A 114434-nucleotide genomic window follows, 5' to 3' on the forward strand; every position below is an offset into this window, starting at 1 on the left:
CGTGCCGGACCTCCACCGGGAAGCCGATCCGCCAGCCGCGCTGCTCGACCAGCGCACGGGCCTCGGTCAGCGCCGCCATGCCGGCCTCCCGGGGCACGGCGTACTCCATCTCCCGGAAGCGCACCCGCCGCGACGAGGTCAGCACCCGGTGCGAGACGTCGCTGTAGGTGCGCGCCGTCAGGGCCCGCGACGACGCCCGGTTCAGCGCCGGGATCGTGCGGGGCGCCAGGTCGCCGAGCCGGTTCACCGCCCCGAACAGGGAGTTGGCCAGCAGCTCGTCCTCGACGTAGGCCCGGGTCCGTGACAGCGGCCGCGCGCGGGCCGTCGTGCGGTTGTTGCGCTTGGTCAGCATCCGGTCGCTGTGCGGGAACCAGTACGCCTCGGCGTGCTCGTTGGCCGCGACCAGGTCGTCGAACCCGTCGACGAAGCGGGCCCAGGGCATCGGCTCCTCGACGGCCTCCAGCGTGAAGGCCGGCTCGACCCGGAACGTCACGGCGGTGAGGATCCCGAGGGCGCCGAGCCCCACCCGGCCGGCCTCGAGGAGCTCGACCTCCTCGGCGGTGCCGCCCGGCCGCGCGTGCAGGACGCGGGCGTCGGCGGTCACCACCTCGAACCCGGTCACCTGGGCCGAGAGCGACGCCCACCGGCCGCCGGTGCCGTGGGTGCCGGTGGAGATCGCGCCGGCGACCGTCTGCCGGTCGATGTCGCCGAGGTTGTGCAGGGCCAGGCCGAGGCCCAGCAGCCGGTCGTCGAGGACGTGCAGGGGCGTGCCCGCCAGCACGGTGACGGTCATCGCGTCCCGGTCCACCGTGCGCACCCCGACGAGCCGGTCCGGGCGCAGCAGCAGGCCGTCGGCACGGGCGATGTCGGTGAAGGAGTGGCCCGACCCGACCATCTTCACGGTGAGCCCGTGGGCACGGCCGGCGACGACCGCGTCGACCACCTCGGCGGTGCTCCCGGGGGACAGCACCTGGGCCGGGCGGGCGGTCGTCAGGCCTGACCAGCTCTCCCAGCGCAGCATGCGGTGAACACTACGTGGGCATACTCGGGACGTGCCCACGAATCCCGTCACGACCGCGCTCGGAGACCTCCGCACCAGCCTCGGCGAGAAGCTCTTCGCCCGGGTCGCCGGCCCCGAGGGACCCCGCCGCCGGGACCGCATCCACGGGGCCGTGGGCCCCCGCTGGTTCGAGGAGGACGCCCGGATCCGCCAGGTGCACGGCGACGCGTCGATGTTCGTCGGCGGCATCCGCGCGCTGCTGCTGCAGTCGCTGCACCCGCTGGCGATGGCCGGCGTGATGGACCACTCCGGCTTCGAGGGCGACCCGTGGGGACGGCTCCAGCGGACGTCGTACTTCCTGGCCGTGACGACGTTCGGCACCGCGGCGGACGCCGAGAAGATGGTGGCCGCGGTCCGGTCGGTGCACGAGCGGGTCGTCGGCACCGCGCCGGACGGCCGGGCCTACGCCGCGTCCGACCCGCACCTGCTGCGCTGGGTGCACGTCGCGGAGATCGACAGCTTCCTGGCCGCGCACCAGCGCTACGGCAAGGACCCGCTCGACGCCGAGGGCCGCGACGCCTACGTGGCGGACGCGGCCCGGGTCGCCGAGGCGATCGGCGTGACCGACCCGCCCCGGTGCGAGGCCGAGCTCCGCCAGCAGCTGCGGGACTTCCGGCCCGAGCTGACCGGCACGCCCGCGGCCCGGCAGACCGCCCGGTTCCTGCTGCTGAACCCGCCGCTGCCGCTCCCCGCGCGCGTCCCGTACGGCGGCCTGGCGGCCGCCGCGGTCGGCCTGATGCCGGTCTGGGCGCGGCGCGAGCTGCTTCTGCCCTACCTGCCGGTCACCGAGCGGCTGCTGGTCCGCACCACCGGCTCGGCGCTCACGAAGACGATCCGGTGGGCGATGGTCGCACCGCGGCCGTCCGTGTGAGCACGGCCAGCCCCGCCCCGAGCAGACCGGCAGCGGCCGTCACCCAGTAGCTCGCGGACGCGCCGGACGCGTCCACGACCAGGCCGACGAGCGCCGCACCGGGGGCGAGCCCGGCGGCCAGCCCGGTCGTGAACAGCGCGATGCCCTCGGTGAGCCGGCCGGACGGAACGGACTCCTCGATCCAGGCGAAGCCGGCGATCAGGGTGGGCGAGATCGCGAAGCCGGACAGGAACAGGAAGAGCGCGAGCGGCACGAAGGCGTCCACGAACGGCAGCGGCAGCATCACCAGGCCGAGCGCGACCATCCCCCAGCGGAACCGGGACGCGTTCGACGCGGTCAGGTGCAGCGCACCGGTGACCAGGCCGGACAGCAGGCTGCCGAGCGCCCAGACCGCCAGCATCAGGCCGGACAGCGGCTTGGAGCCGAGCTCGTCGGAGAGCGCCACGGTCGCGACCTCGGCGCCGCCGAGCAGGGCGCCCATCGCGAACGCGCAGGCGATCAGGGGGGCCAGCACCGGCCACGGCATCGGTCCGGCCGCGTGCCGGTGCACGCCTCCGGACGCCGGTGGCTCGGTGCGCCGCTGGCTGACCAGCACGGCGGTGCCGAGCACCGTCGCGACGATCGCGCTGGTCAGTCCGGCGAGCGGGTGCACGGTGGTCGCCAGCACGGTGACCAGCGCCGGCCCGAGGATGAACACCGTCTCGTCCACGACCGCCTCGAAGGCGAACGCGGTGTGCAGGCCGGCCTTGTCCGGCACCAGGTGCGACCAGCGGGCCCGGATGCAGGACCCGATCTGCGGCATCGCGGCCCCGGACAGCGCGGCGCACAGGTGCGGCCACGGGGCCCGGACGTCGAGCTCGACGGTGGTCATCAGCCCGGTCATGCCCACCGCGAACGCCACGACGGCCGGCGGCAGCACCCGGCGCTGCCCGAACCGGTCGATCAGCCGGGCCTGCAGCACCGCGAACAGGGCGTTCGCGATGAGGTACGCCGCCGAGACGGTGCCGGCCAGCGAGTAGGAGCCGGTCCGGGTGGACACGAGCAGGACGATCCCGAGGCTGACCATCGAGATCGGCAGCCGGGCGACGAGTCCGCTCATCGAGAAGACGAGGGCTCCCGGCAGTGCCAGCACCCGGCGGTAGGTCGTGAACATCAGGGGGCTGATCCTAGGGTGCCTACGATTGGCCCATGCCCCTCGACACCGCTCCGTACGACGCGCTGCTGCTGGTCTCCTTCGGTGGGCCGGAGAAGCCCGACGACGTGCTGCCCTTCCTGGAGAACGTGACACGGGGTCGTGGCATCCCGCGCGAGCGGCTCGTCGAGGTCGGCGAGCACTACTACGGGTTCGGCGGCCGCAGCCCGATCAACGACCAGAACCGGGCGTTCATCTCCGCGGTGGAGGAGGACTTCCGGTCCACCGGGGTCGACCTGCCCGTCTACTGGGGCAACCGCAACTGGGACCCCTACCTCGCCGACACGCTGCAGCGCATGAAGGACGACGGCATCAAGCGGGCCGCCTGCCTGGTGACGAGCGCCTACTCGTCGTACTCCGGGTGCCGGCAGTACCGCGAGAACCTCGCCGAGGCGGTCGCGACCGTGGGCGAGGGCGCTCCCGAGCTCGACCGGCTCCGGCACTACTTCAACCACCCGGGCTTCGTGGAGCCGATGGTCGACGCGACGCTCTCCGCGCTGGCCGGGCTCGGCGACGCCGCCCGTCGCGACGCGCACGTCCTGTTCGTCACGCACTCGATCCCCGAGTCGATGAACGACACCGCCGGGCCCGAGGGTGGCGCGTACGTCGCCCAGCACCGCGCCGTGGTGGACGAGGTGGGGGAGCGGGTCCGCCAGGAGACCGGGCACCGCTACGCCACCGAGCTGGTGTTCTGCTCGCGCTCCGGGCCGCCGCACGTCCCGTGGCTCGAGCCGGACATCAACGACCGGATCGAGGAGCTCGCCCGGCAGGGCGTCGGCGGGGTGGTGGTCGTCCCGATCGGCTTCGTCTCGGACCACATGGAGGTCATCTACGACCTCGACACCGAGGCGCAGGCGACCGCCGAGAAGGCCGGCGTCGAGTTCGCCCGGGCGGCCACGGCGGGCGTCGACCCGCGCTTCGTGGCGATGGTCCGGGACCTGCTGCTCGAGCGCGCGGCCGTCGAGCGCGGCGAGGAGGTGCGTCGCGAGAGCGTCGGCGCGCTCGCCCCGTCGTGGGACCGGTGCCCCGTGGGCTGCTGCCCGAACCAGCGCGGCGACAAGCCTGCCCTGTGCGGGCAGGCCTGACATGCCGGACACGGACTACGACGACCTGCTCGAGCTCGCGGTCGCGGTCGCCGTCGAGACCGCCGAGATGGTCCGCGCCCGACGCCGCGAGGGCGTCGAGGTGGCGGCCACCAAGTCCAGCCCCGTCGACATCGTCACCGAGATGGACCGGGCGGCCGAGGAGCTGATCTTCGCCCGGCTGATGGGCGCCCGCCCCGCGGACGGGTTCCTCGGCGAGGAGGGCGCCAGCGCCGAGTCGACCAGCGGCGTCACCTGGATCGTCGACCCGATCGACGGCACGGTGAACTTCCTCTACGGCATCCCGCACTACTCGGTCTCCATCGCCGCGGCGCTCGACGGGGTCCCGGTGGTCGGGGTGGTGGTCAACGTCGAGAGCGGCGAGCGGTTCACCGCGACCAGGGGCGGCGGCTCCTACCAGGACGGCGTCCGCCTCGACGTCGGACGGGGGCCGTCCCCCGAGCTCGCGCAGCGGCTGGTCGGCACCGGCTTCAACTACGTCGCCGACGTCAAGATCAAGCAGACGGTGGCGGTCTCGGCGCTGCTCCACGAGGTCCGCGACGTACGACGGATGGGCTCGGCCGCCCTGGACCTGTGCTCGGTGGCCTGCGGACGGGTCGACGCCTACGTCGAGGAGGGTCTCAACGTGTGGGACATGGCGGCGGGTGGACTGGTCGCCACCGAGGCCGGCGCCCGGCTCGAGGAGCACCCCGGCGTGGGCGGCAACCCGTGCTTCGTGAGCGCCCCGGCGCACGGCTTCGAAGAGTTCCTCGACCTCGTGAAACGCGCCGGTTTCCTCGCTCCCGGCGACCGGGGCTGAGCCGGGAATAGCGGGGGCACCCGGCCCGTTGACCACCCTGCGCGGCGCATGGGTGCCGCGTCCGGGAGGGCCGCCGGCTGTGACTCCGGCGACATCATCCGGAACGGCCGTGCACAGCGGGCTTCCGATGGTGCACAATCCGCCTCGCGCACACATGACACGACCACCGGCCCACGAGCACACACTCGGGCGACACAGGGGGGGCAGGAGAACGCACCATGGCAACTGACTACGACGCTCCTCGCAAGAACGAGGAAGACCAGAACGAAGAGAGCCTCGAAGAGCTCAAGGCCCGACGGCACGACAAGAACTCCGGCAAGGTCGACGAGGACGAGGCCGAGGCGGCCGAGTCGTTCGAGCTCCCGGGAGCCGACCTCTCGCACGAGGAGCTCGCGGTCGAGGTCCGGCCGCGGCAGGACGACGAGTTCACCTGCATGAGCTGCTTCCTCGTGCACCACCGCAGCCAGCTCGCAGACCCCAAGAAGCTGATCTGCCGGGACTGCGCCTGAGCGCACCCCAGACGACGAAAGGCCGGGACCCCTCGCGGGATCCCGGCCTCGGTCGTTCCTGCCCCGGCCCGTGTCAGACCGAGACGTCCTCCAGGTTCGCGGGGAGGTGCCCGGTGGAGCGCCGGTAGTAGGAGGCCGCCTTGCGGGTGGCCAGCATCCGGGCGAGCCCCACCGCGACGCCGCTGGCCACGGCCCAGGTGGCCGCCTCGGCCATCGACACGTCGGGGTGCTCGGGGTTGCTCGGCGGCTCCTTGCCCGTCGAGAGCTTCCACGTCGCGGTCATCGCCTTCCGGGCGACCATGGTGGCCCCCACGGTCGCGGCGAGGCCGAACAGCGTCCAGACCTTCGAGCCCGAAGCCATCTGTGTCTCCTTCATAGGTTCCGACCAGTCTGCCGGTCGTCGTCGTGGCACCCGTACCCACCGAGCGCGTGGTCTACCCCGCTGCGCGCGTCGCGTCCGTGAGCGCGGCCGCGAGCCGGGTGGGGCGCCGGGTGCTCACCAGCCAGTACGGCGTGGGGTCGGCCGGGTCCACGATCGCGATCCGGACCGCGCGGCGCAGGTAGGGCCGCAGCAGCAGGTAGGCCCGGGCGTCCGCGTCCCGCCCGGCGAGCCGGTGGGTCGCGTCGGCGTCCAGCGCCTCGACCGCCCCGACGTGCTCGACGGAGATCCGGGCCCGCCCCGCGGTCAGCATCCCGTCGCGCACGGTGACCCGGGCCTTGCCGTAGCTCCAGAAGCCGCCCAGCAGGGCCGCCGACAGGACCGCCGTACCGGACAGCGCGACCCAGGCGGGGGTGGCGACCAGGAACGCCAGCAGCATCGAGGCCAGGAACATCGTGGCGAGCGCCCACCACCGCAACGGGACGCCGAGCCGCTCGTCATACACGCGCACATCCTGGCACCAGGGGCACCAGCGGCGGTCGATAGGGTCGACGCATGCCCGCACGGAGCACGGACGCACGCGTCGAGGTCCTGATCACCCGCACCGACCCGGACGTCCCGGTCCCGGCCTACGCGCACCCCGGTGACGCCGGCGCCGACCTGGTGACCACCGTCGACGTGCACCTCGAGCCGGGGGAGCGGGCGCTCGTGCCGACCGGCGTCGCGATCGCGCTCCCGGACGGGTACGTCGCCCTGGTGCACCCACGCTCCGGGCTGGCGGCCCGGTTCGGGATCTCGATCGTGAACGCCCCGGGCACCGTCGACGCCGGCTACCGCGGCGAGATCAAGGTGCTGCTGGTCAACCTGGACCCGCGGGAGGCCGTCGACCTGGCCCGGGGCGACCGGGTGGCCCAGCTGGTGGTGCAGCAGGTGGAGAAGGCGCGCTTCGTCGAGGTGGAGCGCCTCCCCGGCTCCGCACGCGGCGCGGGCGGGTACGGTTCGACCGGCGGTTTCTCGGAGACTCCGGCCGCCGCCACCGAGGAGCTGCACTGATGTTCAAGCGCAAGAAGTCCGGCGAGACCCCGGCCGACGCGGCCGAGACGCCGGAGGAGACCCGCACCGGGCCCCGCGCGAACGGCCCCTGGGACGTCTCCGAGGTGACCGTCCCCGAGGACGACCCCGACCGGATCGACCTCGGCAGCCTGCTGCTCACCCCGCACCCCGGTCTCGACCTCCAGCTGCAGGTCGACGAGGCCTCGGGCCAGGTGGTCGCGGTGATCCTGGCCGGCGAGACCGGCGCCGCCGAGCTGCGCGCCTTCGCCGCCCCCCGCAACGGGGACATCTGGGACGACGTACGCCGCCAGGTGGCCGGCGAGGTCGCCCGGATGGGCGGCACGGCGAGCGAGACCGAGGGCGCCTGGGGCACCGAGGTGGTGGTGAACCTCACCGTCGCCCGCGACGACGGCCAGCCCGTGCAGCAGACCTCCAAGGTCATCGGCATCCCCGGCCCGCGCTGGCTGCTCCGCGCCACCCTGTTCGGCCGTCCCGCGGTCGAGCACCAGGAGGACGGCGACGTCGAGGCCGCGCTCCGTGCCGTGGTCGTCGTGCGCGGCAGCACCCCGGTCCCGCCGGGTGACCCGCTGCCCCTGACGATGCCCCCGAACGCCCAGCGGATGGAACCTGGGGCGTGACCGTCCGGGTTCTACCGGACGCGGTTACATTGGAGACATGGGAGAAGTGACGGGTCGCCTGCGCAAGAGCCTGAGCAAGTGGGCCAGCAGTGCCGACATGGAGGCGCGTGAGCTCAAGGAGGGCGCGGTCAAGGCGGGCTGCTGCCCGATCGCGGACGCGAGCGACCGCCAGCGCGTGGAGCTGCAGGGCAGCCTCCGCACGGTGACCCTCCGCCCGCGCGGCGGGGTCCCGGCGCTGGAGGCCGAGCTGTACGACGGGTCCGCGCTGATCACGCTGGTCTGGCTGGGCCGTCGACGGATCGCCGGCATCGAGCCCGGACGGCAGATCAAGGTGATCGGCCGGATCGGCGTGCAGGACAAGCTGCGGGTGATGTTCAACCCCCGCTACGAGCTGCGGTGACCGAGACCCGGACCCCGGTCGGGGCCGCGACCGTCGAGCAGGTCGTCCGCGCCCAGCTGTCCAAGGCGCTCGGGGGACGGCGCGGCATGCTCGAAGCCGCCGTACCCACGCTGGCGTTCACCGTCCTGTTCGTCTCCACCAAGGACCTCCGGCTCGCCGTCGCCGTCAGCGTCGCGGTCGCGGTCGCCCTGCTGGTCGTGCGGCTGCTGCACCGCTCGACCGTCCAGTTCGTGCTGAACAGCCTGGTCGGGATCGGCATCGGCGCGCTGTTCGCCTGGCGGGCCGCGAAGGGCGGCGGCGACGCCAACGACCAGGCGCTCGCCTACTTCCTGCCCGGGATGATCTACAACGCCGGCTACGCGGTGCTGATGGTGACCAGCACGCTCGTGCGCTGGCCGCTGGTCGGCTTCATGGTCGGCAGCGTCGCCGGCGACCCCACCGAGTGGCACCGCGACTCCCAGGTGGTCCGGCTGTGCCGGAACCTCACCCTGATGCTGGCGCTGCCGTGCGTGGTGCGGGTGCTCGTCCAGCTGCCGCTCTACCTCGCCGGCAAGGCCGCCGAGGACGCCGGACCGATGGTGGCGGCGCTCGGGGTCAGCAAGATCGCGATGGGCTGGCCGCTGCAGATCGCCGCGCTGGCCGGGATGGCCTGGCTGCTGGCCCGCAACGCCACGCCCGTCGAGCCGGAGCCCGAGACCGCCTGACTACTCGCCCGTGCTGGGGGAGAGCAGGTCCTGCAGCTCGGACTCGCCCTCCGGCGAGCTCACGAACAGCAGCTCGTCGCCGGACTCGATGGGCTGCTCGCCCGCCGGGGTGTAGACCTGTCCGTCGCGCAGGATCGTGACCAGCGAGGTGTTCTCCGGCCACGGGATCAGCCCGACCGGCTTGCCGACGTACGGGGAGTCCTCCGGCAGCGTCATCTCGACGAGGTTGGCGTTGCCCTGGCGGAACGTGAAGAGCCGGACGATGTCACCGATGGTGACCGCCTCCTCCACCAGCGCGGACATGATCCGCGGGGTCGAGACGTTCACGTCGACACCCCAGGCCTCGCTGAACAGCCACTCGTTGTTGGGGTGGTTCACCCGGGCGACGGTGCGCGGCACCGCGAACTCGGTCTTCGCGAGCAGCGAGGTGACCAGGTTGACCTTGTCGTCCCCGGTCGCCGCGATCACCACGTCGCACGCCTCGAGCCGGGCCTCCTCCAGGGAGGACAGCTCGCAGGAGTCGGCCAGCAGCCACTCGGCGTCCGGGACGCGCTCGGGCTTGAGGGCGGCCGGGTCCTTGTCGATGAGCAGCACCCGGTGGCCGTTGCCGATCAGCTCCCGGGCCACCGAGCGGCCGACGGCACCCGCTCCTGCGATGGCGACGCGCATCAATCGTCCTCCGGACCGTTGGTGAAGACCTCGTAGACGTGCTCGGCGTTCTCCTCGCGCATCACCAGGTGGAGCAGGTCGCCCTCCTGGATCACCGTCTCGCGGGTCGGGATCATGCCCTCGCCGAGCCGGTCGATCCAGGCGATCCGGCTGCCCGACTCGAACTGGAACTTCACGGTGCGCTGACCGATCCAGGTCTCGGTGACCGGGACGTGGTCCACCCGGATGGTGCCGGACGGGTCGCGGAAGTCGGGCTCGGCCCCCGCGGGCAGCAGCCGCCGGAGCACCTGGTCGGCGGTCCACTTCACGGTCGCGACGGTGGTGATGCCGAGCCGCTGGTAGACCTCGGCACGGCCCGGGTCGTAGATCCGGGCGACGACCTGCTGGATCCCGAACGTCTCGCGGGCGACCCGCGCCGCGATGATGTTGGAGTTGTCACCGCTGGACACCGCGGCGAACGCGTCGGCCTTCTCGACCCCGGCGCGCTCGAGCACACCCTGGTCGAAGCCGATCCCGGTCACCTTGGTCCCGCTGAAGGACGGCCCCAGCCGACGGAACGCGTCGGGGTTGCTGTCGATCACGGACACGGTGTGGTTGCGGTCCTCGAGGGAGCGGGCCAGCGCCGAGCCGACCCGGCCACATCCCATGATCACGACATGCACGGGGGAGACGCTACACGTGCCGCGCGGCCGCCGTGCGTGCATCGCCCCGGGCATGGCCTAGCCTTTCCCCTCGTGGGAGTTGGCGACGTCTCGAAACGCATCTTGCTGGGCCGCAAGCTGCGCAGCACGCAGCTCGGCGAGACCTTGCTGTCCAAGCGCATCGCGCTGCCGGTGTTCGCCAGCGACGCCCTCTCGTCGGTCGCCTACGCGCCGGACGAGGTCTTCATCATGCTGTCGGTCGCCGGCGTCACGGCCTACGCCTGGTCGTGGAAGATCGCGATCCTGGTGGCCATCGTGATGCTGACCGTGGTCACGTCCTACCGGCAGAACGTGCACGCCTACCCCAGCGGCGGCGGTGACTACGAGGTCGCCACGGTGAACCTCGGCCCGACCGCGGGTGTCACGGTCGCCAGCGCGCTGCTCGTCGACTACGTGCTGACCGTCGCGGTGTCGATCTCCTCGGGCATCCAGAACGCCGCCTCGGCGATCGGCTTCGTCTCCGGGCACGAGGCGTTCTGGGCCAGCATCCTGGTGCTGGTCCTGGCCGCCCTGAACCTGCGCGGCGTCCGGGAGTCCGGCACGTTCTTCGCCATCCCGACCTACGGCTTCCATGGTCGGCATCATGGGGATGTCCCTCTGGGGGCTCTACCGCGCCGTGACCGGCACGCTGCCCGACGTCGAGAGCGCCAGCTTCACGCTGATCAAGGCGCCCGGCTACGAGGGCCAGATCACCACCGTCGCGCTGATCTTCCTGCTGGCCCGCGCGTTCTCCTCGGGCTGTGCCGCGCTGACCGGCGTCGAGGCGATCTCCAACGGCGTCCCGGCGTTCCGCAAGCCGAAGAGCAAGAACGCCGCCACCACGCTGCTGCTGCTCGGCACGATCGCGGTCACCATGCTGATCAGCATCATCCTGCTGGCCCGCAAGATGGGTCTGAAGTACGTCGACCCCAACGACCTGGACCGGCTGCGCACCGCGTCGGGCGACCCGCTGCCGGCCGGCTACGACCAGCACACCGTGATCGCCCAGATCGCCCGCTCGGTGTTCGACAACTTCACGCCCGGCTTCTACTTCGTGATCGCGATGACCGGCATCATCCTGGTGCTGGCCGCGAACACCGCCTTCAACGGCTTCCCGGTCCTCGCCTCGATCCTGGCCAAGGACGGCTACCTGCCCCGGCAGCTCGGCTCCCGCGGCGACCGGCTCGCCTACAGCAACGGCATCCTGATCCTGGCCTTCATGGCGATCGCGCTGATCGTCGCCTTCGACGCCGAGGTCACCCGGCTGATCCAGCTCTACATCGTCGGCGTGTTCGTGTCGTTCAACCTCAGCCAGCTCGGGATGATCCGGCACTGGACCCGGCACCTGAAGGCCGAGACGGACCCGGCGGTCCGCCGGCGGATGCAGCGCTCGCGGCTGATCAACAGCTTCGGCCTCGCGATGACCGCGGTCGTGTTCGTGATCGTGCTGGTCACCAAGTTCCTCGCCGGCGCCTGGATCGCGATCCTGGCGATGGGCACCTTCTTCATGCTGATGCAGAGCATCCGCCGGCACTACGACAACGTCGGCCGCGAGCTCACCGTGGAGGCCGACGACCAGGTGCTGCCCACGCGGGTGCACGCCATTGTGCTGGTCTCCAAGGTGCACAAGCCGACGATGCGGGCGCTGGCCTACGCCAAGGCGAGCCGGCCCAACGTCCTCGAGGCGGTGCTCGTCGACGCCGACGCGGCCTCCACGGCCCGGATGCTCGAGGAGTGGGACGAGCGGGGGGATCGACGTACCGCTGAAGGTGCTGTACTCGCCGTACCGCGAGATCATCCGCCCGGTCGTGGAGTACGTCCGCAGCATCCGCGACGCCAACCCCCGCGGCGTGGTCGCGGTCTACATCCCGGAGTACGTCGTCGGCCGCTGGTGGGAGCAGGTGCTGCACAACCAGACCGCGCTCCGCCTGAAGGGCCGGCTGCTGTTCATGCCCGGCGTGATGGTGACGTCGGTGCCCTACCAGCTGCACTCCTCGGTGCTCGCCAAGCAGCGCGCCGAGCGGGCGCTCAACCAGGTCCGCGCCGGCGACGTGCGCCGGGGCGAGACGCTGCGCAAGCCACCCACACCCCCCACGGACCACCGCGAGGACATGAGTTGAGCACCGGCAACCGGCACCGCCCGCGTCCGAAGAAGGTCCGTGGCCGGTCCCTGGTCGGGGAGCGGTACGACGTCCGCCCCGAGCGGATCGCGCACGGCGGGTTCGTCGTCGCCCGGCACGAGGGCGTCGTCGTCTTCGTCCGGCACGCGCTGCCCGGCGAGCGGGTCGTCGTCGAGGTCACCGAGGGGCAGGAGGGCGACCGCTTCCTGCGCGCCGACGCCGTGCAGGTGCTCGAGGCCTCCCCGGACCGGGTCACCCCGCCCTGCCCGTTCTCCGGTCCGGACGCCTGCGGCGGCTGCGACTTCCAGCACGTCGCGGTCCCGGCCCAGCGTGCCCTGAAGGCCGCCGTGGTCGCCGAGCAGCTGCAGCGGCTCGCCGGCCTCGACGTCGAGGTGACGGTGGAGGCTCTCGACACGCGCGACCACCCGGAGGACGGGCTGGACTGGCGGACCCGGGTGCAGTGGGCGGTCACCCGCGACGGCGACCCCGGGCTGCGCAAGCACCGCTCCCACGAGGTGGTCGAGGTCGACGACTGCCGCATCGCGCACCCTGGGCTGCCCGAGGTGACGGGCACCGAGTGGACCGACGCGGCGGCCGTGGAGTCGATCGTCTCCTCGACCGGCCAGCAGCTCCGGCTGGTCACGGCGCGGGACGGGGCGACGTACGCCGACGGGCCGCTGGTGCTCACCGAGGAGGCCGCCGGCCGCACCTGGCAGGTCACCGGATCGGGCTTCTGGCAGGTGCACCCCGGTGCCGCCGACGCGCTCGTGGCCGCCGTCCTGGACGGGCTCGACCCGCAGCCGGGGGAGCGCGCGGTCGACCTCTACTCCGGGGTGGGGCTGTTCACGGCGGCGCTCGCGGAGCGGGTCGGGCTGACCGGCCACGTGGTGGCGGTGGAGTCCGACGAGGTCGCGGTGGCGGACGCGCAGGAGAACCTCCGCGACCTCCACCAGGTCTCGCTGGTCCGGGACCGGGTGGACCGGGCGCTGGCCGAGGACGTCACCGGGCTGCGCGACCTGGTCGTGCTCGACCCGCCGCGCACCGGCGCGAAGCGGGAGGTGGTGGCGGCGATCGCCGCGCTCGCTCCCCGCGCCGTGGCGTACGTCGCCTGCGACCCGGCCGCGCTGGCCCGCGACGTGGCGTTCTTCGCCGAGCAGGGCTACACGCTGCGGTCGCTGCGGGCGTTCGACCTGTTCCCGATGACGCACCACGTCGAGTGCGTCGCGGTGCTGGTCCGCGCGCATCGTGTATCTTGACGTCAAGAGACATTGATGGTCCTGCTGTTCCGTGGGTACGACCCCGGCGGCAAGATGGGACCGCACGAGCAACCCAGACCTCACGAGGAGATGGCCGATGTCGAAGGCCGGCAGCAGTCAGGACAGCTTTGGTGCCAAGGGCACGCTGGACGTGGACGGGAAGTCCTACGAGATCTACCGGCTGGACGCGGTCGCGGGGGAGGGACTCCCCGAGGGTGCCGTCGACTCGCTGCCGTACAGCCTGAAGGTGCTGCTGGAGAACCTGCTCCGCACCGAGGACGGCGCGAACATCACCGCCGACGACATCCTGGCGCTGGCCGGCTGGGACGCCGACGCCGAGCCCAGCAAGGAGATCCAGTTCACCCCGGCCCGGGTGATCATGCAGGACTTCACCGGTGTCCCGTGCGTCGTCGACCTCGCCACCATGCGCGAGGCGATGTCCGAGCTCGGTGGTGACGCGACCCGGATCAACCCGTTGGCACCCGCCGAGATGGTCATCGACCACTCCGTGATCGCCGACGTCTTCGGCACGCCTGCGGCCTTCGAGCGCAACGTCGAGATCGAGTACGAGCGCAACAAGGAGCGCTACCAGTTCCTGCGCTGGGGCCAGGGCGCGTTCGACGACTTTAAGGTCGTCCCGCCCGGCACCGGCATCGTCCACCAGGTCAACATCGAGCACCTCGCGCGCACGGTGTTCACCCGCGACAGCGGTGACGGAACCACGGTCGCCTACCCGGACACCTGCGTCGGCACCGACTCGCACACCACCATGGTCAACGGCATCGGCGTCGTCGGCTGGGGCGTCGGCGGCATCGAGGCCGAGGCCGCCATGCTCGGCCAGCCCGTGTCGATGCTGATCCCGCGCGTGGTCGGCTTCAAGCTGAACGGCGACCTGCCCGAGGGCGCGACGGCCACCGACCTGGTGCTGACGATCACCGAGATGCTGCGCAAGCACGGCGTCGTCGGCAAGTTCGTCGAGTTCTACGGCCCCGGCGTCTCCGCGCTGCCGCTGGCCAACCGCGCCACGATCGGCAACATGTCCCCGGAGTTCGGCTCGACCATCGCGGTCTTCCCGATCGACGAGGAGACCACCAAGTACCTCGAGCTCACCGGCCGCTCCGAGGAGCAGCTCAAGCTCGTCGAGGCCTACGCCAAGGAGCAGGGCCTCTGGCACGACCCGACCGCCGAGCCGCGGTTCTCCGAGAAGCTCGAGCTGGACCTCGCGACCGTGGTGCCGTCGCTGGCCGGCCCGAAGCGCCCGCAGGACCGGGTCTCGCTCTCGGAGGCCAAGACGTCCTTCCGTGGCGCGCTGGCGGACTACGTCGACACCTCCGGCGACCAGGACGGGTACGACGAGACGGTGGCCGAGAGCTTCCCGGCCTCCGACGCCCCGTCGCACGAGGGCAACGGCTCCGAGGCGCCGCACGACTACGTCTCCGCCGCCCCGAGCGACGGCGGCCGGCCGAGCAACCCGGCGCTGGTGACCCTCGCGGACGGCAGGAAGTTCGAGCTCGACCACGGCGCCGTCGCGATCGCCGCGATCACCTCGTGCACGAACACCTCGAACCCGTCGGTGATGATCGGTGCCGCCCTGGTCGCCAAGAAGGCCGTCGAGAAGGGCCTGACCACCAAGCCCTGGGTGAAGACCACGCTGGCCCCCGGGTCCAAGGTGGTCTCCGACTACTACGAGCGCGCCGGCCTCACGCCGTACCTCGACAAGCTCGGCTTCAACCTGGTCGGCTACGGCTGCACCACCTGCATCGGCAACTCCGGTCCGCTCATCCCCGAGGTCAGCCAGGCGGTCAACGACAACGACCTCTCGGTCGTCTCGGTGCTGTCCGGCAACCGGAACTTCGAGGGCCGGATCAACCCGGACGTGAAGATGAACTACCTCGCGTCGCCGCCGCTCGTCGTCGCCTACGCGCTCGCCGGGTCGATGGACCTCGACCTGTACGCCGACCCGCTCGGCCAGGACACCGACGGCAACGACGTGTTCATGAAGGACATCTGGCCGACGGCCGCCGAGGTCGAGGAGGTCATCGCGCACGCGATCACCTCGGACATGTTCACCGACGACTACGCCGACGTGTTCGCCGGTGACGAGCGGTGGCAGAACCTCGAGACGCCCTCGGGCGACACCTTCGCCTGGGACAGCGAGTCGACGTACGTCCGCAAGCCGCCGTACTTCGACGGGATGCCGGAGGAGCCCGGCCCGGTCGTCGACATCGAGGGCGCCCGGGTGCTCGCCAAGCTCGGCGACTCGGTCACCACCGACCACATCTCGCCCGCGGGCGCGATCAAGAAGGACTCGCCGGCCGGCAAGTACCTCGCGGAGCACGGCGTCTCCAACCGGGACTTCAACTCCTACGGGTCACGTCGCGGCAACCACGAGGTGATGATCCGCGGCACCTTCGCGAACATCCGGCTGCGCAACCAGCTCGCCCCCGGCACCGAGGGCGGCTTCACCGTCGACCTGACCGCCGAGGACAAGCCGGTCACGACGATCTTCGAGGCCTCGGAGAAGTACCTCGCCGCGGGCACCCCGCTGGTCATCCTGGCTGGCAAGGAGTACGGCTCCGGCTCGTCGCGCGACTGGGCGGCCAAGGGCACGGCGCTGCTCGGGGTCAAGGCGGTCATCGCCGAGTCCTACGAGCGGATCCACCGCTCCAACCTGATCGGCATGGGCGTGCTGCCGCTGCAGTACCCCGCCGGCCAGAGCGCGGAGTCCCTGGGGCTCACCGGCGAGGAGACGTTCTCCTTCACCGGCGTCACCGCGCTCAACGACGGCACCATCCCGAAGACGGTGCACGTGAGCGCCGACGGCGTCGAGTTCGACGCCGTGGTGCGGATCGACACCCCCGGTGAGGCGGACTACTACCGCCACGGCGGGATCATGCAGTACGTGCTGCGCAACCTGCTCAAGGCCTGACGCCGACCCGTCACTCCTGCAGCAGGACACGGCGTGTCTACCTGCAGGAGTGACGGGTCGCCGGACCCCCTCGTGCCTGTCGGCGCGAGGGGGTCTTCGGCGTCAGGCGGCTGGACCGGTCAGCGCAGGCCGATCTGGCGGGAGCAGGACGGCCAGGCGCCCCAGCCCTGCGCCCCGAGCACCCGCTCGGCGACCTGGATCTGCTCGGTGCGGCTGGCGCGGTGGGCCATGGAGGCGTACCGCTGGCCGCCGAAGGCGCGCCAGGTGCCGGCGCTGAACTGGAGACCGCCGTAGTAGCCGTTGCCGGTGGCGACGTGCCAGCGGCCGCCGGACTCGCACTGGGCGAGCCGGTCCCAGGGGCGTCCGGCCGCGTCCGCGGGAGCGGAGGCCAGCACCGGCTGGAGCAGCGCGGTGGCGGTGAGGGCGAGGGCGGGCAGGGCGAAGCGAGACGTGCGTGAGCGCATGAAGGACCTCTCCACGCCTGCGGAATTAGCTGTCGGGTTAGGGCGAAGGTCGTGCCCTGCCGGTCGTGACCGGCTTCACCCCGAGGCACCCGGGTGGGTGCCGTCGAGCGTGGGTCTCCCGCTCCTGCCCACATGGTTCGAGTGGGGGACGACCGGCCGCGGGCAGGACTCGGCGAAGGCGGCGGCGTCCGGCCCCGGAGTGGTCGGGGCTGCACCTAGTGTTGGCAGGTCCGCCTTTCCCAAACCAGGCGGCCTAGGCCACCGGGCCCGTGCAAGGGTGGAGGCATGATCGTTGCCATCAGCATCAGCCCGTCCGGAGCCGACGACACCGGGGGGCGTCAGCGGGGCCGTCGCCGAGGCGGTGCGGGTGATCCGCGCCTCCGGCCTCCCGTGTGAGACGAACGCCATGTTCACCAACATCGAGGGGGAGTGGGACGAGGTGATGGCGGTGGTCAAGCAGGCCGTCGACGTCGTCGCGGCGTCGTCCCCGCGGATCGGCCTGGTGCTCAAGGCCGACATCCGCCCGGGGTACGACGGCCAGCTGGCCGCCAAGGTCGAGCGGATCGAGCAGCACCTTGCGTAGCGAGACGCTCGAGGTCCGCACCGGCTCCCGCGACGTCGTGCACGACCTGACCGGGGACTGCGCGGCGTTCGTCTCCGGCGAGCGGGACGGGCTGCTGCACGTGTTCGTGCCGCACGCCACCGCCGGGATCGCGATCCTGGAGACCGGCGCCGGCAGCGACGACGACCTGCTCGCGGCCCTCGACGACCTGCTGCCCGCCGACGACCGCTGGCGGCACCGGCACGGCTCGCCGGGGCACGGCCGCTCCCACGTGATGCCGGCCCTCGTGCCGCCGTACGCCTCGGTCCCGGTGCTGGCCGGCCGGCTCGCGCTCGGGACCTGGCAGAGCATCTGCCTGGTCGACCTCAACGTCGACAACCCCGAGCGGTCGGTGCGGCTGTCGTTCCTCCCCGGCTGACCCGACAGTCGAACAGGTGTTCGATCCTCGGGTATGCTCGGGACCATGGACCAGCTCGTCGCCCCACCCGGATGGCCCCGCGCCGTACGCCCGCCCGGAGCCCCCGGCTGGGAGCAGTCCGCGGTCTCGTGGCTGCTCGACATCTGCCCGCCCGAGTTCCGCGGGTACCCCGTGCTGCGCCGCCACGACGTGGTGCTGGCCCGGTTCGCGGTGCTGCACGTCGAGGCCTGCCAGGCGGCCGCGCGGCGCGGGCTCAGCGAGGCCCGGGGGGTGCTGCGGGACGTGACCGACCAGGACACCATCGAGGCCGCGATCGAGACCTGGCACGCCGAGTCGGCCCGGCTGCTCGGCGAGCGGCGGGCCGTCGGCCTGGTCGAGGAGGCGCTGGCCGGGAAGCGGTTCGTGGCCCGGCTCTGAGGGCCCGATCTCGCTATTGCCCGGACGGGACGCCGGAGGAAGCGTGGCAGGGGACGGTGGCACCGTCCGGGTGCTGCCCCGGACGGAGGGGCTCCTCGTGCCCACAGAGACGATCGCCCGCTCAGGCCCCACCAGGAGGCGTCCAGGTCCGGCCCGCGGTGCACTGGCCGCCGGGTGCGCCGTGCTCCTCGCCGCCACCGGTGTCACCTCCGCCGCGACCGGGGCCGGCGCCGGGGCACCGGCGCGCCAGGCAGCCCCGCCGGCCCGGCACATCTCCTGGCGACCCTGCCCGGGCAACCACCAGGTGCAGTGCGGCCGGCTCCGGGTCCCGCTGGACTGGGCGGCGCCCCGGGGCGACACGATCGGCCTCGCCGTGGCCCGGCGGCCGGCCGACCGGCCGCGGCTCCGGGTGGGGACGTTGTTCTTCAACCCGGGCGGTCCCGGCGACGGCGGCGTCCAGTACGTCGTCCGGGCCGCACAGGTCTTCTCGCCCGCGCTGCTCGCCCGGTTCGACCTGGTCGCCATGGACCCTCGCGGGGTCGGCGCCAGCACCCCGATCCGGTGCGGCCTGCCGGTGTTTCCCGCCCGCGTCACGCTCTTCCCCCGCACCGCGCAGGAGTTCAGGAGGCTGCACGACTACGGGGCGCGGCTGGGCCGGAGCTGCCTGCGGCGGTCCGGCCCGCTGCTCGGGCACGTGGACACGATCAGCGTCGCCCGCGACCACGAGGCGCTGCGACGGGCGCTCGGCGCGCGGCGGGTGAGCTGGCTGGGGATCTCCTACGGCACGCAGGTCGCGGCCAACTACGCCGCGCTGTTCCCGCACCGCACCCGGGCGATGGTGCTCGACGGCGCGCTCGAGCACAGCGGGTCAGAGGTGGGCATGCTCTCCACGGAGGTCCTGACCGCCGAGGACTCCTTCGACCGCTTCGCCGCCTGGTGCGCCACGGCGGACACCTGTGCGCTGAAGGGCCAGGACGTGGGAGCGGTGTACGACGCGCTGGTGGCCGGCGCGGACCGGCACCCCCTCCCGGTGCGCGGAGCGCTGCGCCCCGTCACGGGCGAGGACATCCGGATGCAGACGCCGGGCGGCCTGCTGTTCAAGGAGCCGACCCTGTTCGGCCCGGACCGGTCGTGGGCGGGACTGTCGCGGGGGATCGCCGCCGCCGTCACGGGTGATGCGTCGATGTTCGCGCTGCCGCCACCCCGGGCCGCCGCGGCCCTGGCCGAGCGCCTGGCGGTCGGCTGCATGGACTACGTCTCGGAGGTCCACACGTGGGCGCAGATGCAGCAACGGCTGCGGCTGGGCCGCGGGCTCGCGCCGCACCTGCAGGGCGCCTCCGAGCAGTGGGACGTGCTGCGGTGCATCGGATGGCCGGTCCGGGCGGCCAACCCGCTGCGCCGGCTCGACGTCCGCGGTGTCCCCGCGCTGGTCGTCAACGCCACGCACGACCCGTCGACGGCCTACAGCTGGGCGCTCGGGCTCGCGGGCCAGATCCGGGGGAGCGACCTGCTCACCCGTGACGGCGACGGGCACACGTCGTACTTCACGTCCGCCTGCGCGCGTTCCGCCATGGAGGCCTACCTGGTCCGCCCGCAGGCTGCTGCCGACCGGGTCTGCACCTGACCTGCGGGCGGCCGGGCCGAAGGGCCCGAGGAACGCAAGAACCGAAGGAACCGAAGGAACTGAAGGAGGTTGTGCGATGTACGGCTACACCATGCACGTCCCGGCCCCGGCCGAGACCTACCTGGCGCTGCACCAGGCGGTCGCCGACGTGATCGGCGAGAAGGGCGGCGGCGAGGGCCTGATCCTGCACCTGGCGCTCAGGACCGACCAGGGGTTCGACCTGACCGAGGTGTGGGAGTCCAAGGAGCAGCTGGACGCGTTCAACCAGGACGTGTTCCCCCCTGGCGATGGCCCGGGCCGGGATCCCCATGGACGGGCCGCCGCCGGCGACCGTGGAGCTCGACCCCCTCGCGGTGGTGACGCCACGGGCGTTCAGCTCCGACGCGATGGTCTGAGCGTCCCGAGGCACCAGCCGCACCGGGGACGGGAGCCCCTCGGGTGAGAGGGTGGGTGCCGTGATCAGACTCGCCGTGGTGGTCCTCGTCGACCCGCAGGGCCGCCTGCTGCTCCAGGAGCGCGACGAGCACGCGCCCATCGCGCCCGACCAGTGGGGCATGGTCGGCGGGCACGTCGAGGAGGGCGAGGACTTCGAGCCCGCCGCCTACCGCGAGCTGGAGGAGGAGACCGGCGTCCGGCTCGCGCCTGGGACGCTGACCCTGTGGCGCGACGAGGTGCACCGGTTCGAGGGCGGCCAGGCGCCGCGGCGCTACACGGTCTGGGTCGCGCCCACCCGGCTCACCGACGCCGACATCGTGGTCGGCGAGGGGCGGCAGATCGTGTTCGTCGCCCCGGCCGACGTGCCCACGCTCGACCTCGCGTGGTCCAGCCGGCACTTCCTGCCGCGGCTCCTGGCCTCCGACTCGTACGCCGCCCTGCTCGCGTCGCACGCCGGTTAGCCTCGCCGTCATGACCTGCTCCCTCACCGTGATCCCGGTCCCCGGCCCCGGCGCCGAGGACGTCGTCGTGGACGCCGACGGCTGGGTCCTCACCGGCACCGCCGACGGCGCCGTCTTCCGGGTGCGCCCCGACGGGCGGCGCATCGACCGGGTCGGCGACACCGGTGGCCGCCCGCTGGGCCTGGAGCTGCTGCCGGACGGCCGCCTGCTGGTGTGCGACGCCCGGCGCGGGCTGCTCGCGCTCGACCCGCGCGACGGCGCCGTGGAGGAGCTGACCACGCTCGTCGGCGGGCTGCCGATGGAGTTCTGCAACAACGCGGCGGTGCACTCGGGCGGGGACATCTGGTTCTCCGACTCCTCGCGGCACTACGGCATCGACCGGTGGAAGGCCGACCTCGTGGAGAACACCGCGTCCGGCCGGCTGCTGCGCCGGTCGCCGGACGGTGCGGTCGAGGTGGTGCTCGACGGCCTGCGGTTCGCCAACGGGGTCGCGCTCGCGGCGGACGAGTCCTACGTCGCCGTCGCCGAGACCGCCGGCCGGACCGTCGTACGCCACTGGCTCACCGGCGCCCGGCAGGGGCAGACCGACCACCTCGCCACCGACCTGCCCGGCTACCCCGACAACATCAGCCGCGGCAGCGACGGACTGGTCTGGGTGAGCGTCGCCTCGCCCACCGACCCGGTCGTCGAGCGGCTGATGACCGCGCCGCTGCCGGTGCGCCGGCTCGCGTGGAAGGTGCCCGCGCGGCTCCAGCCCCGGCCGAAGCGGACCGTGCGCGTGCTGGCCCTCGACGACACCGGGGCGGTCGTGCACGACCTGTCCGCGGACGCGTCGGGCTTCCACCTGGCCACCGGGGTGCGCGAGCACGACGGCCGGGTCTGGCTCGGCAGCCTGGAGGAGCCCGCGGTCGCCGTGCTCGACGTGCCGCGGTGAGCACGACGCGCCGGACGCGGACGCGGTGGCCCGGTGCGTCCGGCTGGTGACCGGGGCGTGCGCGGACGCATGGTCCGAACGGACTACGGGAACCAACCGTTAGGACGACTATCCCGAGACGTGGTTGTCCGTTGACTGGGGGTGGGCGAAGGAGGGGCATGGACGAGGCACTGGACGTGCAGCTGAACGACCAGGTGCTGGTCGACGAGATCCACCTGGTGACCGAGCTGATCGTCGTGGCGAAGCTGGCCCCCGGCGACCTGGAGCAGGGCGTGATCGACGAGGTGCTCGGCGTCCGCCCGGTCCGCACCTTCTTCCCGCGGCAGCGCCTCGGCTAGCCGGCCCGGCCCGTCGCGGACGGCGGCCCCCGGCCACCTAGACTGGCCGGTGACCCGTACCGCGGACCGAGGAGGACCACCCATGGGAGTGCTGGACCGGATCACCGGCCCGCGTGACCTGCGCGACCTCACCGACGCCGAGCTCGACGAGCTGGCCGCCGAGATCCGTGACTTCCTGGTCCGCAAGGTCTCCCGCACCGGGGGCCACCTCGGCCCCAACCTCGGCGTGGTGGAGCTGACGCTGGCGCTGCACCGGGTCTTCGACTCCCCGCGGGACCGGATCGTCTTCGACACCGGTCACCAGTCCTACGTGCACAAGATCGTCACCGGCCGCGCCGCGGGCTTCGACCAGCTGCGGCAGGAGGGTGGCCTGTCCGGCTACCCCAGCCAGGCCGAGTCGGACCACGACATCGTCGAGAACTCCCACGCCTCCACCTCGCTGTCCTACGCCGACGGCCTGGCCAAGGCGTACACCGTGCGCGGCGAGGACCGGCACGTCGCCGCGGTGATCGGGGACGGCGCGCTGACCGGCGGGATGGCCTGGGAGGCGCTGAACAACATCGCCGCCGACGGGGCGACCAGCGACCGCAGGCTGGTGATCGTGGTCAACGACAACGGCCGGTCCTACACCCCGACCGTCGGCGGGCTCGCGAACCACCTCACCACCCTGCGCACCAGCCCGCGCTACGAGCAGGTCCTCGACCTGGTCAAGAAGCGCCTCAACGGCGTCCGCGGCGTCGGCCCGGCGGTCTACGACGCGCTGCACGCGATGAAGAAGGGCATGAAGGACGCCCTCGCCCCGCAGGGCCTCTTCGAGGACCTCGGCCTGAAGTACGTCGGCCCCATCGACGGCCACGACCGTACGGCGGTCGAGCAGGCACTCACCCAGGCGAAGAAGTTCAACGGCCCGGTGATCGTGCACGTGATGACCCGCAAGGGCTTCGGCTACGACCCCGCCGAGCAGCACGAGGCCGACCAGTTCCACGGACCCGGCCCGTTCAACATCGAGACCGGCGAGGAGAACCCCAAGGGCCAGATCTGGACCGACGTGTTCGCCGACGAGATCGTCCAGATCGGCGCCGAGCGCCAGGACCTCGTCGCCATCACCGCCGCGATGATGCACCCGGTGGGGCTGCACAAGTTCGCCGCCCGGTTCCCCGCCCGCACCTTCGACGTCGGCATCGCCGAGCAGCACGCGACGACGTCGGCCGCCGGCCTGGCGATGGGCGGCCTGCACCCGGTCGTCGCGGTCTACGCCACGTTCCTGAACCGGGCCTTCGACCAGGTCCTGTTGGACGTCGCGCTGCACCGGTGCGGCGTGACGTTCGTGCTGGACCGGTCCGGCGTCACCGGCGACGACGGCGCCTCGCACAACGGCATGTGGGACATGTCCATCCTGCAGGTCGTGCCGGGCCTGCGGCTCGCCGCGCCGCGCGACGCCGCCCGGCTGCGTGAGCTGCTCCGCGAGGCCGTGCAGGTCGACGACGCCCCGACCGTCGTACGGTTCCCGAAGGGTCCGCCGAGCGCGGACGTCGAGGCCGTCGGCCGGGCCGGTGGCTGCGACGTACTGGTCCGCAAGGGCGCCAGGGACGTGCTGATCGTGGGGATCGGCTCGATGGCCGTGACCGCCGTCGAGGTCGCCGAGCGGCTGGTCGCCCAGGGCATCGGCGTCACCGTCGTCGACCCGCGGTGGGTCAAGCCCGTCGACCCCGCCCTGCTCGACCTGGCCCGCGAGCACCGGCTGGTCGTCAGCGTCGAGGACAACGGCATCGTCGGCGGCTGCGGTTCGGTGCTCCTGCAGACCCTCAACGCCGCCCGGATCGAGACCCCGGTGCGGCTGCACGGCATCCCGCAGGAGTTCCTCGACCACGCCAAGCGCGGCGTGATCCTGGAGCGCATCGGGCTGACCGCGCAGACCCTCGCGCGCAGCATCGTGGAGGACGTCACCGCTCTCGACGCCGGGGAGTCGCTGCTCCACGTGGAGTGACCCCCTGTTGAATGGGCGGCATGGACTACGACGTCGAGCGCGTGCGCGCCAGCTTCCCGGCCCTCACCGACGGGACCGCCTACTTCGACGGCCCCGGCGGGTCGCAGGTGCCCCGGCAGGTCGCCGAGGCGATCGCCTCCACGATGACCGCGGGTCTGTCGAACCGCGGCGCGGTGACCGCCTCCGAGCGCCGGGCCGAGGACGTCGTGGTCGGCGCCCGGGCCGCGGTGGCCGACCTGCTCGGCTGCGACGCCGGCGGGGTGGTGTTCGGCCGGTCGATGACCCAGCTGACCTTCGACCTGGCCCGGGCGCTGGCCAAGACCTGGGAGCCCGGCGACGAGATCGTGGTGACCCGGCTCGACCACGACGCGAACGTCCGGCCGTGGCTGCGGGCCACCGCCCCGCTCGGCGTGAACGTCCGCTGGGTCGACTTCGACACCGAGACCGGCGAGCTGCAGTTCGACGCGAGCGTGCTCTCGGAGCGGACCCGGCTGGTCGCGGTCACCGGAGCCTCGAACCTGCTCGGCACCCGTCCCGACATCGCCGGGATCGCCGCCGCGGTGCACGCCGCCGGCGCGCTGCTGTTCGTCGACGGCGTGCACCTCACCCCGCACGCCCCGGTCGGGGTCCGGGACCTCGGCGCCGACTTCTACGCCTGCTCGCCCTACAAGTTCTTCGGCCCGCACCTCGGCGCGCTGGTCGCGGACCCGACCCTGCTCGAGCTCGTCTCGCCGGACAAGCTGCTGCCCTCCACCGACGCGGTGCCCGAGCGGTTCGAGCTCGGCACGCTGCCCTACGAGCTCCTCGCCGGCGTGAGCGCCGCCGTCGACTTCATCGCCGACCTGGCCCCCGGTGACGCCGACAGCCGCCGTGGCCGGGTGCTGGAGTCGATGCAGCGCGTGGAGACCCACGAGGAGGTGCTCTTCGAGCGGCTGCTCTCCGGCCTCGACGCCCTCGACGGGGTCCGTCGCTACGGCCGCCCGGCCCGTCGTACGCCGACGGTGCTGTTCGACGTCGAGGGCCGCACCGGCCGGGAGGTGCACGAGGGCCTCGCGGCGCGCGGCGTCAACGCGCCGGCGAGCAGCTTCTACGCCATCGAGGCCTCTCGCTGGATGGGCCTCGGCGACACCGGTGCCGTGCGGGCCGGCCTCGCGCCGTACACCTCCGAGGAGGACGTCGACCGGCTGCTGGCCGGGGTGGCGGAGCTCGCCCGATGAGCCGGGGGGTGCTGGTCACCGGCGCGTCCCGCGGCATCGGGGCGGCGGTCGCCCGGGCGTTCGCGGAGCAGGGCGACCGGGTGGCCGTGCACTACGGGCAGTCCCGCGGGGCCGCCGAGAAGGTGCTCGCCGACCTGCCGGGGGACGGTCACCTGCTGGTGCAGGCCGACCTGGCCGACGCGGACGCCGTACGCCGGGCGGTGGACGAGGCCGCCGAGGGGCTCGGCGGGCTCGACGTGCTGGTCAACAACGCCGGGGTGTTCCTGGCCCACCCGCCGCTGACCACCTCCTACGACGACTGGCAGCGGCTCTGGTCGCAGACGATCGCCACCAACCTGACCGGGGCCGCGAACGCGACGTTCTGCGCGCTGCCGCACCTGGTCTCCCGCGGCGGCGGGGCGGTCGTCAACGTGTCCAGCCGGGGCGCGTTCCGCGGGGAGCCGGAGTGCCCGGCCTACGGCGCGTCGAAGGCCGGGCTGAACGCGTTCGGCCAGTCGATGGCGCAGGCCCTCGCCCCGCACGGCATCGCAGTCGGCACCGTCGCACCGGGCTTCGTGGAGACCGACATGGCCGCGGAGGTGCTCGACGGGCCGCGCGGCGACGAGGTCCGTGGCCAGTCGCCGACCGGCCGCGTCGCGCGTCCCGAGGAGGTCGCGGCCGCGGTGCTGTGGCTCGCCTCGCCCGAGGCGCGGTTCTCCACCGGCACGATCATCGACGTGAACGGCGCGTCCTACCTGCGATGAGGGGGGCACGGGAGGCGCGCGGGGACGGCCGTGGGGGTGCTGGTCGCGCTGGCGCTGGCGGCGGGCTGCACCACCGGCCCGCAGACCCGCGCCCGGCCGTCGGCGGCCCCCACCGCGTCCGTCACGCACGTCAACAGCCAGCTGGCCGAGGTCGAGCTGCAGGCGATGGCCCAGCGCATCGTGCACCGCCGCGAGCGGGCCGTCCGGCACCGCGACCTGCGGGCCTGGATCGCCGACCTCGACCCCGCGAACCACGCGCTGCGGGCCCGGGAGCGGCGCCGGTTCGCCAACCTCGTGCAGCTCCCGCTGGCGACCTACCAGCTCGACGCGGTCCCGACCACCTGGCCGGGCGGCTTCGCGGCGAGGCGGTTCCGGGGGACCGCCTACATCCCGTACGTCGAGGAGGCGCTGCAGCTGCGCGGCTTCGACACCGCGCCGGTCGTCACCACCACGGGAGTCACCTTCGCCCGGGTGGACGGCCGCTGGCGCATCGTGTCCGACGACGACGTCGCCGACCGGGAGCCGGACGGCTCGCGGAACAAGCCGTGGGACCTGACCCGGATCGTGGTGCGCCGCACCCCGCACGCGCTCGGCATCTTCGACGCCGCCTCGGCCCCCTCCGCGGACCGGCTGATGGCCTGGACCGAGCAGAGCGTCGGCACCGTACGACGGGCGGTGCCCCTGCGGTGGCCGGGCCGGGTGGTGTTCTACGCGCTGTCCAGCCCGCGGCTGCTGCGGGGGATGGGCACCCGGTTCCTGGACCGCGCCGCGATCGCGTTCCCGGTCTACGACGACCTCGGCCGGCCCACCCGGCGGGTGGCGACCCGGGTGGTGATCAACCCGCGCTACCTGCCGCGCACCGAGCGCCAGGGCAGCTACCTGCTCACCCACGAGCTGACCCACGTGGCGCTGGCCCGCACCAACGGCGGCACGCCGTCGTGGGTGCAGGAGGGGCTCGCCGACTTCGTCGCGACCCGCGGGGCCTCGCCGGACTGGTGGCTGCCCTCGGCGGCCTCGGTGGCCCGGGCCCGCAGGGGCGCGGACGCGATGCCCGGCAGCACGTTCTTCGGCGACGCCGACCCGGCCTTCGAGTACGACCTGTCGCTGGCCGCCTGCGCGGTGCTCGCCGGCCGGTCCGGCACCGGCCGGCTCTGGAGCTTCCTGCGGCGGCTGTCCGCGGCGGGTTTCGCCGACGGGGACGCCGAGGCGCACACCGACGCGGTGCTCGGCGCGATGTTCGGCCTGGACACCCGCCGGCTGGCCCGTGCCGCGGCCCGGCTGGTCGTCGCCCGGGGGTCGTGACGGCCACCCGGCGTACACGAATCGTTACCTGGGGGGTCGTGCACTTCTCACCGTTATGGGTTTCAATGACCAGGTTTTCGTGCGCCGAGCGACTCTCGGTGACTCATCGCTCACGAGGAGATCCATGCCCCAGATCCCACCCCGCCGCCGGCTGATCGCCACCCTCGGCGTGGCCGCCGCCACCACCCTCGCGCTGGTCGCCTCGACCGGTGCCGCTCCCGCCCTGGCCCAGGGTCACGCCGCGGTCGCGAAGCCGCACAAGAAGAAGCCGGTCAAGCCGAACGTCAAGCTCCAGATCCTCGCGATCAACGACTTCCACGGCCAGCTCGAGCCCAGCACCTCCTCCTCGTCGGGCACCATCAACGGCACCCCCCGCGGGCGGTGCGGAGTACCTCGCCACCCACCTCGCCAAGGTCCGCGCGCTGGCGAAGTCCAACGGCCGGCACAGCGTGACCGTCGCCGCGGGTGACCTGATCGGCGCGACGCCGCTGCTCTCGGCGGCCTTCCACGACGAGCCCACGATCACCGCGATGAACAAGATGGGCCTGCAGATCGCGAGCGTCGGCAACCACGAGTTCGACGAGGGCTGGCGCGAGCTGCGCCGGATGCAGACCGGCGGCTGCCTGCCGGACGGCAACGGCAAGGACAACCAGAACTCCTGCCCGACCGGCAGCTTCCGCGGCGCGGACTTCCAGTACCTCGCGGCCAACGTCACCCGTACCGACACCGGGCGCACGGTGTTCCCCGCGGTCAAGGTCGAGAAGTACGACGGCGTGAAGGTCGGCTTCATCGGCATGACGCTGGAGAACACCCCGAACATCGTCACCAAGTCCGGCGTCGAGGGCCTGAAGTTCTCCGACGAGGTGGAGACCGCCAACCGGCTCGCCAAGCGGATGGACGCCAACGGCGTGAAGTCGATCGTCGTGCTGGTGCACGAGGGCGGCTTCCCGAGCGACCCGACGGCGTACAACTCCTGCCCGGGGATCTCCGGCCCGATCGTCGACATCAACAAGGGCCTCAGCCCGCGCATCGACGCGGTGATCACCGGCCACACGCACCAGGCCTACAACTGCAAGCTGCTCGACCCGAACGACGACCCGCGGCTGGTCACCAGCGGCTCGAGCCTGGGCCGCCTGGTCACCAACATCAAGATGACGATCAGCAAGAAGACCGGTGACGTGGTCCGCACCTCGGAGACCGCCGACAACCGGGTGATCACCCGCGACGTCCCCAAGTCCGCCTCCCTCACCACGCTGATCAACCGCTTCAAGGCGCTGGTCGCCCCGATCGAGAACAAGGTCATCGGCCACCTCGCCGGGGGCACCACCTCGGTGAGCCGGACCAACGACGACAGCGGCGAGTCCCCGCTTGGCAACCTGATCGCGGACGCGCAGAAGAACGACACGTCGGCCGTGACCGCCGGGAAGACGCCGGAGATCGCGTTCATGAACCCGGGCGGCATCCGCGCGGACCTGCAGTCGAGCGGCGGGTCGGTCACCTACGGCCAGGCGTTCTCGGTGCAGCCGTTCAACAACTACGACGTGTCGATGGACCTGACCGGGTCGCAGATCCTGTCGCTGCTCGACCAGCAGTGGTCCGGCACCAACGCCGCGAGCCCCAAGATCCTGCAGGTCTCCGGGATCACGTACTCCTACACCAAGTCCGGCACGACCTACACGCTCAAGCCGGAGACGGTCCAGGTCAACGGTGCGGCCCTGGACAAGGCCCGCACCTACCGCGTGGTCGCCAACTCGTTCCTGTCCGACGGTGGTGACGGCTTCGCGGCCTTCACCGGCGGCGTGAACAAGTACTTCGGCGGCCTGGACATCGACGCGTTCTCGCGGTACCTCGCCGCGCACGACCCGTACACCCCGGTCGCCACCGACCGGATCACCGTCGCCCCCTGACCCCAGGGAGCACACAGGAGGGGCACCCTGCCGCGAGGCGGGGTGCCCCTCCTGCGTCGTACGGATAGTCCGTGACGTACTTGTCGTGGGAAGGCGGTCCGGACGACAAGTTCGTCACGGACTATCGCGGGGTCAGGCGTCGATGGTGGACATGTCGCCGTAGCGGTCGCCGGCCACCGAGCCGCGCGGGACGGCCCGCTCGAGCGCGGCCAGGTCCTCGGGGGTGAGCGTGAGGGCCGCGGCCCCGACGTTCTCCTCGAGGTACTTCACCCGCTTGGTGCCCGGGATCGGCACCACGTCGTCGCCCTGGGCGAGCACCCAGGCGAGCGCCAGCTGGCCGGGCGTGGCGCCCTTGCCAGCTGCGATCTCGCGGACCTGGGCGACCAGCGCCAGGTTGGCGTCCAGGGCCTCGCCGGAGAAGCGCGGGAAGTACGGCGACCGGCGCGAGTCGTTCTCGGCGAGGTCGTCGGTCCGGGTGATGGCGCCGGTCAGGATGCCCCGGCCGAGGGGGGAGTAGGGCACCAGGCCGATGCCGAGCTCCCGCAGGACCGGCAGGATGTCGTCCTCGAGGTCGCGGGTGAACAGCGAGTACTCCGTCTGCAGCGCGGTGATCGGGTGCACGGCGTGCGCGCGGCGGATGGTCTCGGCGGACGCCTCGGACAGGCCCAGGTGCCGCACCTTGCCGGCCTCGACGAGCTCCTTCATCGCACCGACGGTCTCCTCGATCGGGACCGTCTTGTCGACGCGGTGCTGGTAGTACAGGTCGATGTGGTCGACGCCCAACCGCTGCAGCGAGGCGTCGCAGGCGGAGCGGACGTACTCCGGGCTGCCGTTGATGCCGACCCGGGTGCCGTCCTCCTTGCGCTCGTTGCCGAACTTCGTCGCCAGCTGCACGGCGTCCCGGCGACCGGCGACCGCCTTGCCGACGAGCCGCTCGTTGGTGAACGGGCCGTACATGTCGGCGGTGTCCAGGAAGCTGACGCCGAGGTCGAGGGCACGGTGGATCGTGTCGATGCCCTGCTGCTCGTCGCCGGTCCCGTAGAACTCCGACATCCCCATGCAGCCCAGGCCCATCGTGCTCACGGTCAGGGCGGAAGTGGTGCCCAGGGTGCGGGTCCCCAGGACGTGGTTCGTCTCGTTGGTCATGCCAGCCAGTCTTGCGCCGTGCTCCAAGCCCGGACGCACGTCGGCCCCTCCCGGGCTCGGGAGGGGCCGACGTGGACGGTCAGGGACGGTCAGTGGAAGCGCTTCCCGGTGACCTTCTCCGAGACGCCCTCCCGGTCGAGCAGCTGGGTCAGGCCGCCGTTCCAGAACGAGAAGCCGGCCCCGGTGATCATCGCCAGGTCCAGGTCCTCCGGCGCCGCGACGACGCCCTCGTCGAGCATCCGGCGGGCCTCGTCGGCCAGCGCCTCGAGGGTCCGGGCGCGTACGGCGGCCGGGGCCAGCTCGGTCCCGTCGGCGGGCACCGCGAAGATCTCCGCGACCTCCGGGTCCACCGAGAAGTCCGGCGCGTACACGCTCGTCCTCCCCGAGGCGACGAGCTTCTCGAGGCTGGGGGAGACGTAGAACCGGTCCGGGAAGGCGCGCTGCAGCGTCTGGCTGTTGTGCAGCGCGATGGCCGGCCCGACCAGGGACAGCAGGAAGAACGGCGGCATCGGGGCGACCCCGGCGAACGCGCCGTCGGCGACGGCGAGCGGGGTGCCCTCGTCGACGATCCTGCCGACCTCGCCCATGGAAGCGGCCGAGCAGCCGGTTCACGATGAACGAGGGGCTGTCCTGGACCAGGATGCTGGTCTTCCTCAGCGCCTTGCCGGTCGCGAACGCGGTGGCCAGGGTGGCGTCGTCGGTGGTCGCGCCGCGGACGATCTCGAGCAGCGGCATCACCGCGACCGGGTTGAAGAAGTGGAAGCCCACCACCCGCTCCGGGTGCTCGAGGTCGGCGGCCATCTCGCCGATCGACAGCGACGAGGTGTTGGTGGCCAGCACGCAGGTCGGCGACACCACCGCCTCGACGTCGGCGAAGACGCGCTTCTTGACCTGCATCTCCTCGAAGACCGCCTCGATCACGAAGTCGGCGTCCGCGAAGGACGTGGTCTTGTCGACCGTCCCGGAGACCAGGGCCTTGAGCCGGTTGGCCTTGTCGGCCGACACCCGACCCTTGGCGAGCAGCTTGTCGACCTCGGCGTGCACGTAGCCCACGCCCTTGTCGACGCGCGCCTGGTCGAGGTCGGTCAGCACCACCGGCACCCCCAGCCGGCGCACGAAGAGCAGGGCGAGCTGGCTGGCCATGAGGCCGGCACCCACGATCCCGACCTTGGTGACCGGTCGGGCCAGCGCCTTGTCGGGCGCACCCGCGGGACGCTTGGCGCGCTTCTGCACCAGGTCGAAGGAGTACAGGCTGGCCGCCAGCTCCGGGGTCATCATCAGGTCGGCGAGCGCCTCGTCCTCGGCGGCGAAGCCCTCGTCGCGGGACGCGGTCCTCGCGCCCGCGATCAGGTCCAGCGCGCGGTAGGCCGCGGGGGAGGCGCCGCCGGTCTTGGAGTCCGCGACGCCGCGGCCCTTCGCGACCGCTGCGTCCCAGGCCTCGCCCCGGTCGACCTCGGGGCGCGCGACCACGACGTCGCCGGTGAGCACCCGGGCCGCCCAGAGCAGGGACTGCTCCAGGAAGTCGGCGCCCTGGAACTCCGCGTCGGCCAGCCCCGCCTCGAAGGCGGCGTGCCCGGTCAGCGTGCGGCCCTGGTTGAGCGGGTTCTCCAGGATCAGCTTCACGGCGGTCGCGGCGCCGACGAGGTTCGGCACCAGGTAGGCGCCGCCCCAGCCGGGCACCAGGCCGAGCATCACCTCGGGCAGGCCGAGAGCCGGCGCGGAGTCCTGCACGGTCCGGTAGGTGCAGTGCAGCGCGACCTCCAGGCCACCACCGAGCGCGAGCCCGTTGACGAACCCGAACGTCGGCGTGCCGCCCTCACCGAGCTTGCGGAACACGCCGTGCCCGGCGCGCGCGATCAGCAGCGCGTCGTCGCGGCCGCCCAGGCCGGTCAGGCCGGTCAGGTCGGCCCCGGCCGCGAGGATGAACGGCTTGCCGGTCACCCCGATCGCGGCGACGTCCGCGCGGGCCAGTGCCGCGTCGATCGCGGTGTTCAAGGACGCCAGCGACCGCGGCCCGAACGTGTTGGGCCGGGTGTGGTCCAGCCCGTTGTCGAGGGTGATCAGCGCCATCGTGCCGGCGCCGTACGGCAGGGCCACGTCGCGCGACTTGGCCTCGGTGACCACCTCGTCGGGGGACAGCGCGGCGGCCCGGTCGAGCAGGTCCTGGAGCTCAGCGGTGGTCGTCATCAGGCGGCCTCTCCGGTGTAGTGCGGGTTCTCCCAGATCACGGTGCCGCCCATGCCGATGCCGATGCACATGGTGGTGATGCCGTAGCGGACGTGCGGCTGCTCCTCGAAGGAGCGGGCGAGCTGGTTCATCAGCCGGACGCCGGAGGAGGCCAGCGGGTGGCCCATCGCGATCGCCCCGCCGTAGGGGTTCACGCGCTCGTCGTCGTCGGCGATGCCGAAGTGCTCGAGGAAGGCCAGCACCTGCACGGCGAACGCCTCGTTGACCTCGAACGCGCCGATGTCCTCGATCGTCAGGCCGGCCTGCCGCAGCGCCTTCTCGGTCGCCGGGATCGGGCCGGCGCCCATCACCTCGGGCTCGACGCCCATGAACGAGTAGGCGACCAGCCGCATCTTGACCGGCAGGCCGAGCTCGCGCGCGGTCTCCTCGTCGGCGAGCAGCGCCGCGGTGGCGCCGTCGTTGATGCCGGCGGCGTTGCCGGCGGTGACCCGGCCGTGCGGGCGGAACGGCGTCTTCAGCCCGGCGAGGTCGGCCAGCGTGGTCTGCGGGCGCGGCGGCTCGTCGACCGTGGCCAGGCCCCAGCCGGCCTCGGCGGTGCGGATCGCGACCGGGACGAGGTCGGGCTGGATCTTGCCGTCGGCGTAGGCCCTGGCGGTCTTCTCCTGCGAGCGCAGCGCGTAGGCGTCGGCGCGGTCCTTGGTGATCGAGGGGTACCGGTCGTGCAGGTTCTCGGCGGTGTTGCCCATCGAGAGCGCCTCGGGGTCGACGACCTTCTCCGACATGATCCGCGGGTTGGGGTCGACGCCCTCGCCCATCGGGTGCCGGCCCATGTGCTCGACACCCCCGGCGATGACGACGTCGTAGGAGCCGAACGCGATGCCCCCGGCGGTGGTCGTGACCGCGGTCATCGCCCCGGCGCACATCCGGTCGATGGCGTAGCCGGGCACGCTCTGCGGCAGCCCGGCGAGCAGGGCCGCCGTACGACCGATGGTCAGGCCCTGGTCGCCGATCTGCGTGGTGGCCGCGATCGCCACCTCGTCGACCCGCTCGGGCGGCAGGCTCGGGTTGCGGCGCAGGAGCTCGCGGATGCACTTGATGACCAGGTCGTCGGCACGCGTCTCGGCGTACTGGCCCTTGGCCTTGCCGAACGGCGTTCGCACGCCGTCGACGAAGACGACCTCTCGCAGCTGTCGGGGCACGCAGTTGCTCCTCGGGGTGAGTCGGTGGGACCCCCTACGCTACTGGCTGGTAACAACGCCCGGAAGCACCTGCGGTGTGGGGGTGGTCACGCTTGCTAGGTTCTTCGACGTGGGGGACACGCGAGCAGACGCAGCCGGGGAGGCCCCGGCCGCCACGACGCCACCCCGCCGGCGGCGTCGCCTCCGGCTCGTCCTGGTGGTGCTCGTGACCGTGCTCGCGCTGCTGGCCGCCGCCGCCGCGGTCGGCTACGTCACCCTGGACCGCAGCATCAAGACGTTCGACGGCCGCGGGATCAGCAGGCACCGGCCCCCGCCGACCGTGCACGGCCAGAACCTGCTGCTGATCGGCTCGGACTCCCGGGCGGTCGGGGACCGGGCCCTCGGCGGCCGCGGCAAGGTCGTGGGCCGCTCGGACACCACGCTGCTCGTGCACATCTACGAGGGCGGCCGCCGCGCGGTCGCGGTGTCGATCCCGCGGGACGCGCTGGTCACCGTCCCCGCCTGCCGGCTTCCCGACGGCACCTGGTCGAAGCCGCAGCACCAGGTGATGTTCAACGAGGCCTTCGCCGTCGGGGACACGAGGGCCGGCAACCCCGCGTGCACCCTCAACACGGTCGAGAGGCTCACCGGGCTGCGCGTCGACCACACGGTGGTCGCCGACTTCGTCGGGTTCGCGGCGATGACCAGGATCGTCGGCGGGGTGCCGGTCTGCGTGCCGCAGGACGTCTACCAGGGCGACCTGGACCCGAACCGGCCCACCCAGGGCAGGCTGGTCTTCCACCGCGGGGTCCAGAAGGTCTCCGGGGCCCGGGCACTGGACTACGTGCGGCTGCGGCACGGGGTGGGCGACGGGTCCGACATCGGCCGGATGCGCCGCCAGCAGGCGTTCATCGGCGCCGTGATCACCAAGGTCCGCAGGGAGGGCCTCACCCCGACCAAGCTGCTCCCGCTCGCCCGCGCGGCCACCGAGAACCTCACCGTCGACGCGAGCCTCGGCAGCGCCGAGAAGCTGCTGTCGTTCGTGCTGGGCCTGCGGCACATGGCCCCCGAGGACCTGGTCTTCGTCACCACGCCCTGGCGGTACGACGGGGCGCGGGTCGCGCTGGTGCACCCGGACGTCGACCAGCTCTGGACGGCGCTGGCGAACGACCAGCCGCTCAGCGCCGACGGCGGCCGCCCGGCCCGGGTGCGCCGGGCCGTGTCCGGCTGGCTGTCCACCGTGACGGCCCCGGTCACCGTGCAGGCGTCGGCGGCGCGGCCCGCGCTCGCGCAGCGCACCGCCCGCGCGCTGGACGCCCTCGGCCTCCACGCGTCGGCGGGACCGGCCACCGGCGCCGGCCTGCGCAGCCGGGTGGACTACGGGCCGGGGCAGCGCGACCAGGCCCTCGCGCTGGCCACCGCCGTGGTCGGCACGCGGGTCCGTCAGGTGCCCGCGCCGGGCCTGCGGCTCGTGCTGGGCCGCCAGCACCGGGTGCGCGACGCCGGCGCCGTGGTCACCGACGCGCCCGGACGGCTGCCGAGCAGCCTCACCGACGGGGCGCGGTCGGCGGCCACCGCCCCGTGCACGAACGTGTCGTACGGCGGCTAGCTAGCCGCCGACCGCGGCACTCATCGCGGCGACGTGCTCGGGCGTGGAGCCGCAGCAGCCGCCGATCAGGTCGATGCCCAGCCCGTGCAGGGCCCGCGCGTGCTCGGCCATGTCGGCCGGCGAGGCGTCGTACTCGAAGTGGTCGCCGACCACCTGCGGCAGTCCGGCGTTGGACTGGGCGACCAGCAGCAGCCCCTCGGGACGGGCGTCGGCCAGCTGCGCCGCGATCGTCGCCATCTCCGCGGGGCCGCGCCCGCAGTTCGCGCCGACGGCGTCCACGCCGGCCCCGGCCAGCGTGGCGACGGCCTCGCCCGGGCGGACGCCCATCATCGTGCGGAGGTTCGTGTCGAACGACAGGGTCGCGACCACCGGCAGGTCGGGTACGACGGACCGGGCGGCCGCCACCGCGGCGAGGGCCTCGCCGAGGTCGCTCATCGTCTCGATCAGCACGACGTCGATGCCGCCGGCCGCCAGCCCGCGCAGCTGCTCCTCGAAGAGCTCCTGGGCCTCGTCGGCGGTCATCGTGCCGAGCGGGACGAGCAGCTCACCGGTCGGGCCGAGGTCACCGGCGACGAGCACGCCGTGCGCGTCGGCCACCTCGCGGGCGATCGACGCGGCCGCGGCGTTGAGCTCGTGGACCCGGTCCTCGAGCCCGTGCATCTGCAACCGGGGACGCGTGCCGCCGAAGGTGTTCGTGGTCAGCAGCCGGGCACCCGCGGACGCGTAGGCCTCGTGGCAGGCCCGGATCACCTCGGGCCGGTCGACGTTCCAGAGCTCGCCGGCTCCGCCGCCGTCGAGCCCGTTGTCCTGGAGCAGCGTGCCCATCCCGCCGTCGAGGACGACGGGGGTGCTGCCGCCGAGCAGGGTCGCCAGCCGGTTCACGAGCCGGCCTGGGCGGCGCCGAGGGAGTCGAGGTACTCCTGGACCCGCGCGGGCGGCCAGGCCTCCTCGAGCTCGGCGACCACCCGGTCGGCGACCTCGGTGGGGCTGCCCTCCGACGGGGTCCACGCGCCCCGGGTCCAGCCGGCGAGGTAGTCGTCGCTGCCGGTGTCCCCGAGCCGCATCGCGGCCTCGTCGATCGCCTCCTGGAAGCGCGGCGGCAACGGCGACTTGGTCACCTGGTCGCCGTCGCGGGCCACGACGAGCGACGGCAGGTCGCGCCACGAGGTCAGCTGGTAGTCCGTCACCCGGCGAGCCTACCGGCGTCGCGCACGCACAGCACCGCCCACGGGAGCGCCTCGAGACGGCCCTCGCCGATCGGCTCGCCGCACGCGTCGCAGGTCCCGTAGCTGCCCTCCGCGAGCTTGGCCATCGCCCGCTCGACGTCGGCGCGGGTGACCTGCAGCTTGTCGTGCACCGCGACCTGGGAGAGCCGGTCGACCGCCATCGACGTGCCCTCGCCGACCCGCTTGCCGAACGAGATCGAGCCCTGGTCGTCGGGTCGCTCCTCGAGCTGTCCCATCTGGTCGTCGATCTCGGCGAGCTTCTCGCGCAGCACTTCGGCGGTGTCCATCACCCCACTGTGCCCCAGGTGGCTCCCGGGTGGTGGAGCGCCTCCCGCCGGACCGGGCGCACGAGGTCGCCGACCGGATCGGGCATAGTGAGGCCCGGAGCGGGGTTGTGGTCTCGACAGGCTCGACCACCCGGGCGACGCAGCTCGACCACGCGAGGAGAGGGAACCGATGACAGAGCCGGCGAGGTACGTGCACATCGTCGACGACGTGCCCGAGCTCGACGACCTCGAGCAGGGCCCGGTGCTGATCCACTCGCTCGACGGGTTCCTGGACGCGGGGAACGCCGCCGCGATCGCCACCAAGGCGCTGCTGGCGCAGTCGTCGGGCCGGGTGGTCGCCAGCTTCGAGATCGACGCGTTCTACGACTACCGCGCCCGGCGTCCTCCGATGACGTTCTCGGAGAGTCGCTACGAGGACTATGACCCGCCCCGGCTGGTCGTGCGGCTCAACCACGACAGCCTCGGGACGCCGTACCTGCTGCTGCACGGTCCGGAGCCCGATACCCACTGGGAGGCCTTCGCGCTCGCGGTCCGTGCGGTCGTGGAGAAGCTCCGGGTGCGGCTGACCGTCTCGATGGGGGCGGTGCCGATGGCGGTCCCGCACACCCGGCCGGTGATGCTCACCAACCACGCGACCCAGGCCGACCTGCTGCTGACCGAGAACATCTGGAAGGGCCAGATCCGGGTGCCGGCCAGCGCGCAGGCGCTGCTCGAGATGCGGCTCGGCGGCTGGGGCCACCCCGCGATGGGCTTCGTCGCGCACATCCCGCACTACGTCGCGCAGTTCGACTACCCGTCCGCCGCGGCGACGATGCTGGAGTCGGTCGAGGTGGTGACCGGGCTGGAGTGGGACCTCACCGAGGTCGAGGCCGCGGGTGCCGCCAAGATGGTGGAGATCGCCGCCCAGATCGAGGACTCCGCGGAGGTGCGGGACGTGGTCTCGGGCCTCGAGCAGCAGTACGACGCGTTCCACCGGTCCGAGGAGGACGGCGACGCGCTGCCCCTCGCCGAGGAGAAGAACCTGCCGACGGGGGAGGAGCTCGGCGCCGAGTTCGAGCGCTTCCTGGCCGGGCTCGACCGGCCCAACGACGGACAAGAGTAGGAACCCGCCCGTGCCCCGTTCCGCCGACGAGCTCGTGGAGCTCCTCGACCTGGAGACCATCGACGTCAACCTCTTCCGCGGCATCCAGCCGGACACCATGCTGCAGCGGGTGTTCGGCGGCCAGGTCGCGGCGCAGTCGCTGGTGGCCGGCGCCCGCACCGTGGACCCGCCGCTGAGCGTGCACTCGCTGCACTCCTACTTCCTGCGCCCGGGCGACCCCGCCGTCCCGATCGTGTACGACGTCGAGCGGATGCGCGACGGACGCTCGTTCTCCACGCGCCGGATCGTGGCCCGCCAGCACGGGCGACCGATCTACTTCATGACCGCGAGCTTCCAGGTGCCCGAGGAGGGCTTCGAGCACCAGGACGTGATGCCCGTGGTGCCCTCGCCGGAGGACTCCACGGACGTCGCGGAGCTGTTCCGCCGGGAGTCGCCCGAGCGGGCCGAGGAGTGGCTCACCGAGTGGGCGGTCCTGGAGATGCGCGCGGTGGGTGACTCCCGCCAGGGCGGCCAGCTGCCCAACGACGAGCACCCGGCGCACTCGCGGCTGTGGATGCGGATCAGCGGGAAGCTCGACGACGATGAGCTGACCCACCGGGCGGCGTTCACCTACGCCAGCGACATGACGCTGCTGGGCTCCGCGCTGGTGCCGCACGGCGTCGCGATCTCCAGCCCCCGGGTGCAGTCCGCGTCGCTGGACCACACGGTGTGGTTCCACCGGCCGTTCCGGGCCGACGAGTGGTGGCTCTACGACCAGGTCTCGCCGTCGGCGTCCGGCGCTCGCGGGCTGGGCATCGGCCGGGTGTTCGCGCAGGACGGCCGGCTGGTCGCCACGGTCGCCCAGGAGGGCCTGATCCGCCCCCGCGGCTGACCCCGAATTACACGCGTGGCATTAGCACATCCTTGCCGCTTTCCGTGACAGACACGCCGACTACTGGTTAAGGTTGGGTGTTTCTGGGGTTCGCGGGGTTGTTGTGGCCTGTGTGGTCTGAGCCGGTTCCCCCCATCGCAACGCCTGTGGGAGGGGACCGGATGCGCCTGCGACGACTGCTCGCGGCTGCCGTGGTGACCGGAGGCCTCGTGCTGGCCGGGATGCCCGGGACGGCCTACGCGAAGAGCACCGACGGACCCGACTTCGAGATGCCGTTCGTCTGCGGGGACACCTGGACCGGCTCGAGCCGCTCCAGCCACAGCCCGAGCCACTACTCGATCGACTGGAACCGCCCCGACGACCTCGGCGCGCTGATGACCGCCGCGGCGCCGGGCGTGGTGACCAGCGTCGTGGACCTCGGCAGCCGCAGCTACGGCCGCTACGTGATCGTCGACCACGGCAGCGGCTGGAGCACGCTCTACGCCCACCTGCTCTCGCAGTGGGTGACCGTCGGGCAGAGCGTCGACCAGGGCCAGATCATCGGCCAGGTCGGCAGCACCGGCGGCAGCACCGGCCCGCACCTGCACTTCGAGGAGCGGATGAACCGCCGCGACCTCCCGTCGTACTTCCACCGCGTCACCTTCAAGATGGGCAGCACCCAGGCCTCCACGAACTGCGGCGACACGGTCGTCCCCGGCGGCGACTGGAACCGCGACGGCAGCGAGGAGCCGGCGCTGTTCCGGCGCGGCAAGGCGGCCACCTTCATCCTGCGCCGCACCGGCACCACCCCGCTGCGCGTGCGCTACGGGGTGAGCACGGACCAGCCGGTCAGCGGCGACTGGAACGGCGACGGCCTCGGCGACGTCGGCGTGCGGCGTCCCGGCTGGAAGGCGTTCCTGCTCCGCAACGCGGACGGTACGACGACCCAGGTCACGTTCGGCAAGGTCAGCGACGTCGGCGTGACCGGCGACTGGGACGGCAACGGCACCACGGAGGTCGGCGTCTGGAGTCCCGCCACCCGGGTCTTCACGCTCCGCAACGCGGACGGGTCCGCGCGGACCGTCGCGCTCGGCGCGCTCGGCGACCGGCCGGTGACCGGCGACTGGAACGGCGACCGGATCACCGACCTGGGGGTCTGGACCCCGTCGACCGGCACGTTCACGATGCGCACCCAGACCCGCGACGGTGCGGTCACCACCGCGACCGCCCAGCTCGGCACCTCCGCGGACCAGCCGGTCTCCGGCGACTGGGACGGCAACGGCACCAACGACCTCGGGGTCTGGTCGCCGTCGACCGCGACCTACCAGCTGCGGGCGACCACCGGGGTCACCTCGACGCGGATGGGCCTGCGCCGCAACTGACCCGCACCGGGTCAGAGGACGTCGGGGTCCAGGTCGAGCGTCGTGGTGTCCAGCGACTCCAGCAGGGCGAGCTGGGGCCCGGTCCGGGGCAGCTCGAACGCGTAGAAGTACCGGACCGCCGCCCGCTTGCCGTCGTAGAACCCGCCGCTCCTCCCACCCACCGCGAGCAGCTGCTCGAGCCACAGCCAGGCCACCACGACGTGCCCCAGCGCCTCGAGGTAGAGGCTGGCGTTGGCCAGCGCCAGGGCCGGGTCGCCCTTGGCCCACAGCACTCCGGTCACCCGCAGCACGTCGTCCCAGGTGCGGTCGAGCTGGGCGGCGTACGACGCGGCGTCACCGCCGGCCCCGGTCGCGGCCCGGGTCGTCGCGCGGAGCCGGTCGCCCAGCAGCCGCAGCGCGGCGCCGTCGCCCTCGACGACCTTGCGGCCGAGCAGGTCCAGCGCCTGGATGCCGTGCGTGCCCTCGTGGATCGGGTTGAGCCGGTTGTCCCGGTAGAACTGCTCGACGGGGTAGTCGCGGGTGTAGCCGTAGCCGCCGTGCACCTGGATCGCGAGGTCGTTGGCGGCCAGGCACCACTGGGAGGGCCAGGACTTCGCGATCGGCGTGAGCAGGCCCAGCAGCCGCTCGGCCCGCCGCGCGTCGTCGGGGTCCGGTGCGGTCCGGGACTCGTCGACGAGGTGCGCGCAGAACAGGATCAGCGCCAGGCCGCCCTCCACGTAGGACTTCTGGGCGAGCAGCATGCGTCGTACGTCGGGGTGCGCGGTGAGCACGACCGGAGGGGCGGCGGGATCCTTGTCCTGCAGGGCCCGGCCCTGGGTGCGGACCCGCGCGTAGTCCAGGGCGTGCAGGTAGCCGGTGTAGCCCAGGGCCACGGCGCCGGCCCCGACGCTGACCCGCGCCTCGTTCATCATGTGGAACATGTACGTCAGGCCGCGGCCCTCCTCGCCGACCAGGTGCCCGACGGCGCCCGGGGTGCCGCCCGGGGTGGTCAGGCCCTCGCCGAGGTTCAGCAGGGTGTTCGTGGTGGCGCGGTAGCCCATCTTGTGGTTCAGCCCGACCAGCGCCACGTCGTTGCGCTCGCCGACCGACCCGTCGTCGTGGACCAGGTGCTTGGGCACGATGAACAGCGAGATGCCCTTCACGCCCGGCGCCGCCCCCGGGGTCCGGGCCAGCACGAGGTGCACGATGTTCTCGCCCAGCTCGTGGTCGCCCCCCGAGATCCACATCTTGGTGCCGGTCAGCCGGTAGCTGCCGTCGTCCTGGCGGACCGCCCGGGTGGTGATGTCGCCGAGGGACGAGCCGGCCTGCGGCTCGGAGAGCGCCATCGTGCCGTACCACCGGCCCTCGACCACCGGTGCGGCGTACCGCCGGACCTGGTCCGGGGTGCCGTGCGCGACCAGCAGGTTGGCGTTGCCCTCCGCGAGGAACGGGTAGGCGAACACGCCGATCGCGGCCGCCTGGAAGAACGCCGAGCCGGCCTGGTGCACCACGAACGGGAGCTGGAGACCGCCCAGCTCGTGGTCGAAGACGCTGGCCGGCAGGCCGGAGCCGGTGTACGCCGCGAGGGCCCGAGCCACCTCGGGCGGCAGCACCACGCGGCCGTCGTCGCCGACGTACGGCTCGGCGGCATCGGTGCTCTGGTTGAGCGGCGCGAAGAAGTCGGTGGCCAGCTGCTCGCTGAGGTCGAGGACCGCGTCGAACGTGCCACGGTCGTGCTCGGCGTAGCGAGGACGCCGGGTCAGCGCCTCGGCGTCCAGCCACTCGTAGAGCAGGAAGTCCAGGTCCCGCCGGGACATGATGCGCGAGGTCGCCATGCTCAGATCGTCGCAGGGCCGAACCGGCCGAGCAGGTGGGGCTTGCCGTCCTGCGGGCGGGACAGCGCGAACACGTAGCCGTCGCCGCGGCGCGCGGACGCGAACAGCACCCGGCCGGGCAGCAGCACCGGCTTCTTGAACGCGACGTCCACGGTGACCGCCTCGGGCAGCCGGCCGTCCAGCGCGGCCAGGCAGCGGCCCTCGCTCCACATGCCGTGCGCGATCTGCCGCGGGAAGCCGAAGGCCTTGGCGGTCAGGCCGTAGAGGTGGATCGGGTTGTGGTCGCCCGAGACCGCGGCGTACCGGCGGCCGAGGTCGGCCCCGAGCTGCCAGGAGGTCCCCGTCGGCTCCGGCTGCTCGAACGCCTCCGGCTGGTCGGGCTCCCCGAGACCACTCGTCCCGACCCTCAGGAACGTGCTGGTCTCCTGCCACACCAGCTCGCCGGCGGAGTGCACGTGGGTGACCAGGTCGAAGACCCGGCCCTTGGCGTGCGGGCGCAGGCTCGCCGGGCGGGCGGTGACCTGGAGCCTCTCGGTCGCCGCGATCGGGCGCAGCTGGGTCAGCGAGTTCTCGAGGTGCACGGTGCCGACGGCCGGGAACGGGAACGAGCGGTCGGTCATGATCCGCAGGTGCAGCCCGAACGCGAGCAGGTGCGGGTAGGTGACCGGCAGGGTCTCCTTGAGCGGGAACCCGCAGACCTCGGCGTACGACGCGAGGTGCGCCCGGTCCACGGGGACGTCGTGCCGGGTCAGGGTGAGGTCCGGGAGCGTGTCGCCGGTCTTGCGGACCCCGGGCACGAGCTTGGCGCCCGGCAGCACCGGCAGCGCGGCCCGCAGCATCATCGGCAGCGTCGAGGGGGGAGCCCTGGACCACCTGCGGCTCGCCGGTCATCAGGCGCCCAGCATCATCTGGCCGCAGACCCGGACCACGTTGCCGTTCACCGCCGTCGAGCCGGGCCCGGCGAGCCACGCGATCGTCTCGGCGACGTCGACCGGCAGCCCGGCCTGGGAGAGCGCGTTGAGCCGGCGGCCCACCTCGCGGGTGGCGAACGGGACGGCCGCGGTCATCTTCGTCTCGATGAACCCGGGCGCGACCGCGTTGATCGTGATGCCGTCCTCGAGCTCGTCGGCGAGGCTGTCGACCAGGCCGATCACGCCGGCCTTGGACGCGGCGTAGTTGGTCTGCCCGAGGTTGCCGGCGATCCCGGCGATCGAGGCGACGCCGATGATCCGGCCGTTCGCGTTGACGAGCCCCTGCTGCAGCAGCTCGGCGGTGATCCGCTCCGGCGCGGTCAGGTTGACAGCGATCGCGGAGGCGAAGGTGTCCTTCTTCATGTTCATCAGCCGCTTGTCCCGGGTGATCCCCGCGTTGTGCACCACGACGTCCACCCCGCCGAACTTCTCCTTCACGTGCCGGGCGATCCGCTGCGGCGCGTCCTTGCTGGTGATGTCCAGGGTCAGGTGGTCCCCCTCGATCCCGGCGGTCACCGCCATCAGCTCGCTCGCGGCCTGGGGTACGTCGATCCCGAGGACCGTCGCGCCGTCGCGGTGCAGCACCCGGGCGATCTGCTCGCCGATGCCGCGACTGGCGCCGGTGACGATCGCGACCTTGCCGGCGAGCGGGACGGTCCAGTCCTGGACCTGCTCGGCGACGGCGGCCGCGCCGTGCGACCCGACCCGGACCACCTGGCCCGAGACGTAGGCGGACTTGGCCGACAGCAGGAACGCCAGCGTGGACGCGAGCGCCTCGTCGGCAGCCGGGACGACGTACACGAGCTGCACGGTGCCGCCGCGGCCGATCTCCTTGCCGAGCGAGCGGGTGAAGCCCTCGAGCGCGCGCTGGGCGACCCGCTCGGCGCCGGAGCCCGTGGACTCCGGCGGCGTGCCGAGCACCACCACGCGGGGGCAGGTGCCGAGGCGGCGCATCAGCGGGGTGAAGAACTCCTGGAGGTCGGCGAGCCGGTCCGAGGAGGTGAGGCCGGTGGCGTCGAACACCAGGGCCTTGTAGGTCTGCTCGCCCGGGTCGCCGACGCCGGCGTCGAGCACGGCGGCGATGCCCAGCTCGTCGAGCGTGGCGACGACCGTCTTGGCGAGCCGACCGGTGCCGCCGACGGCGACCGTGCCGTCCACGAGCGGGTCGCCCGGCTGGTAGCGCTCGAGGCGGACCGGGTTGGGCAGGCCCAGGTTCTTGGCCAGCACACGGCCGACGGGGGTGTGGACCAGGGACTGGTAGCGGTCGCTCATCGGGGTGGCTCCTCGGGGTCGGCTGCGTCGCTGCGCACGGGGCACGGGCGCCGGTGGGTGTGCTTCCGGGGCCCGGCCGGGCCAGTATGTACCCAGCAGTAACCTGGTGTAACCAGGCACCGACCCGAGGAGCTCCTCCATGCAGGCCCAGACCCGCCGCGTCGCCGTCATCGGTGGCAACCGCATCCCGTTCGCCCGCTCGAACACGGTCTACGCCACCGCGTCCAACCAGGACATGCTGACCGCCGCGGTCGACGGCCTGGTCGCCCGCTACGGCCTGCAGGGCGAGCGGCTCGGCGAGGTGGTGGCCGGTGCGGTGCTCAAGCACTCCCGGGACTTCAACCTCACCCGCGAGGCGGTGCTCGGCTCCCGGCTGGCGCCCGAGACCCCCGCCTACGACCTCCAGCAGGCCTGCGACACCGGGATCCAGGCGACCATCGCGGTGGCCAACAAGATCGCGCTCGGCCAGATCGAGGTCGGCATCGCCGGCGGCACGGACACCACCTCCGACGCCCCGATCGCGGTCAACGAGAAGCTGCGCAGGATCCTGCTGGAGGCGAACCGCGCGAAGACCCTGCAGGGCCGGCTGGCGGCGCTGGCCAAGGTCCGCCCGCAGCACCTCGCCCCGTCGATCCCGCAGAACAGCGAGCCCCGCACCCGGCTGTCGATGGGGGAGTCCGCGGCGCTGACCGCGGTCGAGTGGCAGGTCGGCCGCGAGGAGCAGGACGAGCTCGCCGTCGCCTCGCACCACCACCTCGCCGCGGCGTACGACCGGGGCTTCCTCGACGACCTCGTGACGCCGTTCCAGGGCCTCGAGCGCGACCAGAACCTCCGCGCCGACACCACGGTGGAGAAGCTCGCCGCGCTCAAGCCGGTCTTCGGCCGGGGTGCGGCCGCGACGATGACCGCCGCCAACTCCACGCCGCTGACCGACGGCGCCTCGGCGGTGCTGCTCTGCTCCGAGGAGTACGCCGCCGAGCGCGGCTGGGACGTGCTCGCCTTCTTCACGGCCTACGAGACCGCCGCGGTGGACTACGTGCACGGCGGCGAGGGCCTGCTGATGGCCCCGGCGTACGCCATGCCGCGGATGCTCGCGCGGGAGGGGCGCACCCTGCAGGACTTCGACTTCTACGAGATCCACGAGGCGTTCGCCTCGCAGGTCCTCGCGACGCTCAAGGCGTGGGAGGACCCGATCTTCTGCAAGGAGCGGCTCGGGCTCGACGCCCCGCTCGGGTCCGTCGACCGGGCGAGGCTCAACGTCGCCGGCTCGTCCCTGGCCGCGGGCCACCCGTTCGCCGCGACCGGCGGCCGGATCGTCGCGACGCTGGCGAAGCTGCTCGCCGAGAAGGGCTCCGGCTCCGGCGTCATCTCGATCTGCGCGGCCGGCGGCCAGGGCGTGACCGCGATCCTCGAGCGCTGAGCGTGCTCGTGGGGGATCAGCGGGCCCCGATGGCCATCGCCACGCTGGACGCGATGAGGTGCTCCTTGACCTGCTGCGCGGACAGCGCGGCGACCGTCGGGACGCCCGGGGCCGCCTCCTTCACGACCATCCCCACCCGGGCGAGCTGCAGGCCGCCGAGCCCGCTGGCGTAGAGCGTGTTGGCGAGCAGGTGCACGTCGTCGGTGTGGAACACCCCCGTCCCGACGCCCGCCTGGATCGCCGCGGCGACCGGGGCCAGGCAGGTGGAGATGCCCCGGCCGAGGCGGTAGACCGCGCCCTCGCTGATCTCGTCGAGCAGCTCCGGGCCCGGCCGGCGCATCAGCGTCAGCGCGCAGTCGACGAAGGCGGGGTAGGCCAGTCCGTAGTCGACGAAGGCCGCCGTGATCGCGCGCAGCCGGTCCTCGGCGGGGAGCTCCTCGCGGTCGGCCTCGTGCAGGAGCGCGGCGAGCTGCTCGAGGTAGCCGACGAGCGTCAGCGCGAACAGCTCCTCCTTGCCGGTGAAGTGCCGGTAGATGATCGCCCGGTTGATGCCCACCGCGTTGGCGATGTCCTCGATCTGCGCGTCGCGCACGCCGCGGGCGTCGAACAGGGCGCGCGTCGCGTCCAGGATCTCCTTCTCGCGGCGGCGTCGCCGGGCGGCGGCCGCGGTGCGACGGCCGTCCGGCTTCGGCTCGAGGCCGGACGGCGAGGTCATGGCCTCATGCTACGTCCGGGCTTCTCGTGTCCCCGCGGACGTCCTGCGTCAGGGCCGGTCGGCCCGACGACGGCCGGCGGCCTGCGCGTCGGCCTCGCGCGAGTAGTTCGGGTCGGTCACGAGACGGCTGTGCCGTGCGCCGTAGGCGAAGTACACGACGAACCCGACCAGCATCCACACCAGGAACCGGACCCAGGTGGCGCCCGGCAGGTTCAGCATCAGGTAGACCGCGGCCAGGATCGCCAGCACCGGGACGAAGGGGACCCCGGGGCAGCGGAACGCCCGCTCGAGGTCCGGACGGGTGCGGCGCAGCACGAGGACCCCGACGGCGACCAGGACGAAGGCGAACAGCGTGCCGATGTTGACCAGCTCCGCCAGCTCGGTCAGCGGCACCAGGGTCGAGAGCAGCGCGACCACGACGCCGGTGAGGACGGTGGTGCGGACCGGGGTGCCGAAGCGAGGGCTCACCTTGGCGAAGACCGGCGGCAGCAGCCGGTCCCGGCTCATCGCGAAGAAGACCCGGCTCTGCCCCATCATCAGGATCATCATCACCGTCGTCAGCCCGACCAGCGCCCCGATCGAGATCACGGTCGCGAAGCCGGGATGGCCCACCGACCGGAACGCCTCGGCCAACGGCGCCTCGACCTTGATGTCGGTGTACTTCACCATCCCGGTCACGACGAGGGAGACCGCGACGTACAGCACCGTGCAGATGGCGAGGGAGGACAGGATGCCGATCGGCATGTCCCGCTGCGGGTTCTTGGTCTCCTCGGCCGCGGTCGCGACGATGTCGAAGCCGATGTAGGCGAAGAAGACCAGCGCGGCGCCGGTGAAGATGCCGCTGATCCCGAAGGCCCCTGGGGCCAGGCCCAGGTCCTGGAGCAGCGACGGCGTGGGGACCGCACCGGCCGCCGCCTCCGACCCGGCCGGCGGGATGAACGGCGTGTAGTTGGCGACGTCGATGAAGAAGGCCCCGGCCACGATCACGAGCAGCACGATGCTGACCTTGATGACCACCATCACGAAGTTGACGTGCGCGGAGATCTTGATGCCGGTGCAGATCACGGCGGTGAGGACGAGCACGACGACGGCCGCGACCAGGTTGTGCCCGTCGCCGTACGCCCAGCCCGGGATGATGATGCCCGCCTGCTTCATGACGTCCGCGAAGTACGTCGACCAGCCGACCGCCACGGTGCTCGCACCCAGCGCCAGCTCGAGGATCAGGTCCCAGCCGATGACCCAGGCGACGAGCTCACCGAGGCTCGCGTAGGAGAAGGTGTAGGCCGACCCGGCCACCGGGACGGTGCTCGCGAACTCGGCGTAGCAGAGCGCGGCCAGCGCGCAGGCGATGCCCGCGAACACGAAGGAGAGCGCCACGGCCGGCCCGGCCTTGACGCCCGCGGCCTCGCCGGTCAGCACGAAGATGCCCGTGCCGATCACGACCCCGACGCCGAAGACCGTGAGCTGCAGGGCGCCGAGCTGCTTGCGCAGCTGGTGCTCGCCCTCCTCGGTGTCGGCGATGGACTGCTCGATGGTCTTGGTCCGGAACAGGTTCATGGCTCTCCCCGTGCGTGCGACGTCCCTACGTCGCAGCATGCCCTTCGTCGCCGGTTTGGTGAAGCCCCCGCACGATCTCGACGCTGTCGGCCTCGTCGGCGGTCTTGTCGTCGCGGTAGCGCAGCACCCGGGCGAAGCGCAGCGCCATCCCGGCGGGGTAGCGGGTGGAGGTCTGGATGCCGTCGAACGCGATCTCCACGACCTGCTCGGGCCGCACCGTCACGACGTGCGCCGAGCGGGACTCCTCCAGCGCCAGGAACCGATCGGTCTGCCAGGTGAGCATCTCGTCGGTCATGCCCTTGAACGTCTTGCCGAGCATCACGAAGCCGCCGGACTCCGGGTCGCGCGCGCCGAGGTGGATGTTCGACAGCCAGCCCTGCCGGCGGCCGCTGCCCCACTCGACGGCCAGCACCACGAGGTCCAGGGTGTGCCGGGGCTTGACCTTGACCCACCCGGCGCCCCGCCGGCCCGCGTCGTACGGCGCGTCGAGGGACTTGACCACGACGCCCTCGTGGCCGGCGGCGACGACCTCGGCGAACAGCCGCCGCGCCTCGGCCGGGTCGGCGGTCACGGTGCGCGGCACGACCAGCGCCGGGGGCAGCACGGTCGCGAGCCGGTCGAAGCGCTCGCGCCCGGGGGCGTCGACGAGGTCCTCGCCGTCGACGTGCAGCAGGTCGAAGAAGTACGACGTGAGCGGGACCTGCGCCCGCAGGGTCTCGACGTCGACCCGCGAGGCGGTGCGGGCGCCGGTCTCCTGGAACGGCCGGGCCCGGCCCTCGGCGGTCAGCGCGATCGCCTCGCCGTCCAGCACCAGGGTGTGGGCCGGCAGGGCGGCGACCGCCTCGACGACCTCCGGCACCCGGTCGGTGATCTCCTCCAGGCTGCGGGTGAACACCCGGACCCGGCCGGCGTGCTTGTGCACCTGGACGCGGATCCCGTCGAGCTTCGCGTCGACCGCGACAGGTCCGTCGCCGATCCGGGCCAGCGCCTCGTCGACGTCCGCGGCGCTGGAGGCGAGCATCGGCCGGATCGGGCGGCCGGGCTCCAGCCCGAACTCCGCGAGCGCCTCGACGCCCCCCGGTGAGCGCGGCGGCCGCGACCGGCAGCGTGGAGCCCGCGAACATCGAGGCCCGGCGTACGGCGGCCGCGGGCACGTCCGCGGCCACGGCGACCGCCTCGAGCATCAGCCCGTCGAGGGCGCCCTGCCGCAGCTCACCGGTGACCAGCCCGCGCAGGTAGGCCTGCTCGTCGGCGGTGGCCCGCGCGAACAGCGACTCGACCAGGGCGGTGCGCCGGGCCTGCGACCCGGGGCCGGAGACGCCGGCGATCTCCTCGAAGGCGTCGTGCACCTCGGCCACCGTCAGGCTGCCGGTGTCCGCAGGGGCGGGCAGCGAGGTCAGGCCGCGCCAGCCGAGCCCGGTGCGGCGCTGGCGCAGCACGCCGGACAGGTAGGACGTGGCGGTCGGCACCTCCGCCGGACCGGCCTGGCGCAGCGCGGCGGCGAGGGCGGCGACCTTGGCGGTGCGGGAGCGGGTCGCCCCGACCGCGGAGGACGCGGCGACGAGGTCAGAGAGGAGCACGCCGCCATTGTGTCCGAGGCCTCCGACATAGTCTGTCGCCGTGACGGAGTCGGAGCGCGTGTGGCGGCCCTCCTGGCCGTGCGACGTCCGGATGACCCTCTCGATCCTGCGCAAGGGCAGCGCGGACCCGACGTTCAAGGTCGACGACGACGGCACCGTGTGGCGCGGCATCCGCACCCCGCAGGGCACCGCGACCGTCCGGCTCCGCTCCCGCCCGACCGACGGGGAGGTGCACGCGCACGCCTGGGGCGACGGCGCCGCCTGGGCGCTGGACAGCGTGCCGTCCATGCTCGGTGCCGACGACGACGTCACCGGGTTCGCGCCGACCCACCCGGTGCTCGCGGACGCTCACCGGCGCAAGCCGCACTGGCGGGTCTGCCGCACCGGGCTGGTGATGGAGGCCCTGGTGCCGGCGATCATCGAGCAGAAGGTGACCGGCCAGGAGGCACTCGGCGGGTTCCGGAAGCTCGTGCACCGCTACGGCGAGCGCGCGCCCGGCGCCGGCACGGACCGGGGGGCTGTGGGTGCAGCCGTCGGCCGAGAGCGTCCGGATGGTGCCGTCCTGGGAGTGGCTGCGGATGCACATCGACCCGGCCCGCTCCCGCGCCGTGGTCCGGGCCGCGCAGGTCGCGCCCGCGATCGAGCGCACCGCCTCGGTGCCCGCCGACGAGGCCGACCGGCGGCTCCGGTCGCTCCCCGGGATCGGGGTGTGGACCAGCGCCGAGGTGCGCTTCCGGGCGCACGGCGACGCCGACGCGGTGAGCTTCGGCGACTACCACATCGCCAAGAACGTGGGCTGGGCGCTGACCGGGCAGGAGGTCGACGACGACGGCCTGGCCGAGCTCCTGGAGCCCTACCGGCCGCACCGCTACCGCGTCCAGCGCCTCGTCGAGCTCGCGGGCCTCGGCCGGCCGCGGCACGGACCTCGGATGGCACCGCGCCGGCACCTGCCGGCCACCCGCGGCTGACCGGCTCAGGCCGGGCGGATCCGCACCAGCACGCGGTCCCGGTTGCCCTTCGAGACGAGCCGCTCGACCAGCATGAACAGGCGGTACTCCAGGCCGTACTTCGCGCGGAACACCGCCGGCCGGTCGGGCTCGCCGAGGGAGGCGACCGCCTCCACCGGGGTGGCGCCGGGCGCGACCTTGCCGCTGCGGCTGCACGGCACCAGCTCGACGCGGCTGGTGTGCCGCAGCCGCTTGACCTTGCCGCTGCCCGCGGGCGTGGTCACCAGGAGGTCGGCGCCGTCGCGGGCGACCCACACCGGCGTCGAGACCGGCACGCCGGTCCTGCGGTAGGTCGTCAGCGAGACGAAGCGCTCGTCGCCGAGGTCGTCGAAGTCGCTCATGCGGGCCCTGCGGTGCGCGTCATGGGTCCGTCCTACCAGTGCGCACCCAACGGGCCCACGGGCAGCCCGCGCTCGGCCCAGTCCGCGAGCAGCAGCGCGGAGGCGGTGAGCGTGGCCCGCCAGGACCCGGGAGCCGAGGTCCGGTCGCTGTCGTGGAGCAGCACCGTGCCCCCCGGGACGCAGCCCGGCACCGACCCGGTGGGCGACCGACTCGGCCGTCGCGCCCCGCGTCCAGTCCCGGCCCCAGGTGGTCCACAGCACGGTGCGCAGGCCGGCCGAGCGGGCCGCGGCCAGGCCCTCGGTCGTCAGCACCCCGTACGGCGGTCGGTACCACTCCGCACGCCGACCGGTGGTCCCCGCCAGCAGGTCGGTGCTGCGCCGCAGCTCGTCGCGCAGGACGCCGGGCCGCTTCGCGGCGAGGCAACGGTGGTCCCAGCCGTGCACGGCGATCTCGTGCCCCCGGTCGGACATCTCGCGGACCAGGCCCCGGTGCGCCCCGACGTGCGCGCCCAGCACGAAGAACGTCGCCGTGACGCCGTACCGCTCCAGGAGCGCGAGGAACGCCGGGGTCGAGGCGGCGTCCGGGCCGTCGTCGTAGGTGAGGGCGACGTGGTGGCGCCCGCTGCGTCCGGCGAGCGCGGGCAGGCAGCGGTTCCGGACCGGGGCGAGCGAGGTCAGCGCCGGGGCGAGCTGGGCAGCGGCGGCGAGCCCGGCCAGCCGGGCGACCCGGCTCACGCCGGCACCCGGGCCCTGTCCGGCAGCAGCAGGTCCACCAGGTCGAGCGCGGGAGCGGCGCTCCGGCCGGCGGTCCGGGGCGCCGTGAGCGCCCGGGCCAGCGCCGGCCGCAGGTCCTCCGGGCGCCGGACCCAACGTGCCATCCCGGCCTGCTCCAGGGCGGCCGCGTTCGTCTCGCCGTGGCCGGGCAGGCAGCGGTAGCTCAGCAGCGGCGCACCCGCCGCGATCGCCTGCTGGGAGGTGAACCCGCCCGCGTTCTGGACGACCACGTCCACCGCGCGCAGCACCGCCGGCAGGTCGTCGCGCCAGCCCAGCGCGGTCACCCCGGCCACCCCGTCGAGGCGGTGCCGGAGGGCTTCGTTGTGGCCGCAGAGCACGACCGGGCGGGCCAGGCCGGTGGCCGCGACGTCGTACGCCGCCCACTCCAGCTGGCCGATGCCGAGGGCGCCGCCGGCCACCAGCGCGAGCGCGGCTCCGGAGGGCAGGCCGAGGTCGCGGCGGCTGCGGGGCCACGCCTCGCCCCCGGCGCACGCCAGCGGCGCGACCACCGCGGTGCGGCCGCCCAGGGCCCGCGCCTGGCCGGCCGGCACCGGGTGCCAGGCCAGGTGCACGTCGACGGCGGGGTGCACCCAGAGCCGGTGCACCGACATGTCGGTGAGGAACGTCGCCACGGGTACGTCGATCCGGCCGGCCGCCCGGAGCGCCCCGAGGGCCTGGCTCGCGAAGGGGTGCGTCGAGACGATGACCTCAGGGCGGTCCGCGGCGAGGCGCAGCAGGCCGCTGGCGGTGGTGCCCAGGGCCCGGGAGGTCAGGCCGCTGAGCCCTCCGGGGCGCTCGAGGCCGCGCAGCACCGTCCCCCAGGTCCCCGGGGCCCGGCGGAGCTGCTGCACGTAGCTCGCCCGGAGCAGCCGCCCGAGCCCGAGCGGGAAGAGGTCGACGACGTCCGAGGTGCGGACCGTGTGACCGCGGGCCTCGAACCGGTCGGCGATCTCCCGCGCGGCGGCGTCGTGGCCGGCACCGAAGCTCCCGGAGACGACGTCTACGAGCGCGCCGGCCCCGTGGCCCGTGCCCTGCATGCATGCCTTCCTGGCCCACGGCACGGTGCCGGGCGCTGCTGCCAGTGAAGTCCTCGTGGATGACGGCAACCTGAACGCCGCCGGGAGCCGGCCGGGACGGTCAGGGGCGCACCGAGCGGGGGAGCGTGCCGGCCTCGGTGATCCGCTCGCGCAGCGGCGTGACCAGCTCGTGCAGCCGGGCGGTCCGCTCTGAGCCGACGTGCGCCCAGCCCTCGAGCGCGAGCCGGTCGGTCTGGTCCTCGATCCGCCGCCGCTCGTCGCGGCCGAGGTCGGTGAACGCTCCGTCCGCGTCGAGCCAGCCACGCTGCACCAGGCGTCCGGTGGCCGCGTCGTACTCCTCGTCGGTCCAGCCGCGGGTCTTGCGCAGGAACGAGGTGGTGCCGGAGAACAGCCCGCCCAGGACGGTCGCCTCCACCGGGTCGACCCCGGACGTCTGGAGCACCGCGACGTGCCCGTCCCCGCGGTGCTCGCGGACCAGCGTCGCGGCGTGCCACAGCGCCAGTAGGTCGTCCTCGGGCCAGTCCAGGCCGGCGTGCGCGGCGTACAGCGGGCGGCCCTGCGGGGTGAGGCCCTCGCAGACCTCGCGGGCGATCTCCAGCGCCTCGGCGACGTCGGGCTCGCCGAGCAGGCCGCGCAGCGCGGTCGCCATGCCCCGGCGCCGGGCCTCGACCAGCGCGGTGGGCGTCGTGGTCCGCCACGCGGCCGGCAGCGCGGCGTCGACCAGCCAGGGGGCGAACACGTAGAACGTCGCCACGGTCAGCCCCGGTCCGGCCTCGCCGAACGCGGCCGCGCGGGCCGGGAAGTAGGACAGGCTCCTGTGCAGCCCGAGGTCGACGTACTCCTGGGACACCTCGGGGGCGAAGTAGCCGACGACGTGCAGCACCTCCAGGTCCCCCCCAGGCCTTGCGGGACAGGGGCAGCAGCGCGTCATCCATGGCCCGACCCTAGGCGAGTCCTGGACGGTTCTTGGACGGGGACGGCAGGATGCGGGCAAGTGGTCCACGACACACGGCCAGGAAGGCTCGCCCCATGCGCAGCACCATGCAGGAGTTCCCGCTGACGATCGGTGCGATCCTGCGCCACGGCACCGACGTGCACGGGGACGGCCAGGTGATCACCGCGACCGCCGACTCGCTCCGCTCGCAGACGTACGCCGACCTCGGCCGGCGCGCGGCCCGGCTCGCCAACGCCCTGCGCGGGCTGGGCGTCTCCGGCGACCAGCGGGTCGGCACCTTCCAGTGGAACAACGCCGAGCACCTCGAGGCCTACCTCGCCGTGCCCTCCATGGGTGCGGTGCTGCACACCCTCAACATCCGGCTGTTCCCCGAGCAGCTCACCTACATCGCGAACCACGCCGAGGACCGGGTGGTGATCGTCGACGACTCCCTGGTCGACCTGCTCGCCAAGCAGCTGCCCACCTTCGAGACCGTCGAGCACGTGCTGGTCGCCGGCCCGCACGCCGCGAGCGCCGACCTCGACGCGCTGCGCGCCTCCGGCCAGCAGGTGCACCTGTACGACGAGCTGCTCGACGCCGCGGACGACACCTTCGCGTGGCCCGATCTCGACGAGCGGGACGCCGCCGCGATGTGCTACACCTCCGGCACGACGGGCAACCCGAAGGGCGTGGTCTACAGCCACCGCTCGTCGTACCTGCACTCGATGGCCGTCGGCCTGGGCATCGTCGGCGGGCTGACCTGGGCCGACCGGGTGCTGCCGATCGTGCCGATGTTCCACGCGAACTCCTGGGGGCTGGCCTACGCCGCGGTGATGACCGGCGCGTCGCTGGTGATGCCGGACCGCTGGCTGCAGGCCGAGCCGCTGTGCCGGTTCATGCGCGAGGCCCGGCCGACCGTGTCGGGGGCGGTGCCGACGGTCTGGAACGACGTGCTGTCCTACCTCGACCAGCACGAGGACGTCGACCTGTCCGAGCACCTGCGGCTCGTGCTGTGCGGCGGTTCGGCGGTGCCGGTGTCCCTGCAGAAGGCGCTGGCGGAGCGGCACGGCATCACCATGGTCCAGGCGTGGGGGATGACCGAGACCTCCCCGGTGGCCTCCGTCGCCCGGCCCCCGGTCGGCGTCGAGGGCGAGGCCGAGTGGCGCTACCGCGGCGGCCAGGGCCGGCTGCTCCCGGGGATCGAGGGCCGCATCGTCGGGGACGGCGGGGACGTGCTGGCCCGCGACGGCGCGGCCGTCGGCGAGCTCGAGGTGCGCGGCGCGTGGGTGACCGGCGCCTACTACAAGGACGACGACCCGGAGAAGTTCCGCGACGGCTGGCTGCGCACCGGTGACGTCGGCAACCTGGACGAGCTCGGCTACATCCGGCTCACGGACCGGTCCAAGGACGTGATCAAGTCCGGCGGCGAGTGGATCTCCTCGGTCGACCTGGAGAACGCGCTGATGGCGCACCCCGACGTGGTCGAGGCGGCCGTGGTCGGGATCCCCGACGAGAAGTGGCAGGAGCGGCCGCTCGCGTCGGTGGTGCTCCGCGAGGGCGCCACCGTGCAGCCGGCCGAGCTGCGCGAGTTCCTGGCGCAGTCGGTGGCGAGGTGGCAGCTGCCCGACGCGTGGACCTTCATCGAGGCGGTGCCGCGCACCTCGGTGGGCAAGTTCGACAAGAAGGTCATCCGCCGGTGGTACGCCGACGGCGAGCTGGACGTGTCGAGCGCCCGCGGCTAGGTGGCCAGCCGTCTAGGCGGAGTCCGAGGGGCCCGGCGCCGCCGCGGGGTCCTCGAGGTCGTCGAGGTCGACGTCGAGCCGGTGCAGGAGACCTGCGTCGCGCCGGGTGTCGACCTGCCGGGGCAGCGCGCACTCGGCCTGCTGCGCCCGGTCGTGGTCCCCCTGTCTGCGGAGCGCCGCCGCTACGGCGCCCTTGTCGAGCATCACGAGATGTCCTCCCAGGTGGCTGATGTCGGTCGGGTGGATCGTCACCTAGGGCGTACCCCGCTCGGTGTGACGTATGCCACGCGCACGGCGGGCGGTCTCGTCCCGGCGTCAGAGCAGCGGTCGCAGCGGCGCGAGGACCAGCTCGGTGAACTTCTTGTGGATCCCGCGGGCCGCCCAGGTCTCGGCGGTGAGCTCGACGCAGTTCGACAGGTCGGTCTCGTAGATCCGCTCCATCTGGGTGGCCATCGAGGCGTCCACGAACTCCACGTTCACCTCGTAGTTGCCGGTCATCGACAGGCGGTCGATGTTGGCGGTGCCGACCGTCGACCAGCGCCCGTCGATGGTCGAGGTCTTCGCGTGCACCATCGCGCCCTGGAACCGGAAGATCCGGACCCCGGCGGCGAGCATCTCGCCGTAGTAGCCGCGGGACAGCCAGTCCGCGACGACGTGGTTGGAGACCGCCGGCAGCAGCAGCCGGACGTCCACCCCCCGGTGCGCCGCGGCCTTGATCGCCTCCACGAAGTCCGAGTCGGGGATGAAGTAGGCGTGCGTCATCCAGACGTGGTGCGAGGCCCGGTTGATCGCCTCGAGGTACATCGACCGGATCGGGAACATCCAGAGCCGGGGGACGTTGCGGTGCACCCGGATCCGCGGCTCCCAGTCGGACGCGGTCTCCAGCAGCAGCGGCGCCACCCCGTGCCGGTTGCGCCGGTTGAGGTTGTAGAAGTCCGCGAAGGTGCGGGCCAGGTCCCAGACCCCGGGGCCGGTGATCCGGACGTGCGTGTCGCGCCACTCGGTGGCGTAGGCCGACCCGATGTTGTAGCCGCCGACGAACCCGAGCCGGTCGTCGACCACCAGGATCTTGCGGTGGTCGCGGCCGTAGCGGCGCAGGTCGAAGAACCGCCAGCCGGCGTTGTAGACGGGGTACTCCAGCACCTTCAGGCGCGGGCCGAAGCGCTTGAACAGCGGCGAGACCACGAGGTTCGCGAACCCGTCGTACACCGCGTAGACCTCGACGCCGCGGCCGGCCGCCCGGCTCAGCGCCTTCTTGAACAGCTCGCCGGTGGCGTCGCCCTTCCAGATGTAGGACTCGAACAGGACGCGGTGCCGGGCGCCGTCGATGGCGGCCAGCATGTCGTCGTACAGGTCCTGCCCGAAGGTGTACGTCGTGACGGTGCCGTCCCCGATCGTCACCTCGGCGGGCGGCGTCGTGGGGAACGGCTTCGGCTTGCGTCCGCGACGGCGCCGGGAGTCGACCAGCGTGAGGACGAGCGCCAGCACGACCTGGAGGCCGAGGAGCCCCAGCAGCGTGCGCTTGGCCATCGCGGCCAGGGGGGCACGTGCGTCACCCGACCAGGGCGTTCTGCGTCGGGTGCTCACGCCACGAATCTATCCTGTCGGTGCCGGGTCGTAGGCTGCTGGTCATGAGGCCAGTGACCGACCTGCAGCGCCGGGTCGCCCCGTTCGAGGTGGTGTCCGACTACGTCCCGTCCGGCGACCAGCCGACCGCGATCGCGGACATCGAGCGACGCATCCGTGGTGGCGAGAAGGACGTCGTGCTGCTCGGCGCCACCGGCACCGGCAAGACCGCCAGCATCGCGTGGGCCGTCGAGAAGCTGCAGCGGCCGACGCTGGTGATGCAGCCCAACAAGACCCTGGCCGCCCAGTTCGCCAACGAGCTGCGCCAGCTGCTGCCGAACAACGCGGTCGAGTACTTCGTCTCCTACTACGACTACTACCAGCCCGAGGCCTACGTCCCCCAGACGGACACCTACATCGAGAAGGACTCCTCGATCAACGAGGAGGTGGAGCGGCTGCGGCACTCGGCGACCAACTCGCTGCTGACCCGCCGCGACGTCATCGTGGTGTCCACGGTGTCCTGCATCTACGGTCTGGGCACCCCGCAGGAGTACGTCGACCGGATGCTCCGCCTCAAGGTGGGCGAGGAGCACGACCGCGACTCGATGCTGCGCCGGCTCGTCGAGATCCAGTACACCCGCAACGACATGGCGTTCACCCGCGGCACCTTCCGGGTCCGCGGGGACACCCTCGAGATCTTCCCGGTCTACGAGGAGCTCGCGATCCGCATCGAGTTCTTCGGCGACGAGATCGAGCGCCTGATGACCCTGCACCCGCTCACCGGCGAGGTGGTCACCGAGGACACCGAGCTGCACGTCTTCCCGGCCACCCACTACGTCGCCGGCCCGGAGCGGATGGAGCGCGCGATCACCGGGATCGAGCTCGAGCTCGAGGACCAGCTCGCGACGTTCGAGAAGCAGGGCAAGCTGCTCGAGGCGCAGCGGCTGCGGATGCGGACCACCTACGACGTGGAGATGATGCGCCAGGTCGGCTCCTGCGCCGGCATCGAGAACTACTCGATGCACATCGACGGCCGGCAGCGCGGCTCGGCCCCGAACTGCCTGATCGACTACTTCCCCGAGGACTTCCTGCTGGTCGTGGACGAGTCGCACGTCGCGATCCCGCAGATCGGCGGGATGTACGAGGGCGACATGTCCCGCAAGCGCAACCTCGTCGACCACGGCTTCCGGCTGCCGTCCGCGATGGACAACCGGCCGCTGCGCTGGGAGGAGTTCCTGGAGCGGATCGGGCAGACCATCTACCTCTCGGCGACCCCGGGCGACTACGAGCTCTCCAAGGTCGGGGGGGACGTGGTCGAGCAGATCATCCGGCCGACCGGCCTGATCGACCCCGAGGTCATCGTCAAGCCGACCAAGGGCCAGATCGACGACCTGATCCACGAGATCCGCGAGCGCACCGAGAAGAACGAGCGCGTGCTGGTCACCACGCTGACCAAGAAGATGTCGGAGGACCTCACCGACTACCTCCTCGAGGCCGGCATCCGCACCCGCTACCTGCACAGCGAGGTGGACACGCTGCGGCGCATCGAGCTGCTCCGCGAGCTGCGCCTGGGCCAGTACGACGTCCTGGTCGGCATCAACCTGCTGCGCGAGGGGCTCGACCTCCCGGAGGTCTCGCTGGTCGCGATCCTCGACGCCGACAAGGAGGGCTTCCTCCGCTCGGACAAGTCGCTGATCCAGACGATCGGCCGTGCGGCCCGCAACGTGTCCGGCCAGGTCGTGATGTACGCCGACAAGGTCACCCCCTCGATGGAGCGGGCGATCGACGAGACCAACCGGCGCCGCGAGAAGCAGGTCGCCTACAACACCTTCCACGGGGTGGACCCGCAGCCGCTGCGCAAGAAGATCGCGGACATCACCGAGATGCTGCAGCGCGAGGACGAGGACACCGCCGAGCTGCTCGGGGGCGGTGGCCGCCAGCAGTCCCGCGGCAAGGCGCCGGTCCCGGGCCTGTCCTCCAAGGACGTCGGCCGGCACGCCGCCGAGCTGGCGGGGATGCCGTCCTCCGACCTGGCGGCGCTGGTGCAGGGCCTCACCGACCAGATGCACACCGCGGCCGCGGAGCTGCAGTTCGAGCTGGCCGCCCGGCTGCGCGACGAGATCCAGGAGCTGAAGAAGGAGCTCCGTCAGATGGTCGAGGCCGGAGCCCGCTGAGATGGGGCTGGGATGACGCCGGGGGGAGCTGCAGCGGCACTGCCTGGCGAAGCCCGGTGCGTGGCCGGACAACCCGTGGGACCACGAGTTCCCGGTGATCAAGGTCGGGAAGGCGCCGGCCGCCGGCAAGATCTTCGCGTTCCTGGGCGACGGCTCGGTCGGGGTGAAGGCCGGCACGGACCGCGAGCAGGCCGACGAGTGGCTGGCCCGCTACCCCGACGACGCGGCGGTGATGGCCTACATCGGCCGCTCCGGGTGGAACACCCTGACCGTGGGCGGCGCGATCCCGGACGACGAGATCCTCGCCGCGGTCGACGACTCCTACGCCCTGGTGGTCTCCCGGCTGGCCCGCAAGCACCGTCCGCCGGGGTGGGAGGAGGCGTGAGTCAGCCGCCCAGCGCCTTGCGCCGGCGCCTCTCCAGCCGCCGGCGCTCCGCGAGCACGATCTCCTGCTTGTTCGTCAGCACCCGGACCAGCCGCAGCCCGGTCCACAGCGTGAGGAACGCCGGCCAGGCGAAGCCCGGGTCGAAGCCCGCGCCCCGGCTCCAGCCGTTGGCCAGCCAGATCGTCCAGGAGACCAGCGACGGCACGAGCAGCCAGGTCAGCGCGTGCTGCCGGGCTGCCTGCCACCGCTGCACGGCGAGTGCCTGCAGGTCCTCCTCGGGCGCTCGCACCGTCAGCGGCACGAGGTCGAGGATCAGCCCCGGCAGCTGGCCGAGGGTCTTCGCCGCCGCGGCAGCACCGGCCCGCTCGTCGTACTCCTGCTTGGTGATCCGGCCCTCGGCGTACCCCTCGGTCAGCACCCCGAGCACCACGTCGCGGTCCCGGTCCGACGCGCGCAGCCGCGCGGTGTCCGGGCGGCGCGGGTCCTCGGTGAAGTCCCCCCACGGGTTCGCAGCAGTCACGTCGACGAGTCTAGGAGCGAGGACACATGGCACGTGAGGTGCAGGTCACCTTCGACGGCGCCGACCCGGCGGGTCTGGCGACGTTCTGGGCGGAAGTGCTCGGTTACGTCCCGGACGAGCCGCCGGCCGGCTTCGCGACCTGGGACAAGGCCCTCGACGCCTGGGGCGTCCCGCCGGAGCGCCGCAACAGCGCCAGCGCGGTGCACGACCCCGACGGCGCGGGCCCGCGGCTGTTCTTCCAGCAGGTCCCCGAGGGCAAGACGGCCAAGAACCGCGTGCACCTCGACGTGCGGGCCGCGCCGGGGCTCGAGAGCGACGCCCGGATGGCGGCTCTCGAGGCCGAGGCGGCGCGGCTGGTCAGGCTGGGCGCGGTGCGCGTCGAGCGGTTCGAGCCCGGCGGGATCAGCGCCGGCCACCTCGTGATGCAGGACCCCGAGGGGAACGAGTTCTGCCTGGACTGAACCACCGGGCCAGCAGCGGCGCCACCAGCAGCATCGCGAACACCCGGATCACCTGGACCGCGAGCACGTAGGTCACGTCCGACCCGCTGTCGGCCGCGGTGGCCAGCACCGCGAACAGGCCGCCGGGGGTGGTGGCGAGGTACGCCGTGAGCCGGTCCACCCCGGTGACGTCGGACAGCAGCAGGCCGAGCAGGGCGCAGGCGACGATCACCAGCACGATCAGCGCGGTCGCGAGCGGCAGCAGCCGGGCGATGCTGCGCAGGCTGGCCCGGGTGAACCGCAGCCCGACCCGCACGCCGATCAGCGCGTAGCCGAGCTGCGCCAGCGCGGTGGGCACCGAGACGCTGCCCAGCACCCCGCTCGCGGAGACGGCCACCGCGACCAGCATCGGCCCCAGCAGGGCCGTCGCCGGGGCGCGCACGAACCGCTGCAGACCGAGACCGGCGGCCACCGCCACGGTGACGAACACCAGGTCCGGCCCCCAGCGCGTGGGCCCGGCGCTCAGCGAACCGACCCCTCCCGGCGCGTGGAAGAACACCGTGGTGACCAGCGGCATCGCCATCAGCACCAGCAGCACCCGGAGGTACTGCACGATCGTCACCACCCGGTCGTCGGCGCCCAGCTCCCGGGCCAGCGCCACGATCCCCGAGGCGCCGCCGGCGATCAGGGCGAAGGACCCGGTGGCCGGCGAGACGTCCCGGCGCAGCGCCAGCAGCCGCCCCGCGACCAGGCTGATCGCCAGGGTGCCGACCGTCACCAGCACCACCGACGGCCAGTCGTCCACCAGCCGGGACAGGGTCGCGAGCCTCACCAGCCCACCGATCACGGCGCCCACCAGCGCCTGGCCCACCCGGAGCGCGAGCGGCGGCATCTCCAGCTCGGTGCGCGACCCGAGGGCGTGCACCATCCCGCCGACCAGCGAGCCGAACAGCACCGGGGACGGCAGCCGCAGCAGGCCGAACAGCGCGCTCGCGGCCACGGTCACGACGACCACCACCAGCCACGCGCGGACGGGGCGGGGGACCGGGCGCACCGACGCCACTCTAGGTGTGTCCAGGAACGGGCGCCGATTCGTGTCAGCGGCCGGATTCTGGGAGCATGGGTCCCGTTGGAGGGGAGTATTCCTTCGCAACGGTGTCGTCATCACGGTGCCCGGCCTCGGCCGGCCCCGGTGCCGTTGGTCCGCGCGAGCGGGCGGGAGAGACCTCCGGACTTGCTCAGGCGGTGCGCGTCCGCGCGCCGTTCAGCTCTCCGGAAAGGTCAGTCTGTGGACGTTCCCACCTGGGTCTGGTGGACCACCATCATCGTCACGGTGTCGGTCCTGCTCTTCGACGTCATCATCATCGGACGCCGCCCCCACGAGCCCTCCACCAAGGAGGTCTCGATCTCGCTGGGCGTGTACGTCGGCCTGGCCGTGGTCTTCGGCATCGGCGTGTGGATCTTCTCCGGCCACCAGTACGGCACCGAGTTCTTCGCCGGCTGGCTGACGGAGTACTCCCTGTCCGTCGACAACCTGTTCATCTTCATCATCATCATGGCCAAGTTCGGCGTCCCGCGGCAGTACCAGCAGGAAGCCCTGATGGTCGGCATCGTGCTCGCCCTGGTGATGCGCGCGATCTTCATCGCCGTCGGCGCCGCCGCGATCAACGAGTTCAGCTGGATCTTCTACATCTTCGGCGCCTTCCTGCTCTACACGGCGTTCAAGCTCGCCTCCGAGGGGTCGAACGACGACGACGAGTACGAGGAGAACCGGCTGATCAAGTGGGTCGAGACGCACCTCCCGGCCACCGACAAGTGGCACGGCGTGAAGGTGCTCGCCAAGGAGCACGGCAAGCGGGTGATCACCCCGATGTTCATCGTGGTGCTGGCGCTGGGCACCACGGACCTGCTGTTCGCCCTGGACTCCATCCCGGCGATCTACGGCCTCACCAAGGAGCCCTACCTCGTCCTGACCGCGAACATCTTCGCGCTGATGGGCCTGCGCCAGCTCTACTTCCTGATCGGCGGCCTGCTCCAGCGACTGGTCTACCTGTCCTACGGCCTCGCGGTGCTGCTCGGCTTCATCGGCCTCAAGCTGATCCTGCACGCCATGCACGAGAACGAGCTGCCGTTCGTGAACGGCGGCCAGCACATCGCGTGGGCGCCGGACATCCCGATCCTGGTCTCGCTGGGCACCATCATCGGCATCCTCGCGATCACCACGGTCGCCAGCCTGATCGCCTCGAAGAACGGCGTGCAGAACAAGAGCCAGCTCGCCGAGGCGCTCAACGACGACGCCGGCAGCAACGCCGAGGACGTCGAGCCGGCCGGGGACGCGAAGAAGTGACCGCGGCGTCCGTGCCGGCCCGTCCCGCCGGCCCCCAGGACTGACTCAGACGCGCACCCGGCCGGCCGAGACCAGGGTCTCGAGCCGGTGCGGGGCCAGCGGCACGTCCTCGATCAGCTCGCCGCCCTCCGGGGCGTGCAGCATCCAACGGGTGCCGTCGGCCGCGACCGGGGCGGTCACGAACCCGACGTGGTAGATCCGCTCACCGGGGCGGGCGAAGAAGTACAGGTCGCCCGGCTGCACGGCGTCCAGCGGCACCGGGTCGACCCGTGGCGAGGCCGCCTGGTCGTGGGCGTCGCGGGGGAGCAGCACGCCCTGGCTGCGCCAGCACAGGTGCACCAGCCCGGAGCAGTCCACGCCCCAGGCGCTGGTGCCGCCCCACAGGTAGCGCACGCCGAGGAAGCCGCGGGCCGCCTCGAGGACCGGGCCGGGGTCGTCGGAGGGCAGCTCGCCCTTGTCGGACAGCCGGACCGCGGACGGGTCCAGGGTGCCCGTCCGCCCCCCGGGCAGGTCCACCGACACGGAGCCCGAGGTGAGCTCGCGCAGCCACAGCACCGTGCCGAACGACAGCACCACCGGCTCGCCGTCCACCAGGCAGGTCGCGGTGCGTGCGGCGACGTACGCGGTCGGCCCGTCGACCCGGTCGACCGGAGTGTCCAGGTGGGCCGAGCGCACCCAGCCGGGGTAGCCGCGCTCGTCGCGCGAGGAGCGCTGCCAGGGCGCCACGACCCGGGACCAGGCGCCGGCCGTCTCGAGCACCTCGACCGGGTCGCCCGCCAGCAGCTGGGTCTCGGTGCGCCCGTGCAGGCCCAGCCGGACCTCCTTGCCCATCGAGTCCGCCCAGCCCCCGGCGTCGGGGCGGTCGCGTACGGCGGCCTCGTCGAGGTCCCGTGGCGCGTCCGGGGACGTCCACACGGTGGTGACCGGCACGGCCACCTCGAGCATCTCGGTCATGCCAGGTCCTCGATCCCGAGTCCGGGGGCGTCCGGCAGCACGACCGTCGCCCCGTCGTAGGTCATCCCGCCGACGACGGGTGACGCGGTCGCCCACCAGGCGGCGTCCAGGTCGCAGACGGCCGACGTGCCGTGCGCGGCGACCAGGCTGGCTGCGGCGGCCACCCCGATGTGCGTCTCCATCATGGAGCCGACGATGCTGCCCATGCCCTGGGCCCGGGCGAGCTCCAGCAGGGTGCCCGCGACGCGCAGCCCGCCGCACTTCGCGAGCTTCCACGTTCACCAGGTCGGCCGAGCGCCGGCGGATCACCTCGACGAGGTCCCGGACGCCGTACACCGACTCGTCGGCCATCACCGGGGTCCCCACCCGGTCGGTGACCCAGGCCATCCCGTCCAGGTCGGCGGCCGGGACGGGCTGCTCGACGAGCTCGACGTCGAGGCCGGCGTCCTCGAGCGCGCCGATCACCCGGACCGCGTCGCGTGGCGTCCAGCCCTGGTTGGCGTCCAGCCGGATCCGGGTGTCCGGACCGACGGCCGCCCGCACCGCGCGCACCCGTCCGACGTCGGTGGCGGCGTCCGTGCCGACCTTCATCTTGAGCACCGGGAAGCCGTCGGCGACCCGCGCCCGGGCGGTCCCGGCGAGGGCCTCGGCGTCACCGGCGGCGAGGGTGACGTCGGTGGGCACCCGCAGCGCGGTGCCGCCCAGCAGCACCGGCAGGCTGACCCCGCGGCGCCGGGCGACCAGGTCGTGCAGGGCCACGTCGACGGCCGCCTTGGCGCCGTGGTTGCCGGCCACCGCACCGGCGACCTCGCGGCACAGCCCGGCCAGGTCGTCGGGGTGACGGCCCACGACGACCGCCGCCAGCGGCCCGTCGACGCAGGCCTGGGCGCCGGCGAGCGACTCGCCGGTCACCTGCCACACCTGGGGCGCCTCGCCCCAGCCGGTGACCCCGTCGCTGTCGACGACCCGGACCACGACGGTGTCCGTGGTGGTGGTCCGGCGCAGCGCGGTCACGAACGGGGTGTGCAGCGGCGTGGTCAGCCGCGTCGTGGTGACGGTCTCGATCCGGCTCATGCGGTCCACCTCTCCCAGACGGCGGCGCTGACGGCGGCGTTGCGCGCGTAGAGCGTCTCCTCGGGAGCCTCGTCGGTGCTGCACACGACCAGGACGTACGGCGCCAGGCCGTCGGGACGGACCAGCGCCACGTCGTGGGCGACGCCGGGGACCCACCCGGTCTTGTGCGCCACGTAGGTGCCCTCGGGCAGCCCGGCCGGCACCTGGTTGCGGTGCTCCTGCCCGGACAGCACGATCTCGACGTCCGCGCAGGTGCCCGGCTCGGCCAGCGTCCCGGTCGCCACCCCGGCGAGCACCCGGGCCAGGTCGGCGGCGGTCACCAGGTTGTCCATCCCGGCGCCGCGGGCCGCGGCGTCCTCGATGCCACGCGGCAGCACGGTCGCGGGGGAGCAGCCGGCGTCCCGCAGCACCGCCGCCACCTCGCCGGTGCCGACGTGCTCGAGCAGCAGGTCGGTCGCCAGGTTGCCGGACTTCACGGTGGCGTGCCGGGCCAGGGTGCGCAGGCTGACCGTCGTACCGATCGCGTCCCAGGTCTCGTCGTCCTGGTCGTCGGCCCGGTCCAGGGAGAACACCGAGCCGTCGTACGCCGAGCGCAGCTCGTTGTGCACCGGCACCAGGGTGTCCAGGTCGAGCTCGCCGCGCTCGTGGCGGCGGTAGGCCGCGACCAGCAGCGGCAGCTTCATGGTGCTGGCGGCGTAGTGCACCCGGTCCGCCGCGTGCTCGTACGACGCCGGGCGGCCCGGCTCCCCGAGCCACACCGAGACCGACTCGGGAACGGGCAGGTCGGCGAACGCACGGGGGTCGGCTGGCACGCGGCCAGGCTAGTGGGCCCGCTCAGCGCAGCAGCAGCCGGACGGCCACGTCGAGCGAGGTGGCCACGTCGGCCGCCGACGCGCGCCCGGTCACCCACTGGACCAGGCTGGCGAACCACACGTCCCCGATCACCTTGGTGATCGCGCGCTGCTCCTCGGTCGGCTCCCCGGCGGGCGACGTGTCGGCCGGGTCGCGCATCGCGGCGAGCAGCATCCGGCTCACGTGCAGGCCGACGACGTGGATCTCGTGGGCAGCCGACGCGTCGGCGAACACGAACGCGCGGGTCAGCGCCTCGGTGAGGTTCGGCTCACGCTGCAGCATCCGGGTGGTCCGCCCCAGCACGAGCATCACCCGGTCGGCCGCGGTGTTCCCGGGGACCGGCCTGCGGGCGACGGACTCGGCCGCCTGCTCGAACTGCTGGCCGAGCACCGAGACGAGCAGGTGGATCTTGGAGGGGAAGTAGCGGTAGAGCGTGCCCAGCGCGACGTCCGCGCGCACCGCCACCGCGCGCATCTGCACCTGGTCGAAACCGCCCTTGGCGGCCAGGGCGGTCGCCGCGTCCAGGATCCGGCGGCGCCGCTCGCGCTGCGCGGCGGAGCCCAGGTCCTCGAAGGCGAGCGAGTCGGTCCGCGTCACGATGGGCCTCCCGTGGACGACGACCTCACCCCGTAGGCTAACACCGCGTTCGCGCATAATGAGAACACGTTCTAGTCATTCCGGAGGCCCGGTTGCGCATCGCCCTGCTGTCCTACCGCAGCAAGCCGCACTGCGGCGGTCAGGGCGTCTACGTGCGCCACCTGAGCCGTGAGCTGGTCGCCCTGGGCCACGAGGTCGAGGTGCTGTCCGGCCAGCCCTACCCGGTGCTCGACCCCGGCGTGCGGCTGACCGAGGTGCCCAGCCTGGACCTCTACCGCGAGCCGGACCCGTTCCGCACCCCGCGGCCCGGCGAGATCCGCGACCTCACCGACGTGCTGGAGGTGGCGACGATGTGGACCGCGGGCTTCCCCGAGCCGCGCACGTTCGGCCGCCGCGTGGCCCGGCTGCTCCGGTCCCGCGTCGACGACTTCGACGTGGTGCACGACAACCAGACGCTGGCCGACGGGATGCTCGAGGTGCAGCGCGCCGGCCTCCCGCTGGTGGCCACCATCCACCACCCGATCACCTTCGACCGCCGCACCGACCTGGCCGCCGCGACCTCCTGGCGGCAGCAGCTGACCCTGCGCCGCTGGTACGGGTTCCTGCGCATGCAGGGCCGCGTCGCCCGACGGATCCAGACCGTGCTGGTGCCCTCGGAGAGCTCCGCGCGCGACGTGGTCGCCGACTTCGGCGTCGACCGGTCCCGGATCACGGTGATCCCGCTCGGCGTCGACGACGTGTTCCGGCCCCCGAGCGAGCCCCGGGTGCCCGGCCGGATCGTGGCGATGGCCAGCGCGGACACCCCGATGAAGGGGATCGCGACCCTCCTGGAGGCGTTCGCCAAGCTGCGCACCGAGCGTGACCTGGAGCTGCTGCTGGTCTCGCGGCCCAAGCCCGGCGGCCGGACCGAGCAGATCGTGGAGCGGCTCGGGATCAGCGGGTCGGTGCGGTTCGTGCACGACATCACCGACGAGGAGCTCGCCGCCACGGTGGGCTCGGCCGAGGTCGCCTGCGTCCCCTCGCTCTACGAGGGGTTCTCGCTGCCGACCGCGGAGGCGATGGCCTGCGCCACGCCGCTGGTGGTCAGCCGGGCCGGCGCGATCCCGGAGGTGGTCGGGCCCGACGGGCTCTGCGCGGACCTGGTCACGCCCGGTGACGTCGGCGAGCTCGCGCAGGCCCTGGCCGCGCTGCTCGACGACCCCGCCCGGCGGGCCCGGATGGGCGCCGCGGGCCGGGAGCGCGCGCTGGCCGAGTTCAGCTGGCGCGCGGTGGCCGAGGCGACCGTCCGGAGCTACCAGCAGGCGATCGACGTACGACGAGGAGAGAGCACGTGCTGACCGTTGACTTCGACCGGCTGGAGCTGCGCCCCGGGGACCGCGTCCTCGACATGGGCTGCGGCGCCGGCCGGCACGCGTTCGAGATGTACCGCCGCGGCGGCGACGTGGTCGCGTTCGACCAGGACGGCGACGAGCTCGCCGGGGTCCTCGACCTGTTCGGCGCGATGCGCGACGCGGGCGAGGTGCCCGACGGCGCGGAGGCCGACATCAAGCAGGGCGACGCGCTGTCGCTGCCGTTCGCGGACGGCGAGTTCGACCGGGTGGTGGCCTCGGAGGTGCTCGAGCACATCCCCGCCGACACCGACGCGATCGCCGAGCTGGCCCGGGTGCTGCGCCCCGGCGGCACGATGGCCGTGACCGTGCCGCGGTGGCTGCCGGAGAAGGTCTGCTGGGCGCTGTCGGACGCCTACCACGAGGTGGAGGGCGGGCACGTGCGGATCTACACCGGTGACGAGCTGGTCGCCAAGCTGGTCGCGGCCGGCCTGGTCTACGAGGGCCGCGACCACGCCCACGGGCTGCACTCGCCCTACTGGTGGATCAAGTGCGCCGTCGGCGTCGACCGCGACCAGCACCCGCTGGTGAAGGCCTACCACCGGGTCCTGGTGTGGGACATCATGAAGAAGCCGCTGGCCACCCGGCTGGCCGAGCGGGCGCTGAACCCGCTGATCGGCAAGAGCCTGGTGCTCTACCTCCGCAAGCCCGAGGCCGCGTGAGCACCGAGGTGCCCGCGCTGCCGGGGCTGCTCAGCAGCCGCGACGTCGCGGCCACGGCCGCGTCGATCGCCCGGGCACAGGAGCCGGACGGGGCGGTCCCGTGGACGCCCGGGGCGCACACCGACGCGTGGAACCACGTCGAGGCCGCGATGGCGCTGCTGGTCGGCGGCGAGGTCGACGCCGCCCACCGCGCCTACGACTGGTGCCTGGCCACCCAGCGCGCCGACGGGTCCTGGCCGATGAAGCTGGTCGCGGGGGTCGTCGACGACGCGAGCGGCGAGACGAACATGTCGGCCTACCTCGCGGTGGGCGTCTGGCACCACTGGCTGGTGCGGCGCGACGAGCCGTTCGTGCGGCGCACCTGGGACGCCGTCCGCCGTGGTCTGGACTTCGCGGTCTCCCTGCAGCTGCCGTTCGGCGGGATCGCCTGGTCGCAGGACCCGGCGGGGGCCGTCAACGCCGAGGCCCTGGTCGCCGGCAGCTCGAGCATCTTCCACGCCCTGCGGGCGGGCCTGGCGCTGGCCGGGCTGATGGGCTCGGCGCAGCCGGAGTGGGAGCTCGCGGCCGGCCGGCTGGGCCACGCGCTGCGGCACCACCGCGGCGAGTTCCTCGACAAGTCCACGTTCTCGATGGACTGGTACTACCCGGTGCTCGGCGGAGCGGTCCGCGGCGCCCCGGCGCAGGCGCTGCTGGCCGGTCGCTGGGACGACTTCGTGGTGCCGGGGCTCGGCATCCGCTGCGTCGACACCAACCCGTGGGTGACCGGTGCGGAGACCTGCGAGCTGGCCCTCGCCCTGGACGTCGTCGGGGACCGGGAGCGGGCCCTCGCGCTGGTCGCGGACATGCAGCACCTGCGCGGCGAGGACGGCGGCTACTGGACCGGCTACGTCTTCGCCGACGAGAAGATCTGGCCGGCCGAGCACACGACGTACACCTCGGCCGCGGTGGTCCTCGCGGTCGACGCCCTGTCCACGACCACGCCGGGCTCGGACATCTTCCGTGGCAGCTCGCTGCCGCACGACTTCCCGGAGATCGGGCTCGAGTGCGGCTGCGCCGACGCGCTCGTCAGGACGTAGGCCACTAGCCGCTCGCCGCCCCCGCGTCACACCCTGGAGGCGCAGGTGAGGGAGGTGCGGGCGGATGGCGCAGGGTCGTCGTGCCGGCTACGTGGTGGCCGCGCTGGTCGACGCGGCGGTGCTCTACGCGGTGAACCGCTGGCCGGGCTGGCAGGCGGTGGGCTTCCTCACCGACCGGACCTCCGAGGTGCTGGGCCTCGTGAACGCCTCGCTGCTCGTCTCGCTGGTGGCGAACCTGACCTACCTGGTGCACGACGGGCCGCGCTGGCGGGCCACCGGCGACCTGGCGGTGACCGCGGTCGGGGCCACGGCGCTGCTCCGGATCTGGCGGGTGTGCCCGTTCGACTTCGGGGCCAGCGGCCTCGACTGGTCCCTGGTCGTGCACGTCCTGCTCGCGGTCGGGATCGTGGGCAGCGGGATCGCCCTCGTGGTGTCGTTCGCCCGTCTGGTGCGCGGGAAGCCGGTCAGCGGACCGGGTCGCCCGCGTCGCCCCCGACGCGGGTCAGCACCCGCATCGAGCCGAGCACCGCGGTCTCGGTGAAGCCGCTCGACAGCGCCCGCAGGTAGATCCGGTACGGCGCCTGGCCGCCGTCCGCGGGGTCCGGGAACACGTCGTGCACCACGAGCGTGCCGCCGTGCGCGACCCAGCGGCCCCAGCCGGTGTAGTCGTTGCCGGCGTGCTCGTCGGTGTGCCCGCCGTCCACGAACAGCAGGGCCAGGGGAGTGCGCCACAGCGCGGAGACCGTCGTCGAGCGGCCGACGACCGCGACCACCTCCTCCTCGAGGCCGGCGTCCTTGAGCGTGCGCCGGAACACCGGGAGGGTGTCGAGCCGGCCGAACTCGGGGTCGGCCAGCGTGACGTCGTGGTACTCCCAGCCGGCCTGGTTCTCCTCCGAGCCGCGATGGTGGTCGACGGTGAACACCGTGCTGCCCGCGGCCCGGGCGGCGGCACCGAGGTAGATCGCCGACTTGCCGCAGTAGGTGCCGACCTCGAGCCCGGGCCCCCCGGCGAGCGCACCGACCGCGACGTCGTACAGCAGGTCACCCTCGTCCTCGGGCATGAAGCCCTTCGCGGCGAGGGCCTTGGCGCGCAGCGGCTCGGGAAGGCCGCTCACGGCGTGGTCCGGGCGGCGACCCACGCGTCGTGGCTGAACCGCAGGAACCGGTCGACGCCGCGGACCACGGCGGCCGACCGGATCGAGGGGAACACGTCGAAGGCGTGCTGGGTGCCGGGCAGCTCGGCGTAGGCGACCGGCTGGTGCGACACCTCCCGCAGCGCCGCCACGAACGTCCGGGCCTGGTCGACGTCGACCAGCGAGTCGCTGCGGCCGTGCACCACGAAGAACGGCGGGGCGTCCGCGTTCACCCGCAGCAGCGGGGAGGCCCGCTCGAAGTCCGCGAGGTCGCTCACCGGGTCCTTGAACAGCACCTTCGGTCCGAGGAAGCGGTCGCGCATCAGCTGTGCGGCGCGGCCCCCGCTGGCACCGGCGAAGTCGTAGACGCCGTAGTGCGGGGCGGCCGCCTGCACGCTGGTGTCGGCGTCCTCGAAGCCGGGCTGGTACTCCGGGTCGTCCGGGGTGAGCGCCGCCAGCGCCGCGAGGTGGCCGCCCGCCGAGCCACCGGTGACGGCCAGGAACGACGGGTCGGCGCCGTAGGCCGGGCCGTGCTCCCGGATCCAGGCGATCGCCCGCTTCACGTCGACGATGTGGGCCGGGAACGGGTCCCGGGGGCTGAGCCGGTAGTTGATCGTCACGCACACCCAGCCACGGGCCGCCATGTGCAGCATCAGCGGGATGCCCTGGTGCTCCTTGTCGCCGATCGACCAGGCCCCGCCGTGCACGTGCAGCAGCACCGGCGCGTCCGTGGCGTCCGTGCCGCGCTGCCGGTAGACGTCGAGCAGCCCGCGCTTGCCGTGCTCGGTGTCGTAGGGCAGGTCCTTGACGACCTCGACCTCGTCGTCGTGCAGCCGGAACGGCATCGCCAGCTGACTCAGCGGCGTCGACAGGTCCAGGTCGGTGTACGTCGCGCTCAGCCGGTCGCGGTAGTCCGGGCCGAGCGCCTCGACGAGGGCCCGGTCGACGTGCTCCTGGGCGCGGGCGGACTGGGCCACCACGGCCGCGAGCGCGAGCGCGGACCCGGCGGCCAGCGCGAGGGCGGGCCGGTCGCGGCGGCCGCGGGCCAGCTCGCGGACGGCGTCGGCGACGGTCAGCGCGAGCAGGTGCGGCGCGAGCTCGCTGGTGAGCCAGCCGGCCGCCATCGAGGGCACCGCGACCTGGTAGCCCGGGACCGGCCGCACCGCGTTCGCGGTGAGCGCCGCGGTGGCGAGCTGGCGCAGCAGGAATCCCGGCATGCGCGCAGCCTACCGACGGCTAGAACGTGTTGCAGGGTGTGCCCGGTCACACGTGCCGCGTAGCCTCGGCCCCAGGGCCCTGCGCCGTGTGGCGCCCAACTGAAGGAGGCCCTTCGATGGATCAGCTCACGCTCGGTGTCATGTCGCAGTCGGCGAAGGAGAACGAGCACCGCCGGCCGATCCATCCCCAGCACCTGGACCGGATCGACCCCGCGCTGCGGTCCCGGATCTTCCTCGAGCACGGCTACGGCGAGCGCTTCGGCGTCGACGACGAGCAGCTCGCCGCGTCGGTCGCCGGCATGCGCACCCGCGAGCAGCTGCTCGCGCAGTGCGACGTGATCCTCCTGCCCAAGCCGCAGCACGCCGACCTCGCGGACATGCGCGACGGACAGACCCTGTGGGGCTGGCCGCACTGCGTGCAGGACGAGAAGCTGACCCAGCTCGCGATCGACCGCCGGCTCACGCTGATCGCCTTCGAGGCGATGAACCACCGGCACCCCGACGGCACCTTCGCGCTGCACGTCTTCCACAAGAACAACGAGCTGGCCGGCTACTCCTCGGTGCTGCACGCCCTCCAGCTCGTCGGCCTGACCGGTGACTACGGCCGGCGGCTGCGGGCCGCGGTGATCGGCTTCGGCGCCACCGCCCGCGGGGCGGTGACCGCCCTGAAGGCGCACGGCATCCACGACGTCGACGTGCTGACCAACCGCGAGGTCGCCGCCGTCGGGTCACCGATCCACTCCGCGCGGATCATGCACTTCCACCACGACGACGAGAACCCCCGCCGCAGCCAGGTGATGACCGAGGAGGGCCTCGCCCCGCTGCCGGTGTTCCTCGCCGAGCACGACCTGATCGTGAACTGCGTGCTGCAGGACACCGACGCCCCGCTCACCTTCCTGGTCGACGAGGACCTCCCGACCCTGGCACCCGGCACCCTGATCGTCGACGTCTCCTGCGACCTCGGCATGGGCTTCAGCTGGGCCCGGCCGACGTCCTTCGAGCAGCCGATGTTCACCGTCGGCGACAACGTGCACTACTACGGGGTCGACCACACCCCGTCGTACCTCTGGGACTCCGCGACGTGGGAGAACAGCGAGGCGCTGCTGCCCTACCTGCCCGTCGTGATGGCCGGAGGTGACCGCTGGGACGCCGACGAGACGATCCGCCGGGCGATCGAGATCCGCGAGGGCGTGGTGCAGAACCCGGACATCCTGTCCTTCCAGCACCGTTCCGCCGACTTCCCGCACCCGCACGCCTGAGGACCGCGTGCGTGCCACGATGACCCGGTGAGCACCGCGAGACCGCACGGCGTCCTGCAGAACGGCTTCGACCTGGTCGACGACGACGAGCGGGTGCTGGCCACGTTCGACGGCTCCGTGTGGGGGGAGCGCGGCACCGTCACCGTCGCCGGACGGGAGTGGGGCTTCACCCGGGGTGCCGGCCGGCTGCTGCTCACCGAGGCCGGCCGACCGGTGGCCCACGCGCGCCGGCGCGGGCTGCTCTCGCCCAGCTGGGAGATCGGGTACGACGGGCGGGTGGGCACGCTCACCAAGCGCGGGGTCCGCTCGCCGCGCTACGAGCTGTGCGACGGCGCCGGCACCCCGCTGGGGGCCGTCGCGCAGAGGTCGTGGACCGGTCGCGCGCTCGACGTACGCCTGCCGGACGCGCTGCGGCCCGAGACCCAGGCGTTCGTCGCCGCGGTCGTGCTGACCCTGATGCGGCGCGCGCGGAGCGCCGGCGCGTAGGCTCCGGCCCAAGGAGCCTCCGCGCTCCACCAGGGAGCAACGCCATGGCAGACAAGTCCCCCCCGACAGAACATGTCGAAGAAAGACGGCAAGTCCCTGAAGGAGAAGCGGGCCGACAAGCACGCCAAGGCCGACGCCAAGCACACCTCCGCCACCGCCGAGATCGTCACCAAGGGCAAGAAGCGCTGAGCCGGGTCACGTCACACCCGTAATTGGGTCGCGCCGGGGCCCGCGGCGCGTCAGCCTGGACCCATGTCCGACCTCGAGATCCACCGGTTCACGCCCGACGACGACGACGACGTCCGCGCCTCGTTCGAGATCAGCAACGCGGTGGCCGCCGCCGACGCGCCGTGGGAGCACCCCTGGCTGCCCGACCGGTTCCGCCTGTTCCTCGAGCGTGGCTGGGACGGCGAGCCGCCGGCGTGCTACCTCGCCCGCGTCGACGGCACCCCGGTGGGCGACGCCCTCGTCTTCACCTCCGAGCGCGACAACACCCACCTCGCCTGGCTGTGGCTGGGGATCCTGCCCGAGCACCGGCGCCGCGGCTACGGGACGGCGCTGTTCGAGCGCCTGGTGGAGGAGGTCCGGGCGCTGGGCCGCACCAGCGTCGGCACCGACGGCTGGGAGTCCGAGCGGGCGCTGGGCTTCGCGGCCCGGCACGGTCTCGAGAGGAAGTCCCAGGCGATCATGCGGCGCCAGCACCTGGCCGAGCTCGAGCCCGGCCGCGTGCGACGGCTGTACGACGAGGCGGCCGCCGCCGCGACCGACTACGAGCTGGTCCGGATCACCGGGCGGACGCCCCCCGAGCTGGTCGACGCCATGGTCGAGCTGGTGTCGGCGATCAACGACGCACCCACCGACGACCTGGACATCGAGGACGAGGTGTTCTCACCCGAGCGGCTGGCCGCCTACGAGGACGCGGCGCTGGCCAGCGGCAACCGGCTCTACCGGCTGGTGGCGCGGCACCGGGGGACCGGCGAGCTGGGCGGCCACACCGTGGTGGCGGTCGAGGTGCAGCGTCCCGAGATCGCCGACCAGCACGACACCGCCGTGGCGAAGGCGCACCGCGGCCACCGGCTCGGTCTGCTGCTGAAGGCCGGGATGCTGCTGTGGCTGGCCGAGGCCGAGCCCCAGGTCGCGACCGTCGACACCTGGAACGCCGAGTCGAACGACCACATGATCGCGGTCAACGAGGCGCTGGGCTACCGGGTGATGGGACGCGAGCTGCAGTTCCAGAAGTCGCTGGTCACCGGGCGGTGAGCACCAGCGGGCCGTCCTCCGTGATGGCGATGGTGTGCTCCATGTGCGCGCCGCGGGAGCCGTCGCCGCTGCGCAGCGTCCAGCCGTCCGGGTCGGTCCACAGCACGTCGGAGGTCTGCAGGAACCACGGCTCGATGGCGATCACCAGTCCCGGCTTCAACGGGTACCCGCGACCGGGGCGGCCGTCGTTCGGCACGTGCGGGTCGCCGTGCATCGTGCGGCCGACGCCGTGACCGCCGAAGTCGGTGTTCACCGAGAGGCCGTCGGCGTGGGCCACCGCGGAGATGGCGGCGGAGATGTCCCCGATCCGGGACCCGGCCTGGGCGGCCGCGATGCCGGCGTCCAGCGCCCGGCTGGCGGTGTCGATCAGGTCGAGGTCCTGCTGCGCGGGGGTGCCGACCACGACGCTGAGCGCGGAGTCGGAGACCCAGCCGTCGACGGAGGCGGCGAAGTCCACGCTGAGCAGGTCCCCGTCGGCGAGCACGTAGTCGTGGGGGAGGCCGTGCAGCACCGCGTCGTTGACCGAGGTGCACAGCACCTTGCCGAACGGCATCGCGCCGAAGGACGGGTGGTAGTCGATGTAGCAGGACTCGGCACCGCGGTCCCGGATCATCCGGTGCGCGAGCGCGTCGAGCTCCAGCAGGTTGACGCCCACGTCGGCGGCCTCCTGGAGACGGGTCAGCACATCGGCGACGAAACGCCCGGCGGGCTTCATCTGCTCGATCTCGGCGGGGGGTTCGCAGCTCGATCACGCAGAGAGCCTACGGCGGTGAGCGTCGGGACCTGGACCAGCCCCGCCTTCGCGGAGGAGGCGCGGGCGTGGGTCGCGGACCGGCTCGTCCCGCTCGAGGTCGCGCTGACGGGCGAGGGCGTCCAGCCGCACGCCCGCCCGTGGTCCAGCACGATCCGCTTCGAGACCACGGCGGGACGCGTGTGGTTCAAGGTGAACGGTCCGGGCACCCGGCACGAGGCGACCCTGGTCCGCGAGCTCGACCGGCTGGTCCCGGGCCTGCTGCCCGAGGTCCTCGCGGTCGACGCGGCGCGGGGCTGGTCGTTGGCCCGGGACGCCGGCCCGGTGCTGCGCGAGGCGCTGCCGGCCGACGAGCTGTGGGACGCGTGGGAGCGGCTGCTGCCGCGCTACGCCGAGGCGCAGGTGGCGCTGGCCGGGCACCGTGACGAGGTGCTCGCCACCGGCATCGCCGAGGTGTCGCCCGCGACGGTTCCCGGGCTGGCCCGCCGGCTGCTCGACGAGCTGGCCGGCACCCCCGAGGACGAGGGCGGCCTGTCGTTCGGGCAGGCCGCCGCCCTGGAGCGGGCGCTGCCGGTCGTCGCCGAGCAGTGCGCGGAGCTCCGCGCCTGCGGGGTGCCGGACTCGGTGCAGCACGACGACCTGCACTCCGCGAACGTCTGCTGGCCCGGGACCCCCGCCGACGCCCGGGTGATCGACTGGGGCGACGCGACGTGGGGGCACCCGCTCGGCACCATGCTGGCCACGCTGAACTCGATCGCCTTCCACGCCGGCACGTACGTCGACGGGCGGCCCGCGCCGACCCCCGAGCTCCTGCGGGTGCGCGACGCCTACCTCGAGCCGTTCACCCGGTACGCCGCCCGCGCCGACCTCGTGCGCTGCGTCGACCTGGCCCGTCGTACGGGATGTGTCGGGAAGGCGCTGGCCTACCGCGCGGCGCTGGCCGGGGAGCCGCTGTCGACGCATGCCGAGAACGAGTTCCCGGTCCGCGACTGGTTCCTGGGGCTGCTGGAGGACTGAGCGGCTACTTGACCACGCAGACGTTCTTCTTGGTCAGCCTGAGCTTCTGGCCGGCGGTGACGGTCACGTCGGTGATCACCTGGACCGACCGGCCCGAGCACCCGGTCGAGCCGAGGTCCACGGGCTTCACCTGCACCTTCGCGGCCTTGCCCGTCTTGCCGGCCTTCCCGTCCTTGCCGTCCTTCCCGTCGAGGCCGTCGGCCCCGTCCTGCCCCGCAGGACCGGTCGGGCCGGGGGCACCGGTGAGCCCCGTCTCGCCCTGCGCACCCTGCAGCGACCCCTGGAACGTCGCCACGGCGCCGAACGCGCCCACGAATCCGAACACCAGCGCCAGGACGCAGGTCACCACCATCTTTCCCATGGGGCCAAGGTAAAGGTGCCTGGCCGGTCCCGTCCGGGCTTCGCCCGAAGTGCGGCCGTTCGGCCGGGCCGCCCGGCTGCCGGCACCGCCGTCACCAGCCGCGCTCGCGCCACTCCGCGAGGTGCGGGCGCTGCTCGCCGAGCGTGGAGTCGTCGCCGTGGCCGGGGTAGAACCAGGTCTCGTCCGGCAACCGGTCGAACACCTTGGCCGACACGTCTCCGATCAGCGACGCGAAGTCCTCGGGGGAGCGGGTCCCGCCCACGCCGCCGGGGAAGAGGCAGTCACCGGTCCACAGGTGCGGGGCGCCCTCGGGGTCGTCGTACAGCAGCGCGATGGACCCGGGGGTGTGGCCGACGAGGTGGATCACCTCGAGCCGGCAGTCGCCGACCTCGACGACGTCGCCGTCGGAGACCCTGCGGTCCACGGGGACCGGCAGCTCGTCGGCGTCCTCCTCGCCCGCGACCGTCTCGGCGCCGGTGGCCCGGACGACCTCGGCCAGCGCGCGGTGGTGGTCCCAGTGCTGGTGGGTGGTGACCACCCGGCGCAGGCCACCGTCGCCGACGACCTGCAGGATCCGTGCGGCGTCGTCCGCGGCGTCGACGAGCACCTGCTCGTCGGTCGCGCGGCAGTGCAGCAGGTAGACGTTGTTGTCCATCTCGCTGACCGAGAACTTCGTGATGATCAGCGCCGGGAGCTCCCGGACGTCCGGCGCGCTGCCGGGACTGACCTTGCCGTGATAGCTCATCTCCACCTTCCCAGGATCGGCAGAACGCCTGCCGAGCAGGCTAGCCCGCGCCCGTCGCCCCGGCCGACCAGCCACCAGGCCAGGTCGCCGGCGGCGCCGCGGATCTCCGGTCCCTGGCCGACGCCGAACTTCCAGAGCCCGTCGACGTCGGTGGCGGACAGCACCATCGACGGCCCGCCGCCCGGCAGCGCCGCCAGCTCGCCCTGCCGCTGGCGGACCACCGCGCGGGAGAAGTCCGGCGGCCAGCCGGCCGGCTCGTAGCCGAGGTCCAGGTCGGCGTGGTGGATCTCCACCTCGGCCCGGCGGCGCGGCCCCAGGGTGTCCAGCGCGAAGGTGGGCTCGCCGCCGGCGGTCCGGGCGTACGGCGTGGCCGGGTCGGCGGTGCACGTCCAGAACGCCTCGGTGAGCCGGGCGACCGACGCCGTGGCGTCCTCCACCAGACCGGCGAGGTCGTGGGAGCGGACGGTCTCCTCGATCTCGGCGTCCCGGGCGTCGCTCGAGGGGTACATCGAGGCGGGCTCGCCGGCCGCCGCCTGGGCGAGCACCCGGGTGAACGCGTCGGCGTTGCGGGACAGGTGCGCCACCACGTGCGCGCGGGTCCAGCCGGGCAGCACGGAGGGCCGCCGTACGGACTCGTCGTCGAGGACTGTCAGTGCCTGCAGATACCGTGTCGTGGCAAGCAGCGTCTCGTCGATCTGCGGAAGGGCCGAGGACGTGGTCATCACCCCATCCAAGCCTGCGGGCGCCGCTTGTTCCACCCGCTATCATGGCGAACGTTTGTTCGAACGCGACCTATTGAGGATGTGCCGTGGCTGACCAGCTCGTGATCCGGGGTGCCCGCGAGCACAACCTGAAGGATGTCTCGCTCGAGCTGCCGCGGGACGCGCTGATCGTCTTCACCGGCCTCTCGGGCTCCGGGAAGTCGAGCCTGGCGTTCGACACGATCTTCGCGGAGGGCCAGCGGCGCTACGTCGAGTCGCTGTCCGCCTACGCCCGCCAGTTCCTCGGGCAGATGGACAAGCCCGACGTCGACTTCATCGAGGGCCTCTCGCCGGCCGTCTCCATCGACCAGAAGTCCACCTCGAAGAACCCCCGCTCCACGGTCGGCACGATCACCGAGGTCTACGACTACCTCCGGCTGCTCTACGCCCGCGCCGGCCGCCCGCACTGCCCGACCTGCGGGGCGCCGATCTCGCGGCAGACCCCGCAGCAGATCGTGGACCGGATCCTCACCCTCGAGGAGGGTGCCCGGTTCCAGGTGCTCGCCCCGGTGATCCGCGGCCGCAAGGGCGAGTACGTCGACCTGTTCCGCCAGCTCCAGACCCAGGGGTTCTCCCGGGCCCGGGTCAACGGCGAGACCTACTCCCTCGACGAGCCGCCCAAGCTCGACAAGCAGAAGAAGCACACGATCGAGGTCGTCGTCGACCGGCTCGCGGTCAAGGCCTCCTCCAAGCGCCGGCTCACCGACTCGGTGGAGACCGCCCTCGGCCTGGCCGGAGGCCTGGTGGTGTTCGACTTCGTCGACCTGCCCGCGAAGGACCCGGCCCGGGAGCTCAAGTTCTCCGAGAAGATGGCCTGCCCCAACGAGCACCCGATCGACACCGACGACCTCGAGCCGCGGTCCTTCTCGTTCAACTCGCCGTTCGGCGCCTGCCCCGAGTGCCACGGCATCGGCACCCGGATGGAGGTCGACGCGGAGCTGGTGATCCAGGACCCGAGCGCCACGCTCGGCGAGGGCGTCATCGGCCCGTGGTCGGGCGCGCACGTCGCGGACTTCTTCACCCGGCTGCTCAGCGCGCTCGGCGACGAGCTCGGCTTCGACCTGAACACCCCGTGGGAGCAGCTGCCCGCCCGCGCCCGCAAGGCGATCCTGGACGGGCACGCCACCAAGGTGCACGTGCGGCACACCAACCGCTACGGCCGCCAGCGCTCCTACTACACGAACTTCGAGGGTGTCCGACCCTACATCGAGCGCCGGCACCGCGAGTCGGAGTCCGACACCAGCCGGGAGCGCTACGAGGGCTTCATGCGCGAGGTGCCGTGCCCGGTCTGCGAGGGCAGCCGGCTCAAGGCCGTCTCGATGGCGGTCACCCTGGGCGGCAAGAGCATCGCCGCGGTCTGCCGGATGCCGATCAACGAGTCGGCCGAGTTCCTGCGCACCCTGGAGCTGTCCTACCGCGAGAAGCAGATCGCCGAGCGGGTGCTCAAGGAGATCCAGGAGCGGCTCGCCTTCCTGCTCGACGTCGGCCTCGACTACCTCTCCCTGGACCGGCCCTCCGGCTCGCTGTCCGGCGGCGAGGCGCAGCGGATCCGGCTGGCCACCCAGATCGGCGCCGGTCTGGTCGGCGTCCTCTACGTCCTCGACGAGCCGTCGATCGGTCTGCACCAGCGTGACAACCACCGGCTGATCGAGACGCTGGTCCGGCTCAAGGACCTCGGCAACACGCTGATCGTCGTCGAGCACGACGAGGACACCATCCGGGTCGCCGACTGGGTCGTCGACATCGGCCCCGGCGCGGGGGAGCACGGCGGCCAGGTCGTCGTCTCCGGCACCGTGCAGGAGCTGCTGGACCACCCGGACTCCTCGACCGGCATGTACCTCTCCGGCCGCCGGTCGATCCCGGTGCCCGACGTGCGCCGGCCCCGCACCCCGGGCAACGACCTGGTGGTGCGCGGCGCCCGCGAGCACAACCTGCAGGACATCGACGTGAAGTTCCCGCTGGGCCTGTTCGTCGCGGTCACCGGCGTCTCCGGCTCCGGCAAGTCGACGCTCGTCAACGACATCCTCTACACCTCGCTGGCCAAGCAGATCTACAACGCCCGCACCGTGCCCGGCCGGCACCGCCGCATCGAGGGCCTGGACAACGTCGACAAGGTGATCCACGTCGACCAGTCCCCGATCGGGCGTACGCCGCGCAGCAACCCGGCGACGTACACCGGCGTCTTCGACCACGTGCGCAAGCTGTTCGCCTCCACCCAGGAGGCGAAGGTCCGCGGCTACCAGCAGGGCCGGTTCTCCTTCAACGTCAAGGGCGGCCGCTGCGAGGCGTGCTCCGGCGACGGCACGATCAAGATCGAGATGAACTTCCTCCCGGACGTCTACGTCCCCTGCGAGGTGTGCCACGGCGCGCGCTACAACCGCGAGACGCTCGAGGTGCACTACAAGGGCAAGACGATCGCCGAGGTGCTGGACATGCCGATCGAGGAGGCCGTGGACTTCTTCGCGGCCATCCCGGCGATCAACCGGCACATGCGGACCCTCGTCGACGTCGGCCTGGGCTACGTCCGGCTCGGCCAGCCCGCGCCGACCCTGTCGGGCGGCGAGGCCCAACGGGTCAAGCTGTCCGCCGAGCTGCAGAAGCGCTCCACGGGCCGCACGGTCTACGTCCTCGACGAGCCGACCACCGGCCTGCACTTCGAGGACATCCGCAAGCTGCTGCTGGTGCTCGGCCGGCTCGTCGACCAGGGCAACACGGTGCTGGTGATCGAGCACAACCTCGACGTGATCAAGACCGCCGACTGGCTGATCGACATGGGTCCCGAGGGTGGCAACCGGGGCGGCTACGTCGTCGCGGAGGGCACGCCCGAGGAGGTCGCGGCCCACCCGGACAGCTACACCGGGCACTTCCTGGCCCCGCTGCTCGCGGACAGCCCGGCGCAGCAGCCGGTCGCCAAGCGGGCGCCGAGGAAGTCCACGGCGGCCGCGCCGAAGAAGGCCGCGACGAAGACCTCGGCCGCGAGGAAGACGGCCCGGACCACCACCAACAAGACCGCGACGAAGACCGCGAAGAAGACCGCCCGGAAGGTCGCGAAGTAGCCAGACTGTCACCCGATCCTCAGTGACCTTTCAGGTGCTCCGACGGAGCGCCTTCTAGTGTGAGCTTCAACCGACCCCCTCACCTCCCGGGAGCTGCGATGAGCGACCAGAGCACCGACCCGAGCCGCCGGACCGTGCTGCGCGGGGCCGCCGTCGGCGGGGCGGCCCTGCCCCTGCTGGCCGCCTGCGGCAGCGGGAGCGGGAGCAGCAGCGCCTCGGCGCCGAGCGCGTCCGCCGCCCCCGTGACCGTCGCGGCCAAGGACGTCCCGGTGGGCGGGGGGAAGATCCTCACCGACCAGCAGGTCGTGGTCACCCAGCCCGAGAAGGGCACCTACAAGGCGTTCACGGCGATCTGCACGCACCAGGGCTGCACGGTGAACAAGGTGCTCGGCGGCAAGATCGTCTGCCCGTGCCACGGCAGCACGTTCTCGATCACCGACGGCTCGCCCCAGGGCGGTCCTGCTCAGTCGGCGCTGGCGGAGAAGAAGGTCTCCGTGGAGGGCGACCAGATCTCGGTCAGCTGAGCCCGGACCCCCGAGACGGGCCGGCCCATGCCCACCTGCCCGCGGACGCCACCCCGGCTGCACCCGCGAGTCGCGGCACATGTCGTGAAAGACAGACTCCTGAGCGCCGACGCCTAGCCATCTGGGCCACACCCGAGCACGTGCCTCCGCTGGTGCAGGTGTGACTGATGAACTAGTCCACTCCGTAAATCTTCCTGCACGAGATGCCCGTGTCTGAGGCCCCACGTGCGGGGGGATCTGGCACGGCTAGGTAGGTAGTGACCGTCGTTGCGCACCTGCGACGGGCCACTAGTGCGTTCGGGTTCGCCAGGGGGGCCCTCGTGCGGAGGTCTTGCCCTGTTTGCAGAGGGCTGTGCTCGTTGGGGCATGGGAGCGCATCTGGCCTCAACTGGTCATTGAGCGCGATTGCAGTCGACACGCATGCTCGTTCAGTACGAGGCGGCAGACGATCACCCCGCAATCCGGCAAAGGCTCGAGACAGCGCACCACCATCTCCGCTGAGGATCGCGAGCCATGTCGTGTGGGGGTCGGACATGCCGTCAGTGCTTTCCGGGGGTCCATCGCCACAGGGGGTCCGTCGACAGGAAGCGCGCCCATCCAACCAACACGGCTGAGACATAGTGCTTTGACCCTTATGGCCGTGACATCGAGATGCGTCACCCATGAGGTCAACATGAACGAATTCACAGGACTCCGAGTCGGCGTCGTCGGATGCGGCTACTGGGGCTCGAAGCACGTCAGAGCACTGTCGGCCCTCGACGTGGTCGACAAGGTCGTCGTGATTGAGCCGAGCCTTCCCAGACTCGAGGCACTGAGCCGGACGTTCCCGAACGTCGAGACCTGCCCGGCGCTGCCTCTCGCCTTGGACGACGTGGACGCCGTGGTCATCGCCACGCCGCCGGGGACGCACCGGACGCTCGCGCTGGCAGCGATCCAAGCCGGGAAGCACGTCTTGGTGGAGAAGCCCCTGGCTGCCAGCGCCAAGGACGCCCGGTCGATCGTTGCGGCTGCCCGAAGAGCTGGTGTGGTGCTGATGGTGGGACACACCTTTGCCTACCACTCGGCGGTCCGGACGTTGCGCGAGATGGTGCAGGGCGGCACGATCGGGGTCCCGTACTACCTGGACAGCGCCCGGCTCAACCTCGGCCTCTACCAGCGCGACGTGAACGTGATCTTCGATCTCGCTCCGCACGACGTGTCGATAGCCAACTACGTCTTCGGCGCGAGTCCGGTGAAGGTGGAGTGCTGGGCCAGCCGGCACGCGCACCGCTGGCTGGAGGACGTGGCTCACCTCCGCCTGCACTACGCGGATCCAGCAGTGATCGCGAACGTGCACGTCAGCTGGCTCGATCCGTGCAAGGTCCGCCGCGTCACGGTCGTCGGCAGCAGCAAGATGGTGGTCTTCGACGACCTCGCCACCGAGGAGCGCATCCGGGTCCACAACAAGGGCGTGGTCGAGAACAGCCGGGCTGTCGAGACGCCTCCTGTCGACGTGGATCTCAGCCAACCGCCCATGTCCTACCGCTACGGCGAGGTCGTCACCCCCTACCTCTCGCTCAAGGAGCCCTTGACCGTCGAGGACGAGCACTTCACCGACTGCGTTCTCAACGGTACGAGAGCCCTGACGGACGGAGAGTCCGGCCTCGCGGTGGTGGAGGTGCTCGAGGCGGCGCAGCTGTCGCACGAAGAGGGACGTGCGGTCGACATGCGGGAGGTTCGGGAGGAGCTGACGGATACGTCGGATCTCAGCATGCCCAGCCAGGTTCCACCGCGCTTCGCGGTCTCCGGCCGGGCCTCCACCACGGACTGAGGGGCTTGAGATGCATCAGGAGGCGATGGACACAGACCGCTCGTCGATACCGTTCCTCGACCTGTCCGCCACGACGGACGAGGTTCGTCCCGAGGTCATGACGCGCTGGGCCGAGCTCCTCGACTCCAACGCCTTCATCGGGGGGGACGCAGTGGCCCGCTTCGAGCATCAATGGGCGGCCTACTGCGGCACGAGCCATGCGGTCGGGGTCGCCAACGGGACGGACGCCCTGCATCTCACCCTTCGGGCGCTCGGGATCGGGCCCGGCGACGAGGTCCTCGTCCCGGCCAACACGTTCGTAGCCACGGTCGAGGGTGTCGTCCTCGCCGGCGCGTCGCCCCGATTCGTGGACGTGGACCCCGACACCCTGCTCGTCACGCCGGAGATCATCGAGGAGGCGGTGACGGCGAACACCCGAGCGGTCGTGGTCGTGCACCTCTACGGGCAGATGCCGGACATGGAGCGCATCATGTCCACGGCTCGTCGACTGCAGCTCCACGTGGTCGAGGACGCAGCCCAGGCCCATGGCGCCACCTGGGGGACGGGCCGCGCCGGGTCCTTCGGTGACGCGGGCTGCTTCAGCTTCTACCCAGGCAAGAACCTGGGGGCTTTCGGTGACGCGGGCGCTGTGGTGACGGGCGACCCGGTGCTGGCGGAGAGGTTGTCGTCACTTCGCGACCACGGGCGCTCACGGTCGGGCCATCACGAGCACACCTGCCTCGGTTCGAACAGCAGACTGGACGCCCTGCAAGCGGTCGTCCTGAGCGCGAAGCTGGGCAGGCTGGACTCATGGAACCGGGCACGACGTGCGCTGGCGGGCTTGTACCGGGAGCTCCTCGACGAGGACGTCGTCACGATGGTTCAGGAGCGCCCAGGTGCGACCGGCGTTCACCATCTCGCGGTCGCACGTGTGGCTCAGCGAGAGCGGGTCAGGGAGCAGCTGGCCACCGTCGGCGTGACAACCGGCATCCACTACCCGACGCCTTGTCACCTGGTCCCGCCGTTCAGGCGCTTCGGACACGCCAGGCTCCCGGTCGTCGAGCGGGCCGCAGGGCAGATCCTGTCTCTCCCGATGTACCCCCACATGTCGATCGAGAAGGTCGAGCGCGTGGCGACAGCGAGCAACCGGATCGCATCGGGCGTGTCGAACCGATGAGGTCGGGCGTGTCCATCGGTCCAGGGCTCTCGGCCGGCCAGGACGTGATCCTCGGTCATCCGGGAAGTCGGTCCGCTCCGTCCACACTCCGGCTCGGCAAGGACGCAGTCCTCCGCAGCGGGTCGGTGGTGTACCTCGGAAGCCGCATCGGAGACCGGTTCGAGACCGGTCACCACGTCGTGGTGCGCGAGGAGTGCGCGGTCGGCGACGACGTATCGGTGTGGAGCAACACCGTCGTGGACTACGGATGCCGCATCGGCAACCGCGTCAAGATCCACACGAACTGCTACATCGCCCAGTACACGGACATCGGTGACGAGGCGTTCCTCGCGCCAGGGGTCACGCTCGCGAACGACTTGTATCCCGGCCAACGCGCATCCGCCGAGGTCATGTCCGGGCCCTCGATCCGACAAGGGGCACAGCTCGGGGTCAACGTGACCGTTCTTCCGTACGTGGTCATCGGCGAGGGCTGCCTGGTCGGGGCCGGATCGGTGGTCACACGAGACCTGCCGGCCGGATCGGTCGCGTTCGGCAACCCAGCGACGGTTCGCGGCCGTGTCGAGGACCTGCCCGACATCTCCACGAGGGTGAGAGCACACGAGATCGGGAGGCGAGCATGACCGATGCCTGGACGGCGCGAGGGTCACTGAGCTGGGTGCGTGCGGCCGACCTGGCGGTCAAACGCCTCATCGACGTCACCGTCGCCGCGGTCGCACTGGTGTGCCTGTCGCCGCTGTACCTCCTCCTGGTCGTGCTGGTGAGGTGCTCGGGGCCTGGCGGCGCGATCTTCCGGCAGACCCGACTTGGAGCCAGCCGCAAGCCCTTCGTGATGTACAAGTTCCGGACCATGCAGTCAGACTGCGACGCCACGTTGCACCAGGACTACGTGCGGCGCCTGCTGGCCGGCGAGGTCACGGCGGAAGGCGGCCTCTACAAGCTTCCCAGCGATCCGCGAGTGACGAGGATCGGCTCCTTCCTGCGGCGCAGCAGCCTGGACGAGCTTCCCCAGCTGTTCAACGTGCTGCGTGGTGACATGTCCCTGGTCGGGCCGCGACCCGCTCTCCCGTACGAGGTGGAGCGGTTCCCGCCCTGGGCGGATCCCCGTTTCACGGTGCGGCCAGGCATCACCGGTCTCTGGCAGGTGAGTGGACGGAACCGCCTGCCGATGCTCGAGGGGATCCGGCTCGATCTCGAGTACGTGGCGCGCCGCAACCTCTGGACAGACCTCGTGATCCTCGCGAGGACCGCCCACGCAGTCCTGGAAGGGGGGGCGCGGTGACGGTTCGACCCGGTGTCGGCATCTCCCGCGCGGACGAGACCGCCCGTGACTCGTTCGTCATCGGCACCTTCACATTCCTCAGCCGGGCAACCGGGGTGGTGCGCGTGGTCGTGCTCGGCGCCGTGCTGGGACCGACCTTCCTGGGAAACACCTTCCAGATCACGAACACCCTGCCCAACCTCATCTACTTCGGCTTCCTGGCCGGCTCGATGTTCTCCTCGCTGCTCGTTCCGGCACTCGTGCTGCACATCGACAGGCACGACTCGAGGCACGCCGCGCTCATCAGCGGGGGATTCCTCGGGGTCGCGTGGATGGTCTTGCTTCCAGTCGTCCCGCTTGCAGTCCTGCTCCTCCCGGAGCTGTTGCACGTCGTCGGGACGGATGCCGGGTCGAGTGCGGAGCACCTGCCGGTCGTGCGACTGCTCGTCCTGCTCACGGTGCCGCAGGTCTTTCTGTACGCCGTGGTGGGCTCCTCGACCGCCGCCATGAACGCTCACCGCCGTTTCGCACTCGCCAGTGCTGCCCCGGCCGTCGAGAACATCGGCGTCACCGCGGTCCTTGGTGCGGTGGGCGTGCTCTACGGACGCGGCTCGAGCCAAGGGGCCTCGCCGGCACTCGGTGAGATCCTGCTGCTCGGCATCGGCTCGACGGCAGCTGTGGCCGTGCACGCGGGGCTCCAGTGGTGGGGGGCCTACCGGAACGGTGTCACGATTCTCCCTCGGCGCGGCTGGCGCCAGCCCGAAGTCGTCGAGATCATCGGACGCTCACTGCGATCGGTGACCCAGGCCGGTCTTCTGGCGGCGCAGACGCTCATGCTTCTCGTGCTGGCCAGTCGCGTCGGCGGTGGCAGCGTGGCCATGCAGATGGGCCTCAACTTCTTCTTCCTCCCTGTCGCTCTGTTCGCCACACCCGTCGGACTGGCGCTCCTCCCTCGACTGTCCCGGCTCCACCTCGGGGGAGAGACGACCGAGTTCGGCCGGGTCTTCATCGACGGACTCGGCCTGGCGCTGTTCCTCGCCGTCCCGGCTGCGTTGGGGTACGTCGTTCTCGCCGGCCCGTTGGCCCGAGCGGTCTCGGCCGGCCAGATGAACACGGTCTTCGCTGTCCACATCATCGCGGAGTCGATCGGAACCCTGGCGCTCGGCTTGATCGGCTACACGTGCTTCTTCGTGTCGACGCAGGCCGCGTACGCGCGCGGTGACACCCGCTCGCCGCTTCGCTCGACCTTCCTGCAGGCCCTCGTCTTCCTTTCGATCTGTGCCCTCTCCCCGTGGATCCCGGACCCCCGTCTGAACGCGTTCCTGGGAGGGGCCTTCGCGGTCGCATCACTGGTGGCCGGCGCCCATCTTCTCCGCCGCGTCACCCGTAACGAGCACGTGTCGCTCCGCCCGCTGGCGGGATCACTCGCGCGCGCGAGCCTCGGGGCACTCGTGATGGCGGTGATCGTCTGGCTGGCTGCGAGGGCGGTCGTGCCGAGTGGCTCGGCGCGCACGGGGTGGATCCTCACGTTGCTGGTGGGATCCGGTGTCGGTCTGGCGGCCTACCTGCTGCCTCAAGCCATGTTGCGCTCCCCGGAGCTGGCCAGGCTGCGCTCTGCGGTTCGCGGCAAGGCAGTCACCTCTGGCCGACGTCGAAGGACCACGTGACGCCGTGACCATGACGAGTGAAGTCTTCGAGAGCCCACGGCTCAAGGCGGGCGCGCTGCTCGGCTTGACGGGGATGGCTGCTGTCGTCGCCGGCGCCCTCGCCTCGGTTCGGCCCGCGCTAGCGGTTGCCGGCATGGTCGGCGCCGGTCTTGCGGTCGGCGTCTGGAGGCGACCCGCGGTAGCAGCCGTGCTGTACGTGGGCATCACTCCGTTCGTCGTCGGCATCGACCGTGGCAAGCTCATCCCGCTGCTGAGACCGAACGAGGCCGTGCTCCTCGCGCTCGCTGCCATTCTCGCGGCGAGGGGGTTGGTTCGCGCCCCGAGTCGCGTCAGGATGAGGGACCGGCTGGGTCCCCTGGACTGGTCCCTGGTGCTGATGGCGGTCGCCGCCTCCTTCGTCCCTCTGGTCTGGATGGCAGCCCGAGGGCAGTCTCCGACCGGCGACGACATCAGCTATGCGTTGGTTCTCTGGAAGTTCCTCGCTGTCTACGTCCTCGTGCGTGTCTCTGTCCGGGCCGATCGCGAGGTGCTGTGGTGTCTGGTCGCCTCGGTTGCCGCCGCCACGGTGGTCGGGGTGATCGGGATTCTGCAGGCGCTCGACCTGCTGGGGATCCGTGGACTGTTGATGGACTGGTACATCCCTGAGGGGACCAACCAGGTGGCCATCGAGGCGCCCCGCGCCGGCGCGACGGTGGCGTTGCCGGCCGCGGCTGCGGACCTCCTCGTCTTCAACCTCGCGATCGTGGCGGGGATCTGGTACCGAGTCCGACGTCACGGCTTCCTGTTGGCCGTACCCGTTGCGGTCTATCTGCCCGGGGTCTTCGCGGCAGGCGAGTTCTCCAGCGTCCTTGCTCTCCTGGTCGGGGTCATCGCCGTGGCGGCGGCTCTGCGTCGGCTCGACCTCCTGCGCTACGCGCCGTTCCTTCTCGTCGGCACAGGAGTGATGATGTGGCCGGTGATCGAGCACCGGCTCATCGGTTTCCAGGGCGTGAGCGGACTGCCGGTGAGCTGGACCACCCGGCTCTCCAACCTGCGCACGTACTTCTGGCCGGAGATCTTCTCCGGACCGGACATCCTGCTCGGGGTTCGGCCGGCGGCCAGGGTGCGCGTCCCGACGCAGGACACCGGCTACGTCTGGATCGAGAGCGGCTACACGTGGTTGTTGTGGGGCGGCGGAATCCCGCTTCTGGCGGCTTTCGTCCATTTCGCACGCACCGCTGGAGGAATGACTCTGCGTCGGTGCCGAAGCCTGTCCAGCTGGAGCAGCGTAGCGGCCCTGGCTTCCTTCGCCGCGGTGAACGTCGTCGTGGTCACGATGATCTTCGATCCCCACCTCACCTACCGCGGTTCCGCGGACGCCTTGTTCGCCTTGTTGGCGCTCTCGATGACCGCAGGAGCCGAGAAGACCGCGGGTGCCGACATCCCGGCCGCACGTCAGTCAGTCGAAGGAGGAGACCGTTGAAACCCGACGATGGAACTCGCCCCCCGCTCCCGGGGCTTCCTGGAAGCGCACGTGTGGATCATCCTGTTCGCGATGGTGGTGAGCGTGCTCGCGGCCGTGGCGATCTTCACGCTCCGTCCGACGAAGTACGTCGCGAGCGCGAGCGTCAGCGTCAAACCGCAAGTGTTCAACGGAGTGCCCACGGATGCGAACATGAGCACCGAGGCGGCCATCGCCGCGTCGGGCGACGTGTTGCTGAGAGCAGCACATGGCTTGCACGAGCCGGTGCAGGTCGTGCAGCAAGGCCTCTCGGTGGCTAACCCGGTGAACACCACGGTGCTCGAGATCAGCTTCAGGGCGGCGACGCCCACTGCTGCGTTCAACGGCACGGACGCGGTCACTCGCGCCTACGTCGACTACCGGAACAGCGGGGGCGACGCACGTGTGGCTGATGTGATCACGACTCCGACCATGCCCACGGGGCCCACCGCAGTGAACTACACGCTCGTTGTCGCTGTCGCTGCCCTGTGTGGGTTGCTGATAGGGATCGCGGCCTCGCTCGTCTGGGACTGGGCGCTCGATGCTCGACCCGGTGGACGACGTGCCGGCGGGCACTCGGACAGTCCGCCGCCTCGGGAAGAGCCGACGGATTCCTGGCTGAAACCGCGTCGACAGGCGAACGCAACCGGGCGGCGCGACGCACATAGTCCTGACATCAAGGGTTAGCCGGCCATGCTCTTCCCTCGTACTCGCCCTCAGCGGGTGGCAGCGGCACTGGCGGTGGTCATGGGCACGATGACGTTCGCATGGCTGGCGTTCGCCGCGGTCGACAAGCCCCCGGTCGACGGATCGCCTCCGCGCGCGTCCGGGTACTTCGCGACGATCCCCCCCCGGGTGCGTGGAAGAGCGCCCCGAGCGATGCCGCCTGCGGCAAGAGGGTCCATCGCTCCACGTGGGAGCCACGACCGGACAACTGGGTTCCCAACCACGCCATGCCGGTCGAGCGGGAGGTGCAGGCTTCGTTTGCCGAGCGGTCGCAGTGGACGCATTCCAGGTGGGACTCGCGGTTGCTTGCCCGGGTCACGGGCCGTCACAGCGGCACGACGGACGAGAACATCCAGTGGGCTGCCTGCAAGTGGGGCATCTCGGACAACGTGTTGCGGGCCGTCGCAGTCCGAGCGTCCAACTGGTACCAGTACGAGGTTTACCCGAACGGCACCTGCGTGCTGACCTTCGGGTGCGCGGACCTGCTGCGCACGCCGGATCGAGCCTCGCGTCTGTACTGTGCGGAGATCAGTCGAGCCGGCCACGACTACGAGCGGGACTTCGGTGCCGGTCGCTGTCCGAAGACCTTCTCGGTCGTCGGCGTGATGTCGTGGCAGGACCCCTCGTGGGATCGGTCACCACGGCTCCAGAACGGCACCTTTCCCTTCAACCGGGACTCGACCGCCTTTGCGCTGGACTACTTCTCGTCCTACCTCCGCGCGTGCGACGAAGGGTGGGTCCACTGGTTGAAGAAGACCGGTGACGGTACGTACGGCCGCGGTGACCTGTGGGGGTGCGTGGGGTCCTGGTACGCCGGAGCCTGGCACACGAAGCCGGCGCGTGCCTACGTCGCGGATGTCCGCCACGACCTTCGACACCAGACCTGGCTCGACCCCGCGTGGGGGGAGTTCCGACCTCCGTGTACCTCACGATCCGGTTGTCCACATGGCCTCTGACCGTGACGGCGGCCACACAACGTCCATGCCGAGCGCAACTCGCGCGCGGGACCAACTCTTCGGGAAGAAGGTGCGCGCATGACGAGACGCGTCCGCTGCGCCCGTTTCTACCAGCTCGCCGGGCTGGCGATGGCGCTGGTCCTCGCGGTGCCTGCTCTGGGTTCGGCTGCGACCGCGGGGACCGCCTCCGGGTCGACGGGACCGACGACGCCGGCGAAGACCGTCGTCAGCATCACGTTCGACGACGGACAGGCCACCCAGTACTCGACGCTCCCGGTCCTGCGATCACACGCGATGGCCGGAACCTTCTATGTGAACTCAGGAATGGTGGGCAGCAGCAGCTTCTACATGGGATGGCAGCAGCTCTACCAGCTGGCCAACGCCGGCAACGAGATCGGCGGTCACACCTCGCACCACGCAGTCCTCGACCAGGTCAGTGAGCAGACCGCCGTCAAGGAGGTGTGTGACGACCGGGCGCACTTGATCCGGGAGGGCTTCGCTCCTGTGACGTCCTTCGCCTATCCCACCGCTGCGGTACCACGGAGCACGTCGATGGTGAGGTCGTGCGGCTACAGCAGCGCGAGGGGGGTGGGCCAGGCAGCGGGGCAGTACTGGGAGAACATGCCGCCCGTCGACGCGTACAAGCTGCGCACCCCGCAGGAAGCCAGGATCGACACGAACGTCCAGGACCTCGAGCGGGTCGTCACCAACGCTGAGCAGCAGAACGGTACGCGCTGGGTGATCCTAGTGTTCCACGGCATCTGTGACAGCTCGTGCACCTCGCAGGAGTCGACCACGTCGTCGCGCTTCGAGCAGCTCGTGGCGTGGCTGGACGCCCAGCGATCCGCGGGCAAGCTCGAGGTGCGCACCGTCGGGGACGTCATCGCGAACGGCTCGCAGGCATCCTCGGCCCCACCGCACACGAAGGTCGCGTGCACACCGTCGCCGTGCTCGGACCCCAGGTCTGGCCCGAGCGGTGTCCGGATCAGCATGCATGTCACCGGCGGGGCCGGCCCTGCTGCCACGTACTACACGACCGACGGGACGGACCCGAAGACCAGCGCCTCCTGGCAGCGCTACGTTCATCCGTTCGTCGTCTCGGGATCGACGACGCTCAGGTTCTACTCCAGGGATGCGGCCAGCCACTCCGAGACGGCTCGGACACAGCGCATCCACGCGGTCCTCACGGACGTGGCTGGTGGCGAGGGACCGGGCCAGACTCTCGGCGTCACCCCCCGCTCGACGCATCGTCGCAGGCACCTCTTTCGCGTTGCTCGTGGTGACCGTCCTCGGAGGCACGGGTCTGCTGTGGAGAAACGCTGCTCGCGGTCGCCTGCAGCCGAGACGATGAGGCGGAGAGCGATGCGGGTGGTCGGTGCCGCTCGCTCTCAGTGTGCTCACTGGTCCCTTGACCGGAGGGTCGCCTACGGTGGGCTGTCGGCCGTGGCGGTCATGGCGCTTGCTCTGCTGGTGACAGCCACGCTGGCGTACATCCGCCTTCCGCCACCGTCAGGGCAGGGGGCGGAGTCGGAGCACCCGTCGGGCTTCCCACCTCCTCCGCCGTCCGGCTACTTCTCCACCCTTCCACCGGGGTCGTGGTCACAGCTACCAAGGGATGCGAGATGCGCGCAGCGAGTGCATGCATCGACGTGGGAGCCACGACCCGACAACTACGGACCGAACCACACGATGCCGCCGCGACACGTGATCCACACCTCGTTGGTCACGCTGCCGCGAGACCGCAGCTACGCGGCGAAGTGGTACAGCTGGCTGCTTCCCCGCGTGACCGGGGCCCACAGGGGAACGACCGACCAGAACATCCAGTGGGCCGCGTGCAAGTGGGGAGTCTCGGACAACCTGCTGCGCGCCATCGCGGTGCACGAGTCGACATGGACCCAGTACGACACCTATCGATCGGGTCGATGCGTCCTGAAGATGGGTTGCGGAGACTTGATCACGCAGCCAACCGCAGCGAGCCGGAGGTACTGTGCGTTCATCAGCCGAGCAGGCCATGACTACGAGCGGGACTACGGGCGAGGACGCTGCCCTGCGACGTTCTCGATCGTCGGTGTGAAGTCGTGGCAGGACCCCACGTGGGGAGCCATGCCGCACAACCAGAACGGCACCTTCCCGTTCAACCGTGACTCCACTGCGTTCGCCCTCGACTATCTGGGCTCGTTCCTCCGCGGTTGCTATGAGGGATGGGTCCCGTGGCTGGCCAACACCGGTGACCACAGCTACGCGGCCGGCGACATCTGGGGCTGCGTCGGCGCCTGGTACGCAGGAGCGTGGAGGTCCGCTCAGGCCGCGACGTACATCGGCCTCGTGAGGGGGGACCTGCACCGCCGCTCCTGGCTGGAACCGACTTTCGCCCGTCAGGCTCCCCCCTGCTCCGCCGCGTTCGGCTGCCCGCTTTCCCGAGTGGTGCGGGGACGGTCGGACTGAGCAACGAGCAGGTGCTCGCGCAGCAAGGCGTTCCTCCCTGGCGGTGGCCGCGTTCTGCGCGGCTCCTGCGTGCCATCGTGAGGCACCGCTGCGTGCGTGTCTTTTGACGGCATACCCGCAGGTCAAGCCGTCGCGAGGCTCATACCGGTTACGTCTGATTTGCCAGGTAAAATATATCTACGCTAGATTTGGGGAGCCCTCGGGGGAAACCGATTCACACCGGAGGCATCCGTGCCGAAGACCCCAAAGACCCTTGCTCTGTTAAGCCTCGCAGGCGTGGTGATGCTCGCCCTCGTCTCCTCGCTGGGGCTCACGACTGCCAGCGCGACGACCACGATTCTGAACCGCTCGCTGGAGCAGGCGGGGCAGACCGCCGCGCCGGACTGTTGGCGGCAGGACGGTTACGGCACGAACAGCTCACGCTTCGCGCGAACGTCTGACGCGCACTCCGGCTCCTGGGCCGGGAACGTGACGATCTCCTCGTACACATCGGGTGCCCGGCGGCTGGTCGTCGACAGGGCCGACCGGTGCTCCCTGAACGTGACGCCGGGTCAGCGGTACACGGTCAGCGGCTGGTCCAAGCTCACCGGGACCGCGCAGTGGGTCTTGTTCACCCGCAACGCCACCACCGGTGCTTGGAGCTGGCAGGAGAGCGGCACGTTCGCCCCCGCGAGCAATGGATGGTCCCACTCGGCCTATACCTCCAAGCCGATCCCGGCGGGCGTCGACCGGGTCAGCTTCGGGCTCGCACTGCAGTCGAAGGGCAGTCTGACCGTCGACGACATGGACTTCGCACGGGCCGGCTCGACGCCGACACCGACAGCGACAGGCACACCGACCGCGACGGCCACACCGAGCCCGACCGGCCATACCTGGTACGTCTCCCGGCGCGGCAGCAACGCGGACGGGAAGTCGTGGTCGAGCGCGTGGAGCGAGCTGTCGGCCATCAATTGGGCTGCGGTCCAGCCTGGTGACACTGTGCTGATCGACGGCGGCTCGAGCCGCTGCGCCAGCGCCTACGACTTCACCACGACCCGCCCAGGTGTCTCCTGCGGCATGACCTACTCGACGACGCTGACGGTCGGGCGCTCCGGCACCTCGGCGGCTCCCGTCACCATCCGTCGGGCCACGGAGCCGGGACGCGACGGGACCGTCGTGCTGTTCGGCGGTCGTGACGTCCCACTGCCCTACTGCCACCAGTCGTCCTACACTGCACCCGCCGGCCGCAGCCGGTTGGTCGACCTCAACGGGCAGTCCTACGTCACCCTCGACGGCGTCGCCCGGTCGGGCATCATGGCATACGGCGCGCAGAACGGCGTCGCCTTCGGGTCCGACAGTGCGAACCACATCACGCTGCGCAACCTCGAGATCTTCGACAACGGCGTTCCTACCACGATCTCCAACGGCTACAACTCCGACGGGGAGAACATCACCCTGCGCGGCCACCACCTGACCTTCGACCGCTTGCTGGTGCACGACGGTGGCCAGGACGACTTCCAGGACCAGACCCACGCGAACGGCACTCTGCACGACCTGACGTTCCAGAACTCGTGGATCTATTTCGCGCGGGAGAACCCGCAGTACCCCGGTTACTCGTTCAACGAGCCCCAGTCGACCGGCTGCACGCACGCCGACGGTATCCAGATCTACTCGGGCGGCCAGCAGTCCGCGATCACGGTCGACCACATGCTCTTCGGTCCGGGCGGCAACCAGGGCTTCTACCCGGGCGACAGCGGCACCGGAGCGAAGTACGACAACGTGTCGATCACCAACACGCTGTTCCTGGCCTCCGCCTCGCACAACGTGATGACGGATCTCGCGGTCAGCGGCTGGACGATGGACCACAACACCATCTACGCCCCCCAGGGTGGCTCCGAAGTGCCGGCGAACGGACCGATGAGGCTCACCAACACCATCAAGTACGGTGGCTACTGGAGTGCTCCAGGCGGGACCTGGACAGCGTCGGGGAACGTCTCGTACGGGGGCGACCCGATCCCTGGAAGCACGTCCACGAACCCGGGCTTCGTGGGACCGATGCCCACGTCGAGCCCGCCGCGCTTCTCGCAGCTCCGGGCGTCCAACTTCACGCCCACCTGCGCGGCCTGCTCCACGGCTGGTGCCCCGCTGCACAAGGTCGGAGACATCCTGAGCCGGATCGACGCCCTCAACCAGTGAGCGGGGGAGCCCTGGTCGCTTCACGCGGGACGGGTCAGTCTGTGCATAGCGGAAGCTGGACAGGGTCTACGCGCTCGCGTTCGTGGCTTCCCGCGCGACCTTGTGCTCGTTCGAGCACCGCACGGCCTCGAGGAGCGGCGCGTCCGCGATGCCCTTCAGGATCTCGATGTTCGGCATCACACAGTGTCCGCCGATGACGCCCGGGAAGAACTTCACGGGCGGAAGGTAGCCGACCTGCTCATAGAACGCGACGACCTCGTCGTAGTCGACACCAACGGCCTCGCAATACCGCTCGACCTCCTGTGACCAAGCGATCAGCACACCGAAGTACGTCGTCTCGGTGAGCTTCGCAAGCTCGCTGGCTTCGGGCGAGGACAGGACGGTCGTCCCCATGCCGAGCGACTCGAAGTGCTGCGTCGCGAGATCTCCCGCGTCGGCGTCGATCGGACCGATGAACTTGTCGTAGTACGTCAGGTCCTCAAGCATCCGAGCGTGTTTTCCGCGGATCGGACTGTGGACGGTTCGTCCGCCGGTCCGCCCGTGGACGGCCCGAGTCGTTCCGACCCCCACCGTGCTGTTGATCACCGTCAGCTCCGGGCGCAGGCGGTCCACGTAGCGAGCGGTCTCGCCGACGAAGTCGTCGATCTCGAACGGTATGCACACGTGCATGACCCCGACAGTGCCGGGCCGCGGCAGCTCACCCGGGGCGACGTCGATGCCGAGCACGTCGGCCTCTGTCTGCCCGATCAGCTCGTAGAGAGGTCGACCGACCTCACCGAGTCCTATCACCGCTGTCTTCTTGGCCATGAGTCCGCTCCTTGAGTAGGTTGCGCATCGATCTCAATCCCGTGAACCGGGTAGTGCGTGAGGCGGCGAGTCCTTCGATCAGGCTGTGGTACTGCTCGCTCTCGTGGGCCCACGAGTAGTGCTCGAGGAACGTGTCCGCGTTGCGAACCAGCGAATCGCGCAGCTCCGGATCCCGTCGGAGAGCTACGATCTTCGCGGCCAGGTCGGCGATGTCGCCGGGGCGGACGAACGCGACCATCGTCTCGTCGAAGTACGCACGAATGGTTGACGTCTCGGACGAGATGACAGGAAGACCTAGCGCAACGTCCTCGAGCAGCTTCACCGGCAGCATGTACCGCGTGAATGGGTCCTCGACATAGGGGACGATGCCTGCTGACGCGCGCTCGAACAGCGGTCGTAGCTGCTCGACCGGCCGCATGCCCTCGAAGCGAACCGCCTGACCGAGTCCGCGCGCGTCGACGATGCCCTTGAGCCGCTCCACGTCGTCGCCCTCGCCGACGATCAGGAGCTCGATGTCGTCGTACGTCTGCCGAGCGATCTCGACGGCACGGACAGCAGTCTCGAGGCCGTGTCGACGCGAGACCGTTCCGTGGTACAGAAGCACGAACGGTCCCGAGAGCGAAGGCTCGTTCCGTCGAGAGAAGAACCGCATGTCGGGCGTGTTCATCACGATGCTGAACTTGGTCTCGCGGTTGCCGTGACGCAGCAGGGCCTCGAGATGCGGGCGGTGCACCGCGAGCGCGCGATCGGCGAGGCGGACGCAGCATCGCTCGACGAAGGTCACCAGCTTGATGACCAGACTGCTCTCGTCCACTCCGAACTTGGCTGCGTAGAGCTCGGGAACGAGGTCGTGCACGTCGAGCACGACCTTGGCGCCCAGCAGCTTCGGCAGCGCCGCAGCCGCGACGAGGTAGTCCGGCATCGTGTTCACCTGGACGACGTCGTACCGGTTCCGGACCTGCAGTCGCAGGGCGGCGACGGCCGCGCGCACGACGAATGCGACATCACGCTGGATGTAAGCCAGGGGACTCAGCTCGTGCTGCAGCTCGAGCGTCCCGACTGGATGGACGGTAACGCCGTCGATCCACCGCCGCCCCCCGAGGCTCGGTGTCCAGGGGCAGATCACGTCCACGCTCATGCCGCGTGCGACGAGCGCTTCCGCCTCCCGGCGAACTCGCGTGTCCACGGGATAGTTCGTGAAGGCGATCGAGAGCACCCGGTGCTTCCGGCCAGGTGCAGACGCCGTCGCAGGGTCACCGCGGACGGACCAGCGGACCGTCATGCCGCGAAGTCCCGGTAGAGCAGCTCGCCGGCGAACCTACCCACGAAGGGCGGTGAGCGGCGGATGACCGTCGCCGCCAGGACGTGGCCGCGTCGAGCCGGGACGTCGTCGCCTGCCAGCGTGCTGTAGGCGAGCGACGTCTCCGCCGCTCCGAACGAACGCTTGAAGGAGCACAGGCTGTCGTGGTCTGCATCCGTCCGCCCGAAGTCCAGACGCTCGAGTCCGTGCTCGCACGCCCAGCGGATCGTGTCCATGAAGAGCAGGTTGTTCGGGCGCTTGGCCAGAAGGCGAGGGTCTGAGGCGCCGTACTTGTAGATGAGTGTCCCGTTGGAGGACAAGAACACGGCCGCGGTGGCGGGGACGCGGCCGTCGCGCACGACGACGACGAACCCGAGACCCTCCGCGAAGAGGTCCTCGAGGGCCATGATGAAGCGACGCGGCTGTGTCGGCACGCCCTGGCGCTTGCGTGTGCGTACGTGCAGGTCGAAGAACTCGCCAAGGGCACCGCCGTCGGTCCGGAACTCGACGCGCAAACCTTCGCGGCGAGCGCGCCGCTCACCCCGGGCCACCTGCGGCTTCATGCCGCTTACCACCGCCTCGTAGCCTTGTGTCAGGGAAAGCAGATGATGTCGATAGGTCGAGATCGCCTCCCGCGGGACGCCGGGGAACTCACCGCGCAGCTCGATCGAGAGTGCGTTCTGTTGCCGGAACTGGTCCAACGCGATCCTCAGCCGGTGCCACTGACTCGCGCGGGCGTCGCGTGCAAGGGGAACGACCACGTCACTGAACGGCAGTGCGACGAGCCGGGCTCTGTTCACGCGGCCGCCGACCAGCGCCATCGGCAAGCCGGCCTCGAACCTTCCATCGCCGTCGAGGACTGCGCAGGCGATGACCTGGTAGCCGTAGACCCGTTCGAGCATCGCGAGCCAGGCTGGGTGGTGGAACGCGCAACTGCCCGAGGCGGTCTGCGCGAGGGCCGCCCAGCGCGGGTCGCGGACCGGGTCGACGACCGCGAAGCTGGACGGGGGCACGAGCGCGCGCTGCAGGGTTCTGCGGCGGGGGTGCACGAGCGACTCAACCGACATGACCATGGCGGAGCCTGGAAGCGAAGATCGAGCCGAGGAGAACGGTGTCGAGCAGGCCGGGCACGGGGTCGTCCGCGGCGATGACCGCGTGCACGAGGGGGCGACGGAAGGACCGCAGGTAGTCGCGCACCGTCAGCTGCCCGGTGCGCACAGCGGATGCGGCGGCCGGGACGTCGAAGACCAGCCGCATCCAGCCGACACCCGGCCGCGCGTCGAGGGCACGGACGGGCAGTGCACACGCCATGAGCCACAACAGGTACGGGAAGTCCACGCCGGCCCTCGCACCGAGCGACTGCCAGCCCCACGCACGCGCGTTGACGTCGAGCAGCAGATTCGCGCCGGTCGTCGGGTCCCGCTTGAACTCGACCTCGACGAGTCCGGTGAGCCGCATCGCCGCCAGCAGTCGGCGTGCGTCATCCTCGACGGTCCGGTCCTCGATCGTCTGCACGAACGTGCTGGCTCTCCCGAAGTCCAGTGGGTACTGGCGTGTACGCCGGGCAGTGAGCGAGGCGAGCACGCGGCCGTCCCGACACAGCGCGGCAAACGAGTACTGGCCGTCGCCGGCAACGAGTTCCTGGACCATCAACGCCCTCGCTTCCATGAGCCGGCACGCACGTTGGTAGAGCGCCGACAAGGTCACCCGGTCGTCGGCGCGCCAGCACTTCGCTGCCGTCAGCTCGTTCGGCACTGCTTTGTGGGCCGGCTTCACCACGACGGGGAAACGCTCGACGTGGCTCAGCTGCTCGGCACTCCCGGGAAACATCGTCGCCGGCTGCGCGATCCCGGCCCGTGCTGCCACCTCGTGCATGACCCGTTTGTCGTAGGCCGCCTCCAGGACGTCCCACGGCGGGACCGTAAGGACCAGGTGCTCGGAGAGCGCCGGATGCAGGCGCGCGATCGTCGCCGCATCCTCGTCGTCCGTCGCGATCAGCGCCCATCCGGACAGCTGGTTGAGCTCGACGATTCGCAGCAGCTCGTCGTGCCGATCGGCATCGTCCCCCCCGCGGCCAGCGGGTCGCGCCCACCGTGAAGCGAGAGTACCGCGCAACCGAGTGTTCGTCGGTCTGCAGCACCCAGACGGGAACGCCGTGACGGCCCAGGCTCCTGACCACTGCGAGCGCCCTGTAAGACGCCCCGGCGACGATCGCGCCCGGACAGCTCGTCATGCTTCGATGTCGATTCGGTCTCCGACGAGCACCGCGTGCGCCACCGTCACGGAAGCAGGAAGCCCGGAAGGAATCCGCCCGGCGAGATCCCGCTCGAGTGTGGCGCGCAGCCGCCACCACGCAGCCACCTCGCGCGGCAGCGCGTGCCAGCCACCTGCCTGGCCGGTCAGGTGCTCGAGCAGCTGGGCGTACACGTCGAGTCGGTGTGCGTCCGTGTAGTCCGGATGCACGAGGACGTTGACGAGCCCGCGATGCTTCACGAGCCAATCAGCCTTGGAGATCCAGATGTCCGACGTCCGCTGCTCGAGGATCTCGAAGAGCGTGTGGTCCTGCAGGAGCGTGATCGGTAGCTCGACCAGGTCGTGCAGGAAGAAGGGCAGGATCGAGCAGCAGCCGCCGGGTTGCGGCTCGAACGGGTCCGTGTCGGGGAACGAGCTGTCATAGAGACAGCCGAGCTCGTGCATCCACTCGGCCTTGCGGTGGGTGGCGGGCGAGCGAAAGCCCACCACCTCCCACTCGCGCATGTAACGGTGGATGCCGGGCAGCTGCGACTCGAAGCTGGCCCGGTCGCGGAAGAGAGTCCCCCCTGTGCGTGAGACCGTGCAGTCCGACCTCACCTCCCGCGGCGCGGATCAGCTCGAAGGTCCCCAGCGGGATCTCGTAGTCCTCCGCAACGAAGTACCACGCGGAGACGAGCCCGTGCCGGCGCTCGACCTCGAGGACCCGTGCGACGTTCGAGAGGCCGACGGGGCCCTCGACGTCGTGGGTGAGTACGAAGCCGAACCGCTTCGAGTCGGGCCAGAAGTTGAGGAACGGGATGCGGTCGGCTCCACGCCGCTCCATCTCCGCGCGAAAGAGCTCCTCTTGGAGGCGCACCAACGAGTCCTCGACCGGCCACGCGGGAAACCCGCGCGTCGACCGTCGTCGCCCGTGACGACGGCGGACAGCGAGTTGCACGCGACGCGGGATGAACGGCTTGAGTGCGTAGTAGGCGTCGAGCCACCGCGAACGCGGCTTCGTCACGTCGTGTGCGCCGTCGAGAAATCCTGTTGCGTCGAAGAGCGGCTCGGCTTCGTGCGGCCCCTCCGCCGCCGCAGCGGTCACAGCTCCTCGCCAACGGGCGCAAGACCCGGAGCAGCAGGCGCCCGTGACCCAGCGACCTGTTGGGCGAGGGACGCGGCGCCGAACCAGCTGCCGCACACGAACCGCATGACAGGGCCGAAGCTCCAGGCTGCCGGGGCCCCCACGAAGTGGAGGCCGTGAACGCTGGACTCCATCCCGCTCCGCAGGACCGGATACCCGTTGACCTGCACGACACGACGGGTCAACGACTCCGGCAAGAAGCCGTACTTCGACACGTCCACCCGGTAGCCGGTGCCGAACATGACGTGGTCGACCACCCGGCTCGTCCCACGGTTGAAGCGGACGTCCACGCGGTCGCCGTGGGCGTGCGCTGCCACGACCGTCCGATCCACGTGGATGGGCACGTCCGTGAGGCGCGGTCGCAGCCAGTCCGCACCAGCGGGACGGATCGCACGGTAGGCCATGCGGTCCTGGACGGGGCGGGGGAGGCGACGGAACAGGTTCGGCACCGAGACGATGCGCGAGATTCCCATAGGACCCACGTCTGTGGGGGCGTACGCCAAGGGCTCGAACCTGCCGAGCTTCTGGTGGTACTTCGCGCCGTGCAGCCAGTTGATCCTGGGCGCGCGTGCGAAGACCTCGACGGACGCGCCGGCCTCACGCATCAGGGCGGCACACTCCAAAGCGCTCTGGCCCCCGCCGACCACCAGGACCTGCTTGCCCGAGAAGCGGCTGAAGTCTCGGTGGTCTGCAGTGTGCGAAAGGAGCTCAGGGGGGCAGCGAAGCGACCACCTCGGGCCGGTTGACGAAGGGCGCAATGCCGGCCGCCACGACCACCTTGTGGGCAGCGACGCGGTCGCCGTCCGCCAGCGCGACGACGAACCCTCGCGGCTCCTGCTCGACGCTCACGACACGGCGTCGGTCGACGTCCGGTGCTACCGTCGCGTGCACCCACATGCCGTAGTCGATGAAGCTGTCCAGCGGGACGGGACGCTGTACGTCGGTGCCGGTGGACTCGCAGTAGCTCGTCAGGGACAGAGGTCCCACGTGTTCCGCGATGCTCGTGGCCGTCCAGTTGGACCGGAGCAGCATCCCTGTGGGCATCGTTCGCCAGAAGCCCATCGGCTCACCGAACGTCAGGACCTCTGCGCCTGCTCGCTTGAGGTGAGCGGTGGCCGCGAGCCCGTGCGGTCCGGCACCGATGACGACGACCTGTGTGTGGTCCATCCGGGATTTCCAATGTTCGTCAGGGGGTTACACAGGCCAAGTTTGCTTGCGGTTCTGCGATCGGTCACGGATGCGCAGGCAATGCGCACGGAATTGGCGACAGTGGGTGGGCGGAGGTGAGCCGAACGAGCCATATAGCCCTCAGACAGAGGTGGTCCGGTCGAGACCCGCGGTCCGGCTTCCCGGACAGCCCGCGGAACTCCCTAACATCCACAAGATCCGAGATCTAGTCCGGCGCACCGGCGCGAGCGCGGGCGGTCAACCACGTGCCAAGCCCGGGTTACTTCCGGTCGGAATCTGCGGAGAGCCTGAGCATGGTGTTCGGCGCATCACCTCGAGGAATTGCGTGCCGAACAATTGACCACGACACGACTCGCGAGGAAACTCCGTTCTCGGAGGCGGCGCTTTTCGGCGCTTTCCGACCGGACTCCCCGGTGGTTTCAGGCGCCGCTGGCGTCGAAGAACCGAGCAGTGGACGGCGACCAGATCTCGGTCAGCTGAGCCTGCGCCTGGAACCACTCGTCGCGTCGGCACCGCCGCCGGTCCAGCCGCCCGTCGATGACGGTGAGCGCCTCGGGGTAGCGGCCGGCCTTCACCAGCGCGCATATCCGGGTCTCCTCGACGACCTCGCGCTGGGCGTCGCTGCCGCCCACCCGGCCCAGCTGCGGCGCCAGCGCGGCGATCGCGTCGGCGGCGCCCGACGGGTCGCCGAGCACCAGGCGGCGCAGCGCCCGGGCCAGCGGGGCGGTGACCTCGACGTGGGTGGGGTCGGTGCGAGCCGCGCAGGACCGCGCGAGCGTCGCCAGTCCCTCGGCGTCCTCGGCGGCGCACAGCACGACCGCGGCGTGCATCGCCATGAACGGCGACTGGGGCGAGGCGAGCAGCGCGGAGTCGACGACCGCGAGCACCTCCTCGATCCTCGGCACCGCGGTGCTGCCCGGCGTCAGGGCCCAGCGCCACAGCAGCGAGCCGCTGTCCACGAGGTTGCGGCACCCCAGGCCGGGCTGCGGCCGGAGCTGTGCGTCGTACCGCAGGCGGACGGCGTCCAGGTCGCCCATCGACAGCTCGTGCATGGCCGCGTGCCAGGAGAAGTGGCACAGGCTGTCGGCCTGCGCACCAGCGCCGGTGATCCAGCCGTCCATCCAGGCCAGGCCGCCGGTGTGGTCGCCGGTCTCGTAATGCGCGTGCGCCCGGGCGTGCGCCGAGTGGCCGGCGCCGGGCTCGACGTCGAGCGAGAGGCAGGACAGCTCCATGGCCTCGTCGAAGCGGCCCTGCTCCTGCCGCATGAACGCGAGCAGGCCGGTGAACCACCAGTCGTCGCCGTAGGCGGGGGCGCACCGCTCGACGATCTCCCAGGCGTCCCGGGGAACGGTCGTGACCCCGGCGAAGGCGATCGTCGGGACCGCGACCGAGAGCAGCAGGGCGTCGGTGGGGTGCCGGCGCAGGTGCCGGACCAGCGGCCCGGAGTCGCCGCCGACGTGCCGGGCGACCGCCTCGACGTGGCTGCGCTCACGCTCCGTGCTGCGGCGGGCGTGCAGCCGGGCGTCCCGCAACCGGGCCTCGATGTCGACGGGGGCGCAGAGCTCGTGGCCGAGCAGGGCCAGGGCCGCGTGGCCGAGCGCGAAGGTCGGGTCCAGGGCGACGGCGGCCGCGACCGCGTGCAGCGCGCCCTCCTCGAGCCGGAGCAGGTTGCCCACGCCTCGGTTGTAGGCCGCAACCGCTTCCACCCCGCCGGTGAGCGGAAGGCCGTACCGGTCCACACATCCCATGTAAGAACACTAAACAACTAGGGTTAGAACTCCAAGCCCGCCACTCCGCGGGATCGTCTCGCTTTCTGAGACGCCGAGGCGGGCGACGCGCAAAATTTTTCGGTGTTTCCCGTTTGTTACCACCGCGGTCGTCGCCTGGTCGCCCTGCGTTTTCACGCCTGAAGGTCGGATGATTCGTGTAGATCCTCCGACCCGCGCGGTTGCGGCGGTCCGGACCGGTTCGACCCGCTCGGCGGCATTCCGGGGACCGTGCGCCCTGTCGGCTAGCCAGTTTTGACTATGGCGGGGGCTCGCGGCCGATCCCAAGGATGGTTGCTCAGCACCGGGATCCGTCCCGGTGACAAGCAAAGCGGCCCGGGGAGCAGACGCCGTTTTTGGGGGAGGCCCGGGGGGGGCATCCATCAGAGTCAGCGCCGGGTACGTGCGGGAACTCGACTCCACGCACGCACCCGGCCACGTCGTTCCAACTCCTCCACGGTGAGTCCCTGCGGTCGCGCTCTTCCCGGAGGCGTTACATGGAGACACAGCGGCAAGATGTGGAACCCGCGGACATCATCATTCCCCAAGACCTCCTGCCTGCGCAGCCCAACGGTCACAGGGTGGTCCCCGGGGTCAACGGCGGGGAACGGGCCACGACCGGCGCCACGGCGCCCTCGCCGCTGCACCCCGTCCCCTCGGACCAGCGGGTCGGGCTGCGCGTCAGCGTGGTGATCCCGACCCTCAACGAGGTCGGCAACATCGCGGCGGTGCTGGAGCAGATGCGCCGGTTCGACGACATCATCATCGTCGACGGGTTCTCCCAGGACGGCACCGTCGAGAAGGCCCGCTCGGTGCGACCGGACGTCCGGGTCGTCGAACGGCCGCCCCGCGGGAAGGGCGACGCCCTGCGGGCCGGCTTCGAGGCGGCGACCGGCGACGTCATCGTGATGATGGACGCCGACGGGAGCATGGACCCCGGAGAGGCCGACGTCTTCGTCGCGATGCTCAACGTGGGCTTCGACCTGGTGAAGGGCTCCCGGCTCGCCTGCGGCGGTGGGTCCCACGACCTGACCACCGTGCGCTGGCTGGGCAACCGGGCGCTGTGCGGGCTGGCCAACGCGTTGTTCCACACGCAGTGGACCGACCTCTGCTACGGGTACGTCGCCTTCCGGCGTTCGGCCCTGCCGCGGCTCGCGCTGACCGCGAACGGGTTCGAGATCGAGTCCCAGATCCTCAGCCACGCCGCACTGGCCGGCCTGCGGATCGCGGAGATCCCGAGCGTGGAGTTCCCGCGGATCACCGGTGACTCGCACCTCAACGCCCGCAAGGACGGCACCCGCGTCCTGAAGGAGATCCTCACCGCGCGCTTCTCGCCCCGGGCCCGGCGCTCCGCCGTCGCCCTCCGACCGATGATCCCCGTCGAGTAGGCGGGAACTGGGGGATGTTCGACATGCATCGCACACACGTCCTGCGACGCGGCATCGCCGCGCTGACCACGCTGCTGCTGGCCGCGAGCGGCATCAGCCTGGTGGCTACGAAGGCCTCGGCCGCCGTCGACGTCGGCTACGTCGGTCCGTCGTACGCCGGAACCACCCAGCAACCGAACGCGCCGACGGCGGAGAAGCCGCAGAGCAAGCTGTGGTATGCCCAGGACAAGTGGTGGGGGGCGATGTGGGACACCGCGTCCAACGACTACGTCGTGTGGGGCTACGACTGGACCAAGCACGAGTGGGCCAAGACCCCCACGGTGCTCGAGACCCGCACCCGGGTGGACATGGACGTCCTGTGGGACGGAACCCACCTGTATGTCGTGTCCACCCCCAAGACCAGCGGACCGAATCCCCCGGCCGACACCACCACGCTGTTGCGGCGATTCTCCTTCGACGCGGTCAAAGGGTCATGGATCTCCGACGGGACACCGGTCCAGCTCGCCTCCGGCCTGAGCTACTCGCCGGTGATCGACAAGGACAGCACGGGCACGCTCTGGGTGACCTACACGACCGGCGTCCCGGGCGTCGACCCGGTGCACGACCCGACCGCCGACACGACGCGCGCCGCCAGGGTGATGATCACGCACTCGCAGCCCACCGACGACCGGGCCTGGGTGGCGCCCTACCAGCTGCCGACCCCCGACGACTCCTCGACCGTCACCTTCGACCCAGCCAAGGACCCCGGAGGGCAGCCGTCGAGCGACATCGCCGCAGTCGTCTCCTTCGACGGCAACAAGGTGGGTGTGCTGTGGAGCAACCAGCGCACGCAGAAGGTGCACTGGGCGACCCACGTCGACGGCGACCCCGACCAGACCTGGGCCACGAGCGTGGCGTACGACAATCCTCAGGGGTCCGACGACCACCTCAACATCAAGTCGGTCGCCGGCGGCAACGCCGGCCGCGTCTTCGCGGTCGCGAAGACCTCCCACACGGGGGCGACCGATCCGCTGATCAACCTGCTCTACCTCGACCTCCAGGGCAACTGGAGCGCTCGGCCGTTCGCCACCGTCGCCGACAACGTCACCCGGGCCAGCGTGGTCATCGACTCGGACCACCACGACCTGTACGTCTTCGCGGCCGGTCCCTGCTGCGCCGGCGGCACGATCTACTACAAGAAGACCCCACTGGCCAACCCGACGTTCGGATCCGGCCCAGGCACCCCGTTCATCTTCAGCAACGCGAACCCCGAAGCGAACAACGTCACGACGACCAAGCAGACGGTCACCTCAGCCTCGGGCCTGCTGGCCCTGGCAGGTGACGACCAGACCCGCACCTACCTCTACAACCAGCTCGAGCTCGGCACGGGCACGACGATCTCCACCAAACCCGCGGCCTCGGTGGCGACGGGGGACGCCACGTTCGAGTTCACGGCCACCGAGCCGGGTGCCACGTTCCTGTGCTCGCTCGACGGCGCGGTCCCAGCGGCTTGCACCTCTCCTCAGAGCTACACCGGGCTCACGAACGGCAACCACACGTTCTCCGTGCGGGGCGTCGGGGCGGCCGGGGCGCAGGACGGGACCCCCGTGACGTACACCTGGAACGTCGCCGTGCCGGCCGGTGACACGGTCGCGCCGAGCACGGGGATCTCGCTGCGGCCGAAGGCCGTGAGCACGGCGCGCGAGGCGGCGTTCACGCTGGTCTCCGACGAGGCCGGCTCGACCTTCCGGTGCTCGCTCGACGGCAAGCCCGCCGTGGTCTGCACGTCGCCGGTGGTCTACCGCGGCCTCGCGGACGGCGACCACACGTTCGCGGCGGCCGCCGTGGACGCGGCCGGCAACGCCGACGCCACGCCGGACGTGTACTCCTGGAAGATCACCCCGTGGTTCTTCGACGGCTTCTCGTCGAAGAACTTCACGCACGGCGGCTGGCTGGCGCGGCACTCCCGCACCGGCAGCACCGCCGTCGTCAAGAACGCGGTGTACCCCGGTGACACCGGCGCCCGGATCCGCAGCGTGGCCCGCCGCGGCTCCACGGCATCGATCACCAAGCGGCTCCCGGCCGCGAGCAGCACCCTGGGCTTCTCCTGGGTGGGCCGCGTCGGCCGCCCGGGACTGCGCGGCCAGACCGTCGACGTGGCCAGCCTGCGCAACGCCGCCGGGAAGGTGGTGCTCAGCGTGGAGCGCGTCTCCTCGAACGGCAAGCTGCGGGTCCGGCTCCCGGGCGGCGTCACCCCGGCGGTGAAGGGGCCGGCGGTGGCCCAGCGTGCCCGGTTCATGCTGGACGTGACCGTCAACCCACGGGGCAAGGACGCCTGGGCGTTGTCGGTGGACGGTCGCACCGTGCTGAAGCGGAGCGCGTCGAACCTCGGCAGCTCCGGACTGCGCAGCCTGCGGTTCGGCAGCGTCGCCGGGGGCCGGAGCCTCGACTACCGCGTCGACAGCGTGAAGGTGTGGCAATGAGCCGGATCTCCACCAGCGTGGTGGTCTGCGCATGGACCGTGGACCGCTGGTCCCAGATGGTCGCCGCGCTGGCGTCCGCGCTGGACCAGCGGCCCGGGCCGGACCAGGTGGTCCTGGTGGTCGACCACAGCGACGAGCTGCTGTCCCGGTCGGCCGCCTCGCTGGACCCGCGGGTCCAGGTGATAGCCAGCACGGGGTCCCGGGGGCTGTCCGGTGCCAGGAACACCGGCGTCGCCGCCGCCACCGGGGAGGTGGTGCTGTTCCTCGACGACGACGCCGAGGCGCACCCCGGTTGGCTGGCCGGCCACGTCCGGCACTACGAGGACCCCTCGGTCCTCGGCGTCGGAGGGCTGGTCGTCCCCGCGTGGGCCGACCGGCGCCCGACCTGGTTCCCGCCGGAGTTCGGCTGGGTGGTCGGCTGCTCGTACGTCGGCCAGCCCACCGCCACCGCCGAGATCCGCAACCCGATCGGGGCGAACATGTCCTTCCGCCGGGACGCGGTGCGGACCGTCGGCGGCTTCTCGGAGTCGATGGGCCGGATCGGGGCCGGTGGGCAGGGCTGCGAGGAGACCGAGATCAGCCTCCGGCTGGCCCGGGCCTTCCCGCAGGGCCGGATCCTCTTCGAGCCTGCCGCCGGCGCGCACCACCACGTCGCCGCGGAGCGCGGCACCTGGACCTACTTCCGCCGGCGCTGCTTCGCCGAAGGGCGCAGCAAGGCCACCATGCGCCGGCTGGAGGGCTCGCGGGCCGCGCTGGGCGCGGAGCGCGACTACGTGCGCAGGACCCTGCCGCGCGGGCTGCGCACCCACCCCGCACGGGCCTTCGCGGTCGCCGCGGGTCTCGCCCTCACGAGTGCCGGGTTCGTCGTGGAGACGAGCCGCCGGCACCCCACGAGTCTCGATCACGAACAGGGGACATCCATGAGGCACGAGACGGCACCGCCCGACCGGTGGCTGCACTTCGACCTGCACGGGCTGCTCGGCATCCGTGTCGAGCGGGACGCCCCCGCGGCCGCCCAGCTGCGCATGATGCTGGCCTGCTTCGCCAGCGACACCGAGGTCCCGGCCGACATCGTCGTCTCCCGTGAGTTCGAGGACGTCGGGGTCACCTGCCAGCTCGAGGACGAGCTGAACTACTCCCCGCACAGCGTGGAGCTCGTCCAGGACCGGGTCCAGGTCGTCCGGGACGGGGACCAGGTCCGCATCCACGGCGACGGCGAGCTGCTCACCACGCTCGTGCCGCTGCTGGACCGGGCGATGGTCGGGCGCGGCGCGGGCATGATCCACGCCGCCACCGTGGCGTACCGCGGCTACGCGATCGCGCTGCCGGCCGGTGGCGGGACCGGCAAGACCAGCAGCATCGCCAAGCTGATGCGCCGGGACGGCTACTCCTTCCATGGGCGACGACTGGGCCTTCCTGGGCGACGACCGGACGCTGCTCGGCTACGCCAAGCCGATGTTCATCAGGTCGCACCACCGGACGATCTACCCGCACCTGTTCCAGGGCGTCCGCAAGCCGATGGTGCCGACGGTGCTCTCCCGCCCGCTCGGCCGGCTGAGCACGGCCGTGCACCCGCACATCATCCGGTACCCCCAGCTGGCCGACCTCGCCCGGCGCTGGTCGCCCGAGCACCGGATGGTCGACGCCGCCCTCGCGCTGCCGGGGGTACCGGTGACGACGCACGCCCCGCTGCTGGCCTCGATCTACGTCGAGCGGCACTCCGGGCCGACGGTCGAGCTGACCGAGGTCACGCGGGACTGGATGGTCGACCGGGTGATGGGCAACTTCCACCTCGAGATGCCCGGCTTCTCCCAGACCCTGGTGACCGCCCTGGCCGCGACGTCGATGACGTCGTGGCGGGACCTGGTCACGGCGAAGAGCGACGTGCTGGCCAAGGGCCTGGACGGGCTGCCGTGCTACCTGCTGCAGGTCCCGAGCCGGCTGTCGGCCGACCAGGCCTCCGACGAGGTCGTCACCGTCCTGGACGAGCTGGTGCCGTCCTTGCTCGACGCCGAGGCGAGCGCCGCCTCATGAGCCGGGCCGTCCCCACCGCCGCCGGCATCACCGCCGTCGTACCGGTGCGCAACGCCGAGGCGCTGGTGGGCCCCTGCCTCGAGTCGCTGCGCCGCAACGGCGTGACCCGGGTGGTGGTGGTCGACGGGCTGTCCACCGACTGCTCGCGGGAGGTGGCCCGGGCGCACGGCGCCACGGTGCTCAGCGACGAGGGCGGCGGCCTGCCGCTGGCCCGCACGCTCGGCGCCCAGGCGGCCGACACCCGGTGGGTGCTGATGGTCGACACCGACGTCGTGGTCCCGGACGGGGTCCTGGACCGGCTGCTCGAGGAGTACCACCTCGGCGGGTACGCCGCGCTGCAGGCGGGCCTGGAGAGCGTCTCGGGGCCCGGCTACTGGGGCCAGGCGCTGGCCTACCACCACCTGCACGGACGCAGCCGCTGGTGGTTCGGCCTGGTCGCCACCGTCATCGAGCGCGACCTGCTGCTGCGCACCGGCTTCGACCCCCGCTTCGAGTCCGGCGAGGACATCGAGCTGCGCTGGCGGCTGGAGTCGCAGGGGCACAAGGTCGGCGTCTCCCGCAGCGCCCTGGTCTCGCACCACTTCGCCGGCGACGACTTCGCCTTCGCCAAGGACCAGTTCCTGATGGACGGGACCGGCCTGGGCCTGATGGTGCGCAAGCACGGCTGGCGGGGGAGCCGGCTCTTCGCGCTGCCGGTGGCGGCGGCCGCACGCGGGGTGGCGCTGAGCGTCCGGGACCGGCAGCCGCAGTGGGCGCGGTACTTCGCGGCGTACTGCTGGTTCAACTACGTCGGCATGCGACGGGGGCTGGCCCGGTGAACGCGGGGACCGCCGACACGCTCGCCGCGGGGAACGCCCGGCTCTCGCTGCCGGCCCGCTCGGTCTGGCTGGTGTGCGCCAAGGGCGTGCAGATGGGCGGCGGCTTCCTGTTCTGGATCGTGGCCGCGCGGAGCGCGACGGTGCCCGACGTGGGCCTCGCCGTCGCCACCGTCTCCGCGGTGATGCTCTGCACCCAGCTGGGCATCCTCGGCGTGGGGTCGGCCGCGATCATCGCCCTGGGCGGTGGACGTCCGGTCCGGCAGGTGCTGGACAGCTCGTTCACCGTCGTCGTGGCGGCGAGCCTGCTGTGCGGCGCCGGCTACCTCGTGTTCGCCCGCGTGGGTGACTCGCCCGCCGCGGCGTCCGGCGTGCTGTTCGTGCTGCTGTTCCTGGTGGCGGCGAGCGCCGGGACCTGCGTGATCTGCCTGGACCAGGTCTCGATCGCCCTGCACCACACCGAGGGCGCCGCGCTCCGCTACGCGCTCGGCAGCGTCGTCGCGCTGTCCGCCGTCGGCGCGCTGGCCCTGGCGCCGGGTCGCGCCACTCCGTTCGAGCTGGTCGCCACGTGGACGCTGGGCTCGGTGGTGTCGGTGGCCGTGGGCACCTTCCAGCTGCGCCGCTGGGCCGGCTACCGGTTCCGCCCGAGCCTGAGCCGCCGTCCCGCCTGGATGCTGGTCCGCACCGGCGTGCCCAACCAGATGCTCACCCTCACCGAGCGGCTCTCCCCGGTCCTGGTGCCGCTGATCCTCGCGCACGTGGTGTCGCCGACGCAGGCGGCGTACTGGTACCCCGCCTGGATGATGGTCTGGGCCGCCTTCACCGCGCCGATCAGCGTCGGCATGGTGCAGTTCGCCGACATCGTGCGTCGTCCGCAGGACGCCGGGAGGATCGTCCTGCTCGGGCTCAAGTGGTCGCTGCTGCTCGGCGGCTGCCTGTGCCTGGTGCTGGTCGTCGCGGCCGGCCCGCTCCTCGGCCTGCTCGGCGGCGTGTACGCCGACGCGTCGACCGGCGCCCTGCGGGTGCTGACGCTCGGGCTGGCCCCGTTCGTCGTCCTGCAGGCCTACAACGCCTACTGCCGGGCCACCGCCCGGACCCGTGAGGCGACGCTGCTCGGGCTGCTGCTCCTCGTCGTGGTGTCCGTGGGCACCGCGGCGGTGGGGTCGCACGGCCCGCTCGCCGTAGCCGTGGTCTGGGTCTCCGCGACCGCGCTCGCGTCGGTCTTCGCCGGCACCCGCCTGTTGTCCGTGCTCCACCGAACCGAGGACGCCGTCCATGGCTGACACGTTGCTGACCCGTCCGACCACCGTCGTCGAGCAGATGATGCCGAGACAGCTGCGCGGGCGGGTGCCCGTCATCGTGCTCGCCGTCGCCGGAGCCGCTCTCGCGGTCTGGGGGGCGTCCACGGTGAACGCCCCGATCGCCAGCGACTACGGCCTCGTGGCCGTCCTGCCGGCGAGGTTCTGGGTCGGTGTCGCGGTCCTGAACGTCGCCGTCGCGATCCAGCTCGCCCGGCCCGTCGTACGACGCCCCGACATCGTGGTCACGCTCGGGCTGCTCGTCGTGGTGCTGTACGGCGCCGCCGCGATCGCCACGGGCACGCCCCGGACCGAGGTCGCCTGGCGGCACCTCGGCATCATGAAGGCGCTGCTGGGGACCGGCACCGTGAACCCCCTGATCGACGGCTACTTCAACTGGCCGGGGTTCTTCGCCGGTCTCGGGGCGCTCCTGCAGGTGACCCACCTGCCGCCGGTGGCGCTCGCCCTGGTGGCGCCGGTCCTGAACGGGCTGCTGTGGATGCTCGGCGTCTGCCTGGTGGTCCGCGCGCTCACCCCGCAGCCGCACCACATCTGGCTGGCGGCGTGGCTGTTCACGCTGTTCAACTGGATCGACCAGGACTACCTCTCGCCGCAGGCCTTCGCCTACTTCAGCTACCTGGTGGCGACGGGGCTGCTGCTGCACACCCTCGCCGCCCGGCCCGGCACCACCCTGCGCAGCGCGGTCTCCGAGCACGGCCTCCGGGAGGGCTGGTGGACCTGGTGGAGCTCACGCACCCCGGTCGAGCGCGACCCCCGGCGCCGGGTCGCGGGACTGTGGGTGGTCGTGCTGCTGTCGGTGGTGATCCTGGTCAGCCACCAGCTCACCCCGTTCTTCCTGCTCGGCACGGTGGCGCTGCTCACCGTCACCGGCCGGTGCTGGACGCCGCGGCTGCTCCCGGTGCTGGGCGCGCTGATCGTGATCTGGCTGACCACCGGAGCCTCGGCCTACCTCGGCGGCCACCCCGTGCTGTTCGTGCAGAGCGCCCACGAGGTGACCTCCGCGACGGTGCAGGACCGGATCCGCGGCACCGCCGGTCACCTGCACGTGATCGACGTGCGCTTCGCCATGACGCTCGGTGTGATGGCGCTCGCCGGCCTCGGCGTCCTGCGGCTGTGGCGGGCCGGCCACCGGGACTTCCGCCCGGTGATGCTGATGATCTTCCCGTTCCTGATGGTCCCGCTGCAGTCCTACGGCGGCGAGATGCTGATGCGGGCGACGCTGTTCGCGCTCCCGTTCGCGGCCTACTACGCGGCGGTGCCGTTCCTGCGCACCGAGCGCCGGAACGGCCGGGTGACCCGGCAGCAGGTGTCGGTGGTGGTGCTCGTGGTGGCGGCCCTCGGCAGCGTCGGCGTGATCGGGGCCCGCTACGGCAACGCCGGCTTCGACACCTTCACCGCCGACGAGATCGCCGGCACCCAGGCGCTCTACCGGCTCGCCACCCCGGGTGACGTCCTGGTCACGCCGGCCCACCCGACCCCGTGGAAGTACCGCGGGTACCTGGACCACGACTACGTGGTGCTCACCGAGCAGTGCGGCCCGAGCACCAGCTCCGACGACTGCTACCAGATGGTCGTGGACCGGGCGAAGGAGAGCACCGGCGGGGCGCTGCTGATGTTCACCCGCGCGACCAGCGAGGCGATGCGGATCCAGGGCGAGCAGCGGGACTGGTCGACCGACGGCCTGCAGAGCTCGGTCGCCCACGACCCGCTGGCGCGCCTGGTCTACAAGAACCGTGACGTCCAGATCTACCGCGTGCCGTCGACCGCCGAGATGGGGCAATGATGACGACCTCGACCACCCCACCGCCCGGCTCCGGGCTGCAGGAGGACCCCTCCGCCCAGGTGGACGCCCCCCGACCGTCGCCGGACCGTGGCGTCGTCGTCGCGGCGATCCTCGCGGTGGCGGTCCCGGTGCTCGGCGCCATCGACGTGCTCCGGCCGGTCGCGGGCGTGCTCGGCGTGCTGCTGCTCCTGGCCGGCCCTGGCTACTGCGTGGTGGTGGCGGCGGGGTTCCGCAACGTGGGCCTCCGGCTGGCGGTGACCTTCGCCGTCAGCCTCGGGACGGTCGTGCTGCTGGCCAGCACCCTGCTCTACCTCGGGCTGTGGAGCGTCTCCGCGTTCGCGTTCTGCTTCGGGACCGTCACGCTGCTGCTCGCCGCCACCGCCCTTCCCGCGCCTGGCCGGCGGCGGGCCGTTCGCCGGTTCGCGGTGCTCGCGGCCGGTCCGGTCGCCCTCGGCCTGGTGATCGGGCTGCTGCTCCCCGGCGGCGGCGCGGAGCCGGGACAGGCCGGGACGAGCCGTCCGGCGCCCCGGGCCGTCGGGCTGCCGCAGACGACCACGGCCCGGGTCTGGTCCGTGGGCACGCAGTGGTGGGGCCTCATGTGGGACCAGGGCTCCGG

At 71.9% G+C, this 114434-nt stretch carries 105 protein-coding genes, 5 pseudogenes and 1 riboswitch (2 of these 111 cut by a window edge); of the genes and pseudogenes, 65 read left to right on the plus strand and 45 right to left on the minus strand.

Annotation, left to right across the window (positions count from 1 at the left end; all coding sequences use genetic code 11):
• Nucleotides 1-1021: the 5' portion of a D-arabinono-1,4-lactone oxidase gene (locus tag KRR39_RS06855; RefSeq protein WP_216941321.1), read on the minus strand. The gene continues 287 nt to the left of window position 1, outside the view; 1021 of the gene's 1308 nt are visible here — the first part of the coding sequence; it begins with the start codon at nt 1019-1021; its stop codon lies off the left edge, out of view.
• 31 nt (nt 1022-1052) lie between these two features.
• Here KRR39_RS06855 and KRR39_RS06860 point away from each other — a divergent pair, with 31 nt between their 5' ends.
• Entirely contained in the window at nt 1053-1931 is an 879-nt protein-coding gene (locus KRR39_RS06860; protein ID WP_216941322.1) for an oxygenase MpaB family protein, read from the plus strand.
• Here the strand turns inward: KRR39_RS06860 and KRR39_RS06865 are convergent.
• Entirely contained in the window at nt 1882-3084 is a 1203-nt protein-coding gene (locus KRR39_RS06865; RefSeq protein ID WP_216941323.1) for an MFS transporter, read from the minus strand. The two genes, KRR39_RS06860 and KRR39_RS06865, sit on opposite strands and share 50 nt — an antisense overlap.
• A gap of 35 nt (nt 3085-3119) precedes the next feature.
• Between KRR39_RS06865 and KRR39_RS06870 the strand changes: the two genes are divergently transcribed.
• From KRR39_RS06870 to KRR39_RS06880, 3 genes are all read left to right on the plus strand, one after another.
• Nucleotides 3120-4208 (plus strand): ferrochelatase, encoded by a 1089-nt coding sequence (locus tag KRR39_RS06870; protein WP_216941324.1) that lies wholly within the window; start codon nt 3120-3122, stop codon nt 4206-4208.
• Nucleotide 4209: 1 nt separating this feature from the next.
• Nucleotides 4210-5025 carry an inositol monophosphatase family protein gene (locus tag KRR39_RS06875; RefSeq protein ID WP_216941325.1) on the plus strand — a complete coding sequence of 272 codons (816 nt, stop codon included), beginning with the start codon at nt 4210-4212 and terminating at the stop codon, nt 5023-5025.
• A 218-nt stretch (nt 5026-5243) separates the two neighbouring features.
• The gene (locus tag KRR39_RS06880; protein ID WP_216941326.1) at nt 5244-5534 is read left to right on the plus strand and encodes a DUF4193 domain-containing protein; all 291 of its coding nucleotides are present in this window, start codon (nt 5244-5246) and stop codon (nt 5532-5534) included.
• A gap of 73 nt (nt 5535-5607) precedes the next feature.
• Here KRR39_RS06880 and KRR39_RS06885 read toward each other — a convergent pair whose 3' ends face one another.
• Both KRR39_RS06885 and KRR39_RS06890 read right to left on the minus strand, forming a co-directional pair.
• The gene (locus tag KRR39_RS06885) at nt 5608-5895 is read right to left on the minus strand and encodes a DUF4235 domain-containing protein (protein WP_216941327.1); all 288 of its coding nucleotides are present in this window, start codon (nt 5893-5895) and stop codon (nt 5608-5610) included.
• Nucleotides 5896-5968: 73 nt separating this feature from the next.
• The gene (locus KRR39_RS06890; protein WP_254185560.1) at nt 5969-6418 is read right to left on the minus strand and encodes a DUF3093 domain-containing protein; all 450 of its coding nucleotides are present in this window, start codon (nt 6416-6418) and stop codon (nt 5969-5971) included.
• A gap of 50 nt (nt 6419-6468) precedes the next feature.
• Here KRR39_RS06890 and dut point away from each other — a divergent pair, with 50 nt between their 5' ends.
• The 4 genes from dut to KRR39_RS06910 are packed head-to-tail and all read left to right on the plus strand — an operon-like array spanning nt 6469 to nt 8708.
• Entirely contained in the window at nt 6469-6966 is a 498-nt protein-coding gene (dut, locus tag KRR39_RS06895; RefSeq protein WP_216941329.1) for a dUTP diphosphatase, read from the plus strand.
• Nucleotides 6966-7604, plus strand: a complete 639-nt coding sequence (locus KRR39_RS06900) for a DUF3710 domain-containing protein (protein ID WP_216941330.1) — start codon at nt 6966-6968, stop codon at nt 7602-7604. Before dut ends, KRR39_RS06900 begins: the two co-directional genes overlap by 1 nt.
• 37 nt (nt 7605-7641) lie before the next feature.
• Nucleotides 7642-8004, plus strand: a complete 363-nt coding sequence (locus KRR39_RS06905) for an OB-fold nucleic acid binding domain-containing protein (RefSeq protein WP_216941331.1) — start codon at nt 7642-7644, stop codon at nt 8002-8004.
• Nucleotides 8001-8708, plus strand: coding sequence for a DUF3159 domain-containing protein (locus KRR39_RS06910; protein ID WP_254185561.1), 708 nt, complete (start codon nt 8001-8003; stop codon nt 8706-8708). Before KRR39_RS06905 ends, KRR39_RS06910 begins: the two co-directional genes overlap by 4 nt.
• On the opposite strand, the gene KRR39_RS06915 is transcribed toward KRR39_RS06910, so the two are convergent.
• The gene (locus KRR39_RS06915; protein ID WP_216941332.1) at nt 8709-9377 is read right to left on the minus strand and encodes a potassium channel family protein; all 669 of its coding nucleotides are present in this window, start codon (nt 9375-9377) and stop codon (nt 8709-8711) included. It lies immediately after the preceding gene.
• Nucleotides 9377-10039: a potassium channel family protein gene (locus tag KRR39_RS06920; protein WP_216941333.1), complete on the minus strand. Its 663-nt coding sequence runs from the start codon at nt 10037-10039 to the stop codon at nt 9377-9379. Before KRR39_RS06920 ends, KRR39_RS06915 begins: the two co-directional genes overlap by 1 nt.
• 72 nt (nt 10040-10111) lie before the next feature.
• Between KRR39_RS06920 and KRR39_RS06925 the strand changes: the two are divergent.
• The 3 genes and pseudogenes from KRR39_RS06925 to KRR39_RS06935 all read left to right on the plus strand — a co-directional run bounded on the left by KRR39_RS06925 (nt 10112) and on the right by KRR39_RS06935 (nt 16362).
• Nucleotides 10112-12177 (plus strand): annotated as a pseudogene (locus tag KRR39_RS06925) (APC family permease).
• A complete protein-coding gene (locus tag KRR39_RS06930; protein WP_216941334.1) occupies nt 12174-13433 on the plus strand; it encodes a class I SAM-dependent RNA methyltransferase in 1260 nt (419 codons plus the stop codon). The pseudogene KRR39_RS06925 and the gene KRR39_RS06930 overlap by 4 nt, the downstream one beginning before the upstream one ends.
• Nucleotides 13434-13530: 97 nt before the next feature.
• Complete coding sequence (locus KRR39_RS06935) at nt 13531-16362, plus strand: aconitate hydratase (protein WP_216941335.1); 2832 nt, start codon at nt 13531-13533, stop codon at nt 16360-16362.
• Nucleotides 16363-16481: 119 nt separating this feature from the next.
• Here the strand turns inward: KRR39_RS06935 and KRR39_RS06940 are convergent, their stop codons facing one another.
• Nucleotides 16482-16826 (minus strand): transglycosylase family protein, encoded by a 345-nt coding sequence (locus KRR39_RS06940; protein WP_216941336.1) that lies wholly within the window; start codon nt 16824-16826, stop codon nt 16482-16484.
• Nucleotides 16827-16828: 2 nt separating this feature from the next.
• A riboswitch (cyclic di-AMP (ydaO/yuaA leader) is annotated at nt 16829-16980 on the minus strand.
• Nucleotides 16981-17111: 131 nt separating this feature from the next.
• On the opposite strand from KRR39_RS06940, the pseudogene KRR39_RS06945 reads away from it, so the two are divergent.
• The 14 genes and pseudogenes from KRR39_RS06945 (at nt 17112) to KRR39_RS07005 (ending at nt 29171) form a co-directional block, all read left to right on the plus strand.
• Nucleotides 17112-17409, plus strand: a pseudogene (locus tag KRR39_RS06945) (thiamine-binding protein).
• On the plus strand, nt 17402-17806 hold the full coding sequence (locus KRR39_RS06950; RefSeq protein ID WP_216941337.1) for a secondary thiamine-phosphate synthase enzyme YjbQ: 405 nt from the start codon (nt 17402-17404) through the stop codon (nt 17804-17806). The pseudogene KRR39_RS06945 and the gene KRR39_RS06950 overlap by 8 nt, the downstream one beginning before the upstream one ends.
• Nucleotides 17807-17851: 45 nt before the next feature.
• Nucleotides 17852-18223 (plus strand): hypothetical protein, encoded by a 372-nt coding sequence (locus KRR39_RS06955; protein WP_216941338.1) that lies wholly within the window; start codon nt 17852-17854, stop codon nt 18221-18223.
• A gap of 97 nt (nt 18224-18320) precedes the next feature.
• Nucleotides 18321-19847, plus strand: a complete 1527-nt coding sequence (locus KRR39_RS06960) for an alpha/beta hydrolase (protein ID WP_216941339.1) — start codon at nt 18321-18323, stop codon at nt 19845-19847.
• 76 nt (nt 19848-19923) lie between these two features.
• Nucleotides 19924-20289: a hypothetical protein gene (locus tag KRR39_RS06965; protein ID WP_216941340.1), complete on the plus strand. Its 366-nt coding sequence runs from the start codon at nt 19924-19926 to the stop codon at nt 20287-20289.
• A 13-nt stretch (nt 20290-20302) separates the two neighbouring features.
• Nucleotides 20303-20743: an NUDIX domain-containing protein gene (locus KRR39_RS06970; protein WP_216941341.1), complete on the plus strand. Its 441-nt coding sequence runs from the start codon at nt 20303-20305 to the stop codon at nt 20741-20743.
• Between the two features lie 10 nt (nt 20744-20753).
• On the plus strand, nt 20754-21677 hold the full coding sequence (locus KRR39_RS06975; RefSeq protein WP_216941342.1) for an SMP-30/gluconolactonase/LRE family protein: 924 nt from the start codon (nt 20754-20756) through the stop codon (nt 21675-21677).
• 158 nt (nt 21678-21835) lie between these two features.
• On the plus strand, nt 21836-22015 hold the full coding sequence (locus KRR39_RS06980; protein ID WP_216941343.1) for a hypothetical protein: 180 nt from the start codon (nt 21836-21838) through the stop codon (nt 22013-22015).
• An 82-nt stretch (nt 22016-22097) separates the two neighbouring features.
• Complete coding sequence (gene dxs / locus KRR39_RS06985) at nt 22098-24002, plus strand: 1-deoxy-D-xylulose-5-phosphate synthase (protein WP_216941344.1); 1905 nt, start codon at nt 22098-22100, stop codon at nt 24000-24002.
• Between the two features lie 20 nt (nt 24003-24022).
• Complete coding sequence (locus tag KRR39_RS06990; protein WP_216941345.1) at nt 24023-25219, plus strand: cysteine desulfurase-like protein; 1197 nt, start codon at nt 24023-24025, stop codon at nt 25217-25219.
• Complete coding sequence (locus tag KRR39_RS06995; RefSeq protein ID WP_216941346.1) at nt 25216-25962, plus strand: SDR family NAD(P)-dependent oxidoreductase; 747 nt, start codon at nt 25216-25218, stop codon at nt 25960-25962. Before KRR39_RS06990 ends, KRR39_RS06995 begins: the two co-directional genes overlap by 4 nt.
• Nucleotides 25963-25992: 30 nt before the next feature.
• On the plus strand, nt 25993-27264 hold the full coding sequence (locus KRR39_RS07000; RefSeq protein ID WP_216941347.1) for a basic secretory family protein: 1272 nt from the start codon (nt 25993-25995) through the stop codon (nt 27262-27264).
• Nucleotides 27265-27388: 124 nt separating this feature from the next.
• Nucleotides 27389-27733: a hypothetical protein gene (locus KRR39_RS24465; RefSeq protein ID WP_254185562.1), complete on the plus strand. Its 345-nt coding sequence runs from the start codon at nt 27389-27391 to the stop codon at nt 27731-27733.
• Nucleotides 27714-29171 (plus strand): bifunctional metallophosphatase/5'-nucleotidase, encoded by a 1458-nt coding sequence (locus tag KRR39_RS07005; protein WP_254185563.1) that lies wholly within the window; start codon nt 27714-27716, stop codon nt 29169-29171. The genes KRR39_RS24465 and KRR39_RS07005 overlap by 20 nt, the downstream gene beginning before the upstream one ends.
• Before the next feature lie 132 nt (nt 29172-29303).
• Here the strand turns inward: KRR39_RS07005 and KRR39_RS07015 are convergent, their stop codons facing one another.
• Together KRR39_RS07015 and KRR39_RS07020 are read right to left on the minus strand one after the other, a co-directional pair.
• Nucleotides 29304-32504 (minus strand): aldo/keto reductase, encoded by a 3201-nt coding sequence (locus tag KRR39_RS07015; protein ID WP_254185564.1) that lies wholly within the window; start codon nt 32502-32504, stop codon nt 29304-29306.
• Nucleotides 32504-33703, minus strand: a complete 1200-nt coding sequence (locus tag KRR39_RS07020) for a thiolase family protein (protein WP_216941349.1) — start codon at nt 33701-33703, stop codon at nt 32504-32506. The genes KRR39_RS07015 and KRR39_RS07020 overlap by 1 nt, the downstream gene beginning before the upstream one ends.
• A gap of 196 nt (nt 33704-33899) precedes the next feature.
• Here KRR39_RS07020 and KRR39_RS07025 point away from each other — a divergent pair, with 196 nt between their 5' ends.
• A complete protein-coding gene (locus KRR39_RS07025; RefSeq protein ID WP_216941350.1) occupies nt 33900-35291 on the plus strand; it encodes an LCP family protein in 1392 nt (463 codons plus the stop codon).
• Here the strand turns inward: KRR39_RS07025 and KRR39_RS07030 are convergent, their stop codons facing one another.
• From KRR39_RS07030 to KRR39_RS07040, 3 genes are read right to left on the minus strand one after another with little or no spacing between them, the layout of a single operon-like run.
• On the minus strand, nt 35292-36173 hold the full coding sequence (locus KRR39_RS07030; protein WP_216941351.1) for a homocysteine S-methyltransferase family protein: 882 nt from the start codon (nt 36171-36173) through the stop codon (nt 35292-35294). It lies immediately after the preceding gene.
• Nucleotides 36170-36478 carry a virulence factor gene (locus KRR39_RS07035; RefSeq protein WP_216941352.1) on the minus strand — a complete coding sequence of 103 codons (309 nt, stop codon included), beginning with the start codon at nt 36476-36478 and terminating at the stop codon, nt 36170-36172. The genes KRR39_RS07030 and KRR39_RS07035 overlap by 4 nt, the downstream gene beginning before the upstream one ends.
• Nucleotides 36475-36804, minus strand: a complete 330-nt coding sequence (locus KRR39_RS07040; RefSeq protein WP_216941353.1) for a TraR/DksA family transcriptional regulator — start codon at nt 36802-36804, stop codon at nt 36475-36477. The genes KRR39_RS07035 and KRR39_RS07040 overlap by 4 nt, the downstream gene beginning before the upstream one ends.
• A gap of 169 nt (nt 36805-36973) precedes the next feature.
• Here KRR39_RS07040 and KRR39_RS07045 point away from each other — a divergent pair, with 169 nt between their 5' ends.
• The 3 genes from KRR39_RS07045 to KRR39_RS07055 all read left to right on the plus strand — a co-directional run bounded on the left by KRR39_RS07045 (nt 36974) and on the right by KRR39_RS07055 (nt 40138).
• Nucleotides 36974-37906 carry a proteasome assembly chaperone family protein gene (locus tag KRR39_RS07045; RefSeq protein WP_216941354.1) on the plus strand — a complete coding sequence of 311 codons (933 nt, stop codon included), beginning with the start codon at nt 36974-36976 and terminating at the stop codon, nt 37904-37906.
• A gap of 10 nt (nt 37907-37916) precedes the next feature.
• Nucleotides 37917-38777: an acyl-CoA thioesterase gene (locus KRR39_RS07050; RefSeq protein WP_216941355.1), complete on the plus strand. Its 861-nt coding sequence runs from the start codon at nt 37917-37919 to the stop codon at nt 38775-38777.
• Between the two features lie 161 nt (nt 38778-38938).
• Entirely contained in the window at nt 38939-40138 is a 1200-nt protein-coding gene (locus tag KRR39_RS07055; protein ID WP_216941356.1) for a M23 family metallopeptidase, read from the plus strand.
• Nucleotides 40139-40149: 11 nt separating this feature from the next.
• Here the strand turns inward: KRR39_RS07055 and KRR39_RS07060 are convergent, their stop codons facing one another.
• Genes KRR39_RS07060 through KRR39_RS07070 form a run of 3 tightly spaced genes read right to left on the minus strand, consistent with a single transcriptional unit; the run spans nt 40150 to nt 44195 of the window.
• Nucleotides 40150-41952: an acyl-CoA dehydrogenase gene (locus KRR39_RS07060; protein ID WP_216941357.1), complete on the minus strand. Its 1803-nt coding sequence runs from the start codon at nt 41950-41952 to the stop codon at nt 40150-40152.
• A gap of 2 nt (nt 41953-41954) precedes the next feature.
• Nucleotides 41955-42791 (minus strand): MaoC family dehydratase, encoded by an 837-nt coding sequence (locus KRR39_RS07065; protein WP_254185565.1) that lies wholly within the window; start codon nt 42789-42791, stop codon nt 41955-41957.
• A gap of 51 nt (nt 42792-42842) precedes the next feature.
• Nucleotides 42843-44195 carry a 3-oxoacyl-ACP reductase gene (locus KRR39_RS07070; RefSeq protein WP_216941359.1) on the minus strand — a complete coding sequence of 451 codons (1353 nt, stop codon included), beginning with the start codon at nt 44193-44195 and terminating at the stop codon, nt 42843-42845.
• 139 nt (nt 44196-44334) lie between these two features.
• Here KRR39_RS07070 and KRR39_RS07075 point away from each other — a divergent pair, with 139 nt between their 5' ends.
• Entirely contained in the window at nt 44335-45615 is a 1281-nt protein-coding gene (locus KRR39_RS07075) for an acetyl-CoA C-acetyltransferase (RefSeq protein ID WP_216941360.1), read from the plus strand.
• Between the two features lie 16 nt (nt 45616-45631).
• Here KRR39_RS07075 and KRR39_RS07080 read toward each other — a convergent pair whose 3' ends face one another.
• From KRR39_RS07080 to KRR39_RS25970, 3 genes are read right to left on the minus strand one after another with little or no spacing between them, the layout of a single operon-like run.
• Nucleotides 45632-46330 (minus strand): TetR/AcrR family transcriptional regulator, encoded by a 699-nt coding sequence (locus KRR39_RS07080; RefSeq protein ID WP_216941361.1) that lies wholly within the window; start codon nt 46328-46330, stop codon nt 45632-45634.
• 48 nt (nt 46331-46378) lie between these two features.
• Nucleotides 46379-47887 carry an amino acid permease gene (locus KRR39_RS07085; protein ID WP_216941362.1) on the minus strand — a complete coding sequence of 503 codons (1509 nt, stop codon included), beginning with the start codon at nt 47885-47887 and terminating at the stop codon, nt 46379-46381.
• Nucleotides 47888-47912: 25 nt separating this feature from the next.
• On the minus strand, nt 47913-48908 hold the full coding sequence (locus KRR39_RS25970; protein ID WP_367303711.1) for an ATP-dependent DNA ligase: 996 nt from the start codon (nt 48906-48908) through the stop codon (nt 47913-47915).
• Nucleotides 48909-48967: 59 nt separating this feature from the next.
• Here KRR39_RS25970 and KRR39_RS25975 point away from each other — a divergent pair, with 59 nt between their 5' ends.
• The gene (locus KRR39_RS25975) at nt 48968-49126 is read left to right on the plus strand and encodes a hypothetical protein (protein ID WP_367303712.1); all 159 of its coding nucleotides are present in this window, start codon (nt 48968-48970) and stop codon (nt 49124-49126) included.
• Here KRR39_RS25975 and KRR39_RS25980 read toward each other — a convergent pair.
• Nucleotides 49114-49755 (minus strand): annotated as a pseudogene (locus tag KRR39_RS25980) (hypothetical protein); the annotation flags it as partial. The gene KRR39_RS25975 and the pseudogene KRR39_RS25980 overlap by 13 nt on opposite strands.
• A 236-nt stretch (nt 49756-49991) precedes the next feature.
• Here KRR39_RS25980 and KRR39_RS24470 point away from each other — a divergent pair.
• Nucleotides 49992-50435 carry a DNA-3-methyladenine glycosylase family protein gene (locus tag KRR39_RS24470; RefSeq protein ID WP_254185566.1) on the plus strand — a complete coding sequence of 148 codons (444 nt, stop codon included), beginning with the start codon at nt 49992-49994 and terminating at the stop codon, nt 50433-50435.
• Between the two features lie 5 nt (nt 50436-50440).
• Here KRR39_RS24470 and KRR39_RS07100 read toward each other — a convergent pair whose 3' ends face one another.
• From KRR39_RS07100 to KRR39_RS07110, 3 genes are all read right to left on the minus strand, one after another.
• On the minus strand, nt 50441-51550 hold the full coding sequence (locus KRR39_RS07100) for a PPOX class F420-dependent oxidoreductase (RefSeq protein WP_216941363.1): 1110 nt from the start codon (nt 51548-51550) through the stop codon (nt 50441-50443).
• A complete protein-coding gene (locus KRR39_RS07105) occupies nt 51547-52626 on the minus strand; it encodes an MGDG synthase family glycosyltransferase (RefSeq protein WP_216941364.1) in 1080 nt (359 codons plus the stop codon). Before KRR39_RS07105 ends, KRR39_RS07100 begins: the two co-directional genes overlap by 4 nt.
• 100 nt (nt 52627-52726) lie before the next feature.
• Entirely contained in the window at nt 52727-53509 is a 783-nt protein-coding gene (locus KRR39_RS07110) for an SCO6745 family protein (protein WP_216941365.1), read from the minus strand.
• 146 nt (nt 53510-53655) lie between these two features.
• Between KRR39_RS07110 and KRR39_RS07115 the strand changes: the two genes are divergently transcribed.
• Nucleotides 53656-55302, plus strand: a complete 1647-nt coding sequence (locus tag KRR39_RS07115) for a fatty acid--CoA ligase (RefSeq protein ID WP_216941366.1) — start codon at nt 53656-53658, stop codon at nt 55300-55302.
• 12 nt (nt 55303-55314) lie between these two features.
• On the opposite strand, the gene KRR39_RS07120 is transcribed toward KRR39_RS07115, so the two are convergent.
• Both KRR39_RS07120 and KRR39_RS07125 read right to left on the minus strand, forming a co-directional pair.
• The gene (locus KRR39_RS07120) at nt 55315-55554 is read right to left on the minus strand and encodes a hypothetical protein (RefSeq protein ID WP_216941367.1); all 240 of its coding nucleotides are present in this window, start codon (nt 55552-55554) and stop codon (nt 55315-55317) included.
• Between the two features lie 63 nt (nt 55555-55617).
• Complete coding sequence (locus KRR39_RS07125) at nt 55618-56832, minus strand: phospholipase D-like domain-containing protein (protein WP_216942461.1); 1215 nt, start codon at nt 56830-56832, stop codon at nt 55618-55620.
• A 101-nt stretch (nt 56833-56933) separates the two neighbouring features.
• On the opposite strand from KRR39_RS07125, the gene uvrB reads away from it, so the two are divergent.
• Both uvrB and KRR39_RS07135 read left to right on the plus strand, forming a co-directional pair.
• Complete coding sequence (uvrB, locus tag KRR39_RS07130) at nt 56934-59042, plus strand: excinuclease ABC subunit UvrB (protein WP_302053556.1); 2109 nt, start codon at nt 56934-56936, stop codon at nt 59040-59042.
• Between the two features lie 43 nt (nt 59043-59085).
• Nucleotides 59086-59427 (plus strand): MmcQ/YjbR family DNA-binding protein, encoded by a 342-nt coding sequence (locus tag KRR39_RS07135; protein WP_302053581.1) that lies wholly within the window; start codon nt 59086-59088, stop codon nt 59425-59427.
• A gap of 1 nt (nt 59428) precedes the next feature.
• Here KRR39_RS07135 and KRR39_RS07140 read toward each other — a convergent pair whose 3' ends face one another.
• Nucleotides 59429-59947, minus strand: a complete 519-nt coding sequence (locus tag KRR39_RS07140; RefSeq protein WP_216941368.1) for a DUF1707 SHOCT-like domain-containing protein — start codon at nt 59945-59947, stop codon at nt 59429-59431.
• 26 nt (nt 59948-59973) lie between these two features.
• On the opposite strand from KRR39_RS07140, the gene KRR39_RS07145 reads away from it, so the two are divergent.
• A complete protein-coding gene (locus KRR39_RS07145; protein ID WP_216941369.1) occupies nt 59974-60408 on the plus strand; it encodes a VOC family protein in 435 nt (144 codons plus the stop codon).
• On the opposite strand, the gene KRR39_RS07150 is transcribed toward KRR39_RS07145, so the two are convergent.
• Nucleotides 60350-61441, minus strand: coding sequence for an AbrB family transcriptional regulator (locus KRR39_RS07150; protein WP_216941370.1), 1092 nt, complete (start codon nt 61439-61441; stop codon nt 60350-60352). The genes KRR39_RS07145 and KRR39_RS07150 overlap by 59 nt on opposite strands.
• Before the next feature lie 234 nt (nt 61442-61675).
• Between KRR39_RS07150 and KRR39_RS07155 the strand changes: the two genes are divergently transcribed.
• On the plus strand, nt 61676-62734 hold the full coding sequence (locus KRR39_RS07155; protein ID WP_216941371.1) for a TerC family protein: 1059 nt from the start codon (nt 61676-61678) through the stop codon (nt 62732-62734).
• A 45-nt stretch (nt 62735-62779) separates the two neighbouring features.
• Here the strand turns inward: KRR39_RS07155 and KRR39_RS26505 are convergent, their stop codons facing one another.
• From KRR39_RS26505 to KRR39_RS07175, 3 genes are read right to left on the minus strand one after another with little or no spacing between them, the layout of a single operon-like run.
• A complete protein-coding gene (locus tag KRR39_RS26505; protein WP_436972039.1) occupies nt 62780-64762 on the minus strand; it encodes an enolase C-terminal domain-like protein in 1983 nt (660 codons plus the stop codon).
• Nucleotides 64759-65574 carry a serine hydrolase gene (locus KRR39_RS07170; RefSeq protein ID WP_216941372.1) on the minus strand — a complete coding sequence of 272 codons (816 nt, stop codon included), beginning with the start codon at nt 65572-65574 and terminating at the stop codon, nt 64759-64761. Before KRR39_RS07170 ends, KRR39_RS26505 begins: the two co-directional genes overlap by 4 nt.
• Nucleotides 65575-65596: 22 nt before the next feature.
• A complete protein-coding gene (locus KRR39_RS07175; RefSeq protein WP_254185569.1) occupies nt 65597-66211 on the minus strand; it encodes a TetR family transcriptional regulator in 615 nt (204 codons plus the stop codon).
• A gap of 92 nt (nt 66212-66303) precedes the next feature.
• Between KRR39_RS07175 and KRR39_RS07180 the strand changes: the two genes are divergently transcribed.
• The 4 genes from KRR39_RS07180 (at nt 66304) to KRR39_RS07195 (ending at nt 69878) form a co-directional block, all read left to right on the plus strand.
• Nucleotides 66304-67548, plus strand: a complete 1245-nt coding sequence (locus tag KRR39_RS07180) for a glycosyltransferase family 4 protein (protein ID WP_216941374.1) — start codon at nt 66304-66306, stop codon at nt 67546-67548.
• On the plus strand, nt 67542-68261 hold the full coding sequence (locus KRR39_RS07185; RefSeq protein WP_216941375.1) for a class I SAM-dependent methyltransferase: 720 nt from the start codon (nt 67542-67544) through the stop codon (nt 68259-68261). The genes KRR39_RS07180 and KRR39_RS07185 overlap by 7 nt, the downstream gene beginning before the upstream one ends.
• Nucleotides 68258-69337, plus strand: a complete 1080-nt coding sequence (locus tag KRR39_RS07190) for a prenyltransferase (RefSeq protein WP_216941376.1) — start codon at nt 68258-68260, stop codon at nt 69335-69337. The genes KRR39_RS07185 and KRR39_RS07190 overlap by 4 nt, the downstream gene beginning before the upstream one ends.
• Nucleotides 69338-69401: 64 nt before the next feature.
• Nucleotides 69402-69878 (plus strand): hypothetical protein, encoded by a 477-nt coding sequence (locus KRR39_RS07195; RefSeq protein WP_216941377.1) that lies wholly within the window; start codon nt 69402-69404, stop codon nt 69876-69878.
• Here the strand turns inward: KRR39_RS07195 and KRR39_RS07200 are convergent.
• On the minus strand, nt 69802-70452 hold the full coding sequence (locus tag KRR39_RS07200) for a class I SAM-dependent methyltransferase (protein WP_254185570.1): 651 nt from the start codon (nt 70450-70452) through the stop codon (nt 69802-69804). The genes KRR39_RS07195 and KRR39_RS07200 overlap by 77 nt on opposite strands.
• Nucleotides 70449-71687, minus strand: coding sequence for an alpha/beta hydrolase (locus KRR39_RS07205; protein WP_216941378.1), 1239 nt, complete (start codon nt 71685-71687; stop codon nt 70449-70451). The genes KRR39_RS07200 and KRR39_RS07205 overlap by 4 nt, the downstream gene beginning before the upstream one ends.
• Nucleotides 71688-71803: 116 nt before the next feature.
• Between KRR39_RS07205 and KRR39_RS07210 the strand changes: the two genes are divergently transcribed.
• The 3 genes from KRR39_RS07210 (at nt 71804) to KRR39_RS07220 (ending at nt 74692) form a co-directional block, all read left to right on the plus strand.
• Nucleotides 71804-72946, plus strand: coding sequence for a N(5)-(carboxyethyl)ornithine synthase (locus KRR39_RS07210; RefSeq protein WP_216941379.1), 1143 nt, complete (start codon nt 71804-71806; stop codon nt 72944-72946).
• Between the two features lie 27 nt (nt 72947-72973).
• Nucleotides 72974-73432, plus strand: a complete 459-nt coding sequence (locus tag KRR39_RS07215) for a hypothetical protein (protein WP_216941380.1) — start codon at nt 72974-72976, stop codon at nt 73430-73432.
• 252 nt (nt 73433-73684) lie between these two features.
• Nucleotides 73685-74692: a GNAT family N-acetyltransferase gene (locus tag KRR39_RS07220; RefSeq protein WP_216941381.1), complete on the plus strand. Its 1008-nt coding sequence runs from the start codon at nt 73685-73687 to the stop codon at nt 74690-74692.
• Here KRR39_RS07220 and map read toward each other — a convergent pair.
• Nucleotides 74679-75444 (minus strand): annotated as a pseudogene (map, locus tag KRR39_RS07225) (type I methionyl aminopeptidase). The gene KRR39_RS07220 and the pseudogene map overlap by 14 nt on opposite strands.
• 17 nt (nt 75445-75461) lie before the next feature.
• Here map and KRR39_RS07230 point away from each other — a divergent pair.
• Nucleotides 75462-76460, plus strand: coding sequence for a phosphotransferase family protein (locus KRR39_RS07230; RefSeq protein ID WP_216941383.1), 999 nt, complete (start codon nt 75462-75464; stop codon nt 76458-76460).
• A gap of 4 nt (nt 76461-76464) precedes the next feature.
• Here the strand turns inward: KRR39_RS07230 and KRR39_RS07235 are convergent, their stop codons facing one another.
• The 3 genes from KRR39_RS07235 to KRR39_RS07245 all read right to left on the minus strand — a co-directional run bounded on the left by KRR39_RS07235 (nt 76465) and on the right by KRR39_RS07245 (nt 78288).
• Nucleotides 76465-76821 (minus strand): collagen-like protein, encoded by a 357-nt coding sequence (locus KRR39_RS07235; RefSeq protein ID WP_216941384.1) that lies wholly within the window; start codon nt 76819-76821, stop codon nt 76465-76467.
• Between the two features lie 91 nt (nt 76822-76912).
• A complete protein-coding gene (locus KRR39_RS07240) occupies nt 76913-77566 on the minus strand; it encodes an MBL fold metallo-hydrolase (RefSeq protein WP_216941385.1) in 654 nt (217 codons plus the stop codon).
• Nucleotides 77563-78288 (minus strand): maleylpyruvate isomerase family mycothiol-dependent enzyme, encoded by a 726-nt coding sequence (locus KRR39_RS07245; RefSeq protein WP_216941386.1) that lies wholly within the window; start codon nt 78286-78288, stop codon nt 77563-77565. The genes KRR39_RS07240 and KRR39_RS07245 overlap by 4 nt, the downstream gene beginning before the upstream one ends.
• An 86-nt stretch (nt 78289-78374) precedes the next feature.
• Here KRR39_RS07245 and uvrA point away from each other — a divergent pair, with 86 nt between their 5' ends.
• The 12 genes from uvrA to KRR39_RS07305 all read left to right on the plus strand — a co-directional run bounded on the left by uvrA (nt 78375) and on the right by KRR39_RS07305 (nt 95580).
• Complete coding sequence (gene uvrA / locus KRR39_RS07250; protein WP_216941387.1) at nt 78375-81383, plus strand: excinuclease ABC subunit UvrA; 3009 nt, start codon at nt 78375-78377, stop codon at nt 81381-81383.
• Nucleotides 81384-81481: 98 nt separating this feature from the next.
• The gene (locus KRR39_RS07255; RefSeq protein WP_216941388.1) at nt 81482-81907 is read left to right on the plus strand and encodes a Rieske (2Fe-2S) protein; all 426 of its coding nucleotides are present in this window, start codon (nt 81482-81484) and stop codon (nt 81905-81907) included.
• Nucleotides 81908-82547: 640 nt separating this feature from the next.
• The gene (locus KRR39_RS07260) at nt 82548-83717 is read left to right on the plus strand and encodes a Gfo/Idh/MocA family protein (protein ID WP_254185571.1); all 1170 of its coding nucleotides are present in this window, start codon (nt 82548-82550) and stop codon (nt 83715-83717) included.
• 10 nt (nt 83718-83727) lie between these two features.
• The gene (locus tag KRR39_RS07265; RefSeq protein WP_216941389.1) at nt 83728-84873 is read left to right on the plus strand and encodes a DegT/DnrJ/EryC1/StrS family aminotransferase; all 1146 of its coding nucleotides are present in this window, start codon (nt 83728-83730) and stop codon (nt 84871-84873) included.
• Between the two features lie 179 nt (nt 84874-85052).
• Nucleotides 85053-85493: an acyltransferase gene (locus tag KRR39_RS25570; RefSeq protein ID WP_216941390.1), complete on the plus strand. Its 441-nt coding sequence runs from the start codon at nt 85053-85055 to the stop codon at nt 85491-85493.
• Nucleotides 85490-86152: a sugar transferase gene (locus tag KRR39_RS07275; protein WP_216941391.1), complete on the plus strand. Its 663-nt coding sequence runs from the start codon at nt 85490-85492 to the stop codon at nt 86150-86152. Before KRR39_RS25570 ends, KRR39_RS07275 begins: the two co-directional genes overlap by 4 nt.
• Nucleotides 86149-87798 carry a murein biosynthesis integral membrane protein MurJ gene (murJ, locus tag KRR39_RS07280; protein WP_216941392.1) on the plus strand — a complete coding sequence of 550 codons (1650 nt, stop codon included), beginning with the start codon at nt 86149-86151 and terminating at the stop codon, nt 87796-87798. The genes KRR39_RS07275 and murJ overlap by 4 nt, the downstream gene beginning before the upstream one ends.
• 10 nt (nt 87799-87808) lie before the next feature.
• The gene (locus KRR39_RS07285) at nt 87809-89260 is read left to right on the plus strand and encodes a hypothetical protein (RefSeq protein WP_216941393.1); all 1452 of its coding nucleotides are present in this window, start codon (nt 87809-87811) and stop codon (nt 89258-89260) included.
• A gap of 9 nt (nt 89261-89269) precedes the next feature.
• Nucleotides 89270-89965 carry a YveK family protein gene (locus KRR39_RS07290; protein ID WP_216941394.1) on the plus strand — a complete coding sequence of 232 codons (696 nt, stop codon included), beginning with the start codon at nt 89270-89272 and terminating at the stop codon, nt 89963-89965.
• A gap of 266 nt (nt 89966-90231) precedes the next feature.
• Nucleotides 90232-90960, plus strand: coding sequence for a hypothetical protein (locus tag KRR39_RS07295; protein WP_216941395.1), 729 nt, complete (start codon nt 90232-90234; stop codon nt 90958-90960).
• A gap of 78 nt (nt 90961-91038) precedes the next feature.
• Nucleotides 91039-93405: a polysaccharide deacetylase family protein gene (locus tag KRR39_RS07300; RefSeq protein WP_216941396.1), complete on the plus strand. Its 2367-nt coding sequence runs from the start codon at nt 91039-91041 to the stop codon at nt 93403-93405.
• A gap of 276 nt (nt 93406-93681) precedes the next feature.
• On the plus strand, nt 93682-95580 hold the full coding sequence (locus KRR39_RS07305; RefSeq protein WP_216941397.1) for a polysaccharide lyase domain-containing protein: 1899 nt from the start codon (nt 93682-93684) through the stop codon (nt 95578-95580).
• A gap of 66 nt (nt 95581-95646) precedes the next feature.
• Here KRR39_RS07305 and KRR39_RS07310 read toward each other — a convergent pair whose 3' ends face one another.
• From KRR39_RS07310 to KRR39_RS07350, 9 genes are all read right to left on the minus strand, one after another.
• Nucleotides 95647-96387, minus strand: coding sequence for a Rossmann-fold NAD(P)-binding domain-containing protein (locus KRR39_RS07310; RefSeq protein WP_216941398.1), 741 nt, complete (start codon nt 96385-96387; stop codon nt 95647-95649).
• Nucleotides 96353-97603, minus strand: coding sequence for a glycosyltransferase family 4 protein (locus KRR39_RS07315; RefSeq protein WP_216941399.1), 1251 nt, complete (start codon nt 97601-97603; stop codon nt 96353-96355). The genes KRR39_RS07310 and KRR39_RS07315 overlap by 35 nt, the downstream gene beginning before the upstream one ends.
• 62 nt (nt 97604-97665) lie before the next feature.
• Nucleotides 97666-98760, minus strand: coding sequence for a GNAT family N-acetyltransferase (locus KRR39_RS07320; protein ID WP_216941400.1), 1095 nt, complete (start codon nt 98758-98760; stop codon nt 97666-97668).
• Nucleotides 98744-99802, minus strand: a complete 1059-nt coding sequence (locus KRR39_RS07325; RefSeq protein ID WP_216941401.1) for a carboxylate--amine ligase — start codon at nt 99800-99802, stop codon at nt 98744-98746. Before KRR39_RS07325 ends, KRR39_RS07320 begins: the two co-directional genes overlap by 17 nt.
• A gap of 114 nt (nt 99803-99916) precedes the next feature.
• Complete coding sequence (locus KRR39_RS07330) at nt 99917-100384, minus strand: polysaccharide deacetylase family protein (RefSeq protein ID WP_216941402.1); 468 nt, start codon at nt 100382-100384, stop codon at nt 99917-99919.
• Nucleotides 100359-101024 carry a polysaccharide deacetylase family protein gene (locus KRR39_RS07335; protein WP_216941403.1) on the minus strand — a complete coding sequence of 222 codons (666 nt, stop codon included), beginning with the start codon at nt 101022-101024 and terminating at the stop codon, nt 100359-100361. The genes KRR39_RS07330 and KRR39_RS07335 overlap by 26 nt, the downstream gene beginning before the upstream one ends.
• Entirely contained in the window at nt 101021-101710 is a 690-nt protein-coding gene (locus KRR39_RS07340; RefSeq protein WP_216941404.1) for an NAD(P)/FAD-dependent oxidoreductase, read from the minus strand. The genes KRR39_RS07335 and KRR39_RS07340 overlap by 4 nt, the downstream gene beginning before the upstream one ends.
• 61 nt (nt 101711-101771) lie before the next feature.
• The gene (locus KRR39_RS07345) at nt 101772-102230 is read right to left on the minus strand and encodes an FAD-dependent oxidoreductase (RefSeq protein ID WP_216941405.1); all 459 of its coding nucleotides are present in this window, start codon (nt 102228-102230) and stop codon (nt 101772-101774) included.
• A gap of 440 nt (nt 102231-102670) precedes the next feature.
• Complete coding sequence (locus KRR39_RS07350; RefSeq protein WP_254185573.1) at nt 102671-103927, minus strand: tetratricopeptide repeat protein; 1257 nt, start codon at nt 103925-103927, stop codon at nt 102671-102673.
• A 671-nt stretch (nt 103928-104598) separates the two neighbouring features.
• Between KRR39_RS07350 and KRR39_RS07355 the strand changes: the two genes are divergently transcribed.
• The 3 genes and pseudogenes from KRR39_RS07355 to KRR39_RS25985 form a co-directional block, all read left to right on the plus strand.
• Nucleotides 104599-105405 carry a glycosyltransferase family 2 protein gene (locus tag KRR39_RS07355; protein WP_216941407.1) on the plus strand — a complete coding sequence of 269 codons (807 nt, stop codon included), beginning with the start codon at nt 104599-104601 and terminating at the stop codon, nt 105403-105405.
• A gap of 23 nt (nt 105406-105428) precedes the next feature.
• Nucleotides 105429-107867 carry a hypothetical protein gene (locus KRR39_RS07360; protein WP_216941408.1) on the plus strand — a complete coding sequence of 813 codons (2439 nt, stop codon included), beginning with the start codon at nt 105429-105431 and terminating at the stop codon, nt 107865-107867.
• A 56-nt stretch (nt 107868-107923) separates the two neighbouring features.
• Nucleotides 107924-108322, plus strand: a pseudogene (locus KRR39_RS25985) (glycosyltransferase family 2 protein); the annotation flags it as partial.
• 677 nt (nt 108323-108999) lie between these two features.
• On the opposite strand, the gene KRR39_RS24495 reads toward KRR39_RS25985, so the two are convergent.
• Entirely contained in the window at nt 109000-109146 is a 147-nt protein-coding gene (locus KRR39_RS24495; protein WP_254185575.1) for a hypothetical protein, read from the minus strand.
• 116 nt (nt 109147-109262) lie between these two features.
• On the opposite strand from KRR39_RS24495, the gene KRR39_RS24500 reads away from it, so the two are divergent.
• The 5 genes in view from KRR39_RS24500 to KRR39_RS07380 are tightly spaced (each overlapping or abutting the next) and all read left to right on the plus strand, a layout consistent with a single transcriptional unit that may run on beyond the window.
• Nucleotides 109263-109901: a hypothetical protein gene (locus KRR39_RS24500; protein WP_254185576.1), complete on the plus strand. Its 639-nt coding sequence runs from the start codon at nt 109263-109265 to the stop codon at nt 109899-109901.
• A complete protein-coding gene (locus tag KRR39_RS24505; RefSeq protein ID WP_254185577.1) occupies nt 109898-110719 on the plus strand; it encodes a glycosyltransferase in 822 nt (273 codons plus the stop codon). Before KRR39_RS24500 ends, KRR39_RS24505 begins: the two co-directional genes overlap by 4 nt.
• A complete protein-coding gene (locus KRR39_RS07370) occupies nt 110716-111999 on the plus strand; it encodes a polysaccharide biosynthesis protein (RefSeq protein ID WP_216941410.1) in 1284 nt (427 codons plus the stop codon). The genes KRR39_RS24505 and KRR39_RS07370 overlap by 4 nt, the downstream gene beginning before the upstream one ends.
• Nucleotides 111992-113818, plus strand: a complete 1827-nt coding sequence (locus KRR39_RS07375; RefSeq protein WP_216941411.1) for a hypothetical protein — start codon at nt 111992-111994, stop codon at nt 113816-113818. The genes KRR39_RS07370 and KRR39_RS07375 overlap by 8 nt, the downstream gene beginning before the upstream one ends.
• Nucleotides 113818-114434: the beginning of a hypothetical protein gene (locus KRR39_RS07380; protein WP_216941412.1), read on the plus strand. Its footprint extends 1276 nt past the window's final position; 617 of the gene's 1893 nt are visible here — the first part of the coding sequence; it begins with the start codon at nt 113818-113820; the stop codon falls past the right edge of the window. The genes KRR39_RS07375 and KRR39_RS07380 overlap by 1 nt, the downstream gene beginning before the upstream one ends.

The sequence above is a fragment of the Nocardioides panacis genome, from assembly GCF_019039255.1.
Lineage (GTDB): Bacteria > Actinomycetota > Actinomycetes > Propionibacteriales > Nocardioidaceae > Nocardioides_B > Nocardioides_B panacis.

Excerpts from the sequence above, each read along its gene's own strand:
- KRR39_RS07015 (WP_254185564.1), bottom strand. The coding sequence starts at position 32,504 with ATGACGACCACCGCTGAGCTCCAGGACCTGCTCGACCGGGCCGCCGCG.
- KRR39_RS06915 (WP_216941332.1), bottom strand. The coding sequence starts at position 9,377 with ATGCGCGTCGCCATCGCAGGAGCGGGTGCCGTCGGCCGCTCGGTGGCC.
- KRR39_RS07195 (WP_216941377.1), top strand. The coding sequence starts at position 69,402 with ATGGCGCAGGGTCGTCGTGCCGGCTACGTGGTGGCCGCGCTGGTCGAC.
- KRR39_RS07125 (WP_216942461.1), bottom strand. The coding sequence starts at position 56,832 with ATGGCCAAGCGCACGCTGCTGGGGCTCCTCGGCCTCCAGGTCGTGCTG.
- KRR39_RS07285 (WP_216941393.1), top strand. The coding sequence starts at position 87,809 with ATGACGAGTGAAGTCTTCGAGAGCCCACGGCTCAAGGCGGGCGCGCTG.
- KRR39_RS06965 (WP_216941340.1), top strand. The coding sequence starts at position 19,924 with ATGTACGGCTACACCATGCACGTCCCGGCCCCGGCCGAGACCTACCTG.
- KRR39_RS26505 (WP_436972039.1), bottom strand. The coding sequence starts at position 64,762 with ATGAGCCGGATCGAGACCGTCACCACGACGCGGCTGACCACGCCGCTG.
- KRR39_RS06875 (WP_216941325.1), top strand. The coding sequence starts at position 4,210 with ATGCCGGACACGGACTACGACGACCTGCTCGAGCTCGCGGTCGCGGTC.
- KRR39_RS06865 (WP_216941323.1), bottom strand. The coding sequence starts at position 3,084 with ATGTTCACGACCTACCGCCGGGTGCTGGCACTGCCGGGAGCCCTCGTC.
- KRR39_RS07040 (WP_216941353.1), bottom strand. The coding sequence starts at position 36,804 with ATGGACACCGCCGAAGTGCTGCGCGAGAAGCTCGCCGAGATCGACGAC.
- KRR39_RS07045 (WP_216941354.1), top strand. The coding sequence starts at position 36,974 with ATGACAGAGCCGGCGAGGTACGTGCACATCGTCGACGACGTGCCCGAG.
- KRR39_RS07295 (WP_216941395.1), top strand. The coding sequence starts at position 90,232 with ATGCCGGTCGAGCGGGAGGTGCAGGCTTCGTTTGCCGAGCGGTCGCAG.
- KRR39_RS06905 (WP_216941331.1), top strand. The coding sequence starts at position 7,642 with ATGGGAGAAGTGACGGGTCGCCTGCGCAAGAGCCTGAGCAAGTGGGCC.
- KRR39_RS06880 (WP_216941326.1), top strand. The coding sequence starts at position 5,244 with ATGGCAACTGACTACGACGCTCCTCGCAAGAACGAGGAAGACCAGAAC.
- KRR39_RS06980 (WP_216941343.1), top strand. The coding sequence starts at position 21,836 with ATGGACGAGGCACTGGACGTGCAGCTGAACGACCAGGTGCTGGTCGAC.
- KRR39_RS07310 (WP_216941398.1), bottom strand. The coding sequence starts at position 96,387 with ATGGCCAAGAAGACAGCGGTGATAGGACTCGGTGAGGTCGGTCGACCT.
- KRR39_RS07235 (WP_216941384.1), bottom strand. The coding sequence starts at position 76,821 with ATGGGAAAGATGGTGGTGACCTGCGTCCTGGCGCTGGTGTTCGGATTC.
- KRR39_RS07115 (WP_216941366.1), top strand. The coding sequence starts at position 53,656 with ATGCGCAGCACCATGCAGGAGTTCCCGCTGACGATCGGTGCGATCCTG.
- KRR39_RS06885 (WP_216941327.1), bottom strand. The coding sequence starts at position 5,895 with ATGGCTTCGGGCTCGAAGGTCTGGACGCTGTTCGGCCTCGCCGCGACC.
- KRR39_RS06975 (WP_216941342.1), top strand. The coding sequence starts at position 20,754 with ATGACCTGCTCCCTCACCGTGATCCCGGTCCCCGGCCCCGGCGCCGAG.
- KRR39_RS07360 (WP_216941408.1), top strand. The coding sequence starts at position 105,429 with ATGCATCGCACACACGTCCTGCGACGCGGCATCGCCGCGCTGACCACG.
- KRR39_RS07300 (WP_216941396.1), top strand. The coding sequence starts at position 91,039 with ATGACGAGACGCGTCCGCTGCGCCCGTTTCTACCAGCTCGCCGGGCTG.
- KRR39_RS06955 (WP_216941338.1), top strand. The coding sequence starts at position 17,852 with ATGGACCAGCTCGTCGCCCCACCCGGATGGCCCCGCGCCGTACGCCCG.
- KRR39_RS07375 (WP_216941411.1), top strand. The coding sequence starts at position 111,992 with ATGGCTGACACGTTGCTGACCCGTCCGACCACCGTCGTCGAGCAGATG.
- KRR39_RS07265 (WP_216941389.1), top strand. The coding sequence starts at position 83,728 with ATGCATCAGGAGGCGATGGACACAGACCGCTCGTCGATACCGTTCCTC.
- KRR39_RS06990 (WP_216941345.1), top strand. The coding sequence starts at position 24,023 with ATGGACTACGACGTCGAGCGCGTGCGCGCCAGCTTCCCGGCCCTCACC.
- KRR39_RS07205 (WP_216941378.1), bottom strand. The coding sequence starts at position 71,687 with ATGCCGGGATTCCTGCTGCGCCAGCTCGCCACCGCGGCGCTCACCGCG.
- KRR39_RS06900 (WP_216941330.1), top strand. The coding sequence starts at position 6,966 with ATGTTCAAGCGCAAGAAGTCCGGCGAGACCCCGGCCGACGCGGCCGAG.
- KRR39_RS07210 (WP_216941379.1), top strand. The coding sequence starts at position 71,804 with ATGGATCAGCTCACGCTCGGTGTCATGTCGCAGTCGGCGAAGGAGAAC.
- KRR39_RS25970 (WP_367303711.1), bottom strand. The coding sequence starts at position 48,908 with ATGCTCGCCTCCAGCGCCGCGGACGTCGACGAGGCGCTGGCCCGGATC.
- KRR39_RS24500 (WP_254185576.1), top strand. The coding sequence starts at position 109,263 with ATGGGCGACGACTGGGCCTTCCTGGGCGACGACCGGACGCTGCTCGGC.
- KRR39_RS07345 (WP_216941405.1), bottom strand. The coding sequence starts at position 102,230 with ATGGACCACACACAGGTCGTCGTCATCGGTGCCGGACCGCACGGGCTC.
- KRR39_RS07330 (WP_216941402.1), bottom strand. The coding sequence starts at position 100,384 with ATGCACGAGCTCGGCTGTCTCTATGACAGCTCGTTCCCCGACACGGAC.
- dut (WP_216941329.1), top strand. The coding sequence starts at position 6,469 with ATGCCCGCACGGAGCACGGACGCACGCGTCGAGGTCCTGATCACCCGC.
- KRR39_RS07145 (WP_216941369.1), top strand. The coding sequence starts at position 59,974 with ATGGCACGTGAGGTGCAGGTCACCTTCGACGGCGCCGACCCGGCGGGT.
- KRR39_RS07070 (WP_216941359.1), bottom strand. The coding sequence starts at position 44,195 with ATGAGCGACCGCTACCAGTCCCTGGTCCACACCCCCGTCGGCCGTGTG.
- KRR39_RS06995 (WP_216941346.1), top strand. The coding sequence starts at position 25,216 with ATGAGCCGGGGGGTGCTGGTCACCGGCGCGTCCCGCGGCATCGGGGCG.
- KRR39_RS06870 (WP_216941324.1), top strand. The coding sequence starts at position 3,120 with ATGCCCCTCGACACCGCTCCGTACGACGCGCTGCTGCTGGTCTCCTTC.
- KRR39_RS07060 (WP_216941357.1), bottom strand. The coding sequence starts at position 41,952 with ATGGCGACCTCGCGCATCATGTCCCGGCGGGACCTGGACTTCCTGCTC.
- KRR39_RS06940 (WP_216941336.1), bottom strand. The coding sequence starts at position 16,826 with ATGCGCTCACGCACGTCTCGCTTCGCCCTGCCCGCCCTCGCCCTCACC.
- KRR39_RS07255 (WP_216941388.1), top strand. The coding sequence starts at position 81,482 with ATGAGCGACCAGAGCACCGACCCGAGCCGCCGGACCGTGCTGCGCGGG.
- KRR39_RS07080 (WP_216941361.1), bottom strand. The coding sequence starts at position 46,330 with ATGACCTCGCCGTCCGGCCTCGAGCCGAAGCCGGACGGCCGTCGCACC.
- KRR39_RS07105 (WP_216941364.1), bottom strand. The coding sequence starts at position 52,626 with ATGCAGGGCACGGGCCACGGGGCCGGCGCGCTCGTAGACGTCGTCTCC.
- KRR39_RS07320 (WP_216941400.1), bottom strand. The coding sequence starts at position 98,760 with ATGGTCATGTCGGTTGAGTCGCTCGTGCACCCCCGCCGCAGAACCCTG.
- dxs (WP_216941344.1), top strand. The coding sequence starts at position 22,098 with ATGGGAGTGCTGGACCGGATCACCGGCCCGCGTGACCTGCGCGACCTC.
- KRR39_RS07220 (WP_216941381.1), top strand. The coding sequence starts at position 73,685 with ATGTCCGACCTCGAGATCCACCGGTTCACGCCCGACGACGACGACGAC.
- KRR39_RS07275 (WP_216941391.1), top strand. The coding sequence starts at position 85,490 with ATGACCGATGCCTGGACGGCGCGAGGGTCACTGAGCTGGGTGCGTGCG.
- KRR39_RS07055 (WP_216941356.1), top strand. The coding sequence starts at position 38,939 with ATGCGCCTGCGACGACTGCTCGCGGCTGCCGTGGTGACCGGAGGCCTC.
- uvrB (WP_302053556.1), top strand. The coding sequence starts at position 56,934 with ATGAGGCCAGTGACCGACCTGCAGCGCCGGGTCGCCCCGTTCGAGGTG.
- KRR39_RS07065 (WP_254185565.1), bottom strand. The coding sequence starts at position 42,791 with ATGCTGCGGGCCGCGCTGCCGGTGCTGCCGGGCGCCAAGCTCGTGCCC.
- KRR39_RS24465 (WP_254185562.1), top strand. The coding sequence starts at position 27,389 with ATGCCCCAGATCCCACCCCGCCGCCGGCTGATCGCCACCCTCGGCGTG.
- KRR39_RS07240 (WP_216941385.1), bottom strand. The coding sequence starts at position 77,566 with ATGAGCTATCACGGCAAGGTCAGTCCCGGCAGCGCGCCGGACGTCCGG.
- KRR39_RS07085 (WP_216941362.1), bottom strand. The coding sequence starts at position 47,887 with ATGAACCTGTTCCGGACCAAGACCATCGAGCAGTCCATCGCCGACACC.
- KRR39_RS07075 (WP_216941360.1), top strand. The coding sequence starts at position 44,335 with ATGCAGGCCCAGACCCGCCGCGTCGCCGTCATCGGTGGCAACCGCATC.
- KRR39_RS24505 (WP_254185577.1), top strand. The coding sequence starts at position 109,898 with ATGAGCCGGGCCGTCCCCACCGCCGCCGGCATCACCGCCGTCGTACCG.
- KRR39_RS06935 (WP_216941335.1), top strand. The coding sequence starts at position 13,531 with ATGTCGAAGGCCGGCAGCAGTCAGGACAGCTTTGGTGCCAAGGGCACG.
- KRR39_RS07290 (WP_216941394.1), top strand. The coding sequence starts at position 89,270 with ATGGAACTCGCCCCCCGCTCCCGGGGCTTCCTGGAAGCGCACGTGTGG.
- KRR39_RS24495 (WP_254185575.1), bottom strand. The coding sequence starts at position 109,146 with ATGCCCGCGCCGCGCCCGACCATCGCCCGGTCCAGCAGCGGCACGAGC.
- KRR39_RS07245 (WP_216941386.1), bottom strand. The coding sequence starts at position 78,288 with ATGACCACGTCCTCGGCCCTTCCGCAGATCGACGAGACGCTGCTTGCC.